Here is a 115343-nt window from a genome sequence, read left to right on the forward strand (position 1 = left end):
CACTGTCAGTAAACTTTTCCCAACCCTTTTCTCGATGAGAAAAAGCAGTGTGCGCGCGAACTGTTAAAACAGTATTTAACAACAAGACACCTTGCTTTGCCCAGTTTTCTAAAGTGGTGTTGGTGGGTCTTCCCTTACCAATATCCTTTTCAATTTCTTTAAAAATATTTTGCAGAGAGGGGGGAGCAGGAATGCCTTGTTCAACCGCAAAAGCAAGGCCATTGGCTTGGCCCATACCATGATACGGATCCTGTCCAATAATGACGACTCTTACATCGGCAAAGTCGACAAGCTTAAGGGCTCTGAATACTTTTTCTTTTGCAGGGAAAAAAGTGTGACCTTGTTTGAGCTCTTTTTTCAAAAAAGCACGGATGTCTTCAAAGTAAGGTTTTTCAAACTCAGCCCCTAAAAGTGCTCTCCAATTCTCTGATAAAAAACTAAGATCTCTCGCCTTTATTTCTGATTCCACGTGATTTTCCCCAAAGTCTCATATAAATTTCTTTCGCAAAATTTGTAATTATTGAGAAAGAGTAAAATATCTATAATATGAAAAATTCTCATTCTCAAACAAACTCAAGCGGAACATATAGGAGTTCTGCATAAGTATCTCGTTTTTATCGCGTTGATTTTGACCTGTCTAGCTAGTTGCTGGGGAGATGGATTTGAGTAAGCGAAATTTATTTGATTCTTTATAATTATTTTAGTATTTTACTGAATTAATTATAGCGGGATGATTGTATTTATAATTTTTGGGGCGTTCTTATGAAAAAAATAATTATTGTTATTATAAGTTGTCCAATCTTTTTTTCACTGGTTTGTGCTATAACTATTTATACATCTGTAAGAAATTTGGGTGCAATAAAAATAGAAAACTCGACACAGACAAGTTTGAAAATTGTTGGAAAAGTGGAAATGAAAAAAAGTGAAATTACTGAGAATGCCAATGTCATCGGGGACTTTAAAGTTTTTAATTCAACTCTGAATGATGTTAAAACAGTGGGTTTTCTAGAATTGGATGAGAATAGTAAAATAAATGGCGATGTAAAAGTAACAGGGAAAGTTAAAGTATTTAATTCAACTCTGAATAATATAAAAACTGTTGGTTTTCTAGATCTATATGAGAATAGTAAAATAAATGGCGATATAAAAGTAGATGGAAATTTATTTATGTCGCAAAGTCGTATAGAAAAGCAATTGAATATCACTTCAGAAAATATTGAGATCAAAGATAATTCTTATGTAAAAAATATATATGTGATAAAAGATAAAGATAATAGCGATGAAGTTATTACGCTCGATAATTCCACTGTCGATGGAAATATAGAATTTGAAAGTAAACTTGGAAAAGTGAAATTAAAAAATGGAGCTAAAGTTACTGGCACTGTAATTGGTGGAACAGTTGATACAATCTAAAAAAAATCGCTCAATAGATTCTATTGAGCGATTTTATCACGCAAAGGCTTGCTTTAAGCGATTGGGAAGTTTCTTTTGCCACTGCTGTCAGTTGGCTTTTTAGAAGCTCCGCCTCTTCCGCCGAAACCGCCACGTTCAGAGCGATTGCTGGAAGTTGAGTAGCCGCCTCTTTTTTCGCCACGGTCTCCACCGCGATCACCGCCACGTCCGCCGCCGAATCCACCGCGATCACCGCCGCGTCCGCCGCCGAATCCACCACGGTCACCACCGCGTCCGCCGCCAAAGCCGCCACGTCCGCCGCCGAATCCACCACGGGAGGAACGACCACCACGGTCTGAGCCAAATTTGGAGGAATCAACGTTTGTGCCGAACTCTGTTTTGAAGGCAGGTGAAATGTCTTCTACGTGTAAGCTCTTGCCAAGTTGGCGAGAAGCTTCAGATTTGAGAACATTTGCGAGAACTTCTTTGAGCTTATCGCTTTCAAGATTAGCCACAAGGTTTTCAACGGAGTGATCAATATATTCTTGAGATTCAATGCTATTTGCATTGATACGGAATAACATATTGTTTAAAAATTGCGATGCAATTTTCTTCGCATTTGGCAACTCAATACGAGTTGGATTGATTTTTACTTTGCTACAAACAAATTGGAATTCACGACGTTCAATATGGGTGATGATTGTCCATGCTTTACCTGTTGCGCCCGCGCGTCCTGTACGGCCTGCACGGTGTGTGTAAGTTTCAACATTTGTTGGCACAGTAAAGTTAATAACGTGGGAAAGACCGCTGATATCGATCCCGCGCGCAGCAACGTCTGTTGCAACGAGGATACGAAGTTGACGATTCTTAAAGCGTTCCATTGTTTGGCTACGATCATTTTGCGTCATTTCGCCATTCAATACGCCTGCAGCAAATCCTCTTTCAAGCAGAGCATTGTGAATATTGCGTGTTTCATCGCGAGTTTTACAGAAAATAATGGCATGCTCTGGATCATGATAAAGTAACAATCCTAAGAGAGCATCGAGGTTACGTCCCATTTTGACTTCAACGAAGCCATGCTCAATCAAGCCTGTGCTTGTATCTGTACTTGCAACTTTAACTTCAAAAGGATTTGCAACCATTTGGCGTGCAATATTTGTCACTTTTGGTGGGAATGTTGCAGAAAATAGTAAGGTTTGTGCTTTTTTACCAATAGCTTCTTTGATTTTAATAATGTCTTCAGCAAAGCCAAAATCGAGCATTTCGTCCATTTCGTCGAGGACGAGGATTTCAACGTTGCTCAGGCTAATAGCCCCTTGCTGCAAGAGGTCATTTAAACGACCTGGAGTTGCAACAACTGCATCCACACCGCGTTGAAGGGATGAAGTTTGAAAACGGTAGCTTTTTCCGCCAGTTATCGCTAAGATACGAAAACCTTGTGGTTTAAAATTTGCTTCAAAAACGTCGGAAACTTGTTGTGCAAGTTCACGAGTCGGAGTTAAGACAAGAAGTCTTGGTTTAGATGCCTGTGGTTTCCCAAGGCGTGCAAAAGCAGGCAAACCAAAAGCAAGAGTTTTGCCTGAGCCTGTACGGCTTTGTGCAATCACGTCTCTTCCATCTAATACAGGTTTATAAGCTGCTTGTTGGATAGGGGTCGGTTTAGTAATACCTTGCGAAATAAGGCCTTCGCGAAGTGCTTCTGGCAATAAGTTAAAAATAGAAGACTCTTCTGTTGCAACAATACTGTTATTTGTCATTTGCATCCCAAAAAATAAAGAAATAGAAGGGGTTAGCTACTAATAGCTAAATACACTCAGGCGAGAATTGAGAAAGAATTATAAGAGCTTATTTAAAAGCTAGTCAAATTAATAGGTTGCGACATGCGCAATCCTAAAGTGTGCGCCCGTGCAACAAAAAGAGTTAGGTCTTTCTGAACCCCTGCCAGCTCATCGTTAAACTGTATAATAGGTGGGGTGTCAAGAGGGTTTTTTTTATAATTTAAAAATGCTATGGTAAGTTGGTTTTACAGGATTTGTTTTTGAAAGGAATATAACTATGCAAAATCAAGAAGATATCAGGGCAGAATTGGAAAGATTGCGCGCAGAAAATGCTATCTTAAAAAGTGAGAAAAAATCGAGTCATAATAAAGAAATTTCATTTAAAATAGGTGAAAAAGGGGGATTGTCTGTTTATGGTCTTGGACGCTTTCCTGTTACCTTATATAAGGAACAATGGATCCGCTTATTAGATAAAGAAAAAGATATTAGAGAATACCTTAACAACAATGCGGACAAACTAAAATCAAAAGAATAAAAAGATCGGCAATTTTTTAATGAAATTTTTCAAAGAAATAAAAGAAATTTTAATAATTCTTGCCTTAATTGTTTTTTTTCGCTCAAGTATTTTAAATTGGTATCTTATCCCATCGAGTTCTATGCTTCCTACTTTAAAAATAGGTGATCACGTCGTTGTGAATAAACTTTCCTATGGTTTAATGTTTCCATTTATGGAAAAAAGATTAATCAATTGGAGCTCACCCAAGCGTGGAGATTTAGTGGTTTTTCAAGGTCCACTGCGCGAAGGGGGGCAAACTATTCTGAAAAGAGTTGTCGGTATTGCAGGTGATACTATCTCATTTACCGATGGAATATTGACAGTGAATAATAAACCAGCCCAAAATATTCAAGATATGGATAGAAGTATTCTGAAAGATATTGGAGGAATCGAAAAATCTGAGGATTATAATATTTTTATTGAATCTGGCTTTAGCCAATATCCTCATAAAATATTAAGAAAAAAAATGGGTGGTCTTTCTCTGGAGGAAAGCAAGTCATGGGTTGTGCCTGAGGGAAAAATCTTTTGTATAGGTGACAATCGTGATAATTCATATGACAGTCGTTTTTGGGGACCTGTAGATGAAAAAAGTGTTTATGGTAGAGCATTATTTATAACTTATTCTACAGGTGATCAAGGAACTTGGCCGAATTTAAGAAACGATCGTTGGTTTTTGAAATTAACGAATTAGTGATTTTAAAAGTTAATGACCTTTGCTGCTTTTTTTACTTATTCTTTCTGCAAGATCTTGCCCAATATTAAAAAGTTTTATTTTTGAATTGCGCATTATCTCGTTTGTTGTTTGTCCACTTTGATGCTCTTCTAAAAGAGTTATTATATCTGACAGTCCAAGTTTATTTTTAAATTCAGAACGATTTCCTGTAACTTTACCAAACACGCCGATTAATTTTTGTTCACTTTTCATTGCAAGTTGTGAAACTGTACTCACAGCTTTGCCGTATAAAGTTAAATCATCTAAACTTCCTTCTCCACAAACAATAAGATCAGATCCTGAAAAACTTGGAGCGAGTGCAATAACTTTAGCGATTTTTTTTGAACCCATTTCTATTTTTAAATTAGGAAAAACTGCAGATAATCCAATGCAAATACCTCCTCCTGCTCCCATAAAAGCTTCATCGAGACGAGGGATATATGGAAATGCTTGTTTTAATTTATTCCAAAAAATTTGAATTCTTTTTTCTATAATTGGAATGGAAGAGTCCTTGGCCCCTTTTTGTTTTAAAAAAGAAAGGAGTGAGACACCTGGGCCAGCTGCTGGTGCATTTACATCACATAAAACAATTATTTTACATTTTTTGACATATTCTGGCAGTTCCTCTTTTGCAAAAGAATCAATTTTCTCCATATTATCTAAACAAGGTTTTAAGCGATTGCCATGCACATCATAGGCAGACAAGCCAAACGCACTCGCAATTCCCCAGCCAGCATCAACAGTTAAAGTTCCACCAATGCACAACCATATTTCTTGCGGGCGCAATGGAAAAGCTTTTTGCAAAAGCTTACCAAAGCCCCAAGTATTGGCTTGGAAAAGGCCTTCTTCAGTGGCTAAAGCTCTCGAATTTCCTAATACTTCTGCTGATTCTAGAACTGCAAGTCTTCTTGCATTTTGCCAAAATACGTTTGCTTCAGCGGGTTTGCCGAGTAAATCACAAACTTCCACTCTGAGCGACTCCATTCCTAAACTTGCAGCAAGAAGAACCGCACTTCCTTCCCCTCCATCTGCCATGGGGCGGTGAATAATTTCAATTTTTGGATTGCGATTACGTATCCCATCTGCGACGAGCTCACAGACTTGTCGTGCGGTAAATGTTCCTTTGAATTTGTCAAACGCAAGTACGACACGCATGTGTGAATCTCCTACTGACCATTGGAGCTAAAATATGGTATACCAGTGACACAATGCAGTATATGATGAAAATGCCACTTGTTCAAAAGTTACTCTAAATTGTGCATTGCTTTTATCATTCCTCTTTGTTAAAGAAGCCTAAGCAGAGGTATTTGTTAGTAACACTACAAACTGCTTAGTATTTTTAAAGCGATTAATTATTCTTTTGGGGTATCTAAAATGGACAATCAACACGATGCAAAACAACTTGAATCTAAACTTATAAAAATTGTTGCTGAGAAGTTGAGCATAGAGGAAAAAAACGTAACTGCAGCTTCCCGATTTCAAGAAGACCTTGGCGCAGATTCACTTGACATCGTTGAACTCCTCATGGAAATTGAAGAAGAGTTTGGTGTAAATATTTCTGACGACGAGTCAGAGCGTCTTAAAACAGTTGGTGATGCAGTTAAATTCATCACTGCAAAGCTCTAAAAGCTAAGCTTCAAATTAGGCACCTTTTCTGGTGCCTTTTTTTTTGATTTTTTTAAGCTTATTTTCCTTAATAAACCTTTGTTTCAATCGAGGACTTTTTATGAAAATCGCTATTGCTGCGGATCATGCAGGTAAAGAACTTAAAAGCTATGTAATCGACTTTTTAACACTTACAAATCACCAAGTGCTAGATTACGGGGTGGCATCAGATTCCTCAGCATCAGTTGACTATCCTGATTATGCTGACATAGTTGCTTCCGAGGTTTCCGCAAGTCGCTGTGACAGAGGAATACTTATCTGTGGCACTGGAATCGGTATGTGTATTACTGCCAATAAATTTCCTTTGGTCAGAGCTGCGGTTGTCAATGATGAATTTACTGCAAGAATGAGTCGAGCGCACAATGATGCAAATATCATGTGCTTAGGCTCAAGAATAGTGAACTATCAAAGAGCAATCGACTTTGTAAAAATTTGGCTTGCTACTGAATGTGAAGAAGGTCGCCACAGAAGTAGAATTAATAAAGTTACAGCCATTGAAAAGAGGTTAGCACAATGAATAAATTTCTTTCTTTTGAGAGAGCAAATATCTTAAATTCAGATCCTGAAATCGCTGATTTATTTTCTAAAGAAAGTGCTCGATTGAATGAAGGTTTAGAATTAATAGCTTCTGAAAACGTGGCAAGTCCAGCTGTTTTATCTGCATTAAGCAGTGTTTTATCTAATAAATATGCAGAAGGATATCCGGGAAGACGTTATTACGGCGGATGCGAATTCAATGATAAAGTTGAACAAATAGCTATTGATCGGGTAAAAAAAATATACGGAGCAGAACACGCAAATGTTCAGCCTCACAGTGGAGCACAGGCGAATCAAGCTGTGTTTCTTGCATTTTTAAAGCCAGGTGAAACATTTTTAGGTATGAATTTATCACATGGTGGGCACTTAACTCATGGTTCTCCGGTAAATATATCTGGAATGTATTACAAAGCTGAATCTTATGGAGTGAATGCTCAAGGTTTTATTGACTACGAAGAAGTTGCGCAAAAAGCCAGAGAATGCAAACCCAAAATAATAATTGCTGGAGCAAGTGCTTATTCACGTGCGCTCGATTTTGCAAAATTCAGAGAAATTGCCGATGAAGTGGGAGCCTATCTTATGGTAGATATGGCCCATATTGCAGGATTGGTTGCCGGTGGCCAGCATTTAAGTCCAGTTCCATTTGCCGATTTTGTCACAACTACAACTCATAAAACATTACGTGGACCTCGCGGTGGTGTGATTTTGTGTAAAGAAAAATACGCCAAAGCTATCGATAAAGCAGTGTTTCCTGGTTTACAGGGTGGGCCTCTTATGCATGTTATCGGTGCAAAAGCAGTTGCATTTGGTGAGGCGTTGCAACCTTCTTTTAGGAATTATGCTGAGCAAGTAGTAATTAATGCACGTGTATTAGCTGAAACTCTTATTGCAAATTCTGTTTCTTTAGTGTCTGGAGGAACAGATAACCATCTTATTTTAATTGATTTAAAAGATTCTCCATTAAGTGGTAAAGATGCTGAAGAGAGACTTGCAAAAATAGAATTAACAGTAAATAAAAATAGTGTTCCTAATGATCCACGTAAACCTATGGTTACAAGTGGAGTGCGGATAGGAACACCTGCAGTTACAACCCGTGGACTTGTTGCTGCCGATATGAAAGTGCTTGGAGAAGCAATTGCAATGGCGCTTAAAAATGATGATTCTTTATTGCAAAAAGCAAAAGATAAAGTCGTTTCATTGTGTAAAAAATATCCTTTATACGATGGTGCTCTCCACAATTCAGGATACGTAGCTCCTAATTGAGGATTTTTAATAAAGTATGAAGTGTCGCCAATGTCAAAATCCGGAAAGTAAGGTCCTTGAAAGCAGAGAAAGTCGTGATGGACGTACTGTGAGGCGAAGAAGGGAATGTATTAAGTGTGGCTATCGTTTTACTACATTTGAACGTTCAGAAGAGCAGCCTTTATACATAATTAAGCGAGATGGTACGCGGGAACTTTTCAATCGAGAAAAACTATTAAAAAGTATGAGTATCGCTTGCCAAAAGCGTTCCGTAAGTTCTAAGAGCTTAGATGCGATTTCGGATTGGGTCGAATGCGCTTGTCACTCATCGGATGACGAAGTGACATCGCAGAAAATAGGAGAGCTCGTCCTAGAAGCTCTCTTAAAACTTGATCCTGTTGCCTATGTTCGTTTTGCTTCTGTGTATAGAGCATTTTCAAGTCCTGAAGACTTTGTTTTGGAGCTGAAACAGTTAACTGAAAAGGCACAAAATAAAACCGATTTTTCATTGGATCTTCATAAGGATAGTGAGTCAATACATTCATAGGAGCTCTTTTTAGCATGCAGCTTGAGGTTCTCTTATGTCAATTGGTAAGCTCCAAGATATTGGATTAGTTTTATCAAACAATAGTTATGAAAATTTATTAAAAGTACAAAGTAGTTTTTCTGACTCTATTCTGGAAATAGGTTCAATTGCGCTTGCAAAAATTCGCTTTACTATTACGCATTTTCCTAAAAATAATCCAAATAAAACATTAGCTGAAATAATGAATATACCGCATACTTATAATCATGTGATCCTGAAGTATTATAGTGCAGGAATATGGATTGAAGTAGAGTTCGATCAATCGATCAAGGCTATTGCTTCTTTGCTTAAATCTATGTTACCTAATTATATTCAGGCTCGTAAATAAACGGCTTTATCAATTCAGGAATAAAATACAAACTATGTCATTTGATCTGCAAAAACAAAATGTTGCGGTTCATGCCTCTCGCCTCAATCCAGAATTCAGAAAAGCAATTCAATCAGAGTCGGGTGTCGCGCAATTGAAACGAACGAAATCTCCCCAAAGTATACGAACGTCTCAATTTGCAGATGAGCAAAATTTGTGTCTAAAAGAAGAAACGAGTCTTATCTCTGACTCTCGCATTTATGCACTTAAGAAGCGCTTACTTGCCCCTATGTGGTGGGTTGAAGGTATATTGTTAAGCTTAGGCTCAAAAGAAGCTTGGTTTGACTCTATGGTTTCAAAAAGAGCTGGTAAAATAATTGCTGCTCCAGCAAATGTGAATGCTAAAAATATTATCCATATGTTTGCTATATGGCATGAAGCTTTATCTCGTATATTTACGATGCATAATGAAGAGAGTAATTTACGTTTCCAGATCAATAAATATCTTGTTGGCACACAAAAAGATGTTTTTGAAACTTGTAAACAATTGGAAACAATTTGGTCGACACCTTTAAAATTATTTGAAGTTAAAACTTCAAAAAAATCTAAATCATTGGCTCTCTCCAAAGCAGGAAGTCTTGGTTTTATTCGGCATGCGCAGATTGAAAATGATGTCGATGGTATTTGGCTGACTTTGACTTTATCGCAAAGTTTTCGTGATTTTTATGCTCCACAAGAAATTTCTTTAGATAACTCCTACTCTCGACCTGCATTTGTCAGTATAAATCCAGTCGTTATTCAATCTATGGGCCGTAAAGCCAGTGTTAAAAAAATATTAAATTATTTATTTCTTGAATATTCAAAACAAAATCAAATCGATAGTCAATTAAATTGGAATTCTATTCATATTGAAAGCAAAAATATTTCTTCCTTTCATAAAGAAATTCTTTTAAGTGTTCCCGCCCTCTATGATCACGGCGTTTTAGGTTGGAGTATTGCTGCCCCCAATATAAAACTTTCTGAATTGAAACAAAAAATGTCTGAAAATGCTGAGCAGTCAAATGGTAATTTAGGCGCTATTGTTTATTGCTGGCAACTTTCCGATCAAGCAAAAGAGGCTCAGGATTTAGAGTATGCGTTGGGTGAAAAGTTAATGGCGCTAGCACCTCAGACAATTGCCATAAAATCCAATCATATGATCCCTAAAAAAAGAGTTATTCTTGGGAAAATAAGTGAAAATTCTACTTTATTTCCTGAACCCCCTGCGGATCAATTGAAAAAAGCACGCATAGAAAAGGCGCTTAAAACAGCTAAGGTGACAAAAGTTTTAAAAAATGCTAGAATCGAAAAAGTAACACTTGAAAAAGAATTATCTGAAAAAGAAGAAATTTTAGTTAAATCACCCGTTAAGAAATTAGCTCCGCAGACTTTATTTGATAATAATTCGGTTAATGTAATTGAAAAAAAAGAGCCAAAAATTCTTATTAAAAAGAAAGTCACCTTACCTAAAGTCACTCTTTCAGACAATGATTTTATAATATTGGTTTCGGAATTTTATGAATCATTAAAACCATTGCAGAAAAAAGCATTTGAACGCGAAAGAGCAGGAATGACACCCGATCAATTTAGAGCGTATATGACGCCTATTTTGCAAAGAAAAAAGCCAGCGAAGCTGAAAAAGTAGTTTAGTTTTATACCTGTGATTTTTTGCTTTAAACGAAACAAGTTCGCAATCTTTCTCTTAAACGAGAGACATTGCGAACTTGTTTCGTTTAAGAATAATCAACATCCAGTCTGCGAATTTGAAGCCCAAATCGGATTCCATGAGTTTGCTTTATAAATCACAAGATTTCCATCATTTTGAAGTATGAGCCATGCCCCATGATGGCCATATGTACCACTTGCCCATGTGGCTTTTGAACTATTATAAATAACGAAATTGCCATCTCCTTGCATAGCTGCTCTATAACTGCCAGTATTATTTGTACCACTTGCCCATGTAGGATGATTATTACTATTTCTATAAATCACTAGGTTGTCATCAGCCTGCATTACAAGACGAAAACAACGATTTGCAGAATCGAGTCGATTTCCAACGTACAAAGTTTGACCAGAGACTAGAGTGTCAACTGCGGACGCAGTACTGGCAAAGAGAGCTGAGAATGATAATACTAAAGCAAATATCGATTTATAAAACATTAATCCTTCTTTAATAAAAAATTAATGCTAAAGATAGATTAATTTTTAGAAAAAAAAAACATTTAATTAAATCAATATTTTGACGTATTTTTTTAAATAATTTATTTAATTTATTAAAATTTAATACAAATAATTTTTATTTGTATTAAATTCAACTATAGTTTTAATTTTACTTTTTTTCTTGAAAAATCTAGCATAAATTCAACTTGTATTTACATATTTTTTATAATTTCATTTGTCATCTTTTTTTCATGCGCCTCAAATACAATATGAGTCATCAATTTATGGCTTATTTGACTCATATTTTGCAAAGGAAAAAACAGTTTAAGCTTAAAAAGTAAGAGTTTCTATTGCGTTTTTCGACATTTAAGCAGATCTTTCATAAATAGGTTCAGAACGATTTGGCATATTTTTTAATTTAATAATTTTTGTTTCTTTTTTTTTTAATCTTTTTCCATTTAAAATAATACATTCAATGTTTTTAGGGAGAACTTTTCTTTCTTTTGCTCTCATGCTATGGTTCTTAAGGAGAAGGTATTAATTTGACATTTAATTTATTTTTCAATTTTTTAAAGTCTATATGTGAATTTAAAATTTAAAGTGATTCTTCATAAAATCATGGATTATTTTATTTAATTTTTACTTTTTTTTCGTAAGCTGGCGAAGTATATCGACAATTCGGCTTTTTGCCAGAGGAAAGCTTTCTTGTTCTAAGAAAGTGATTTCTTGTTGTGTGAACTTACCTAAGACCCAATTTGCGGTGGCACTTTTGTGCTCTGGTTTGCCTATCCCTATTTTAACACGATAGAATTTATCTTCACCTGTTTTGGCAAGAATATCGCGAATGCCATTGTGTCCACCGTGTCCACCGCCCAAACGGGTTTTGACTGCGCCGTGTGCTTGGTCAAGGTCGTCAAAAATAACAATCATGTCTTGTTCGGATAGCTTAAAAAAACTGAGAACTTGTTGAACACTGTCGCCGGACAAATTCATATAACTTTGGGGTTTGACTAGAAAAACATCATAACCTTCCCATCTCGCTCGTGCTGTTTGTGCGCCAAAACGATTTTGGGATAAAAAAACACCGGCTTCAGAAGCTATCTTATCGATGAGCATGAAGCCGATGTTATGGCGTGTGTTTTCATATTGATTGCCAGGATTACCTAGGCCGACAATAACAAACACAGGCTATTAAATCTTAACAAGAGATGCAAGGGCAACATTTTTGCCTTTACCTGTGCGCACAACAACACCTTCAGCAAGCTTAAGGTCATGAAGTTGGACAGATTGATCTGCTCTTAAACCGCTGACATCTACGTCGATTGAGCGAGGAAGAAGGGCAAGTTTAGTTTTGATTTCGAGATAGCGCGTGCGGATGTTAAATGCGCCTTCTTTTTCTTGCTCGCGAGTCAAGCCAACAAAATTAAGGGGAACATGTGTGCGAACCACATCATTTTCTTGAACTTCTTGGAAGTCAAAATGAAGAGGTTTGTCAGTGAGGGGGTGTACTTGAACTTCGCGCATAAGAACAGATTTTTCTTCGCCGTTAAGGACAAGTTTCACAACGCTAGAGTGCGTGTGTGCTTTTGGAAGGTTAGAAGAAGAAATAGCAATTTGCACTGCCGTTCCTTTTCTGTAAAGAACACCAGGTACAAGCCCACTTTGGCGGTGCTTGCGAACGGCGCTTTTGCTAGCAGATTCACGTACTTGTGCGTGAATTACAATGTTTTCTAAAGTCATAAGGAAAACTCCAATAAATTTCATCACCATAGAGGTATGGTGATGGGTTTGCATATATCAAAAAAGACATTCAAGCAAGAGAAGCTTTTCAAAAGTGCAAAAAAAGTAGAAATATAGCTCTAACAGTCTTTTATTGGGAAAACAAGCTTTGATTAAGCTGGTGTTGCTTTAATTTTCTGTATAAAGTGATACCAAACAACAAGTCCTTTTTGCACTAGGAAAATGGTAATTATTGTTTTGAAAATTTGATTTTTGTGTGGTTATGCGTTTATAACTTCACATCAACCTGTTTTAGGTTAGTAACGTTCACTGTAGGGGTCTTTTATGAAATTCTCTAAGGTAGTTTTAGTTTCTTCTGTCCTCGTAGCTGCGTTTTCTCTTGCAAGTTGCTCAAGTACCAAGAAGTCTGAGAGCCCAAGCAAGCCTTCAGAATCTAACTCACAAGCAGCAACGCCTGTTGAGACTCGCAATCCAGATTCTGCAAGTTTAAAAACAATTTATTTTGATTTTAATAAATACGATATTCGTGCAGATCAAAAAGAAACAGCTAATAAAATGGCTGAAACTTTAAAAGCGAATTCAAGTATGAGAATTCGTATTGAAGGCCACGCAGATGAGCGTGGTTCAACTGAGTACAATATGGCATTAGGGCAAAAACGTGCAAAATCATTAGAAAATTACTTAAAAGCGAACGGTGTTACAAATTCTATTGAAACAATTAGCTATGGCAAAGAGCGTCCTGCAGCGCAAGGCGAGAATGAATCTGCTTGGGCTAAAAATCGTCGTGACGAAGTTGTCAATGTGAAGTGATTGTTAAAAGCACAATTCAATAAAAAAGCCTTTATTCATAAAGGCTTTTTTATTTTTTTTTTTTAGGTTCTAAAAGCGTGGATTATTTTTTACGTTTTCTTCGAGAGATTCAACTATATCCTTTAGATTAAGCTTATTGCCAACGAGTAGTGTTTGGATACCAAGGGTGTGGGCTGGGAGATCATAATAAGGATCATTCCCAATCATCACCGTATTATCTGGTGAGGCACCAATTTTTTTTAATGTTTCATCAAAAAAGTTGGCATTGGGTTTTGTTGTTTTCATAACATCCCATGAAGTGACAAGATCAAAATCATGTAAAAATAAATCGCTTGCTTTTAAGCGCAATTCTATTTCTTTTCGACCAAAAACAGCATTGGTCGCTAAGGTAATGTGTCTATTACTTGCATGGAGTAAGTCAACCAGTCTTCGCGCATAGGGATCGGAATGGAGAAAAAGACAAATAAAAGGATAGTCGGAGTCAAAGAATTTTGACATAAATCTTTCTATTTTTTTTCTATTTGTATTTAACTCTGAAGCTAAAGTTTCAAAAAATGCATCTTCATTTGTAGAAAAAGAATGAGGTGAGAGGAGGATTTTTTTTGTTTTTTGAGCAGCTTTTATTAATTGAGTAAGAGAACCAAAGCTTCTCATTCTAAATAAAACTCCCATTGCAAATAAATTATGAAATAGAGCGCCGGGTTGGTCAATTAAAGTTCCATCCATATCAAGAAGAACATGTGTTTTTCCTATCCACCAATCACCAGATATGGTTATTTTACTGCGTATTCTTTTTATTTCTGAACTTTTTATTGGTGATTTTGAGTTTCCTTGTTTATTTTTCATTCCTATGGGGTTCCTGCAAATAATTACATTCGAGAAAAAAAACTTAATTGAAGCATCAACAAATAAAATATATTCATTTTAAAATGAATTTGTCAATTTTTTAGCAAGCTAAACCGACAGGACTTGTAGGGTTTTTAGAACCAACGGTGTAAAATATTTCTTCAATCATTTTTTGTTCAAAAGTATTTGTTGGATAAATTTGAAAGAGATGTGAAATTGTTTCTTTTGTCGTGTTATCGAGTTGACCTGCTCGCTCAAGGCCTTTCACTAAAAAGTATAAGCTTTGAATCGAAGCATTTGAGCTGATATTATTTTGCATTTTTTCAATTCCAGCATTGAATTGTCCTTGTGCAACAAGTATATAACCATGCAAGACTTTTGTATCCATAGGGACTTTATGAATATTATCATATGAATCAATCGCTGCTTCTAAAAGACTTTGTGCTCTTTTTAAATCAGAGCCTTTCATTGTAATACTTAAAGCTTCAAGTTCGAATAATTTTGGTTTAGTCACTTTATTAAAGAGAGCGCGATTATTTTTTGATATATTTAACCACTCGTCAACGAGAGGCCAATCACCTGAAAAGCTATATATTTGCGCAATACAAGTTGAAAGTGTGCCAAAATGGAATTCTTTCGGTCCATTTTTTTGGCGTAATAGAAGTAAAATTTGTTGAACAGCAGTTCTTGCATTGTAACCTGCGCCTGCTTTAGCTAGGAAATATAATAGTTGTTCATTTATATTTTCACTCATAAGCATTGCACATTTCGCTAGAACCCAAGCATATTCAGAAAATCCACTGCGCAAGCAATCATTTCCATGAGAAATTAACTTTTCAATAATTTCGTTTTTATGTAACGAAGTTGTTTCTAGATTTAAAAGCGCTTCTTCAAATTCTTTAATTATATTTTCTTTTTCTTTGAGAAATTCATTACCATCAATGTTTAAGTTTGCTCTTAAATATAGAACTAAATAGGAATGATTCCAGGGATCGTTTTCGAGAGATTTAAGAATCTCATGGTGTGTTTTTTCAAAACCACCCTCAGAATAAAAAGCAGCAGCTATACTCCAGTGCATTTCATTTGCTTGTTGTTCCGTTATTGTAGCTAAAGTCAAAGCTTCTTGAGCCACTTCGCGAGCTGTATTATAATCATGAGATTTTAATAGGAAGAATATATATCTTAATGTTCCATCTGTGTTGAAATAATCTAAAGAAAACATATTTTGAAAATGTTTTTTAGCTTTATTATAATTGCCATTCTTTGAATTTATTTCCCCTAAATAATAATTGACTTCAGGGTCAAAATTGTAAAGCGAGTAGAGTTCATCTAGGGTTGGAAATATGACTGGGCTATTTGAGTCAATAGTAATCAGCTCTCTTATTTTATTTTTCTTCTGCATATATTCTGAAATATCAACTTTTTCAATTTTTAATCCACACAAAAGCATACAAAATCTGACTTCAGCACACCCATGAGTATTTTTGTAAGCAACCTTGAGACACTCAAGTAAACCATCGGAAGGATTGGTGCTGACACAATGAGAAGCTGTTTGGATAATCAGATCTTGAGGAGTATCGAGTGAAATTAAAATTGCAAAGTAACAAATGCGAGCAACAGATTTTAAACCATACTCTTCACAAAGTTGTGCGATAAAGGAGATTTGGTTCATATCTCTGGGAGATTTCTTGCATGCAATAACTAAATTTTCAACTTCACTACGACATGCTTCTGCTGCAGCTTGATTTTTTGCTAATTTATATGCTTGCATAGCTCCAAGTAAACAAAGAATTTCAACTTCTATAGGAACTTCACCGTATTGTTTTTGCAACCAATCCGCGAGGGTTTTTAAGGCTCCAATTGCATTTTTATGATCACCAGAATTAATAAATTCATTGTATAAAGAAGTGTGAGTTTCGAAATGTCCGTGTACTAAATATTTATCTAGTGATTCAAATATTTCAGAATAATCAGGTGAATTTTCTGGGATAACACCAAGCTGCTGAAGCTCAGTTAACGTTGCCAAAATTGAAGTGGATTTTGAGTTGAGTTTGAAGGCATGATCCCATTTTTCAATTGCCTCGCTCAATTTTCCGTTGCATTCAAGTGCACAACCAGCAAGGTACCATGCGGCATAATTCTCTGGGTATTTTGATTGCAAATTAAGTGTTTTCTCTAGCAAATATTCTTTACTTTCAGGATTGGTTGCTGCTGACTTTTCTTTTTTTATGTCAGCGTCAAAATGAATAGAGTCAAATTTTGGACTTTCTTCTGCAATGTAGTCATCTGGAATATCGAGTGTTCGATTTATCCTCAGTTTTTTATTTGACAACATGTTTACTAAGGGCATTCTTTGCGGAGAAATATGTTCGATATTTCTCGTCGCTTCAAATGCGTGTTTAATAGGTGTATGCATTTTGTCTTTTTTACTATCAATTTGATTTAAGAGTCGGATCTTAGCTAAAATATGTGCAAACTCAATTGCTTTAGACAAAGGGAAATCTTTACAGAGTTTTTTAAACTCATGTATAAGTTCTGGCAGAGTGTCTCTCTTAGAAGAAACCTCAACGCGCCTGAAAAGAATTTCATAGTCCTCGGGGTGTTTGCGAGTCAGTTGTTTTAATATGGCTTCGGCTCTTTCAAAATCTTGGACAAAAATATACTTATTAGCGTCGTTCAAAAAGTTTTCAGAGGTTTTTTTGAGTTTATAAGAGCGCGGTTTTAAAGAGAAATTAATACCTAAGACAATGTTTTGTCTCTGTTTTAAACCTTTGATATTTATACTCTTGGTTCTTAAAGGCATAATTTCTCCAGCAAGAGTTTGACTCTTTCAGGACAAATCGGAGTTTCTGGGGGCAAGCTGTAGCTTATTTTAATTGTTTGCTGTTTGGCGCAAGAGTCGCTGATCTAATGTTATAAGGCGCTCATAACGCAGCCTTTCTTGGAGTGATCAAAAATGCAGAAGATTCTCGGGCTTGATATTGGATCCTATTCAATTAAGGCAGTTATTATATGGAATGATTATAAAAACTATATAGTTCACCAGTTTTTTGAGCAACTGGTTGAAATAAAAGAAGGTTTGGATGAAAGAACAGCTCAGTCGCAGGCACTTGCTGAACTTTTAGCAAAAAATAAACCAGAATACGATGTCATGTATGCGTCATTAGATTCTCGTTTTGCTTCTATCCGTCGAGTTGATTTTGACAATATCAAAAAAAGAGACATTCCTAGTTTTTTAGAAAATGAATTGGAGAGCTCGAGTCCATTTGCGATAGAAGATTCTATATTAGATTATCAACTGATTGATTATACAAAATCTCATTCATCTTTATTAGCTGTTTTGTGTAAGAAAGAAAGTATTAGAGATCTGATTGAGAATTTTGAAAGAGAACATTTACGGATAAAAGTTGTAGACGTTGATAATTTAACCTATCTAAATATGATTTCATTTTTGCAAGTGAATTATGAACAAAATAATCAAGAAAAAAATCAATCTGAAACATATAAAGAGGAAGAGTTTTTAAATTCAAAAAATTCATGCAGTTTAATCATTAATATTGGTCATAGTAAAACAACTTTGACATATTTGAACAATAAAAAAATTCTATTTACACGCATAATAAATATGGCTGGTTTATATTTTACCGAAGTTATTAAGAAAGAATTTGGCTTAAAATATGAGGAAGCTGAAGCTTTGAAATGTTATGTCAGCAGCATAGACAGTTCTTCTTTAGAAGAGAATAGCAAAGCTAAGATTGTTTCGTTAATATTGGCAAAAGCTGTGAGCGAACTTGCAGGTGAAATTTCTCGTACAATACAAACATTTCAAGAAAAGAATAAAGAAAAAATTCGATGTATATATTTAACAGGCGGTTCAAGCGTGATCAAAGGGATCTCGCATCAATATGAAGAATATCTTAAAATACCTGTAAAAGAGATTATACTAAAGAAAGAGAATTTTAGCTATAATACAAATAGTGCGACTTTAGGAACTTTTGTATCTGCAGAGCCAAATCTTAATAAAATTTCTCAATCATTAGCGATAGCTATGCGTGGCTTACCAATCAATGGAGCAATATCTAAAATAAATTTGCGCAAAGGTGAGTTTGCTCAAATCAGTAATTATGATAAATTAATAAAACAAATAGTTCTGTATTCTTCTGCTGCATTTGTGGTCGTATTTTGCTTATTTTTGAGTTATTTTATAAGATCTATTACTTATGGAAATCAAATAAGCAATTTAAAAACTCAGTTTAGAAAAGATGTCATCTCAATGTTTTCAGGCGAGCCATACCCACTCCGCCTCATTTCAAGTAGGAAAGATTGGAATTTTGATAAATATGGATCTGAGGCTCTTATACTATTAAATCAAAGTTTAAAAAATAAAAAGCGTCTTGTTGACACATTAGCAGAAACAGAGCCGCCATTTGTTTTAAAAGTTCTGAATCAAATATCAGAAGCTGTACCGAAACCGCTTTATTTTGAAGTCACTCAATTTAAAATAAATGACTCTGCTGTTTATATTGAAGCAGAAACGACAAGCTCAGCGAATGTAAAGAAAATAATTGAATTGATTTCTGCAGTTAAAATTTTTGAACAAGTAACAAAAAATAAAGAAGAAAATAAAATTGGCAGTGCAAATAAATTAATTCATTTTTCTTTCACCGCAACAATTAAAAATGATGAGGCGTAAAAATGTCCCAATATTCAGAAGAAATTTCAAGAATTTTATCGAATGCAAAAGTATTTGTTTTTGGGGAAAATAATTCTCGCCTAGAGTATGCAATTGAGTATTTTTATAAACTTAATCATGAACGTAGAATAATAATAATTATATCAGCAATAGTATCTGCTGTATTGTTTCTTTTATTTATGCTAATTTTCTATTTTTTAGGAATGTATTTTTTGCAAAGTAATTTAAATAAAGCTTATTCTAATACAATAGCTTTAAATAATTTAAAACCATCCTATATGGCTGTCCAAGAAAAGTTTTTAGTATTGGTCAATAATTTAAAAAATGATAATGCAAATATTTCATTAGCAAATATCTTAGAGACGACAGCTAAGGAAAAAGGATTACAAGCAACAGGATTTCCAGATAAACCAATTTCTTCTCAGTTACCAAGTCAAAGTCCTTTTGCGGATCAATTTAAAAAAGTATCTATCGATTTTAAAATAACAAATGTGAGCTTAAAAAAATTGATGGAATATATAAATGCAATAGAGGATCTACCAAATAAATTTGTGGTCTCAAAATTAGATGTGCAATCTTTGACAGATGCAAAATTATATTTTGATGTATCAATTACTGTAGATGGAGTAATTCCATCTCTAAAGCAAGAGTTATAAATGAAAAAGAAGAATTTAATTAAAATTATTGCTTTAGGTGTTCTATTTTTTTTAGTTTTGATATATAAAAATTTTCCTTATGATTTAATAAAAGATAATATTAATAAAGAAATAAATAAAGCAATTCAAAAAGAGCGTATTCCATTAATTGTTAATATTGGCAGTTTGAAACCATATTGGATAACTGGTGTTGAACTGAATAATATAGAAATTAGAAATGCATTAGACAGTGCATCACCGCTACTTTTAGATGAAGTGATAGTTAAATTTTCGCTTTTGCCTCTTCTAATAGGGAATATTTCTACTGATATTATAGTTCATCAAGTGGGTGGGACTGTTTATTCAAGTGCGAGTGTCTCACTGATTGATGCTTTTTCAGGTATTTTGACCTTAAAAAGTGTAGATATTTTTTTAACTCGTTTTCCTCTTGGGGGCATTTTTTCTCAGTTTTTAGGGGTTATTCGATCAAGTAATAAAACTGAATATGCTGTACTCACTCCAGTTATTTCTAAAACAACGTTAGGTGGTAGTGCAAATGGAAAAATAAAATATCGTGAGAATTATGGGAAAATAAATATTACTTTGGAAAAAGCTTTTTTAAATATAAGCAACGAGACGTTAAATATTCCTAAACAGGATTTTAGTAAAGCTGAATTTGGTTTAAAATGGGATGGAAAACGTTATGTTATAGATAATAGTTCAGAATTAAATGCACAAAACTTTTCTGTAAAAGCAGGAGGTTTTTGGGAAGCATCGAAAAATCCAGCAGATCCTGCTCACATTAATTTAGAGTTCAAAATCAATATGTCTGGAGTGATTGAAAAAGATTTTGGATTTTTAATTCCTCAATTCTTAAATTGTTCACCCACTTCACTTATCAATGGCAAGATGAATATTTCACTTGTAGGAGATGCGAACAATTTTGCTTGTCATTAATTAAATTATTAAGATTATAAGACTTTAAAATCAGTGTTATTTGTAATAATTTCTCTTGATAGTGAACAGTTTTTATTTTTTTCTTCAATAGTTTTTTTGAATAATTTCAGAATTGAAATATCTTGATTATTTGAAAGCGAAGCATTGAGAAGACCTATTTTAGAGTCAGAAACTATGACAGAGTTGGTGATTCTATTTTTTGGAAAGATAAATATATTTTGAAAAGTTAATGCTATATTTTTTGAGAAACCAATAGTATTTCCTGTCTCACAATTTCTAATTTTAAAAGGTAATAATCCTGTTATTCTTATAGCATTTTCTTGTATATAATCAAAATGAATTGATAAACAACCGCTATCATTATTGGAGAATGAGTGCATATAGTTTTCTTCGGAAACAGCTTTTATAAAAATAAAAGCCCACCCTGCTACAAGTGCTCCTTGGTGAGCATAAGATTCAATAAAGTTTAAAGCATTTTGATTCGTAATTTTTTCATTCTTAAGATCAATTAAGAATTTTTTATAAATCAAATCGGAGTTTTGACTATAACTTTCATAGTTAAATTGCTTTTTGTTTATAAAAATCGACATTCTTGTTAAATCTTTAGTTACTTGCTCTTTATCAGCTTTCGATAGAGTTTTTAATAAATAACGAATAGAATGAGGAGATAATATAAACATATCATTTTTATGGTTAAAAATATAGCCTGGATGTATTTCTAATGGGTTTCTTTTGTATTGCAATAAGAATTTATCAAGGTTATCAAAGTATTGTTTACTAATTGATTTATAGTTTGTTGAAGAACCAAAAATACCAAAATTTTTAGAAGATATAAATTCTTTTAACTTCAAAGATTTTTTAAAGTCATTGATATAGTTTGTGATTGTGGTTTTATTGTTTTGGAAATGAATTTCTTCTTTAATTGTTTCAAAATATTTTTTATACTTCATAAATAAGAAAATACTTTCAAAATTAATTTTATCTAAAGTATTCATAGACTCTAGGTAATAGACAGTTGAAATAGCATATATAGCGCTGCGTGAAATACACGTTTTAAAAATAGAACTTTGCTTATCTAATTGCTGATAAACTTTTTTATTAAAAATCGTTTCTTTAACAATGGGGCCTTTTTTATCGAAAGTATAACTCGATGGCAATGAAAGACTAGATAAAAATTCTACTTTAATATTAGATTCTTCTGTTTTACTATGCATAATATTTCTCATTTAATATAAATGAAAGGAAAAAAAATAACTTTACGATCTGGAGATTAATTCGGATTCTAGAAATAATCAAGTAATAATTTAATTATGTATTTCTGGGTTTTAAAGTATGATTTTAATAGATTTTTTATATAATTTGACTTAATTTTTCAGAAAATCCAAATAAACTCAGGCTTCCGCCTGAGTGAATTAATAATATATTTCCTGATATATTTTTGTTTTTTATTATATTATCAGCGGTAATAAATAGTTTTGCGCTATAAATAGGATCGGTTAAGATTCCATCCATTTGCGCAGTTATTTTAATATGATTAAAAATGCTGTTATTCACAGAACCAAAAGATTTGGCTGTACTTGGAAAATAAAACACAAAAGGTATTAAAAATTCGATCTTGCAATTTATTTCCTTTTCAAATTTATTCTTAAAGGAATTTAGAGATAACTTAAATTCTTCTTCATTTCCAGCGACAAGAATTATGTGAATATTTTTTTTAATTTTTAAAAATGATAAACATAAAATCAATGCAATTGAGCTCAATCCTGTGCCTGCATCGATAACGATATCATTAAAATCTATCTGATTCTCTTTCTCATTGCGTAAGATATCGAGAGCGAGCGAGCAAGCGCCGGGAAAAGCTTCATACATATTTGCTCCTTCTTCGATATATCCAACCTGAATTCCTTTTTTTAAACGCGATTCTTTATAAGTGTTAATCAAATTCTCTTTATAGTTAAGTTCTTCCTTATTGTGCCAATGAATCGAGTTTTTTTCTAGAAATAAAGAGCTTAGAAGATAGTTTCCTATCAATTGATGCTTATTTTTTGTATCAAAAAAGACAATTGGTTTTATCCCACTTTCAATAAGCAATTGCACAGCTGATAAAACATTATTGGAGAACGCTCCTCCCCAAACTATAACTTCTTGGAAATTTTTATTCATTAAGTTAGGTATCAAGCTCAAGTATTTTCGGATTTTTGTCCCACTTACCCCAAATCCAAGTTCGTCCTCTCGCTTTACAAAAATACCATTTTCTTTATTTTGGATTGATCTGAGTTTGTGAATTCGCGAGGTTTTAGGATAATCCATCATAGGAAATGAATTTAAATAATTTACTAATATTTCATAATTTTTCATGATATTTTCTATTAAAAAATGCCTGTTACAAGAAGAGCAAAGCCGGGTCGACTGACATTGCTTGGTCCAGGAAAAACAATATCATATTCGTAGGAGAGATTTAAAGTTCCGATCAGCCAATCAAGGAAAAAATAATTTACAGATGCCGTGGGTATAAATTTATAATAACTTTCCAATGGATTGAGAAAGACATATAGAAAATCAAAAGTATTACTCAATTTAAAGCTTGTTTTTGAATCATAAGCATATGTAGCACTTGGAGTTGCTATTGCTTCTATTGTATGTCCAACTGATGATGTAGTATTAAACATAACTTGTTCTTGCCCTTGTAAGGCTAGATCCCATTTAAATACACCATAATTGCCAAAGCTCATATTGTAGTACTGATTGTATATAAGTCCACTTTTTTGATACAATGTACTTCGAGTTGATATATCTATTTGTATACCCATATTAAGTTCAAGATCCTTGTAATTTATACCAAAGAGAAAGTATTGTGTATCAAAGCTATTATCTACAAAAATTGTTCCAGCTGTTTGGTAAAGACGATATCCTTCTTTTTCTTTTTTACCATCTATTTCTAAATAGTTTCGATTTGTTTCATAAACACTTCCTTCTATAATAAGTGTATCTAAGTTAGAAAATGTCGAAGTTAAATTTTTTACGTAGAATGCTTTACCTCCACCGCCGAGAAACCAACCGGCTTCTTCACTGGTTTTACTTGTGTCATAGCTATAAATCCCACCGGCTACTGTTCTCCAACTGGATTGAGAAGAGTATTGAGATGGGAGAGATTGATTCTGTGCAACTGAAAGTACATTTCCATCATATTGAATGCCAATAGGAACAATAAGATTCCAAGGTTTATCTACATTGATTTTTTTTAAGAATTCAGCTGCAGACTGTCTGAGTGCTGGATCTAAATCATTATCCCAAACAGCGCTTTTAAAAGCCAGTTTCGCATCTTGTAACATATTCTTAAAGTAATATGCGACACCAACATAATATTCATATTCATGGTTCAATTTTTCATCGTAAGTAAAGTTTTTCTTAGCTATTAGCAATTCATTGAGTGCTTCCGTATATTTTTTTTCATCTAAATAAATTAATCCCATTTGCCAGTGTGCATAGGGTAATTTAGGGTCCAATTTTAGCGCCATTAAAAAATATTTTTTTGCTTCAAAAGTTTGAAATAATCCTTTTTTAGCAAAGCCAAAATAATATGGTAACAGAGCATTTTGAGAAAAGTCTCCTTGGTATGGAGCTAGTAAATTTAAAAGCTCAAAATACTCTTCGTTTTGTGCTAAGATGGCTGCTTTTTCTAAAACTTCATTTAAGTTTGAATCATTAACTGCGAGCTTTCTTGCCTCGAGTTCATCGGGTGTAGTGGTAAATGCGAGAAAATTATCGATGACAGCTGTTTTGGGGGAACTCACTGGTAAGAGTTTTCCATTACCATAAATAATTAATTCCATCCCAGAGCCTAAATAAATATTTTTATATTTTTCTTTTGCTTGTTCTGGTAAATTTGATACATTAGGAATTATTTTTATGACCCCTCCAATACTTATTACCCGTGTGTAGTAATCACCTTTTTTATCGCTCTCTCGCGTAATGAGTGCATCAGCGCCGCGTGGAATATTAAGTTGCGCTTCATTTGTCAAAATAATCATTTTTGTACTGAAATCTTTTGTTTTATCGTCAGTGTCGTATAAGTTACCTGAGGCTTTTGTTCTAATACTTCCAAAATTTAATTCTGCAACTCGAGAATTTTCATCTTCATTTTCTTCATGGAGAGATAAACGTGTTGATGGGAGTAAAAACCATGCTCCAGATTCAGAATCTGTTATGCGAAGAGCATCAACATTGTCTGTTTCAAAATAACCAAGATTCCATGAAAATTTCCTAGGTACTTTACCAATGTAAAGCATGTAATCATTTTGAATAAGTGTGCCTTTGCCAAATAACGAAACAACACTTTGACTTGAAAAATTAGGAGGATTTTGTGTGTCTTTGGGAATTGAGTTTTGTTTTAAATAAGCGACTTCTTTATTCCACTTTTCAGAGTCAAACCCTTGTTTAGTATGCATTTTAAATTCATAGGAGTAAGTGGTTCCTCCATAATTATTTGCAGTAATAATAAAAAGGACTGGAGTTAATTCTTTAAATTCTTTTTCTTTTAAAAGAATTTCGCAAGTTATACCTGAGCATATTTTTTTGTTATTCAATATCCAACTAATTGATGAATTTTTTGAGGATGCATCTTCAGCTAACGTTACTTTCAATGGTATTGGTGAATCATAAGCAGCATAAATCTTAATAGGTGGCCCCGATTGAAGGCGGGGCAAAAAATTTTCAGTGAGAGAAGATGGAAGTTGAGCGTTCGATTTTAAAGTAAAACAAATAAATAGAAAATATATAAATAGAATATAGTTACGCTTTGAAAAACTAAACCTATGATGACAATCCTTCATATGCTTCTCCAGCAAGGAGACTCAAAATTCTTTTAAGCTCAGATATTGAACCTTGTTTGTCCTGAATAAAGTTTTTCTTGCGAATAGCAAAAATTAGTTTTCCATCTGGTGTGATCCGCATGCCTTTTGTTTTTCGATTGCACACGTCTAAAATACGTTTCACAAGTTCTTCGCTTGCTTCATCCGAAGAGTCAGGTTGCAATACACCTTTATCAAGGCGCATTTCTGTGAAATCTTCTCCTACTGTGAGAGAAAGACATCCAATTAAAAGCAACCATCTCCGAATACGAGCAAGTTCAGCCAGATTTTTTACTTCTTCAGGCAGAGGTCCAAATCGATCTTCGCATTCTGTGATTAGGTTTTGCAATGCGTTTTCCAAGCGAGCACCAAAAAAACGACGGTATGTTCTCAAGCGTTCTTTAGAATTAACTATATAATTTTCAGGAATTTGGGCTGTAAGAGGAATCGATATTTCTACATCCGTTACTTTTGTTACTTTAATTCCGCCTAAAGTTTTTATTGCGTCATCTAGCATTTGAAGATATGTTTCAAGGCCGATATCACTAACTTTGCCGCTTTGTTCATCACCTAATATATTACCAGAGCCGCGCATTTCCATATCATGACTTGCAATGACAAAACCACTGCCCAGTTCTTGGTGTTCTTTTAATATATTGAGTCTTTTTACCCCTTCATCATCATCGTGCGCATTTTGAGAAGTTAATAAATAAGCATATCCCCGAGTGGAACGTCTTCCTACGCGTCCCCGCAATTGATAAAGTTGGGCAAGGCCAAAGTGATCTGCATTTTGCACAATGATTGTATTTACATTGGGCATATCAATACCTGATTCTATTATCGTGGTGCATAGTAATATATTAAATTTTCCATCTAAAAAGTTGATTATTGTCTCTTCCAACTCTTTTTGGCTCATTTTTCCATGACCAATACAAATCTTTGCTTGAGGTAATAATTTCTGTAAATATTTCTGCACAGTCTCTAATTCTTCAACTCGATTGTGTACATAGAATATTTGTCCACCGCGATTTAATTCAAATAAAATACTGTCAACAATAGTAGACTCTTCAAAAGGACAAACAAATGTTTTTGTTGCGAGTCGTGATTTTGGTGGTGTTGTTAATAAACTTAAGTCACGCAAACCTACCATAGACATCTGCAGAGTTCTCGGAATAGGTGTAGCTGTCATAGTGAGGACATCGATTCCATAAGACATACTTTTAATTTTTTCTTTTTGCAGAACACCAAAACGTTGTTCTTCATCCACAATGAGTAAACCAAGATCGCGAAAATCGATATCTTTTGATAATATTCTATGTGTCCCAATTAAAATATCGATCTCACCTTTTTTTATTTTTGTGAGTACTTTTTGAGTCGAAGTTATAGATCGATCGAGGACTTCTATATTTACGCCAAAATCATGAAAACGTTCTTTTAGAGAGCGAAAGTGTTGATGAGCAAGAACAGTGGTTGGTACAAGCCATGCAACTTGTTTGCCATCGAGTATGCAGCGATATGCTGCACGCATAGCCACTTCTGTCTTCCCAAAACCCACATCTCCACACAAAAGACGATCCATTGCTTTTGCTTTGCCCATGTCGAACATAATTTCTTTTATTGCACGGATTTGATCGATGGTTTCGTCATATGGAAATGCATCTTCAAACGCAATATAATCCTCATCTATTGCAGCAAATGCATGGCCTGGAGTCATACTTCTTCGCGCTTGATGCTCCATGAGTTCTTTAGCAAGTTTCTCAACATCGACTTTGGCTTTTTGCTTTCTTTTCTCCCAAGAAGTTCCTTTGAGAGTATCGAGCGAAGTGCTGTCAGACGAACCAATATATTTTTGAATTAAATTTAATTTATGGACAGGTACATATATTTTATCATTTCCGGCATATTCTAGTGCTAAAAAATCACCCGTAATATCTAATATTTTAATCGTCATTAAACCGCGAAAGCGAGCAATACCATGTTGGACATGCACAATTAAATCGCCTTCAATAAAATCTGAAAATTGAGCTGACAAAAATGCTTCAGAATTTGATTTTTGTGTAGATTCAGTGTCTTCTTCATGAAAATTTTCAAATTTTTCTGCACTTGCAATTCCACGCAACCAAGTTTCTGAGAGAGCAAGTGTTTCACTCTTTGGTAAATAAAATCCTCCTGACGTATTGAGAATACAACAGTGAATATTTTTTGTGATCTCTTGTGCGATTAATTTCTGCGCATTTATCTCTTTAGTAGTGAAAGGCTGAATAGAATTATTAATTGAAATTGCAGAAAAATCAGGAATATATTTCGCAGCAATTCCTGCAAATTCAATAAATGTTTCATTTGAGTTTGCTAGTAACAATATATTTTTTATTTTATTATTTTCATTTAAAATAATATCTTTTATTTTTTCGATTCGAGCTGAAAATTTTTGTTTTTCCAAAGGTTTTAAATCTTTTACGATTTCCTCGGGTAATCTATATGAACTTTGTCTTTGTTTTTCATCATGAATCATTTTTTTTGCATGATCGATATTCGGAAAAATAGCATCAATTTTTCCGACGGGATAGTTTTTTCCAACCGCGGAATTGAACGAATTTTCGTATAGTTTTTCGATTTCCAAAATAGCTTTGTTTAAATTTTCATTTGTGTCCATCAACTCAAGCGAAATTTCTCTGTTTCTTTCTTTTGCATATGAAAATATGGAGTTATGAAACGAAAATAATGTATTGTTTGGAGTGAACATGTAAAAAACATCATCGATCCCAGGAAACTGAATATTAGCACGTAAATCTTCGAGTAAATTGGCTCTACCAACTCCCATGACTTTTTGAGCTAAAATGGCATGGTTGAATTTTTCAATGGCATTTTCGAGTTGACTTGGAAAAGGCCATACAAATTCTCTTGATGGGAGTAATACAAGTTTTTCTAAAGTTTGGAAAGAACGTTGATCCGATGCTCTAAAGGATCGAATTTTATCGACAGAGTCTCCAAATATTTCTATGCGAGAAGGGGTTTTTTCCCCAGGTGTCCAGAAATCGACAATGGATCCCCTGACACAAAATTCACCTACTTCTTCAACCCTTTGCACTTCTAAATAAGCCAATCGAGAAAGCTGTTCAATCAATAAATCAGGGTCGAGATCATCTCCGATTTTAATTTCAAATTTATTTTCTTGTATCCATTTAAAATTTGGAAAATTTCTAAGGTAACCAGCTAAGCTACAAATGAGAATTCTTGGAAAATGCTTGCCTATTGAATATGATGCAGCAATTCTTTTGGCAATGATTTTACGTGATGATTCAAAACGGAAAACTCCCGCTTGAAAATATCCAGGTATATGTAATATGTCTTTATCTGAAAAAATATCTGCAGTGAATTGGCGAAGTGTTTCTTCAATTTTTTGCGCTTCAGATTCAGTATTTACTATAATAATTTTTGATGAATTGGGAGAAATCATAAGTTGAGCTATGATTTCTACTAAAACAGGCTCGAGGGAAAAAAGATTCATAAATTAGGATGTCCTCGTTTTCCAAATTTCTGATTAATAATTATTTCCATTTAAATTCGCTTCCCTGTTCTCTTTCAATAAGTAAGTTAACAGCTTTTTTAATAGGCATGTCTTCATAAATTACTTTATATACAGTGTTTAATATTGAAGCTTCAATTCCAAGCTTTTGGCAAAGTTCATGCGCACTTTGGGCTGTTGTAATTCCTTCAATAACTTGCCCCATGGAATTGAAAATACTTTCTTTTGTTTCACCACGTGCCATCCGAAAACCAAATTGACGATTGCGCGAAAGATCGCCTGTGCAGGTTAAAATAAGATCGCCAACACCACTTAAACCTAAAAATGTCATGGGGTCTGCACCCATTTTCACACCCACTTTGGCAATTTCTGAAAGTCCCCGTGTGATGACTGCCGCCCTTGCATTGTAGCCAAGTTCTAGGCCATCAACTGCTCCTGCAACCATTGCGATCACATTTTTTAAAGCCCCAGCAATTTCAACGCCAATAATGTCTTCGGAATCATAAATTCTAAAATAGGAACTGTGTAAAATCTGTGCGGCAACATTGAGTAGTGCTTTATTTTTTGAAGATACTACAACACAAGTTGGTAAACCTAAAAGCATTTCTTTGGCAAAACTTGGGCCACTTAAGCTACCTACATTCGCTTTGTCTTTCCAAAAATTTTCTAATATTTGATAAGGAAGGTGCAGTGTTTTTTGTTCAATCCCTTTTGCTGCAGATATAAGATTGAGTTTTGGAAAGTTTTTAATATTTTTTTTATTACGAATTTTTAGCCATTTCTTCATCATCCATTCGGAAACGTTCGTTAAACTTTGGCATGGTATTGCTAAAATAATGAGATTAAATTCGCTAAAATCTGTTGCAAAATCTTCAAATGATATAAGCTCACAAAATTTTAACGTTTCATGCTTTTTTAAATTTTCAAAATTTTTGTCATAGCGAGCGATTACAGTCACCGCATTATTTTCGTTTTGCACACACGCTGCAATTGCAGTGCCGAAAGCTCCTGCCCCAACGACGAGTGTTTTTGTTTTAATCTCTGCGCTCATTGAAGGTTGTCTCCTCTATAAGATCCTCGTGTATGAACTACCTTTATTTTTTAAAGATGTGAAGGACAAAAATATCTCTCATATATCTATAAAATTTTAATATTATGGGTGACACAAGCTTTTATTAAAAGTGGTGCTTTATTTGTATAAATTATATGAGCTCTTTCCCTTTTCATTGCAAAGAGATAAGCTTTTATAATGTAATTCCCTCATATGAAAGGGGCGGAAGATATGTCAAATTTTCAAGATATTGCTCAAGCTTCAACAAAATTATGTGATTTGCTCAACAGCAAAATTTTTGGTCAAAAAGAAATTGTTGAGCAAATCGTATTAACGATTCTTTGCAATGGTCATGCACTTTTAACAGGGGCTCCAGGTGTGGCGAAAACCACATTAGTGCGGAACTTGGCTAAAGCATTGGGCTCTGGCTATAAAAGAATTCAATTTACCCCCGATCTGACTCCGTTCGATATCTTAGGCGGTTATACAATACAATTTGATGAAAAAGATCCTAATCTTAAGAAAATAGGTTTTTCACCCGGACCCATTTTTGCTCCGTTTATCCTTGCCGATGAAATCAATCGTGCTTCGCCAAGGACTCAATCTGCATTATTAGAGGCAATGCAAGAACGTCAGGTCAGTATAGAAGGTGTTTCGAGACCATTGCCGAAACCATTTTTTGTTTTTGCTACGCAAAATCCAATTGAAAATGAAGGAACTTTTCCTCTTCCTGAGGCACAATTGGATAGATTTTTATTAAACTTGGAAATTCCTTACCCAGATCTAGAAGCTGAAGTAAAAATCGCCACCCTTTCACAGATGGAAAGTGACCTTGAACCTATCCCTTTTGCTGCAATTTTGTTAGAGGCAAGACGTGTTATTGAAAGTGTTCCAATCAAAGAGGATCTTTTACAGGGTATTGTCCGCATTGTCAGAAACACACGGCCGCATGAATCAAAACTGTCAGTGGCTCGAGATTATCTTGAATTTGGTGCGAGTCCGCGAGCCACTCAAGCTTTGTTGATTGCTAGCAAAGCTCTTGCAGTTATCCGTGGACAATCTGAAGTTCAATTTGACAATGTCAATGAAATAGCTCCGGCTGTTTTACGGCATCGATGCATAGTGAATTTTAGATCTCTGGCGGAAAAAAGAAGTGTTTCTAATATCGTTAATCAAATAGTTCAGGAAACGGTCTTGTAATGAATCTAACAGAAAATAAAAATAATACTGAGTATGCAGTTTTTGTCGATGCGTCTGGGACTATATTAGGAGGATCCCAGACAGGTGCTTTGGGTGTAGAACTTTATCCAGACTCTATTAAGCTTTTAAATGCTATGCGTGCAAGGAATATTAACGGAATTAATATAAAAACAGGACTTATTACCAATTGGGGTAAAAAAATAAATGCAATGCTAAAAGCATTGAATGTTATGGATTGTTTTGATGTTGTCATCAGTTCTGATTCCGTAGCAAAAGGTAAGCCAGACTCTGAAACATTTCACTATGCTTGCTCACTCGTTGAAGTTGAACCAAAGAACGCTATTCATATTGGCGACTCTTTGTTTGACGATGCGCTGGGTGCGCAGAACGCAGGGTTGCACGGTATTTGGCTGCGACGCACGCCATATTCAAATAAAGATTCCAAAACATTAAAACATCCCATTTTTAGTAATCTAAATGAGGTTTTATTGTATTTAGAGACTATTATTAGAAAGTAATTTGTTATTTTCAATTATTATATTACGTTTTGAAGAAACTGTATTATCTATATTTGGGATAATCTCATTGCCCCAATAAATTTTTATTTTCCCACTCAATGCATCTTTTGGCACTGTTACGTTAACTAAGTCGAGTGGATAGCCATTTGGACTTTGCAGTGTTTTTAATGCATACGATGTTTTGACTGGATTCAATGCGCCATTAAAATAAATATATCTTCGTGAAATATTATGACCAATAAGAGTTATGACTTCTTTATTTTTAGCTTTTTTAGGAATTTTTTCTATCCAAGTGTTTAAAGCTTTATGCCTCCATCCTGCTGTAAATTTATTTTTATTGGAATCTAATTTATTCCAAAAGCCATTTGCACAATCATTTTTATTCATTAATTTATAAACAACGACGCCAGCATTCTTACCTTCAGTTCCTTTATGGCATTGACCGTGAGGAGTCATTTTTTCACAAGCCCAAGCAGTGGATTGAATAGCAATGCATTGCTTCGGATCGAGAACTGCAAGAGCATGACCTGGGAATGCAAGAATATCGCCCGTCCTTGGGGCAAAGCCGTTTTTATAGCGCTTTAGTGGTACAAAATTTTTGAGTTCCGCATTTGTCCTTCTTTTAGCAAAGGTTTCACTCAGAATTGCTGAATTTTTGTATTTTGAATTATAAGGTAAATTCATTTCGCCTGCAAAGAGATGCCAAAGAAATCGTGTGCAATCAACTCCATTTTTTCGCATATAATTATATTTATTATCTGCTCTTAAATAATTTCGATCCCAATTCGCATTGAGCTTTTGCGAGGGATATGGAATTCCTTTTGTGAATATGTTTTTTTTAATATCTTGCGAATAACTCAGAAATTTTCTAACTTCAGGTGAAGGGTTTTCTGTATAAAGGGAATACCATGCTACAGAAACATTTTTTGGATCGGCATAATCACCAAAATATGTTCTTCGCAGAGAAGAAGATTTCTGTGACATGCATCCTGAAAGTGTAAAACTGATTAATCCTAAAGTTATATAGGTGATTTTTGTTTTCATGGCCGCATTCCTTGTTGTCATCTTCAACATAATCAATATATATCTTTCACGGGCAGTTTTAATTTTGCGTGCTGCAAAATCTGCCTGTTAAATTAGAAACACAAACCCTAAAGCTGTGGTTTTTGGAGTGTCTAGCTTATGTCGAAAAACATAGATTCAGATAAATCTGAGAGTTTTGGTCAATATATTGCAATTCATATGAAATCATATCGTCGTGAGTATGGCCTGAGCCAAGAACAACTCTCAGAAAGATCAGGAGTTCCTCGTAGCACAATTGCCAGTTTAGAGCGAGGAGAGGGAAATCCAACTTTACAGGTACTCATTGGTATTGCACAAGGACTGGGCGTTGAGATGGCATCTCTCCTGCAAAAACCGGTTCCAACTGCTGTATTGCGCAAGAAAAAAGACTTTACAAAAGTAACAAAAAAATTAATTGAGTCCAATGAGTCAGCAGCTAAAACAGTTGATATAATGTTATTAACTCCAGAAAATTCTCGTTACCTTATATTGCAAGAATATATTTTAAACGAGGGTGAGCGATTTCCGGGTTCACCACACACACCTGGCACGGAAGAGTATTTTTATTGTCAGGAGGGTTCTTTTGAAATCATGGTTGAAAGCGAATACTTTATAGTTGAAGAAGGCGATCTTCTTTGCTTTGATGGTCATCAAAAGCATGCCTATGCTTGTTGTCTTGGCTTTAAAAGATCGAAGGGCTTGAGTATCGTTGTGCAGGTTCCTAAGTTTTGATTTTCCAGATTTTATAATCTTATAATATTATCAAAATGACTTTGAATGGCTGGATTGTGTGAGATAGCAATAATTGTTGTATATTTAAAATTCTCAATTATATTTTTAATAAGCTTATTTTCATAGTCTTCTTCTAAATCAGCAGTTGCTTCATCTAAAATTAATACATCGGGTTTTGCAATCAAGGCACGCGCTATGGATATTTTTTGCGCTGTTTCACGGTTGTAGGAATGCGTTTGAGAATTGGATTGCAAATCGATAGATAATTTTTTGGATATCATTTCTAAATCTTCATTTTTATAAATATTTAAAAAATCAATATTTTCTTTGCAGTTTCCTAAAAGAAGGGGAGGCTGTTGCTGGACATAGGAGATTTTAAGATCAGGTTTTAGAAAGCGGATATGACCTTTTGTGGGATATATTTCTTGAATAAGGAGTTTGATAAGAGTTGATTTCCCTGCTCCAGACTTACCAAAAATAAGGGTTTTAGAGTTTTTTAAAATTGAAAAATTAAAATCGTTGAGGATGGATTTTTTGCTGTTCATATAAGCGAAATAGATCCTCTCAAACTCAATAATGGCTTTCGGATCGTTCACGGTATAAACAATATTATTATCATTGCGTGCAATTTCGGTTTCTGTCACTTTATTCATATTATCAAAAGAAACAGCTTGTGCTTCAAAGGTATTGAGCATGCGAATGATTTCGGAAAGGTATTGTGATATTTGTGCAAGTAAAGTAAAAATAAGACAGAATATCGTCTCACTTATGTAATTCATTTTTATAGAAACTAAAAGAGCAGTGCTTATTATAAATTGTAAAAAATTGCTATAAATAAAAATATGAGTTGAAAACCATCTGTTGAGATTAATTCTTAGATAGAATGAACTTTGTACTTTTTTGAAATATTCGTTGAATTTATCTTCAAACTGCAAAAAATATTTTTTGTGCAAAATAAGTTCTGACAAGTGGTTTATTTGATGTGTATATGCGGAAAATTCCGTTTTATATTCTAGATTAAACTTCTTTGAATAGTACGCTGGCGAACGATAGGAAGCTTGTAATTTATTATAGATAAACAAAACCAATACGAAAAAAAGTATCATAATAGGTATGCTATATGAGACAAAAATGAAAATAATTGCTGTTTCTACAAAAAGAAAGAAAAATCTTTGGTAGGATTCTGAAATTTCAAGATCAATGATTTTTTGATCTTTTAAAAAGATTGTTTTTATATAAGAGATATCAAAATTATTTATCTTGAATAAAAGCGACTCTAAGTTCATATTATGAATGGTGTTAGCTGCTTCAATACTTATTTTTTTCCAGCTAATTTCTAGAAATAAATTGAACAGGATTGTGCCGAGCATAAGACTGAGTGTGACAATAGGAATTAAAATGGTTGCACTTTTGCTGTCTGAAAAATCTAAGAGCAGAGAGGTTTGAATATAGGGAAAAATAAAAGTTATGAACGTCATTAAAAATATAGAAATTGTAAATATTTTATGCCATATACCTTTCCCCAATAAGAAACATGTCCAAAGTTTGAGTTGCTGGAATGTTTGAGAGAAATCATTCGTAGCCAATAATTTTTCCTGCGTTTTTTGTTTTTTATTTTTTTGATGATTTATTATTAATTTTTCTGAGTTTTTCTGAGTTTTTCTCTGAAATATTCGATAAAATTTTGTTTGCGTTTTTCTGATTTAAAATATTTAAGATGTGGGTGCTTTCTTTATAATCCGAATTTTTTATAGTTTTTATTTTTTCTAAATTCCCGTTCTCAGAAAAACTATATAAACTATTGCAGATATCTTCACTCAACATTTTAGAGACAATAAAGATAGAGACGTTTTTTGGGAAATAAGAGGGAATATTTTCAAATATTTCAAGGGCAAAAGTATCTGGAATCGCATTGAGAGGTTCATAGAGAACAAATATTTCTGCCTCAGACAACAGAGCTCTGATAAAAAGCAACCTCTGCCTCTGTCCCCCAGAAAGGTTGGTCCCATTGTCAGTGAGTTCAAGCGCCAAAAACTGGGGGCATTCATTGATGGATTCCACAAGCTTAAATTCCATTAAGTAATAGTTGATTCTATCGAGATCATTTTTTTCACCTATAAATAAGTTATCCAATACTGAGCCAGCAACAAAGGGATTGGCTGTCGTATTCACATAAATATTTTCGTTTTTTAGAGACAATTGAGTAGAAAATAATCTAAGAATTTCATTTATTTTATCTTCATTATGCAAAATAATTTTATGCAGTCCTGGTTCTAGCGTGTGAAGAAAGTTTTTATCACTCTCTTTTTTTTCTAAAAAAAAGGAATCAATCCTTTTACAAGAAATCCATGCGGTCATAAGTAAATTCACCTGATTCGAAAACTTTGCACAGGTTTCTTTTAGCAGTTGACAGATTAAGATTGTGCCCACTATAATTTCTGGCGATAATTCTTTATAAATAAAATAATAAATTAAAACCCCAGCGGTGACTGAGATTAAAATAGATGAATTGACAATCACTTTTGTGATCGCTACTAAAGAAAATTGTTTATACAAGAACTTCGCTTCTGTAGCTCTTAAAGCTAATATATTTTCTAAGCTTTTTTTAGCCAATTGTATATAAACAGTGTCGATTTATTTTCATAATAATTGGCAATTAATTTTACTCTTTCTTTACGGGTCAACTCGACTTTTTCTATATGCTCTTTGTTTTTAATCGAAAAATTTCCAGCATATATTGCAATGGCAAAAATAAGAATAATAGGGATAAAGCCAAGATGGCCTAAATAATAAAAAAGCAAAAGGGTACAGAGCAAAAATTGTGTACATGTTTTGATAAATTCTGGGATACTTTGACCCAAGTTTGCAATGTTTTCACTGTCAATCGTCACTGCATAAGGAAACGAGTCAATATTGTGATAAAAATTATTTTTATTTTTAAAAAAGTTAAAACTCAGCCTGTTCAGCCATATTTGATAGAGTTTTAAGTTTTCTTTCATGTAAATTTGAAAAAGAAAGCTGAATGATATATTTGCAACCATATAAAATAATAATATATAAAATATCTGGTTAAAATTTTCATTTATTTTGTTCAATGATGCAATAAATTGAGTTGAAATAAATGGAATTGCTGCCGCTAAAAGAGCAATAAAAATAGCCATTGCGCAAACTGTCATAAAAAGTTTAAAGTCACTTGCGATAAGATTTTTCAGCACTTTTGTCTTTGCTGTAAATTCCTTTTTATGTCCATCATTCCAATAGGTCTTTGGCAGTTCGTGGAAATCTTCCTCTGTCAGTGTACCCTTTTTTGCTTTTTTAATAATTTTTGCGCCATCGCGAAAGAGTAAGTGAATCATGTTATAGTGCACTTAGATTTTTATCGTTCATCGTGACAGTGTGACATATGTATGCAGGCGCGTTCTCTTTCTGTGCTTTAAAATATTCGTGATCAAAAACCAATTTCGTCAAAGGCAATTGCGCAATGTCAGAAAATGCACGGTAGCGTTCAACACGGCTGAGCTTGAATTCGACTTCAGGTCCATTTATTGGTTTCATTCTGCCAGTCGTGCCAACAGAAAAGTCTCCAAAGAGTTTGACCCATTTGAGTTCAGTGTCCCAACTGGGCCATGCTGAAGTGTCCTGCCACAGAGCCCAAATTTGTTCGGGTGTGGCTTCTGTTGAAACATTTTCGCTGTAAGTCCATTTAAACATTTTAGCACTCCTGTATAGAAATTTATTTCGCTAAAATAATAAAAACAAAAATATTTGTCAAATTAAGTTTTTATTTTATTTAATATGATAAATTTAATTTTACGATTTAAATTTTTAAAATAAATACTGTATTTTATATAATAAATAATATTATTATATGGTATTCAATTTATAATCTTGTACTTGGGGGTTTTATTATAGCCAATTAATGGATTGTTTGCTTTATTTCAAACTCACTCTCTTCAAAGTCAACCCTCTTCGCTCAATAACTAAAACATTACTCGACTCCACAGTTTCACATATATTTGGACGACCTGTTCCCCAGAAAATTTTTAATTTACCCGATTGAGCATCTTTTGGGACAGTCACGTGTACAGTTTGCATTCCTGTTTTTTTATTGTTGCTTTTTAAAGTTGTACGAACTGGATAAGAACTTCCATTAAAATAAATATATTTACCAACTAAGTTTTTACCGGTTAAATTGATTCTTTTTTGTCTGTATGCGCTTTGTGGCATTTTTTCTATCCAAGTGTTGAAAGCACGGTGGCGCCAAGCAACTGTAAACTTATTGCGCTCAGCATCCATCCCTTTCCAAAGTCCATTTGAACAAAATCTTTTCGATGCCAATTTATAAATTGCAACGCCTGCGTAAAGCCCTTTTTCCGATTCCACGCAGTGGCCATTTTCAATATTTTTACAGACCCAATTGCTTGATTGAATAGAAATGCAATTTTCAGGATCTAAGACAGCAATGGCATGGCCTGGGAATGCAAGAATATCTCCGGTTTGAGGGCGAAAGCCATGTTGTGAACTTGGAATCCGCACAAAGTTTTTAAGTTGTTTTGCATTGATAGGATTTATATCTGCAAAAGTGTGGCTGATGATAGGCGCTTCGGGATACAAAGAATTATAAGGTAAATTCAGCATATTTATAAATATATAGCGGAGCAAACGCGTACAATCGACTCCATTTTTGCGCATAAATTTAAATTTATCAATTGAAGCTAAATAATTCCGTTCCCATTTTTGCGAGATATTTTCATAGGGAATGCCTTTATAAAGGAGGCGATCATGAATTATTTTCGCAGACTCAACAAATTCTTTGCGGACCGTAGAGTTATTTTTCTCTTTTAATTTTTCCCACTCGACTTCGGTGCCTAAGGGGAAGGGAGCTTTGGCTGGGGCGGAAACTGCAAAATAAAAAGCTGAAAAACCAATAGCACATACTAAAAATCGCACACAATTCATTTAATTTACTTGAAAGAGCAAGACTCCTGTTTCATGCTTTTCGTACCTTTCAATATAATGGGATTTTATCGCTTCAAAAACTCTTTCCCCCATGGCGCGCCTCGTTTCAACCGTAGCGCTACCCAAGTGAGGAAGAACAAAAAGATTTTTTGCTTTTTGAAGTTCTAATGACATATTAGGTTCGTTACAAAAGACATCGAGTCCTGCCCCAGCTAGGTGATCCGAGTTGAGGGCGTCCGCAAGGGCTTGCTCATCAATAAGCTCACCACGGGCGGTATTTATAACGAATGACCCAGGTTTTATCATTGAAATGCGCTGAGAATTCAACCAATATTTTGAACTGTCCGTGAGTGGACAGTTTAAGGACAGCACGTCGACGGTGGCAAGAAAGTCTTTTTCATTTAATCTTTTAATATCATTTGGATTATTTTTGTTTTCAGACCAGCTGTCGCTTTTTAAAGCCACACATTTCATACCAAGGGCTTGCGCCCGTTTAGCAAAAGCTTGGCCAATTTTGCCATTACCCACTATCCCAAGGGTCTTGTTTTGTATGCTGTGACCGAGCATAAAAGAGGGGCTCCAGCCAGGATATTTGCCCTTTTCATTCATCATAGTATATCCTTCCGCAATTCTGCGCGTGATACAAAGAAGTAAAGTGAGGGCAATATCTGCGGTGGCTTCGGTTAATATTCCAGGTGTGTTTGTAACCCGTATACCTATTTCTTTTGCAAAATTGATATCGATATTATTAAAACCAACTCCGAAGTTTGCGATGTGATTTAATTCTGGCAGGCATTTTTTTAAATTTAAAATTTCTTTTTTATCGATATGATCAACTATACATGTGACAAGAGTTGATATTTCTAAGTTGTGTTCATTTTGCTTTTGCAGGAATATATTCAATCGCTCGGAAATGCTTTTATTTTCGGGCTCCGGTAATATTTTACCGATTATCTGGTCATTGTAATTTAAAGGAAGTCCAGGAAATTCCTGGGTTGCTATATATTGAAAAATCTTGTTTTTGAGTGAATTCATTTTTACTATCTCTGAAAATGAGCTCTTCGAGCTGTGCATAACGAATATCTTCTTCTGTCACAGGAGGATTCAATTCAATCTCAAGAAAGTCAATATCTGAATTTTTAAAATCTGTGTCGCAAATTTGCAAATCAAGTTCTTCAATCATGATCGATTCTCCTATGCGTAATTGCCCTCTTTGAAGTATCGATAGATTTGGCTATGGGTAGATAGGCAAGAATGTCTTAATAGTAATTTTTGCCTATATGATAGGCAAAAAAGTTCTATGAAACTATTTTGAGATTTTTATTTGGATTGGGATAAATCAATTTGTCTTTTTCAAAATACTTCAACATCTCATGGGTATAAGTCGTGTCTTTATCGGCACACATTTTACAACAAACAAAAGTAACATCATCATCGAATTCTTCGTTTTCTGCAAAAGAATTTAAATCATTTACTATTGTATCTATCATTTCTGATGTATTTTTAAATTCTTTGCTGACGAGTGCTTTTCTCAATCTTCTATCTGAATAAAGTTGTTTATTTTTGTTTTTAGCATCAACAATTCCATCAGAATAAATAAATAATATATCACCTGCACTGAATTTATGACTGCTAATTTCAAAAATATTATCTTTTTCAAAATCATTAATATATCCTAAACGTTTGCCATTGATAACCAAAGAACTCGCCTTTATATTATTTTTCTCCTTATCTTTATTGATGAGAAAGGGAAAGTTATGCGCAGCATTGGCAAAAATGATAATTTCAGCATGAGGATCAATAATAGCTGCAAACATTGTCATGAAATGATCTTTATCTCCGCTGTGTCGCACAACAATATCAAGTTCTTCTAGAATTTTTGCAGGATTTATTTCATTTTTTGAGTAGATAGAGTCACAATATCCCTTTACAGCTGCTGTCAGCATTCCACTTGGGGTGCCATGACCTGTTACGTCTCCAAGCATAATTAAAATCTTATTATGAGCTAAAGGATAAAAGTGCCACCAGTCCCCTCCACACTCCGATGCTGCTTGAAAAAAACTTGAAATTTCAAAATATCCAACTCGTAGATTCTTTGCATTTGGAATAAGAGATTCTTGCACTATCCGAGCCATTTCAAGTTCATTGGTCATTCTCTGTTGTTCTTTTTGTTCATCGATAAATTTAATAATTTGTACGACCATGTGATTAAAGTTATTTATAAGGCTATCGATTTCGTCTTCTCCAAAAACACTCATTCTTTTTTTAGTTTGAATAAACTCATTTTGGGCAATTTTTAAACTGGATTTTTCGAGATCAGTTAATGGAAGAATTATAAGTTGACGAATATAAAGAAAACTTGTTATAAGAATAACTGCACCAAGTATAAAAGATAGAAAAATCGATTTATTTATTGTTTTATTTATTGCTTCTGAAATATTTTTTGTAGAGTAAGTCATAATAAAATAACCTATTTTGAATGCAGATACTTTCCTAATATGGTTTTCCTTTGAATATAGGACTGTAGTGATAATTACTTTCTCTTCATTTATGAGTCTTTTTTCATATATTCTGTTATTACTTTTGTTATTTAATTCAATTATTTCGTTTTCGTTAAAAAAATTGTTTAAGGTATAGTTTTTTACATCAGTTTCTCTATCAAGAAATGAAAAAATATTTTCATTTTCATCTAAGACAATGACTGAATCAACAATTGGGTTTTTAAGTATTTGTTTCAAAGCAGTTTCAACCAAAGTCTTATCAAGGCCCCAAATTCCATTTTCTATGATTGGAACTGCAGAAGTAAAAGCAGATTGAGTGTTCGTTTTGGCTTCTAATTCCATGGCGTGTCGAATGGATTTAATATCAAAAAAAGTATAAATTCCTATAACAAAATAAATAATGAAAATAAGACTTGTTGCTATTTTTACAGTCAATGGAATTTTTATTGTTCTGAATTTAGAAACCAAAAATTCTACCCCATGGCTTTATAATTTTAGAAATAAATTTCTGCCATGAAGTTTTCGGTTTTTAGATATTATTTCTTTAGGTTTTGAGCGAGATGAAGTATTGTTTCTAGGCGTATTTCCGCTTGAGAAATTGAATTGCCAAAACAATAAATCCCATGCTTCTCCAAGACAAAAGCTGTGAAAGTTGAGGGCGTTTTAGTTTTAATAAAATTTTCTTCAATTACATTTGAAAGCAATGACATATCCTGATGATTTTCAATTATGGGAAGAAAAAAATCTTCCGTATGAGATTTAAAGCCAAGGGCTTTTAGCAGTTCATGTCCTTTGATTCTAAGAAAACCATATTTTAAATCATCTTGCTTTTGCTTTATAATTTGTGAAAACTCGTTGCATTCTAAATTAAAAATATCAAGTTCGGGCGCATGACAGTGCAGCACTGCATTGGCAGAGTCAAAATTCTTATAAATCAAAGCATGTAAAAGTGTTTCATCGCTCGGTTTAGGAGAAAGAGGGTGCAAAGGATTGCCACCCAGATCTGTACGGATGAAATGGCTTGGGTTTAGGTTCCTTTTGTGCAGACCAGATTTAGTAATGAGAAATTCATTGGGCTTCGATCTTAAACTAAAATTGCTACTCGTAGCAGGGATTGCCTTGCGTTCATCTAAACGAGTTACAACTTTGCATAAAGAATTTAATTCATAATTTTCTTTTAATGACAAAGGAAAAAAAGAAGCATCCTTAATATATTTTTGCAATGTTTTCATAATAATTCCTAGGAAAATGCGTGATAGAATATAAAATTTCTATAATTCTTTTAGAAATTCTTCTATACTTTTTCTTATTCCTTTTGGATGTGAAAAAATACCAGTGCCTGCATTTAATATAAAATTATTGCCAAAATCTTTTTTAGCCATAGGTGCATGTTCTGGTTTTATTCCAGCACTTGGTACAGGAATCGATTCATTGATGGACCAATTGGTATTTTTTAAGAGACAATGGTTTGCGATGTCTAATGCTAATTCCTTATCGAGACCAAGTTTTCCATAAGGACTTGGAAATAAACTCAGATCTGCTCCTGCAGCACGAATAAATTGCGCTAAAGTGACACGTGGATGAATTGTAGCTTTCGCTTCTTGAATTCCAAATGCTCCAACCAGAGCTGGGTGTGAGACGATTGGTAAATTTGTTACTTTTCTTATTTCTTGCAACACATCAATTCCGGTTATCCATGTGTTGAGGAGAAATGCATTTGCCCCTGCATTTTCTAATGCTTTTGCATGCTCAAGAAAGTGTGGTCCATCAATTTGCAGATGCACGGCATACAAAGTTTTTAAATTTCTTTTTGCAGACTCTTCAGCAATTCGATTGACTCTTTTTAAACTTTCTAAAGGTGTCAAGTCATGACGAATTTCGTCATCTTTTAATAAATGCACTCCTGCTTCTGCAGCTTCCACATAAAGTTCAGAGATTTTTTCTGTACTCATACCTACATTTGGTTTTAAAATACCCATGAGGAGTGGTTTATTCTCTTCGGCGCCAACACTCATTCTAATATTATTAATATTATTTTTAGGTCCTATAAGTGTTTTCTCATGGAAACAATCTTGAGAAAACCAAACGGAATTCAGTTGAACTCCTTCATAAAAACTCATTTTTCCAAAGAGAATAGACAAGAGCCAAGAGAGTTTACCATGCCAAATTTCGATAGGAAAAGCGACTGTCGCTTCATGAAAGCATGAGTCAGATTCAATACTAACTATTTTTGCAATTTTTTTTCTTAAAGTTTCGATAGCGACATGCTGAGTATCCCACGCTCCTAAAGACTGTCCTAAAGCTATTTCTTCGATTAAATGCACAGGGTGTTTCTGTGCATCAATGCGAAATCTTGCAAATGCATGGGGCACGTTATTGAGTGGAGCAAGGAGTTCACTGTTTTTAATGTATTTATACATTGAATATTTCCTGTCGAAAGAGGAATTAAAATAAAGATGTTGTTTTCTTTTTTTTATTTAAAAAATCAGCAATGTCATATTCACCAATCTCATTTTTAACTATAATACCGAGCTCTGTTACAATTCCTGAAATAAGAAACGCAGGAGTAACATCGAAGGAAGGATTCCAGACATCAATACCATCTGCTGCAATTTGCATATTGTTTATATGAGTTAATTCATTTTTAGGTCGTTCTTCGATCATGATTTCTTTGCCAGATTTTTTCTTACAATCGATGGAAGTTGTTGGGGCTGCAACATAAAAAGGAATATTATGATAATGAGCTGCTATAGCAAGTTGATAGGTGCCGATTTTATTAGCAGTGTCTCCATTTGCAACAACTCTATCTGCACCAACAATAACTCCATCAATTCCTTTTTCTTTCATAAGGAAAGAAGCCATGGAATCTGAAATAAGTGTTGCAGGAATTTTTTCATAGACAAGTTCAAATGCAGTTAAACGAGCGCCTTGATTGTATGGTCTCGTTTCGCAAGCAAAAGCTCGTTCCAGTTTTTTTTGTGCATGTAAAGTTCTTATAATTCCAAGAGCTGTTCCATAACCAGCAGTTGCTAAGCTACCCGTATTACAGTGAGTTAATATCTTTACTTTTTCTTTATTAGAAAAGCACTCGGCGCCAAAATGCCCAATAGCCATATTGTCAGAGATATCATTTTGTAGAAGTTTTTCTGCTTTCTTAATAAATAAATTTTTGAGTGTTTCGCCACCAGATATATTATTTTCTAAATGGATTAATTCATTTTGTAATGCACTTTTCATTTCATCTGCCATTTTAAATAAATTAACAGCTGTGGGGCGGCTTTCACATAAAAAATCGAGTTTAGAAAAAATATAATTTTTAGTTTCAACTAAATTTAATTTTTTATTTAAATTTTTAAGTTCACTTGCAAGAGAGAGAGCTGCCGCGATTGCAATTGCGGGAGCACCCCGCACTTTCATACTTTTTATTGCAGCAAAACCAAGATCGCTCGTTGAGCAATCTTCATAGACAAAGGATTGTGGTAATAAAAGTTGGTTAAGTATTTCAAATTTATTATCAAAATATCGAATAGCTTCTAGTGAGTGAGACATTATTTTGGCCTATGCTTTGGTTTGTAAAAAAAATTATTTCCAATATTTACCATATAAAATATCAAGTTTTCTTTTTGTTTCAATGGGAATTAAACTCTTATCGGTCATGATTGCAAATTCCGCTGCATTAAAAATATGATTTTTGCTTTCTAGAGGTAAATATTTATGTATAGCAAGAGCAATTCTCTTAGATGCTTCTACATTTTTCTTTAAGACGGCAAGGACTGCTTCAACTGTGACAGGCTCTGTTTCTTCTTTCCAGCAATCATAGTCAGTAACAAATGCTAACGTTGCATAGGCAATCTCAGCCTCACGTGCGAGTATTGCTTCTGGCATCGCAGTCATACCAATAATGACAGCTCCTTCTTTTCTAAAACTATGACTTTCTGCACGGCTGCTAAAGCGAGGGCCTTCAATACAAACCAAAGCTCCACCCATATGCGTTGTTACATTTTCTTGTTCACACGCTTTTGAAATATATTTTTGCAGCTCTGCGCAATATGGATCTGCAAAACTAACATGGCCAACAACTCCATTGCCAAAAAAACTTCTTTCACGAATAGATGTTGTTTTATCAATTATTTGTGTAGGAATGACCGCAGTTCCTGGAGCTGTATTTTCTTGCAGTCCTCCCACAGCGCTCACACTGACGATATGAGTAACGCCAAGTTTTTTAAGTGCAAAAATATTTGCTTTATAGTTTACTTCTGAAGGAGTAAATCTATGACCTTTGCCATGACGTGGAATAAAAGCAATCGGTTTTCCTTCTATTTCTCCTGTGATAATTTTATCGGATGGTGAGCCAAATGGAGTTGATATTTCTTCTTCTTTTAAATTTTGAATTCCAGGAAGATCATATAATCCACTGCCACCAATAAATGCAAGATATGTTTTTTTAAATTGACTCATTTGAGGATCCTTTAATTGTAAATGCGTGTGGTAAGAACTTCAGCAAAAGCAAAATCCATGGAGGTAACACCCCACTTGGGTTCATGCGTACAAAGTTCTACTTTAAGTTGGTTAAAGTTTTCAAGTATGAAGTTTGAGTGATGATCTGCACTTTCTTGTAAATCACAAATAATTTGGATAGCATTGAAAGCTTCTTCATAATTCTTAAATTGAAAAACTGTTTCAATATATGGACCAGATTTATTGGAATTATTATGCCATATTTGAGTTATTTTATTTTTTAATGCTGTAGATATTTTATCGTTTAAATTAATGATTTCAGCGGAAATATCATCGACTAGAGTTCGTGAAGAATTTTTAATTTTATGAATATCAGCAGAAGGTGAAAAAAGCGGCGTTACAAATTTTGTAAACTCTTCTATACTTGGTACGGATTTTCTTACTAATGAATGATGAATAATATCATTTAAATATTTTGCAACTCGAGAATTAGGTTCTGGCAAAGTCCATTTTTTTCGAATATTTTCTACTGAGAAATAATAAAGAAAAAAGGGGATTAAATTTATATCTGCTGCATTAATTTCCTGTCCACCTAAAAATCTAGAGTTATTTAAATCTAATAATTTCTCCAGCTCATAAAATGCTAAAGGAATTTGACTCAAAGCTCTACGCTCTTTTAAGACGCTGCCATTGCAAAAGAGTGTTTGCATGATTGGCTTTGTTACCTTTTCAGACACCTGCTCAACAGAGTATTTTGCATGCATATTTTCTACAAGATTATTGCCAAAAAGCTTATCACCTTTGCCAGGAATGGAATCTAGATACTCGATAATGAGCATACTTTCTGCAAAACCTATTCCTTTTGAGAGCTCTAAGGCAGGAACGGTTTTGTTAGGGCTGATAGCAAGGAAATTTTCGGGTGGATTTTTTAAATCAATTTCTATTATTTCTATCTGTGGATCGACAATTTTCCTCATTTTGAGGGCTATTTTTACTCTAAAACAAAACGGGCAATCAGGAATAGTATATAGTTTCATTTTTTCCTCCATTTCAATGTCGAATTAAAAACGCGGAATTAACTTCCCTCCTATTTACTGTGAGCACAGGTCGATAACGGAAAGCTCATCTATATAACAGGGGCGGGTCATATGCTAATTCAATTTTTAAATTTTATCTTTTCCTATATGGCTATTTTTATTGGAATAATAATTCAATCCGTTTTCCTCATGTTGCCCATCGATTTTAAAAATTGGGATGATGATTCATTAAACGTCATGACATATGTCGCTTTACAAGTGTTCGTGGGAGGGTTGCTTTTTGTCATTTCTCCTTGGTTTTTTGAATCTTCACGATTGAGTGGATTTACCTTGGTAGGCTTTTTTGGGACGATAGGCATTTTGGCCGTTGCAAAAGCCTTAAAAATCATCCCCCTCGAATTTACCCATGCGGTTAAAGAACAAATACATATTCCCAAGAAAATTAATTTCTTTGAGTTTTTTTATACGAAAAGAATGCTTGAATTGGGGGAAATTCCCTTTGACCAGGCCGATGCTGAAATCCGATATAATGCTTTCCGTGAAAGATTGGTACGTACGCGCGCTGATGAGAACGAGACAATCATGGAAGAATTGATAAACATGGAAAATGAATCTGATTAAAATGTCTTAACAATTTTAAAAAAAGCCAATCTTTTCCTTTGTGGCTGTATGGGATAAAACAAAGCAACTCTTGAGCTAAAAATTTATAAAGAGCACCTAAAAGATCATTGCATTTTCTATGGAATGTTTGTATCTATGCCCTTCACAGGTGCAGGAAGAGCTTTACAATCGCTCCTGACTGTGCTTATTCTAAGCATGATTTTTTTTCGTGTTGTTTTTATTTTGTGTTGCCTATACTGGAGGATTACACCGTGGCAAAGGAAAAATTTGAGCGTTCCAAGCCTCATATGAATATCGGTACCATTGGTCACGTTGACCACGGTAAGACCACTCTTACAGCTGCTATCTCTGCTGTTCTCGCTACACGTCAAGGTAAAGTTGCTACTAAATTCGACGAAATCGACAAAGCGCCAGAAGAAAAAGCTCGTGGTATTACCATTAACGCGTCCCACATTGAGTACGAAACCCCTAACCGTCACTACGCGCACGTTGACTGCCCTGGTCACGCTGACTACGTAAAGAACATGATCACTGGTGCCGCTCAGATGGACGGAGCAATCCTCGTTTGTGCAGCAACTGACGGTCCAATGCCTCAAACTCGCGAGCACATCTTGCTTGCGCGTCAGGTAAACGTTCCATACATCGTTGTCTTCTTGAATAAGTGCGACATTGCTGACCCTGAATTAACAGATCTCGTTGAGATGGAAATCCGCGAACTTCTTAGCAAGTATGGTTTCCCAGGTGACGACACCCCTGTTATTCGTGGATCCGCTCTTGCAGCTCTTCAAGCTCCTGGCGACGAAAAAGCTGGTAAAGCAATTGTTGAACTTATGGACGCTGTTGACTCTTTCATTAAAGAGCCACCACGCCCAATCGACAAACCTTTCCTTATGCCAATTGAAGATGTCTTCTCAATTTCTGGCCGTGGTACTGTTTGTACTGGTCGTATTGAACAAGGTATGTGTAAAGTTGGTGAAGAACTTGAAATCGTTGGTATTAAGCCAACTTCCAAGACTATCTGTACTGGTGTTGAAATGTTCCGTAAGGTTCTTGACCAAGGTCAAGCAGGCGACAACGTTGGTGTTCTTCTTCGTGGTACAAAACGTGAAGACGTTGAACGCGGTCAAGTTCTTGCTAAACCAGGATCTATCAAGCCATTCAAGAAGTTTACAGCGCAAATCTACGTTCTTAATAAGGACGAAGGTGGACGCCATAAACCTTTCTTCAAAGGTTACCGCCCACAATTTTATTTCCGTACAACTGACGTAACTGGTGTTGTTGATCTTCCAGCAAGCGTTGAAATGGTTGTTCCTGGAGATAACGTTGAAATCACAGTTGAACTTATTACTCCAGTTGCTATGGAACCAGGTCTACGTTTTGCGATTCGCGAAGGTGGCCGTACAGTTGGTTCAGGCGCTGTTGGTAAGTGCATCGAGTAATCATTTACTGCAGCTCTATGAGCAAAGTTTATGAAAAAGCCTTCAAGAGTTTTTACTTTTGAGGGCTTTTTGTATTTTAATCATTTTTGTATTCGCAGTGTATTGTTCTAATTCTATTTCGTTTTTTTCTCCAATATTCCCTATTTTTTTTACAATATCTGCTATTCTCCATAGGGCAGTATTTAGTTTTTTTCCGAGTTCTGTTTTATTAATTTCAGAATTTTCTAAACAGTTTATAGCTATTGTCAAAGGATTATTTATTTCGTGATTATATGTTGTGATCATAGCATTTAACGCTTCAATTTTTTTTAATTTTGTCATTTCTCTTGAAAGTTCTGCGAGTCTTAAATGGGTTGAAATGCGAGTCACAGCAATTTCAAAATGCACAGGTTTTTTAATATAATCATTGGCTCCTTTTTGCAGACATTCAATTACGTCTGAAGCATCTCCTTTAGAAGTGACCATAATAATTGGAAGTTCGAGTGAGTTATGAGTCTCTCTAATTTTTTCTAGAATTTCTGAACCCAATTTCCCTGGCATCATGATATCCATTAATATTAAATTTATATTATTTTTATTTAATATTTTAAAACATTGTTTATCATTTTCTGCGTAAAAGGTTTTAAAGCCTCCTTTTTGTCTTAATCCTTCCACCAAAACGTTTCTGTCAAATTCACTATCATCGACGATTAAAATATTATTGTTTGTCATTTAAAAAGTTCCTTTTTAAGGATTTTTAATTCACTTTTTAATTTAATGAGCTCAGTGTTTAAATTTTTATATATAGCCAATGCATCTGTAATCTTTTTTTTTCGTCCCATATCTTCTAGTTTTTTGCAATAATCTATAGATTTATCAGCATAAAAATATGACAGAGCTCCTCTTAAAGTATGCGCAGATTTTTCTAAGTTCTCATTATTTTTTTTGTCTATTGCTTTTTTAATCTTTATTAAATATTTTGGAAGCATAGAGAGAAAACTCTCAATAGTTTTTTGCGCTAAATTTTCCATGGCATTAAAATTCATTAAGAAACAATTTTTATTGAATGATAATGAATTATTTTTAATTTTTTTCTTATTAATTTTTTTTCATTTTTATATATCTGGGATTCATTTATATTTAAATTTTTTCTAAGAATCTCAAAATTTATTGGTTTGCTTATATATCCATCCATTCCGCTGGAAAAACATCTATCAATATCTGCCTGCATCGTGCTTGCAGTCAAAGCCAGAATACGAGGGCGCTGTTTATTTTTAAATTTTTTTGCTATAATTTTCGTGGTTTCAAAACCATCAAGTTCAGGCATATGACAATCCATAAGAATAAGATCATAAGTTTTGGATTCAAGAAAATCTAAAACTCTATGACCATTTAATGCCAAGTCAGCTTGATATCCTAATTTATCAAGGTAACCAAGAATAACTTGTTGATTAATTACATTATCTTCTGCGACTAAAATTTTGAGAGGATTATTTAGACTGAATTTGTCATCGACATCTTTTATAATATTGTTAATTAAATGCTCTTCATGATTTAAAGATACCTCTGCTATAAAATTAAAAATAAAACTTGATCCTTCACCAATTTTACTTTCGGCTTGAATTGATCCTCCCATATTTTCACATAAGCCTTTGCAAATTGCTAAGCCTAATCCGGATCCTCCAAATTTTCGAGTTGTCGAAGAGTCAGCTTGAGAAAACTCTTTGAAAAGTTTGTCAAATGAGTCTTTAGGAATACCTATTCCAGAGTCTTTTACAACAACTTCAATTTGTATATTATTATTTTCAATAAGTTTCCCATTAGAAAATATTTTAATATAACCTTTTTCAGTAAATTTGAGAGCATTAGAAACAAGATTCATAAGAATTTGTCTAAAACGAGTGGGATCGCCTTTTACCCATTTTGGAGTTGATTTGTCATGGGTGTATGTTAAATGAATATTTTTACTTTTGGCTTGAACTTGAAATAATTCTAAAACCTCAAAAATAGTATTGTCCAAATGAAAAGATATTTTTTCAATCTCAATCTTTTTAGCCTCAATTTTTGACAAATCGAGGATATTATTTATTATTTCTAAGAGTAAATATCCACAATTCTGAATTATTTTGAGTTTCTCTCTCTGTTTAGTGCTTATCGCTTCTTCTAAAAGTAAGTTGCACATACCAATTATTCCATTCATTGGCGTGCGTATTTCATGACTCATATTAGCTAAAAACTCAGCTTTAGTTTTTGCTGCTGCCAGAGCAGCTTCTTTTGCTTTATAAAGTTCAGTGACATCATCAATAATCGTCAGCATATAACGAGGTGTTTCATTTGGATTTGTCATTAATGCTATTTTTCTTGTATGAAGCAGCAATAACCCTTTTATCGGAACGATAGTTTCAGCTGCTTCAATCTCAATAAGTTTTCCTGATTGAAAAGCATTGAGATCCCATTCAATGATTTTTTTTGCTTGCTCCTCGGGATAAAGTTCAAAAACTGTTTTTCCAACAGTTTCCTCCGACGAGCGCATTAAAATATTTTCCGCACCTTTATTCCAGACATTTATACGTAAATCATTTTTCATGTCCTTGACTATGATTCCCGAAGGAATATTTTGTAAAATAATATCAAGGAAAATTCTCTGTTCAAGAATTTCTTTTTGTACTAATTTAATTTCATCAGACATTTCTTTCATTTCTGTAATTTCTGTGAATTCATATATTGTATAAATTGGAGAATTTTCTGTTGGTGAATGGATTAGTGAAGTATTCATTCTAATCCAGCGGGTTTTTTCAGTTTCTTTTTTCAGTCCGACTATTATATTTTTTTGATTTTCTTTATAGTTAAATGAAAAAGAAATTGGATTTTTACTTGCAAAAAATGGATTCTCAAATTCATCAATCAAATTATAGCGAGAAAAAATATCGTTGATATTTTGAAGTTCATCTATTGTTAATGAAAAAAAATCGAGACTTGCTTTATTATATTCATGAATTTTACCGCTTATATCTGCAATAATCATGGCATTTATAATATTTTGAAAAATATCATTGAAGTGGTTATTTATTTCATAAAAATTTGTATTTGCAATACGTAGATCTAAAATATGGATAAGATGTTTAGCGAGTTTCTCTAAGGATTTTTTTTGCTCATCGTTCAATGTCTTTGGCTTATTATCTATAACACATAATGTTCCAATTGCATGACCATTGGCTGCAGTTAGCGGCGCGCCAGCATAAAATCGAATGAAAGGCTCACCTGTCACAAGAGGATTATCACCAAAACGGGGGTCGAGTTGAGCATCAGGGATTTCAAAGATTTTCGCTTCATGAATTGCATGACCGCAAAATGAAATATCTCGGTGTGTTTCTTTGGCGTTGAGTCCGATACTTGATTTAAACCACTGTCTATCATTATCAATGAGACTGACCAGCGCTATGGGGGTTTGGCATATACTTGAGGCAAGCTGTGTAATATCGTCAAACACATCTTCGGTTTCAGTATTTAAAATAAAATAATTGTTAAGAGTTTTTTGCCGTTCGTTTTCAGCTGGACCTTTTACCGCTTTTTTCATTTTTTTCCCTTAAAAGACTTATTTTAAATAAATATAGCATTTTTTAAAAATTATTTAGGTCTTTTTAAAAGGGCATTGTCATTTTAATGAAATAGAAAAAATAAATATTTATTCCATTTAAGCAATTTTTGCTTTCTTGCATAAATAAAATCATAATGTTAGCTTAAATGCGAATTGAGTAAGCTGCTCAACATGCAGACTATATGTTTTCTAAAGAAAAAAGTGTGTTTTAATGAATTTCAAAAGCGAACTATCGAAAAATCCTGTAAACCTAATCACCCCCGAGGGTTATAAAAAACTGATAGATGAATTTACTGTACTTTCTAAAATTGAACGCCCTGCTGTTGTGCAAGAGGTCTCTGCTGCAGCCAAACAGGGTGATCGTTCTGAAAATGCAGAATATCAATATGGGAAAAAACGATTGAGAGAAATTGATAGAAGACTTCGTTTTTTAGATAAAAGAATATCTTTGGCTAGAATTGTCAATCCGCAAGAACAAGTTGGTGATAAAATTCTATTTGGTGCAACCGTTACTTTAAAAAATATAGATGGAAAAAAAGTAATTTATCAAATTGTTGGGGAAGATGAAGCAAATTTGAGTATGAAAAAGGTAAGCTGGATATCTCCATTAGGAAAAGAATTATTAAACAAAAAGGTTGGGGAAATTGCAGTTGTGGAAGCTCCGGCAGGTCTGCGTGAATACGAAATTGTTGATTTTATTTTTAAATAAAACAGGAGAAAATTCTTATGAAGACGTATGATATAGATTACCGAGTAGAAGATACTATTTGTCGTGGTTATTGTATTGAACCACAAGCGGAAGGAAGAAAACTTCCCGGTATATTAATGTTTACCGATTTTTGGGGGCTCAACAGTCGACAAAAAAAAGTTGCAGAAAAATGGGCAAATCTTGGAGCTTTAGTGTTAGTTGCTGATCTTTATGGGGAACAAAAAACAGGATCTTCATTTGAAGAATCTGGTAAACTTATGCATGCTGCAATTGAAAATGAAGAAGTATTTAATAAAAGAGTTTTTGCAGCTTACGAATTGCTTAAGAAAAGTTCTATGGTAAATAATGATCAATTGTTTTCAATAGGATATTGTTTCGGTGGTGCTGTATCTTTAAAACTTGCTCGCATGAGTGAAGGTTTAAAAGGTGTTATCAGCGTACATGGTTTATTATCAAGTCAAATAAGAGTTCCTGCAAATAAAAAAATGCCTAAAATACTTATTTTGAATGGAGCGCGTGATGGGATGGTGCCTGATTCAGATATAAAAAGTTTTCATGAAGAAATGATTGCTTGTAATGCCGATTTTACTTTTATTTCTTTTGGACAAAGCACGCATGCTTTTACCAATCAGGATGCTGCAGGTAATTCAGTAACTGCATACAACTATTCTGCAGATAAAAGGACAGATATTTATGTTAGAGAATTTTTAAAGGAAAACTTCTAATAGGAGTCAATAATTTCTTTATATTCTTTTGTTTGTATAAATTTTTTTGCTTCTTCATCGAATTGATTTATAAACTTATTATCCATTTCCTTTTTAAAAATAACATATAATTTTAACTCGTTTATTCTTTCTCCAATAGGTATGACTTTATTCATATAATTTAATTTTTTTACCGTAGATGAGTTCATATAAGCATCATTTGAAGTCATAAAATCGGCTTCATTTTTGATAATCGCTAAGAGGCATGATTTGGCATCGAATTTTGAAATTTCCTTTATTTCTTTTTTTTCAATTAATTTTATCAAAGCATCTTCTTTATAATAGCCAAGTGGATTGCATAGAATCGTATTTTTGAAATTTGCAAAATTCTTTTTGCTTTGATGTTTGACATTTGCATATATAAAAATATTGCCATTTACTAAGCTGACGCTTGAATATTTAACTTCTTTTTTTCGCTCTTCTGTTACAGCGTATGGGAATGTTACATCGGCTTTATTTCTTTTTACCATTTCATAACCACGGGCCCAAGGGAGAAATTCTATCCCATAATTTACTTTAAGGCGCTTAAAAATTTCCTTGACAATAGTCGTATACATACCACCATTTTTAAGTTTTTCATCTGTGTACGGCGCGAAATCGTTACCTGTAATTAAAGTTAGTTTTTCAGAACTATATGAAAAGCAGTTTAAACTTATCAAAAATAAAACTAATAAAAATTGTAGAAATATTTTTTTCATAGTTCTCTCGAGTAAGTATTTTCTTAAATTAATACATTTAAGAGAAAGTTTGAAGAACTCAAGTGTCAAGGATATTGTCAAATGTTTTAATTTAGAAATTTGGATTGACTTGGAATCTCGAGGAAAAATTTGGAGGTGCCGATCGGATTTGAACCGATGTGAAAACGATTTGCAATCGTTTGCGTAGCCGCTCCGCCACAGCACCATCTAAAGAGTGGATGAAGCTATAACGTCTTTATTTGAACTTTGCAAGCCCTTCTCTTAAAAATTACAGTTATTTGGGTATATTGCTGTAATTAAAGCCTTTTGTGTACTCAAGATAACGGAATGTGGTGTCGAGTACACGCTTGATTTCATCATCTTTGACCTGGCGAACGACTTTTGCAGGTGAGCCAATGACGAGACTCCTCGGGGGGATAATTGTCCCCTGAGTAATAAGACTGCCAGCCCCAACTATACTCTCTCTGCCAACGACAACTCCATCCATAATAGTTGCTCCCATACCGATAAGACAACCTTCTTCAATCGTACAACCATGGACAATTGCGAGATGGCCGATACTGACATTTTTAGCGATATGGGTCGGATTTTTCTGGAATGTACAATGAATGACGGCTCCGTCTTGAATATTTGTATTTTCACCAACTTTTATATAATGGACGTCACCGCGAACAACGGCATTAAACCAAATGCTGCAGTTTTCCCCAAGTTCAACATCACCAATTATGCGTGCTCCATCTGCCAAAAAAACGGAATTCGGGATTTTAGGCATGATTTCTTTATAAGCTGTTATTGTTGCAAAAGGACTTTTATTTTTTAAATTCGTTGATTCATGTTCCATAAATGACTCTTCTCCATCTCAGTTCATTTCGAAAATATCCGATGAGTGCAAAGGTTACAATAAGTAAAATTTATATTAGGAAAATAATTTTTTGAAAATGAATATCATAAAAATTTTTTTTAATTTATCTTGCAAATTTTTATTTTTACTCATTTGTAACCAAAGTGTGATTGCTCAAGATATATCAAGTCTTAAAAAATCAGCGCCCATTTATCAAAATTCATTTGACCTTGCGAGCGGTGGTGCAAGCATGACTCGAGCAACACAGGAAGGTGTTTTATTTGCAAATCCAAGCTTACCCGCATTTGGCGAAGGAATCATCCGATCGATTTTCTTAAAAAATACAGCTAGTATTGGGGCACAAAGCATAGGTTTTTTAAATGATGTAGTAACAGCTGCTGGAAATTTAAATACTGCCCAATTGCAAAATTTATTAGGAGATATAGTAAAAAAACCAGTTTATTTTGGCTTAGATTCCGCGGCTGGTCTTATTACTTCAAATTTTAGTATTGCAGGTTTTAGTTCCGCTAAAATAGATCTCAATGGGCGCCAGTTTGGTATTTTAGGTCTGCCAGATATTCAAATTAAAAGCAATGGTTTTGTTGGGGTTGCTTCTGCTATTAGCACACAATTTGCTGATACTTTAGCAATTGGTATAGGACCAAAATATATTTACAATGCAGAAATAAACGCAGACTTAGGAGTAAATGATATTTTAAATGCAAGTCAAGCACAAAGTATAATAACAAACTCATTGAAAAATGGCACAGCTATTTCGACTGATATTGGTGTCACTTTCCAAAAGAGAACAAAACACTTTGATGTGCGTATTGCAGGAGTTGTAGAAGATGTAGGTAATACACAATTTACAGGTGGGGTGCCTCCTTGGTTACAGACCTACAATGCCGGTATTGGATTTTCTATTCACGATGAGACAAATGCTTTGCATTGTGCTTTGGATTACCGTGATATTTCCGATGTGTATAAAGAAGATTTGCCAAAAAAAGTGTATATGGGATGCAAGCTTTTAATTACGCGCATTTTTGGATTAGGCTTTGGTTATTTACAAGGTTGGCCTTCATATGGTTTTGTTTTGAATTTATTTTTAATGCGAATTGAAGCTGGTGCATATACAAAAGATGCAGGTAATTATCAGGCAGGACTCGTAGGGCGACAAGTTTATTTTGCTTCTTTAGGATTTGAATTATGAGAAAATTAATAATTGGTATCACATTTTTGTCAATTTTAATTAATATAAGTTCATGTAGAGGTAATATATTATCTTCTTTTGCAGATCAAGATTATCAAGAACAAGCAGAAATCGATATGCAAAATGGTGATTATACATCAGCTCAAACTAAATTATTAAATATTTTAACGACAGAACCAAATAATTATACTGTTAGATCTCTGCTTGCAGCCTGTTACGCAGCACAGGGTGGAATTATTATTTATCAAGTGTTATCAAATGCTCTCACAAGCTCAAGTTCTTATAACATTAATACCAATCCATTTGGCTTTACTTCATCAATTTTACCAAATCCCACAGCATATATTTTAGGACAAATGCAACTGGCAATCGATTCAATGTCACTTATCCCAGCTGCTAGTATGACGAGTGATATGCAATTTGTTCAATCCATGTTTATCAATCTCTATTTATTACTTCAATTAGAAGATTTATTAACTTTACTACGAGCAGGGACTCCATGGACAGCTGCGCAAACAACATTAGTCGTAAATACTTATAATTCTGCTCTTTCTTCAAATGTATCAAGTACAAATCCCATCACACAGCTTTTTTCAGTAATTACGACTGGAATTTCACTCACACCGGGAGCGACTCAAGCACAACAAATTCAAAACTTTTTAACTGTATTTGAGTAAAACATAAAATAATTTCACATTAATTGATATTTAAATCAATTCTAAAAATTATTAATTTAATTTTTTTAAAAATAGCAAATGAGTGTGTCAAAAATCTAACTGGCCATTCTTTTGAATGTATTGGTATATTGATGTTCCATTACACTTTCTTAAAAACATTTTCCTTAGGGAGATTTAAATGAATAAAATGTCTTTGGCATTGATAAGTTCTTCTATCTTTACTTTGGTATCTTTATCTGCAGAAGCTGGAAGCTCTGTAAAAACAAATGACTTGATTAACTCTCTTACTGTTGGCGTGAGTCCCTTACCTGAACTTATTGAAAGTGGAAATGGCTTGTATCGAGCGGATGGTGTTGCTGAAATAATTTCTGAAGACAATTATAGAACTGCTGATTCAAATTTAGCAAAAAATCTTAAAAATTCTGAAAATAAAAAAGATACTTCAATCGCAATCGCACGTGATTATCTAAAATTAAATGCGAGCAAATATGGTTTAAATACATTTGATATTGACGATCTCAAAGTAACAGATACACGGCTGAATGAAACATTTTCAGTTGTGAGATTTGAACAACGGATTAATGATGTTCCTGTATATGGCAGTGAAATTGCTGTAACTGTAACTTACGATGGAAAAGTCACTTTTGTGGCAAGCAATACTGTAACTGGGCTTGTAAAAATGAAATTTTCAGCAGTTAAAGTTATTGAGAAAGAAAAAGCGATTGAGATTGCTAAAAAACATCTTGGTGTTGTTCGTCTAAATTCTAAAAAAGCAGAGCCAGTGATCTTTAAGGGAGACGATTCCCTTCAATATGACGCTTGGCAAGTTAAATTAACACCAAAAGATGGTCCAAAAGGCGATTGGGAAATAATTATTGATGCAGCTACAGGAAAAATACTTCGCTCTGAAAATAAAGAATTGCATGCTAAGGGTTCAGCAAAAGTTTATAAAACTGATCCATTAGCATTTGCTGGTAAAAAATATGGTGATGCAGGATTTGTTGATAATACAACAAATCCCTCTTCAGCAAATACTTCGCAAAGTCCCTCTGATTCTCCAGAACTTACGGCCGCACGTGTTGCTGTTACCTTAGAAGATATCACTCTGAAAGATGGAAATTATTCGCTTGCAGGATCATATGCTGTATGCTCTGATTTTGAACCACCAACAGATAGCGCTTGTCCTGTGCAAAATAAAAATGAGTTTGATTTCACTCGGACACAAGTCGGTTTTGATGGGGTTAATGCGTATTATGCAATTGACTCATATATGCGTTATGTCAATGAAGCTTTAAATGTAAAAGTCATGCCCTATCAATACAAAGGTGGTGTTCAATTCGATCCGCATGGATTAAATGGAGATGACAATTCACATTTTATCCCAAGCACAGGTAAAGTTGCTTTTGGCCAAGGCGGTGTTGATGATGCAGAAGATGTCGCTGTTGTAATTCATGAATTGGGGCATGGAATTCACGATTGGTTAACACGTGGCAATGCAGGCAATGATGGACAAAATGGAATTGGTGAAGGTACGGGAGATTATTTAGCTGCAGGTTATTTACGGGATAAGCAAGAAAGCAAATGGAAGCCAACGGATACAGAGTATCAATGGGTCATGCGTTGGGATGGGCACAATCCTTTTTGGGGTGGGCGTGTAACAAATTGGAATGTTGGCCGCACTTATCCTAAAGATGTTGTTAACACTGGATCTCCGCACACTGCAGGTCAATATTGGTCTTCTTGCAATATGGCAGCGCGGGATAGAATTGGGGCAAAAGAAATGGATAAAGTTTTCTTAAACGGCCTTTCAAAAACAGTGCGCTCAACCAATCAAAAAGGCGCAGCACAAGCAATTATAGATGCAGCTAGAGATATGAAATATACTCAAGTTCAAATAAATAAAATTGCTGAAGCATATAATACCGCTTGTACCTATGGCGTCACTGTGCCAAAAGCGCTTGATCCAATAGAAGGTGAATAATAAGTATTTTATTCTCAGTCTTATTTAATCTTAAGATCTGCAACGGAATTCATTCTTTATAAGTTTGAATTCCGTTGCAAAATATTTATTTAAAAATTTTAATCTTGGTTCAATGATTTAATATCAATCACAAATCGATAACGAACATCGCCTTTAATTATCCTTTCATATGCATCATTAATTTTATTCATCTCTATGATTTCTATTTCAGGTGTTACATTATGTTTCGAACAGAAATCGAGCATTTCTTGAGTTTCTGCAATTCCGCCGATCAATGAACCCGCTAGCTGGCGGCGACGGAATATGAGCGGGAAAACATTAATTGAATTTGGCTTTTCTGGAGCTCCTACTTGCACCATCGTTGAGTCTAATTTTAACAGGGCAACATATTGTCCTAAATCTGTATTCATTGAAACAGTATTTAAAATAAAATCAAATTTATTTAAATGCTCATTCAATGCGTTTTGCTCTGAGGAATTGATATATTCTTTTGCTCCAAATTTAAAGGCATCTTCTTTCTTTTTATTCGAGCTGCTCACCACAGAAACTTCTGCTCCCATTGCGACAGCTATTTTCACTGCCATATGCCCTAAACCACCTAAACCGATTACTGCAACTTTTGAACCTTTTGTTACTTTCCAGTGATTTAAAGGTGAGAAAGTTGTTATTCCAGCGCATAAAAGTGGTGCTGCTTTGTCGAGGGGTATATTATCTGGAATTTTTAAAACAAACTTTTCGTCGACAACTATTTTGGAAGAATACCCTCCATAGGTGTAACCTTGTCTGCCTTTTTCAACTCCATTGTATGTCCCGACAAAACCTACATCACAATACTGCTCAAGACCATCACGACACGATGGACAGTTTTGGCAAGAGCCAACCATACAGCCAACTCCGACACTGTCACCCACTTTAAATTTTGTTACTTTATTTCCGACTTGCGCTATTTTACCTGCGATTTCATGTCCAGGAACGACGGGATATTGGGTCTGACCCCATTCATTTCGAGCAGTGTGAATATCGCTATGGCAGACACCACAGTATTCAATGTCAATAAGAATATCGTTTGCGCCCACTTCCCGACGCTCAATGTGGAATTGTTTTAGTTTTGCTTTTGCATCGAGTGCAGCATAGGCATTTATGAGACTCATATTTGGCTCCTTCAGTTTAAAGAATGCAGTGAGCTTAAGTTAAATTAAAAATAAAAGCCATAATTAAATATTGTAAAAAATGGCAATAGATTTGTAATATATTGCTCACTTTATATATTGAAACTTTTTACAAAAGACAAAAATCAGATTAAAAAAGACAAATGTAATTCTTACGTTAATAGAGAAATATGGAAAGGACTTTTAGATGAATTTAAATTTTAGAAAATTATTGATTTGTTTTTCAATTATGCCAAGTTTTATTTATGCCAACGAATGGAGCGATAAAGCAAAACAAGATATCGATGAAGTTTATACGATCCTTAAAGAAAACCATCCTGGGTATGTGGATTCTCTCAATCCTGATTTTAAAAAAGATTTTGAAAAAAATTATATAACTGCCTTGAAAAATTCTGAAAAAATTGATTCCTATAATGGCTATTATTTTACACCGAAAGAATATATTACCACTTTTCGCGATGGGCACACTCAATTGAGTTTTAGCAATGACTTGCTCAGGCCAGATGATGACAAAGAAATAGAAAATGCTGGAGTTATTATAAAGTACAGAAATAATAAGTTCCTTGTATCATCATTACTAAAAAATAAGGAGAAAAATGCTAAATATCCAGAAATAAATAGTGAATTTATAGCATGTGATAGTATAAGTGCTGAGGAATTATTTAATGAAAATATTTATAAATATTTAGGGAACAGAAATATTGAACTTGTAAAGATTGCTTATTCACGGAATTTATTTCTGAACTATAATAGTCCTGAGCAGAAAAAAAATAAAAACTGCGTGTTTAAAAATAGCAAAGGGAAAATTGAGAAATTCAATCTGGTTTGGCAAAAAACAAAATATTCTGATCTCAAGAATCATTTTTTAAATGCAAGTGTTGGTGCAGAAACGCAATTTAAATTTGAAGAATTTGCCAAAGGAAAATATTGGATATCTATGCCTTCATATAGTGAGGAAGAAAAGTTTGAGAAATTGTATGCAGAAATAGAACAAAATACGAATGAACTGCGCAATGCAGCGCTCATTGTTTTCGATGTGCGTGGAAATACGGGTGGAGATTCGTCTTTCGGCAGCAGTGTTATAAAACAAATATGGGGAAAAGAATACTACAATAATTTACCGAAACAACAAAATGAATATGTTGAATGGCGTGCCTCTTGGGGCAATTATAATTTTGTTAATAATCAATATTTTAAAAAATTTTCAGGGGCAGAAGAAAAGAAGAATATAAATAGATATCGATATTATGAAAGCCTATTAAAAAATATCAAAGCTGCAATCGCAAATAAACAGGATTATTATCTTGAAAAATATTATGAAGAAGATAAAGAAAAACCAAAAAAAGTAAAAGTTTCCAATAAAGTTAAGGCAAATATTGTACTTTTAACCGATGCTCGTTGCGCCAGTGCTTGCTTAGATTTTGCCGATGAAATTTATTCACTACCGAATGTTAAGCATGTTGGCCAGATAACAGGATCAGACACTCAATATATGGATATAAGCATAACTAATTTAAAAAGTGGGTTAGCTGAATTGATATACCCTATGAAAGTTTATCGCAATAGAAAGCGTAAGGCAGATGAAAGTTATCTGCCCCAATATGTTTATGATGGTGATATTTGGGAAACGGAAAAGTTGAAATCATGGATTTTGAGTCTGCAAGAAGAGAACAGATCATAAGAAATATTATTGAAATTTAATGATAATAATGTTTTTAATTTCTTCTTTTAAAACCATCAATATAAGCTGGAGATCTTACTGATAATATTGGGTCATCAGAAGGCTCTATTCCAGGTAGCAAAGAAATAGGATTGAACATAGTATTGCACTCATTAACATTTTTTGATATTTTTGTTAATTTAATTGTTCCAACTTGTACTTCTTTTCTTGTGCTTGGCCATTCAATTGTAGGATTCAAAATATTATCGCTTTTTTCAGCAATTTGAACTCTTAATTCGAATTCTACCGTTTGCTTTTTAAGTCTCTCTGACAACTCTGCTTCTAAAAAATCGTCTGGCATAAATTTCAATTGTTCATCGGATAGACCTAAAACACCTTGCACTGGAACAGCTTTCCATCGTCCAAAAACTACATCGTTTTTTTTATTGATAAACTTAAAAGCATTGACACCAAAATAATTTGAAGATGCATAACTTGCTGGAACAGGCGTTTTACTTAAAAAATCTAATTGAGGTTTAGTATCAGGATGTGTCTCATTAAATGCTTTTATTTTTTCTAAATCAGGTTTTCCTGTTTTAGGATCAGGTTTGCGTGCTTCTAAAAATTTCACAAAATTTTCCGCATTCTCCACGAAAAAAACGGGTGCGGATAGCAAAGACAAATCTGTAGTTTTTCCATTATTTAATGTAAATCTCATCGCAAAACCTCTGACAGTTTTTCCTTTATCTGAGGCTCTTGGATTACCTCCACCAATGGAAAAGCGTGCAAAAACTTTAGCAGATTCTCCACTAAATAATTGTGACTTTGTTATTCTTGAAGCTTCTTTTGGATTTCCTATAAATTCTCCTTCTACGCAAAATCCTTTGGCGTGAGATCTTCTCATTCCTTTGTGCTCTCCAAAAGTATTTTCTAATGCACTAACCAATTCAGATGGAGTTTGAGCATGAGAATTAGAAGTTTGCGAGAGAAAAATTGCTACAGGAAAAATTAATTTTAAATTCTTCATCACTAATCCTTAAATTTTGGTAACAATTTTTTTTCTCTTTTTGATTGTAAAGTATTTCATAGACCATACAAGTAGTAAAATACCAATAAAAAACAATGAGTCCCCAAATACACGAAGCCATTTAAAAAAGTTTACTAAATCTGTTTGCATAACTTCAACAGAACGCGCATACCAAAAACCAGTATTTATACTATGAAATAATTGAATAAGTCCGACAGGCAATAAGCTGATTAATACCATTGCTGCTAGTCCAATATTTAAACTCCAAAAAATATAACTCATTAGTTTTTCGCTGATGATTTTATTTGGGAATAATATTTTCAAGCAAAAGAACATCAAACCTAATCCTAAGAAACCATAAACTCCGAAAAGAGCTGAATGGCCATGAACTGGTGTCGTGTTTAATCCTTGCATGTAATAAAGAGCAATTGGTGGATTGATAAAGAATCCAAAAACACCTGCACCAACTAAATTCCAAAATGCAACGGCAATAAAAAAGTATATTGGCCATTTAAAGGGTTTAATCCAATCTTTATCTTTAACACTTTTATAATTTGAATAAGCTTCAAAGCCAACAACTGATAAGGGAACAACTTCAAGTGCAGAAAAGCTTGAACCTAAAGCCAAGATAACTGTGGGCGTTCCAGTAAAGTACAAATGGTGAAATGTTCCTAAAATTCCCCCAATTAGAAATATAAAAGTGGAAAACAAAATAGATTTTGTTGCGAATTTTGGAGTTATTAAATTTAATTTTACACTTAAAAAAGATATTACTGTTGTGGCAAAAATTTCAAAGAAACCCTCAACCCAAAGATGAACAACCCACCAGCGCCAATATTCAACTCGAGCATAATGCGTTGTTTGTCCCCACATAAATCCTGCACCATAAAATAGTGCAATGGCAACACATGAAATTAAAAATAAAAAGATAATACTTTTTGTTTCTTCCACTTTTTTAAATATAGGTATAATTGCACGTATCATAAGTATTAGCCAAAGTATGAGACCAATAAATAAAAATATTTGCCAAAAACGTCCTAAATCAACATATTGATAGCCTTGATGGCCAAACCAAAAATTTGCTGAAAATCCTAATTTTTGTTGAATGGTAAACCATTGACCTATGAACGAACCCAAAACAATTACAATTAAACAATAAAATAAAAAATCAACCCCCAATTTTTGGTATTTGGGTTCAAATCCGGATATGAGTGGAGCAATAAATAAACCAGTTGCGAGCCATGCTGTTGCGATCCAAAATATTCCTAATTGATTATGCCAAGTTCTCGTTAAAGAGTAAGGTAAGTAGTCTGCTAATGGGAATCCATAAAATGCTTGGCCTTCAACACCATAGTGAGCTGTAATAATACCAAAAACAGCTTGCAATAAAAATAGGAGCACTACTATATAAAAGTACTTTAATGTTGATTTCATTGAAGGAGTAATAGTTATGCTTTTTAAAAAATTAATTTTTGGTGGTTCTATGTTTTCTTGTTGCTCATGCGACGCATAGTACCAAACAAGTGCTCCAATACCACCTATTAAAAATAAAATACTCACAAACGACCATATAAAAGCGCTTGTTGTTGGGGTATTTCCAACTAAAGGATCGTGTGGCCAATTGTTAGTATAAGATATTTTTTCTCCAGGTCTCTCTGTTACGCAAGACCATGCGCTCCAAAAAAAGAATGATAATAACTGCTCTCTTCTTAAATCACTTGGAAGAATATTTTCCTGAATCGCATATTTTTCTCGCAAATTTTGATAAGATTTATCAGAAGAGAATAGTTTATAATAGTCATTGTAAACAATTTTTATTGCATCTGATCGTTCTTTTGAGAGAGTAAACAAACCTGTTTCTTTATCATAAGTATTTCTTCTAAGCTCTAACTTTACCTTTGTATTAATTATCTCTTTTTTTTCATCATCAAGTTGATTAAAGCTTTTTTTAAAATTTTTCTGTGAATAAATTTCTTGCAATGCAACAGCTTCTTTATGTAGCCAATCTGCTGACCAGTCTGGAGCAACATATGAACCATGTCCCCATACAGATCCAAGTTCTTGTCCACCAATAGACTGCCAAGCTTTTTGCCCATTTTTAATTTGATCTTCTGTAAATAAAATATGATTATCTTTTGTAATATAGGCCTTAGGAATTGGGGGCTCTTTTAAATATATTTCCCTCCCACCATACAAAAGAGTTATAAATGATGCGCTTACCATTATGATTAATGATATAATCAGTCGTTTGTGAGACATAAAAATTCCTTTTTTAATATTCTTTAATTCTTTGTCATTCCACAAATGTGTTCTGCTTCATTAGTAACTTTGTGATTAATATTTATATGGTGAACTATAATTTCTAATGATTCGACAGCTTTAATAGAGTGTTTTTCGTCTGGTTTCAAATAAATAAAGCTACCATTGCATATTTTATTTTCTATACCACCAACATTAAATATTCCTAGTCCAGATGTGACCGTAGCGGTTACAATTGCTGAAGAACTATGTTCTGGTATAAAATCATTCGCATCTAAATTTAACTTAACTATGAAAATTGACTTATCATTTTTTAATATTGATCTTTTGATTGCCATAAATTTCTCCAAATATTTCTATTAAAATTTTGTTCTCAATTAAAAGGATATTTCTAAGCAGAGGGATACCCTTTCAAAAGAAGTATTTTAAATACATCTTTTAAGAAATGAGATCAATAAGAAAAAGAAATTGATATTTATGTATCTGTATATTGAATAATTAAATCTTAATATTAATTAAATTTATACTTTATATATATAAATTTTATATAAAGTATATTTATACTATTAAAGTTAGTTAGATATGTTGTTTTGGAATATATTTGAAAGAAATGAAGAGTGAGATTTGCTATATATCGCAAGAGATAAGTATTTTAATAAGTTTCTTGATAAAATAGAATAATTATATTATAAAAATCCAAATATTTAAGTTGATTTAGAATTTATTTCAGGAGACAATATGAAATTTTCAATATTCGCATTCAGTCTTTATTTTTCAACATGTGCATTTGCCTGTCTAAGTGGAACAGGACCTATCAAAATGCAGGATGAAAAAATAGATTGTGTCATGCATATAGGATCAATTGCTTTTAAAAATGTCACAGTCAGTAAAAATTTTGAGAATACAGGTTCTGTAGAATTAATTGGCAGTCAAATCCAAGGGGCATTTTCAAACACTGGCCATGTGAGTTTAGACAAGGTCACTATAAGCGGAATTTTTGAAAACACAGGTTCTGTAGAACTGATTGATAGTAAAATACAAGCTGATTTTGACAATACGGGCAATGTTTATGTTGAAAATGGGTTTGTTGCAGGGGACTTTAAAAATACAGGCAAAGTGAAACTTCAGAACGTTGAAAGTTTAGGTGATATGGATATCACTGGCAAATTTAATGCTAGGAAAATAAAATCAAAAAATATCAGTATTACAGGTCAAACTGAATTTTCAGGGCAAAGTATAATCAGTGGAAAGACTTATGTCTTAGGCGATTTAACAGCTAAAGAAACTATCTTTAAAGACAAAATAGAAGTTACTGCAGAAATTGTTAAATTATATGATAGTGTTTTAGCAAAAAATATTTATTTTAGAAAAAATAAAAATGATAAATATGAACAAGAGTATTTATATATAAATAATTCAACAGTGGAAGGAAATATAGAATTTGAAAGTGGCAGAGGAAATGTCATTATTTCCAATAGCGGCAAAGTGAAAGGGAAAATAATTGGTGCTTCGGTAAAAAATAATTCTTAATTTTCATTCTCTAAAGTGAGATAATGATTTATTAGCTGAATTCAGTCTTTGACTTTAAAATAATTCTTGTTGGAAAACATCCATTCGACACAGAATTTAAAAAATGGATATATTTCATAATATCGGAGTGGAGTACGAGATCCTGCCCAAGTGAACCTAGCACAATATGACAAAATTTTATCCCTAAAGTGAAGAATCTTTCTTGGAAAATATCGGAGCTTTGCATAAGTGAATTTTTTGCTAGAACATAGGCTGGATTAAAATAGTCCACTTGTTTTAAAGCCGCTGTCGAGCCCACACTGATTACGATACTATTCTCAATTAACATTTTATTTTCTATGAAATGTGTAACTAATTGCCAAAAAGAGAAAACATTTACCCTATAAAAATCATGCATTTCTTTTGCATTTGGCACTTTATCTTCGCCATAGGGGCTTGCACAATGAATTATGAGATCGAAGTGACTTATGTTTATATAATTTTTTTTAACCTTATCCATAAAATCTTCAGTGGAAATATCAATGGATAAAAAATTTTCTTTACTCAAATTGTTTCTATTACTTTTTCCAATAATAAACACATCGTTCTTATTTTCTGTACTTAAATCACGATAGATCGAATATCCTAAACCACTTGTGCCGCCAATTATAAGAACATTTTTCTTTAAAGAAGTCATGTTTTTCTCCATAAAAAAAACTATTAGCATTATTTTGATTGTTTAACAAATAGAATACTGAGGCGGCTTCAGAAAATATTTTTTTGTAAAAGATTCCCAAAAAGTGAAGGTGATTTCATAGAGATAACCAATAAAATCTAAAGAATTTAATTGAGAGAAATTTTTTATTGTGTTATTAGTAATTTTTCCAAGATAGATTCTCTGTATCTTTTAATTATAAATATATGAATAGAAGAATATAATGAATGATATCGGTAAATGGCTTTTAGGTTTTTCAGCATATGAAAAGATTTATAAATTAAAATCTAAACTTGATAACAAACAAGTTGAAATTGTCAACCAATTTTCTCCTATTATGCATTCTGAATATCAGCCATGGATGTGCATGCAGGAGTGTTATCCATATTTTATAAATGAAAATGATCGATTCAATGAAACTCTGGTCGTTAATGACCTAGTTCTATTGAATAAAATTCAGGATAAATTTATCAATACTATTAATTGTTCAGATAGGGTTCTGAAATCGAATACATATTTTTATTGGCAAATTGAAACAATTGATAAAGATTATATTGATAAATTTTTCTGCGAAACTCAACAAGTTTTGGAAATAATATACAAAACACATTTTCTATTTGAAAAGTATATATTACTTATTATAAATCTAATCTACCCATTAAAAAGAACTATTGCTGCCAAGATGACTGGAGCAGGATTAAGTACACATTTTTTTCGGGGTGGTGTTTTTTTAATTCCTCCAGAGAAAAGTGAATTTTTTGAAGAAGAGTATGCAATAAATATTGTCCATGAATTGGCGCATCAGGTTTATTTTCTATATCAAAATGCAGATCCGATATTTAAAACGGAATCTAATTTATTGGTCTATTCTGTAATTAAGAAAGTTGAACGACCTATAGCGTTGAGTTTTCATGCGCTTGTTGCCACATATTTTATGTATATATATTCTTATTATTTTTTTAAAAATAAGAATTTTAAAAGCAATAATAAAAAGATATTTATAATAAATAAAAATAATGATTTAAAGAGGAATTTGGAAATTGGTTTGAATGTTTTTAAAAATATTGAATTCACAGAATTAGGTGAGCTCATATTACAAGAAATGAATTCAGCATTATCACTTACTATGAACAAGGAGGTATCTCGTGAAAATTTTTAGTCTATATAAATCTGTCACTTTCATAAGTATTCTTTATAGCGTTTTTATTTTTGAAGTATATTTGCGTTCTAATACAGTTAATTTATATAAAGATGAAATAGATTTAGAAGATAAAGTGATGAGTCAGCTGTTAGAAAATATAAGACCGAATTATCTTATAAATAATATTAAATTGTCGCATGCGCCACACCATGACCCAACCTGATCTGAATAGAGAAATATGATTTATAAAATATTAATTTTGACTTTTTTAAGCTTTAATTCAAACTTATATGCGAGTGAAAAAATGCGGATCTTACTCCATGAAACACACGACAATCCATATGCAGAAAACTCTCCTGGCTCCACCTTAGCAACTCTCAATGTAGCTATTTTAGGGCAACTAATGGATATAGATAAATATTATAATATTTATCCTAGAATATTAGAAAGAGCATACTACGATTTTAAAGAAAAAAAATATATTCTTAAGCTCAGAGATAAGACTTATTTTCACAATGGCAGACTGGCTGACTCGAAAGATCTAGAGTTCTCTTTATTAAGAGGATTTTTTACAAAAAGAATAAATTATTTTAAAATGTATTTTGGTAACATAGAAGGACTCGAAGAGATAGAAAAGCAGAATATTACAAAATTCAAGAGCGGTTTTGTTTCTGGAGTAAAGATCATAGATAACTTAACTCTTTCCGTAAAACTAAAAGAACCAAACCCCGATTTTTTATATTCGCTGATAGAACCTTATTTTTCTTTGGTTGCTATGGAAGCTTTAGAAGAAAATTATATGACTTGGAAAAAATATCCAGTAGGTGCTGGACCATATAAAATAGTGGAACCAGGTTATCATGATGGAGAAACCAAGCTTATTAAAGTTCAGAAAGATTTAAAGACAGGTCCGGACGAAGTTTTTTTCTATACAAAATATGATACTAGCAAAGAATGTGATATATTGGCCTTCAATTCGAAGCGCGAAAATATTGAAAAATATAAATTATTTGAGTCAAAAAATTCAATTAGTATGAATGTTATTAATTTCAACTTTAATATAGAATTAAGGAATAATGAAAATTTTAGAAAATTTATTAATGCTGCAATTGATAGGACAGAGTTGATTAAAAGTATCGTTGGTGCTACTGAAGCTTATGAAACCTTGCCGAAGCACTATTGGGGACGCATTGAGGCCCTCGACCCTTATAATCCCAAATTGGCAAGTCAATATTATCAACTTATACCAAAAAATTTGCGAGAAAAGGAGTGGAATTTATCAGTTTATAGTGGGAAAAAGATAACTCCGCAAAAAAAGAATGTAGCAGAAAATATCAAATTGCAATTAAGTAGATATGGGTTTAAAATCAATTTTTATCCAAGCAATGATAAATTTTTTTCTGAGATCACAGGGCAGCAAACTGCACTCCGATTAGCAGGCACATTAACGACAATGAATGATCCTCTTATTGCGTTTAGCGCTTATACACTTGATTCTCCCTATAAGAATGAAAGACCATTACAGGATGAAAAGCTTAATTCATTATATTTACGAGCAAAAGAAGCAGCCTCAAAAGAGGAGCGGGTGGCGAGTGTAAAGATTTTATCAAAATATTTTATTGAAAAGACTTATGCAGTTCCTCTATTTGAAATAAAAAATGCGATATTTTATAATAATAATAAAATAAAAAGTTTAGGCGCACAAAATCAAGCGCATATTCTAGATGTGGCAAAAATAGAAATGAAGTAGTTTAATAATTTTTCAATTAAACTTATGCGGAAATTTATCTTTTATCTCAGCATAAGAGATAGGGATTTTTTCTAAAACCCCATCAAATAATGCAACTTCATTTTGCATAAATACATTGAGACTGCTGCTAAGTAATATGGATTTATGATAACCAATATCTCTACAGGCTGCAACGAACTTGTGCTCAATAATATTTTTTTTATCGCCACAAAAAAAGTAGTCTGCAATGATAAGTTTAACTTTATCTAGATTGTTTATTAAAAATTCAAAAGCTTCTCCAGGGTCAGAAAATGTATAGCACTCAGAATCATGCAATGCGTATTTCCAACAATCTAAATAAAATTCGTCGTCATCTATCACAATAACGACTGGTTTAGCACTATTCTTAATAGTCAATTGTTCATTTTTTTCCAAGTGATTCAAAACAATCTTTAAAATATGAATGGATTCCATTGGCTTTGCTAAATATGAATCGGCTCCGCTTTCAAACGTCTGTTTAAGAATATCGTCCCCTATCCGATTGGAATGCAAATATATTTTTACCTCAGAATTTGAATTTCTTATTTTTTTAGCGATATCGTATCCGTTTATTTTTGAATGGTTGAGATCAATATCGCAGAGAACAAAATGAACAGTGTGTATATAAAAATATTTTAATCCCTCAAATGGATCTTTTTTACTTATTACTGTGATTTTAATATTATGAAGAAGTTCTTGACAGAGAATTTCAATATAGTTTAAATAAGAAATATCATCATCAATATGCAGAATTATAAATTCTTTCGCGCTCTCTTTATTATTTGCTAGAATGTGATTTATCTTTTGGTATATGCAAATTTCTTCCGAATGAAAAAGTTCTTCATGGGACTGTATTTTTTTATACAAAGAAGAGTGATCGAATAATTCGATATTAGGTATCTCACTGTCATCTTGCTGGCAACTAGGAATTGTAAAGGTGAGTTCGACTTCATTTTGTTGAGGAGTTGAACTAAAATTCACAGTGCCTTTGTGGCTTTCAACTATTTGTTTCACTATTGCCAAACCTAAGCCAGTGCCAGAGTTTTTTCCTTTCGTATAGAATTTATCAAAAACTCTATTTGGATCTTCATGGAGAGTCGATGAGGTGCAATTTATGATACTAAACTCTATAAATCTATTATTATCGATTATGATCTCTTGAGTTGATATCTTTAAAGAACCAATTTTATTCATAGCTTTGATGGCATTGTCAAATATATTATTCAGCACACGAAGAATTTTGTATTCGTCAGCCTTTATAGAATATTTGTGTTTTAAATCCCAGCTAATAGAAATAGATGTGTTATTTATCCGTGAGAAAATCTGTACAAGAGATTTGTCAAGAAGATGTGTGGGAGAAATAGATTGGATTTCACAGTTTACTTCTTCACCAAAATATATAATATCTTTAAATATATTTTGAATGTATTCCAGCGAAGCGTGTATTTCTTGTTTCCCAATTTTAATTAATTTATTTTGCTCATCTTTATTTTTTATTTTATCTATGGAAGTTAAAAGTGACAAGATGAGTGTATAAGGTTTATTCACATCATGGATAATCATTTTGATGGTATCGACCATGGATTTAAAATGGGACATTTTTTCAATTTCTTTTTCCCGCTCTTTTATTGTATTTAAAGCGGTTAAGATATTTTCATTATATTTGCATAGACAGCTATATAAATTATTAATCTCTATAAATTCAGAGATTTTATTATAAAATAAATCCCCTTTTTTAATATTCTCCTCTATATTGAAAATGGGATCTGTGATTTTTTTATAGGTCTGGATAGTTCTTTTTTTCTTATAAAAATAAATAATAAATGATAGAATAGTGCATAAAAAATAAGATGTAAAAATGAGAAATATATCAAGCTTTTTTCCTAAGATTAACTCGCCAATTTCTCTTTCATTTGATTGAAGTGGAAAATGATATAAAAAAACAAAATTGCTGTTTATACTATACTCGTCCGTTATTTTGACTAAAGTATTGTCGATAGAGTGATTGGGTTCAAGCGAAAAAACTTCATGTTTTTCTTTGCTCAGGTCATTTTGTGATATTATTTTAATATAATCAAAATTATTCCCCATTTTAAGTGAGTTGAGTGTATTATCTATATAAAAAGTATTGCCTATGACAAGCGAGTTTGTCAGTCCAAAGGAAAGAGAATTGGCAATATCTTGTGATTTTACAATATATGCACTCCAAAAAAACACTGCCCATAATGACGTAATGAAAAGTAATATTGCAAAAAAGGCACGCTTGGCCTCTGTTTTATTTTTTTTAAGAATATAATTTTTAAGCTTTTTTTCTTGCATAAAAAATCTAAGTCTTCATCACAATATTTGAAAAATGAAGAATATTTTGTTCCATTTGCTCCGGAGATATTTCTTGAATTTTTTGCGAGTTATAAGAGATTTTCTCTTTAAAGCAGAAAAGTGGAATAGCAACAGTACTGTCTGAAATATTTTCAGACAATTCCTTCAGTCTTTGAATTAACTCTTCAGTGCTTTTTGAGCGTTGGGTTTTACAGTATAATTTGTCATAGGAAATATCGTTGGGATGTTGATAAAATTGTGCACTAGCAGAGCGAAAATAGGAAAAGTTGAGAATAGGATTATCATTGTCTGCAATCTGAGAACACAAACGAAACGGAGAATCTGTAAATTCATCATAGAAAACATGCCAAAGTTTATCCGACTCAACAAACTCTACTTTTAGTCCAATATCTTGCAATTGTTTTTCAATAGTCAGCTTATAATTGTTACCTAAATACGAATCTGCTGAAATAGGAATTTTATAAGTTTTATTTCTCTCATCTGCATCCAAGCACATTTCTAAGAGCATTTTCCCTTTTTCAATATTCTGGCTCACTGTGTTTTCGCTTCTACCAATGCTTTTTGGGAGAAGAATCTCATGTAATTCTTCACTTTTTCTTTTAGTTTCTTTAGCAATATCTTCTTTATTCAATGCCAATTCAATTGCTCTTCTAAAGTTATACTGCTTAGAAAATTTATGATTGAAATTAAATAAAATAAGCCTTTTTCCTGTATAGCAATTTAACTCTGCAATTTTATAATAAGGGTCATTGGCAAAATTTAAATTTGCATTGCTGAGGTCGGGATTTTGGGTTAATTTTGTAGAAAAATAGACAATTTTTGGTTGATTATTTAAATTTTCATTTACAAGTTCAAGAGTAAATATTTTATTTTCATAATCACTTTCTATTACTTTATAATCTCCCACTCCAATAGGCCATTTATTCCATTCAATTAGGTCTTCACACAATTCTTCTTGTGGAACTAAAGAATAACTGGTTTGACAAAGTGAGTTTAAAAAGAGAATATTTTTTTCATTTAACTGAACAGATAGGCTTAATTCATCGAGTATTTTAATACCTCTAACTATTGCAGATGCATAGGGGGTTCCATGGTTTATTTTATCAAGTCCTAAAATATCAAAATTTTCCATCGATCCTTCATTGGGTTTAGAGGCAAAAAAGCAACGGACTAAGCTGAATTCGAGATCTTTTGCATGAACTGAGCGCCCATTGTGAAAATAAAGATTGGGTTTTAGTGTAAATATATAAGTATTACTTTCTTCATTGTGTTCAAATCTTTCTAAGAAATCCGAGTGTAGCTTTCCATTTTTAAATCTTAACAATTGGCCAAGGACATTGACTTCGAAATGGTGTCGCGCTTTTGCACTTGCGGCTTGTTCCCAAGGGACATTCGAGAGATTTTCTATATAAAAAGTGATACTCCTATTATTCATAGCAAAAAAACTCCTTAAAATTATATTATTAATTTATATAGTTTTCTTTAAGTTTTATATTTGAAAGTCTTAATATACTTCCTCCTGCTTGTGAACCTACTGATTGTATTTTATTTTTATTATAAAAAACTTTTGCTGGTAAAGCAAAAAGAGTAATTTGAAGTTTTTCAGAATCAACATAACTTGAAAGTTCTTTCAATTTAATATTTAGAATATCTATGCTGGGTGACAGTTGTGCATCAGTAAAAAGATCATCAAATTTTTTATCTATGGGTCTTTCTTGTATAAGACGACTTGTGCTCTTAAAGAATGTAAAGAATAAAATAGGTTCGTAGAAATCAGTTATTTGGGATTTAAGTCGGAATGGTGCGTGAGAAAATTCATTTTCAAAGACATTAAAGGTTTTTGAGTAGGTTTTGAATTCAACTTTTAAACCTGCATCAGCAAGTTGTTTTTTAACTTCATTTTTATACTCAATACCAATTATTTCATCGATAGTATTGGGGATTAAAAAAACTTTTTTATTATAATCATCACCGAGAGATTGTTTGAAAAGTAACTTTGCTTTTTCAAGATTTTTTTCAGATTTTATATTTATTCTTCCAATATTATTTGGAGGTATGACTTCATAAAGTGCTTCGCTATCTAAAGTTGTTTTTCTCGCAATTACTTCTCTATCTAGCGCAAGCTCTACTGCTTTACGAAAGTTTAAGTCAGAACCAAGCTTTGAATTGAAATTAAATGAAATAACTCTTTTGCTTGAATAGCCAGAAATTTTTTCTTCAATATAATTTTCTTTTTTAAATGAAGGAAATCCCTCAAAAAAAATGTCAGGATTATTTTTATTCTTTGTTTCAAAATAAACAATTTTAGGTGCATTCTTTAATTCATTATTAACTAATTCTAAAGTAAATATACCATTTTCAATATCTGCATCTTTGATTTTATAATTGCCAACTCCTACGGGCCATTTTTTCCATGTTAATAGGTCAGGTAAGAATTCTTCAAAAGGAACCAATGAGTAATTTGGTCTCGATATTGTATATAAAAAGGTTGGATTTGGAGCTTTTGGTTTTACAGTTATTGTTGTATTATTTATTATTTTAATCCCTTCAACCATACCACTTTTATAGGTATCGCCGCGTTTAATTTTATCAAGCCCAAAAATGTTCATAAAAAGTGTTGAGCTTTCATTAGCATTCTTGGCTAAATATGGGCGAAGTAGGCAAAACTCTAAGTCTTGCGAGTTGACAACTCTCCCGTTATGAAATTTTAAATTTGGCTTTAATTTAAGAATATATTGCTGATTCTTAAAGTCCCAATTAAACATATCTAAATATTTTGAGATAAACCCTTGATTTTCATCTATTTCAATTAGTTGCCCCAGAACATTTGCTGTAATGCTTGCGCGTGCATCTGCTCCTGCTTGCTCTTCCCAAGGGGTTTTTGCTAAAGAAGAAATGCTCAATATAATATCGCTATTTTTCATCGTTTTTGCTTCAGAATTGGTGCTTAATATTACCATAAAAATAGTGAGTAAAATATTTTTTTTATGGATCATACTTCTTTGTCTCCGATGCTGATTAATATTTTTAATTATAAATAATTATTATTTAAAATTTGTTTATGTCTTTCATGAATATTTTCTTTCGCTATTATTTGTTTAAATTATTTTTATTGTATAAAGCAAAATAAATCCCTTGAAATAATATAGAAAAAAATTAATAACATAGGAATTTTTAAATAACAAGAAAATATTTAATTTTAAATTTTTTCAGATTATATTTTATTTTCGAAATTGAAATGGGAATCAAGTTGAAAAAAATTCTTTCAACTTAACTCACCATCCGTTATACAGCCAAGGCTTGCCGACGAAACATTTTTTATATATTTAAACAATGTTCCTTTTGTTACTTTATAGGGTGGCATGATCCATTTTTCTTTTCTATTATTTAATTCTTTGTCAGATATTTCTAAATGGATAGAATTGGTTTCAATATTTATTGAAATCATATCATCATTTTCGACTAGTGCAATGGGACCACCGACTTGGGCTTCGGGGGAGATATGGCCTATGATAAATCCATGGGAACCTCCAGAAAAACGTCCATCGGTGATAAGAGCAACGTCATTGCCGAGACCAGCTCCCATTATTGCAGAGGTGGGGCTGAGCATTTCAGGCATACCGGGTCCACCTTTTGGCCCTTCATAGCGAATGACAACAACATCGCCTTTTTTTATTTTCTTATCTTCAAGTGCTGCAAGCATTTCTTCTTCGGAATTAAATACTCTTGCCTTTCCTCGGAAAAATAAACCTTCTTTCCCTGTTACTTTAGCAACTGAGCCTTCGGGTGCTAAATTTCCTTTTAAAATTTGTAAATGCCCTGTTTTTTTTATCGGGTCACTGAGGGAATGAATGATTTTTTGCTCAGGATGTAGGCCTGGAACTTGTGCTAAATTTTCAGCAAGAGTTAGTCCTGTTGCTGTAAGACAATCTCCATGTAATAAATTATTTTCAAGCAACATTTTCATAACAGCTGGTGTGCCACCCTGTTTTTGCAGGTCGGCCATGGTGTATTTGCCACTGGGTTTGAAATCAGCAAGAAGAGGCACTCTGTTACTTACATTTTGGAAGTCATCCAGAGTTAACTGAATACCTACGGAATCGGCGACAGCAATTAAATGCAAAACAGCATTGGTTGAGCCTCCTAAGACTGTGATGAGCACCATGGCATTTTCAAAAGCTTTGCGCGTCATAATATCGGACGGTTTAATATCTTTCTCTAAAAGTTTGCGCATGGCAGTGCCGCTTTGAAAACATTCTTGTACTTTTAGGTTATCGATTGCAGGAGTTGAAGAACTGTAAGGTAAACTCATTCCTAACGCTTCAATAGCACTTGCCATTGTATTTGCAGTGTACATTCCTCCACATGCGCCAGCTCCAGGACATGCTTTTTTCAAAACTTTTTTTCGTTCTTCATCATTTATTTTTCCAGCTAAAAATTCGCCGTAGCATTGGAATGCAGACACGATATCGATATCTTTTCCATTCAGCTTACCTGGTTGAATTGTTCCACCATAGACAATAAAACCAGGGCGGTTTAGACGACCCAATGCCATGAGACAACCGGGCATGTTTTTATCACAACCAGGAATGGCAATGCAGCCATCATACCACTGAGCAGAGACGATTGTTTCTATGGAATCGGCGATGAGATCTCGGGATTGGAGAGAAAAGCTCATCCCATCTGTGCCCATAGAAATACCATCACTCACACCGATTGTATTGAAACGCATACCAACAAGCCCAGCATCCTCAACACCTTTTTTTACGTGTTCCGATAAATCGAGCAGGTGCATGTTGCATGTGTTTCCTTCGTACCACATGCTAGCTATTCCCACTTGCGCTTTTTTAAAATCGTCATCGTTTAAGCCTGTTCCATAAAGCATTGCTTGTGCTGCACCATGCGCAGCGGGTTCGGTAATGCGTGCACTGAATTTATTTAATTTCATAGTTACATTTCTGCTCGTTAAATAAGAAGTCATATTTAAATATTAAACTCGTTAAATAAAAAGTCATTGATAGATTAAAAGTGGAAATATCACGACTTCTTATTAAAAATTAAGTTAATATTATCGAAAATATTTTATGCTATTCTGGTAGAATCTTTCTTAAAATCTTACCCGTGTTTTGTTACTTTGGACGAAGCTTTCTCACTGTTTGTCCTACTTGCCAGATTTCTTCATTGTGAAGTTTTTCAAGTTCTTTATCTAAAGACTCCTTGTAGTCAGTTTTGCTATTTGCCGAGATTACAATTCGTGCTTCTTCACCTGTAGCAACACTTTTATAGAGTGAATTGAATACGGGAAGTGTGGCTTTTTTAAAGCGAGGCATCCAATCAAGCGCTCCTCTTTGTGCAGTGGTGGAACAATTTTTAAACATCCAATCCATTCCATTTTCAGAAATCAATGGAACAAGACTTTGGGTTAATTCCTCAACTGTTTCGTTAAAAGCTTCGCTCGGTGAATGTCCATTTTCGCGCAGAACTTCGTATTGTGCTGCAATGATTCCAGCTAGAGCGCCCATAAGTACGCCGCGTTCTCCGCAAAGGTCGCTGTAAACTTCATGTTTAAAATTCGTTTGAAATAAATATCCTGAACCTACGCCTATACCATAAGCCAATGCTTTTTCTTCGGCTCTTTTTGAAGCATCTTGGTGCACAGCATAGCTGGAATTAATGCCTTTTCCTTCTTTAAAAAGGGTTCTGACGCTGCGGCCTGATCCTTTTGGTGCAACAAGAATAACATCTATTCCAGCAGGTGGAACAACACCTGTTTTGTCAGAATATGTCACAGAGAAACCGTGGGAAAAACAGAGGGTTTTTCCAGGTGAAAGATATTCGCGCACGGTGCTCCACAATTGCATTTGTGCCGCATCGGATAAGAGGTAACTGATAAAAGATGCTTTCTGGCACGCTTCTTCTATAGAAAATAGATCTTTTTTTGGTACCCATCCATCCGCAACTGCCTTGTCCCAAGAGGCAGAATTTTCTCTTTGCCCAATGATCACATTAAATCCATTGTCTTTTAAATTGAGTGCTTGCGCAGGTCCTTGCACACCGTAGCCAATAACAGCGATGACTTCATTTTTTAATGCATTTTTTGCTTTTTCAAGAGAAAACTCTTCGCGTGTAACAACTGTTTCTTCGGTAAATGCAAATTTTAATTTTGACATACGTAAACTTCCTTATTAAGGGTTTTAACATGATTTTTAAGTTTAGCTTTAACTGTGGAGAGCTCAATGATTTTATTGAGTTGTTTTACTATTTTTTCAACTTTAAATTCATCAATTTCTACTTCAATATAAAAATTTGAACTTAAATTTTGTTTTGAGCTTTCAAATTTAAATTGATCAATAAGTAAACGATTTCTTAAAAAAACATTGGACAATCTTTGAAAGACATCGAGAGAATTTTCTGCAATGATCGAAATAACATATGTTGATTTCATAAATCCTCCTTAAGAAAAACGAACCTCGCCGACACCAGCACCCGATGGAATCATTGGAAAAACATTTTCACTTTTTAAAACTTTCACCTCTAAAAAATAAGATTCTTCTGCAGAAACAAGCTCATCTAAATAATCATTTAATTCAGTTTGATTTTCAGCTTTATTTGCACGAATGCCATATCCTTCCATGATTTTAATAAAATTTGGGTTGTGCATTTCAGTGCTTGAGATCCGATTTTCAAAAAAAAGTTCTTGCCATTGCCTTACCATTCCTAAAAAACTATTATTTAATACAATTATTTTTAGTGGGATTTTTTCCTGCATAATTACACCCAATTCTTGAATGTTCATTTGAAAACCCCCATCACCAATAATTGCAATGACCTCCCTATCTCCTGCTCCAAGTTTTGCACCAATTGCTGCAGGCAAAGCAAAACCCATCGTTCCCAGACCACCCGAAGAAATATGTGAATTTTTGCATTTAAAATTATAATAACGTGCAGCTATCATCTGATGTTGTCCAACATCTGTAACAATAACTGCTTTGCCATTTGTTTTTTGTGATAGAAGCTGGATAACTTCTGCCATCTTGATCTCTTTTTCATTTTTAAAATTCAATTCTTTGTGAACAACTTCATTATATTCTCTTTCATAATATTTATTAAATTTATCGATCCAATTATCATGATTATTTTCATGAACGCCTTCTTGGAGTATTTCAACAATTTCTTTCGCATCACCTACAAGAGCAACTGTGCATTTTACATTTTTATTTATTTCAGAGGGATCAATATCTATATGAATTATTTTTGCCTGTTTTGCATAGCTATTCAAATTTCCCGTGACGCGATCATCAAATCGCATTCCAATAGCAATGATTACATCTGCATCATTTGTTAAAACATTTGCAGCATAATTCCCATGCATACCAAGCATACCTACATATAGAGGATGGTCACAAGGAAATGCAGATAAACCTAAAAGTGTACAGGCAACAGGAATTTTTGCTTTATTTGCAAATGCTAAAAGTTCTTTTTCCGCTTTAGCTAAAGTAACGCCATGCCCAGCTAATATATATGGCTTTTTAGCATTATTAATCAATGTTATAGCGAGTGAAATATTATCTATATAATGGCGATCAAATTTTTTATTTAATGGAGTAAAGTCGAATATTTCATCATTGTATTCACACAATTCTATTTGGGCGTCTTTTGTAATGTCTATTAATACTGGACCTGGTCTACCCAATTGAGCGATATAAAATGCTTTTGCAATTATATAAGGAATTTCTTTTGCACTTGTGATTTGATAATTCCACTTAGTGATTGAAGTCGTCATTGATATAATATTTGCTTCTTGAAAAGCATCTGTCCCTAATAAAAAACTTGGGACTTGTCCTGTGATGCAAACAATTGGAGTGGAATCGAGCATGGCATCACAAATTCCAGTTATTAAATTTGTTGCGCCTGGTCCCGATGTTGCAAAACAGACTCCTGTTTTACCTGAAATTCTTGAATATCCTTGAGCGGCATGGATTGCTCCTTGTTCATGTCTTGTTAAAACATGTCGAAGTTTTTTATCGAAATCATATAGAGCATCGTAAATTGGCATGATTGCTCCACCAGGATAACCAAAAATCAATTCCGTTTTTTGACAAAGTAACGACTTGAGCAGCATGGCTGCACCAGTGATTTTTTCCATTTTATTTTCTCTTTTATTTGGAACTGAAAAACCCCCGGGCTCTGAGAGCAGCGGGGGTTTATAGTTTGTTATTTTGTCGTAATAACTCTATACAAAGCCCTCGCGTAGGGGATTTAGGATGAGCACAATAATGACGACTAGCACGACTATAGAAATATTTATTTTATTTTTATTATTGAGTCTATTAATTGTAGTGTTAGTCATAAATCCCTCTTCGGCTTCATATTCATAACGAACACTAAAGATTTATTATAATACTGTCAAGTAAGCTGTTCTTAAAAATCCCAATATGCTGCAGGCTCAAAACGCTTACCATGTTTTTGCGCTAATTCTTTTAATTTTTCTTTTACATTTTTCTTACCAAGAACTTTTGCATAGTGAAAAGGACCTCCTAAAAATGGAGGGAAACCAAGGCCAAATATTGCGCCTAAATCGCCTTCATCTTCAGATTTAATTATTTTTTCATCTAAGCATCGAGCAGCTTCATTTAAAAATACGTACACACACCTGTCAGCAATTTCTTTGTGATCGAAATTAATTCTGTCCATACTAAAATGTTTATAGATAGAAGAATCGGGTTTGTCTTTTTTATTGTCTATGTAACAATAAAATCCTTTATTGTTTTTTCGTCCCTTTCTATCTTCCTTGGCAATATTTTCAATTTCATTTGGTACTTTAAGTCTATCGGAGAACGCATCGAATAAAACTTGAATAATATGTTCACCCACATCGATTCCCACTTCGTCTAGTAAAGTAATTGGACCGACAGGCATCCCAAATTTTTCCATGGCATTGTCTATATCTTCGATTTTTCCACCTTCAGCTAAAATATTAAGAGCCTCTGCAATTTGGAAAGCTAAAATACGTGTGGTGTAAAATCCGGGACCATCATTGACTACAATTATTTGTTTTCCCATTTTTGATGCGAGATCAAATACAGCTGAAGCAGCTTCTTGAGATGTTTTATCTGTCGTAATTATTTCGACCAAAGGCATTTTTGGGACAGGAGAAAAGAAATGCATACCAACAACATTTTGTGGTTTTTTTGCGGCTGCTGCAATTTGGTGAATGGGGAGACTACTTGTATTGGTTGCGAAAATAAAATTATCATTTTGGATTGCATTTTCACATTTTTTTAAAACATCGTGCTTAATTTTTACATCTTCAAAGACCGCTTCAATCACGATTGGTGACGTTTTTAAGGTTGAGAAATTCATGGAGGGGCTCACACGATAAATTTGCGAATCTCTTTCAAACCATTTTATTCTTCTGCGTTTAAAACGTTCTTCAAAATAATTACTGACAGATTTTAAGCCCCTCTGCAGTCCATTGGCGTCTTTGTCGATCATTGCTGTACGGATATTTTTTTCAGCTAAGACCGTTGATATGCCACTTCCCATTAGGCCCGCTCCCAAAACTCCAACAGATGCATCACCTTGATTGAGCGGATCCATATAAAGGCTTTTTGCTTTTTCTTGGACTGATTTTGGGTATGGGTTTTTCTTTGCGGCTGTCATGATATTAAAAATATGCACGAGGGAACGACTTTCTTCACTGATCACGAGTTCACTAAAAAGTTTTGCTTCTACATCAAGACCTCTTTCAAGTGGTATTTCAACCCCCCGCATAACGGCTTCAAGCGCTTTTAACGGAGCTGGGTAACGGCCTTTTGTACTTTTCATGACCATTGAGCGGCTTTGTTTTGAAATAACTGCTCTGCCAAAGGGATTTCCTTCAAGGGCAATTTTTTGCATATCAAAATTGCCCTGCATAGATGAAACGATACCTAAAGAAGAGGGAAGTCTTCTAATAGAACCTTTTTTCTTTTTACAAAGTGCAAGTGCTTTTTCGTACAATTGATTTTCAGGCACGAGTTCATCGATAAGGCCCATTTTTAGTGCTTTTTTCCCATCTACTTTTTTCCCTGTTAGAATGAGGTCAAGGGCTTGGGCAATACCGACAAGGCGCGGTAGTCTTTGTGTTCCACCACCCCCCGGCAAAATACCGAGTTGGACTTCAGGTAAGCCCAATTGAGTGGATGCATGTGTTGTGCAAATGCGATAATGACAAGCAAGAGCAAGCTCCAGTCCACCGCCAAGACAAGTGCCATGAATTGCAGCGACAGTTGGTACTTTAGCGTTGGCAAAGTAATTTGTAATGCGATGAAGCTCTTTGCTCCCTCTTTCACCTGCCGCTTTATCTGTAAATGTTTTAAAAATTGAGATATCAGCGCCCGCTGCAAAGCAATTGTGTTTAGAAGATTTTATTATAATACCTTCAAGTTTATCATTCGCGAGTATTTTTGGCATGTTTTCATCAATATCAGCAAGCATTTCGATAGTGAAGCTATTCACACCTTTGCTTTCATCATTCATATCAATTATACAAATATTATTTTCATATTTAAATTGAAATACCTTAGATTTGGAAACAAGATTAGCAGACATATATTAATAACTCCTATATTGTTACTTTGTTTCAAGTAACACAGACATTCCTATTCCACCTGCAGCGCAAACTGAGACCAAAGCATATTTTCCATTTTTTCTTTTAGCTATTCTTAGAGCATTGCCAATCAAGCGTGCACCCGTGGCACCAAATGGGTGACCAATAGCAATAGCGCCACCTTGAATATTTAATTTGTCTGCGGGAATATCTCCAAATACGGGCATATTTAATTTTTCTCTGCAGAATTTTTCATTTTTCATGGCATCGAGGCAGCTCAGAACTTGTCCCGCAAATGCTTCATGAATCTCGTAGACGTCAATATCTTCTTTGCGCAGGTTATTATTTTTAAGAATTTTAGGAATGGTATAGGCAGGCCCAATCAATAGTTGATCATTGGGATCAACCCCTACAGTGATAAAATCAACAATATAACCAAGCACTGGTAGGTTTTTTTCTTTTACGTAATTCTCACTGGCGAGAAGAAGTCCAGCTGCTCCATCCGTCAGAGGACTTGCATTTCCTGCTGTTATTGTCCCTGTTTTACGATCAAAAACAGGTTTGAGTTTACTCATGGCCTCAATTGTGGTTTCAGGGCGGATCATATTGTCTTTATCGACAAAAATAGTTTTATCTTTTCCGCACCAGATCGGAATGATTTCGTCTTTAAGATAACCTGCTTCAGTTGCTTTTGCGGCATTTATGTGACTTTTATAAGCAAGTTCATCTTGACGTTCACGGGAAACGTTATTTTTAACACACATTATTTCTGCATGTTCGCCCATAGTGAGTCCTGTAAACGGTTCAGCTAGGGCTGGTGGTTTAGGCAAAAACCATTTTGGATTTACGCTACCAATCAAGGAAAGTCGCTCTTTAAATGATCTCGCTCTCGACATTTTGGTTAAAAAGCGACGAGCTTCATCGGAAAATGGGATGGGTACGTCAGAAAGAACTTCAACTCCACCTGCAAGAACCAGTTGATTTTTGCCAAGGCGAATTCTATCAGCAGCGATTTCTGCAGTTTGCAAAGAGGAATCGCAGGCTTTGTTTAAAGTAAATCCAGCAATTGTCGTTGGTAAACCTGAAAATAAAACAATTTCACGCGCAAGGTTGGCATTTTTTGTCTGCGGAATAACCACTCCCCAAATACATTCATCTATATCTGAGGCCTGTACTCCAGTCCTTGCTATCAGTTCTGTTGCAACCCTTAAGCTGAGTGATAAAGCTGTTTCGTTTTCAAAAACACCGAAGGATTTCACAAAAGGAGAGCGGACGGCGCCAACGACTGCTACTCGCTCACTTTTAGCATTGGAATTTTTTTTACTATCACCATATCTATCTTGGCTTTCATTGTTATCCATTTTTTCCTCACTGAGTTGTTAAAAGTATAAATCCACTCTTTTTATGGGTGTACAGTATCAGAAAACTTTCAGAGCCCCAAATTTTTAAGAAATTGCTTAGGAAAGTTTTAATTTTACTTACTCAATAGGAAACTTAAGTTTATATATTAAAATTATTGAAATAAATAAAATTTATACATTCCAGAGGGTGTCTACTTAATATTATTTTTAATTTTTTGTAAATAGTAAAAAAATTAAAATATAAAAAGTAACGTTTTTATTAAAATTTTTTTCTAAATATAAATATCGGTTATCAATTGAATTTTTTATTTTTTTCAAAAGTCAATGTCATTTTTTGACGATATCGTAACCTCTATTTCAAGTTGACGTTTTTTCAATAAGAAAAGTGGACCCATGCTATAAGTTAATAGACCCACGTAATCGTTTCAGATACTATGAAATACGTGCAATATTAAAGAATAAGGATTATGGCATTTGAGATTGATTAATAAATTTAATCAATAAATATATTTGGAAAAAGATTTATTATTTCTTCAAATGAACATGGTTTTTTAAAAATAAAACCATCAAAATTTAAAAGATCTTTTTCTTGAGGATTAAAAGCTGATGCAAGTAAAAATGGATTATTATAACCATAATTCCTTAATTCATCTAAAGCATTAGTTTCTATAATGTTTTTATTTATATTGTCGTAGAAATAGTCAAATATAATACACTTTACATCTCGTAACAGTTCATTATTTATTAAATACTCATCAATTAATTCTTCTGGGTTACTAAATACTAAGACTTCTCTGACTCGTAATGAGTTTTGCCACATTTCTCTAAAAAAAATGCAATCATCTACAACTATAATTTTATGATCATATATTTTATATAGATTATTTGATTGAAGATTAACTTTAATAATATCAATATAAATTTTTAGAAGTTCATGAGTATTTACTTTTTTTGCTGATAATAATGAATTGCGAAAATTATTGGTAATTAATTTTTCATCCATTAATTCATAGTTTATCATACATGTTATTTGATACTTGCTTTTGCTAAAATATTTAATGAAATTATTAAAAATTTTATTGTTATTAAATGATATAAAGTCATAAAAAATTAGACATAATTTTTCACCAGATATAATTTTTTCAGTTTCTTCTAACTTATTTATATTAATATAAGATATTCGTGATTGTTTATCAATAAAAAAATCATAAACTAATTTGTCAATTGCCTCTGCCCTAATTGGATTAGTGCAATATTTTACTAAAAATATATCTATTTTATAATTTAAGCAAACATTAGTTAATCTATTTAATTCATTCTTTAATGAGTCAAGTTTTATGTTTTTATTTTGATTTTCTTTTAAGATGAATATATTTTTTAAATCTGATTCTTGATTAATTTTTTTTAAGCATTCTAAATGAATTTCATTATTCGCAAAATTATTATTTTTATTTTCTTCTATTATTTTTATTGGGACATAATATGCAAGATTTTTTGGTAAAATCTTTAATTGTAAAGATGTACATTTTTCTTGAATCAGATTATCATCATAATAGCTAGTAACTAAAGTTGAAATATCATATAATTTATGTTTGCAGATGATATCAATTCCATTTAAATTTGATCCAATAAATTCAAAATCTATAAGTAACGTTATTTTTGCAAAATTTTTATATTTTGAAATTATTGATATAATTTGATCTGGATTATTAATGTTAATAATTTTTATTTGATCTGAATTACTTATAGCTTCTTTCAGTCTATACAAGAATATATCATGTATTGAGGGATCGTCATCTAATATTATTAAAATGCTATTTTTGCATACATTTATAGAATTAGCAAGCCAAATTGGAGGGTGGGTAAGTGGCAATTTTATAATAACATTCGTCCCATGATTTAATTTGGAAGAAATATCCAATATTCCATTCCATGATTTTATAAATGCTATCGAACTCGATAAACCAATTCCACAACCTGATTTTTTTGTAGTATTTCCTTTAATTGCCATTAATAATTGTTCTTTGCTCATTCCACAACCATTATCTGCTAATGTTATTTTTATTGCGTCATTAGTACTTTTTATATCAATTTTTATGATTCCCTCTTTTTCAAAAGACTCTACTGAATTGTCAATAAGATTAGATATAACATTTAAAAATTGAAACCTATTTATAATCGAAGTCTTAAAATAAGAGTTTTTTTCGCAGTTTATTTCAAAAATAATTTCATTCTTTTTATATTGTACCTTTTTTTCAGATACGATTTTATCAATTAATATTGAAATTATTTCGTTAGACATTTTATCATTGGATTCGCACTTTCGAAATTTATTAATTAGCTTACCAGTTATATCCTCAATCCTATCTGTTGCGCTTCTTATAAGATGTCTTTCATTTTCAGGTAGTAAATTTAGACTTTTCAATGATATTTTTAAAACTGCTAGTGGAGATTGAATATCGTGCACCACTTGTGAAGCAATTTTTAAGATTGTTTCAGTCTCAGTTTTTTGAATTAATTGATTTCTGGTATTAACTACATTTTTAGCCATTTGTACTAATCTTTTTTTTAAATATTCTAGCTCATAAAAATTTGTTTTTATAAATATATAATTATTCGCTATCTCATCTATTGATGAATTTTTTAATAATGATGATATTTGATATATTGGTTGTCCAAAATATTTGCTAATAAAATTCAATAAAAATATAATTATTACTGTAGTTAATAAAGCACAAATTAATATGGCATAGATAGATTTGATTAATAATGTTTTGACGGAAAAATAAGAATAATTAGATATAGTTGTTGATGCAATATGCTTGTGATTTTCATCAAAATATCCATGTGTTTTAACGAAACCAATTTCGTGTTTCAGTGAATCTTTAGAAGAAAACTCACAAATTACATTGTCTGATGAATCGATTACTTTTATAGAAACAAGTTTTCCAGTATCATAAAATATTTTACATTTTCTATAAACTTCAGCATAGAATCCTGTAAGTATATCTTTCTGAATCGAATCTGAAAAAAGTTCTTGTAAAACAACAATAGTATTTTTAAATGAATAATCTAATGATTTTTTAACAATATAAAAAGAGAGAATTGAGTAGATGAACAAAATTGAAAAGAATGAGACAAATGTAAATATTAAAATTTTACTTCTGAAACTTAATTTCATATTCAATTCCTGTTGATTTTCCACAATTCACTTTCGTATCTATACTTTGCAATAGGTAAAATTATATTCTTTTTTCTCACGATTGGAAAACTGGCTTGGAATAATGGAATTAAATAATATTCATCTTCAAAAATTTTAAATGCATTTGAATAATTTTGCAGTCGAAAAGCAGGATCCTGAATAAATCGGAAATCTTTAAGAGATTTTAATAGTTTAGAGGATGGAGTATTTCCAAAATTTAATATTCCATTTTTTCTTAATGGATCTAAGTATCCATCTGGATCAGGAAAGTTTCCCATATAACTCACGATAAGTAAATCATAATCATATTTGTTTATCACGGTAAGTAGTTCAGATCCTACAAAAATCCAATCAAGTTTAATTCCATAACTTAAAAAATCTTTATTAATAATGTCTATCATGTCATCGTTAAAATAATGTTTTTGACAAATTATTTTTAAAGTTTTATTAAAATTAAGCAATCTATCGTTTTCGTAATTTATTTTTTTTATGTCATAATATTCAAGTGGCATTAATCCTTTTGGAAAAAAATGTGGATTATATTGATAAAATTTAGAAATCCTATGAATATTTTTAAAGGATTTTTGCAAAGTTAAGGCAATTGTTTTTCTTTTTAGTTTATCTCTAAAGTGTCTTTTTTTCATATTAAAAAATATATGAGTGAATGTCAAGCTGTTAATTTTATTCAATTCGAATTCATTTGAAATATTTACTTTATCTGCAAGAGCTCTAGGAATTCCCAATAGTAAGTCAAAGCTTTTATATAAATCAAAATTTTGTCTTATAAGTAATGGGTCAATTTTATGAATAGACATTTTATTTATAAATGGCTTTTGATTTATGTATTCTTCGTTTTTTTGGATGCGTAGAAAATCAGAATTATTAGTCTCTAAAATTTTAAAAGGTCCAGAGCCAATGAGAGTATTTTTATCTTTTTTTATGATTGAAAACGAGGGAATACTTAATATATAATTAAATGGAGGATATGGTTTTTTCAAATGAAATTTTAATGTGTATTTGTCAATGACTTCTATACTTGGATGAATAATATTTTTTTTAACTTTTTCAGAGTTAGCCAATATCTCTAAAAGATAGCTAGCAGTGACAGATTTTGATTCGCTCCAAAAATGTTTTGATAAACTCCACGCAGCATCATAAGCCGTTAGAGGTTCGCCATTATGAAATTTTATGTTTTTATTTAAATAAAAAGTATAAGTTTTTTTATCACTTGAAATTAGCCACCTTTCTGCAATATCTCCAACTAATGTGCCATTTTCGTTAACCCTAATAAGTGTTTGATAAAGACATTGTATAATATGGAAGTGTTGAAAATTCCATGCTTTTATTGGGTCAAAATTTTCAGGAAATGCAGTAACACCAATTTTTATTTCAGTGCTATTTATAAATTTAAAATCTGAGCAATATGAATAACTATCAGTTAAGATGAAAAAAAAAAAATATATTTAGCTACCATGATGAAAACCAATTTATGTAATTATTATTAATTTTAATCAAATTTGAATTTGTATAAAATTTAAGGTTTTTATAAGAATATTCTCCATTAATTTCTCTATTCATAAAAAATTTAACTAATTGCAATGCACCAATTTTAGATAAATTTACATTTCTTTCCTTTATCGAATTATAACTTTCGATACTTGGAATTAGATATTTATTAACATCTTCCATTCTGCCAGTTAATTTAATGTCAGTGACTATAGGATGCATATTATTTATATCATAATAATATATATCAATTGAATTTAAAAATCTGAAGAAATACGGAATGTCATTTCGTAACAATTGTTCCAATTCATATTTATTAAATTTTTTATCTAAAAATTTGTTATTTAATAATGTTGTTTTATAATTTTTTGTTGATTGTAATATGACTCTAATTGGATAATTTAATATATATTTATCATGAAAGAAAAAATTGCAAAACTTTTTTTCAAATTTTTCAAAGAAAGATATATAACCAAAAATTAAAGCAGCAATATTTTTACCTATTGGGTTTAAATCAAAAACTCTTTTTAAGTCTATTAATCCACATTCTTTAGCATCATTAATTTTAGATGGAAGCAAATGTGTTTGACTAAGCAATATAATTTTGTTGAATATACATTCAATATCAATAGCACCAAATATAATTTTATTTTCTGAGTCTTTACCAAATAATATATTTTCAAAATGGAGATCTGTTACTCCAAACATAGCTAACATTCCAATAACAGCTCCAAAAGATTCCCAATAATATTCATTGTCTAAAGGATGTTCAATTTTTCTCAAAGATTGATATTTGATATAGCCAGAGTTATAATTAATATCAGATGGTTTAAATTGAAGGCTTGGCATTACTTTATACCAACTTGGATAAAGATTATTTTCTATCAAAAGATGATCTTTGTGTAAAAAATCGCCTAAAACTGAATTATTTTTTGATAAAAATAAACATTCCCAATAAATACATCTTGGCTTAAAAATGTAGTTATTCTTGCAAATAAATACATTTTTTTGGCCATTATGCTTATCACCCAATTCAATCACAATTAGACACCAATTTTTTAAGATAGATACTACCCAACAGTTTTCTCATAATAAACTGAATTATTTTCAATTTCTATTAAATCAAAGTATTCATAATCAATCTTTTCTTCATTGCTATTTATTAAAGATAAGTCTATATTCATATAATCTCCTTACTTAAATTTGGGAATAAAATTTCCTCATATAAATTAAATATGAGTTATTCATTCGAATGATATCAAGTTCACTTTCAGAAAGAAACTATAACATTCAATAATGTATTTTAATATTATTAGATTTGCAAGTCGAAAATTATTTTTTTGCATTTAAAAAATTTGCAATGATAAGTCCTGTGCCATATCAAAATTCAAATTAATCATGTGTCTATTGAATTGGGCCCTTTGCATTTAATATCTTAAGAGCAAATATTTTACTAATTATTTATAAAATTTATTTTGTTGAGATAATAATTTCCTTTTCATCTGTTTTTCTCGAAATTGAATAGAAAGCAATTAAGAATAAAGCGGTCGTTAAAAATACAGCTCGATAAATATTTTCATATCTTAAAATGCTATAAATAATTTCAAAAGCAGCAGAAATAACTTGCGAATAAATCATTTCAGCAGAAGAAATTCCTGCGGCTTCATTTTTATGACATATTTTAAACCATTCACTTTGTACTTGTAAATTTATTAATGGAAAGCTGAAGAAAATCAGTGAGAATAAAGTTATCTTTAGCGCTGTAGATGATGAATTTGGTAAGAATATTAACGATAATATTATGACTAATAATGCCATTGAAATAACATGAGTATTTAGAGAAATAGGTTTGCCTTTGCTCTTTAGTTCAACAATTTTTCCTCCTAGAAAATAGAATAATCCATATATAATAAGTGCTATAGCATAACCTGCTTCCTTTCCGAAGAGTTTTTCGCCATAGCTAAAAATCATTATATTTGTTCCACCTAGTCCTGCACAGATTAAAATATCAATAGAAAGTAATAATTTTCTCGATTGCGTATGGACAAGAGACTTAATAATTTTAAAATAATTTTTGCCATCAGAGTTAATTTTTTTATGATAGTATTTTTTCATTTTCCAGAAAATAAATGCCCCAAAAATTGACCCTAACCCATCAAGCAGAAGTACACAAATAGCCATTTGCAAAGTATTGCTGATTAATAAAAATAAACCTACAAGGCAATATGACCCTTGAATTAATACATTTGCTAGCAAATTTATTCGACTTGATTTTTGGAAGTCAGGGAATTGCTTTAACCAGGAAAACCTTAAGATGGAAAGCACACCCCCAATGATTCCTTTAAAAAGCGAGCAGAAAATAAATATTTCAACACTTTTAAATATAACAGCATATAGAATTAAAAATGTTGTTATAGCAAATAATACTTCTGAAACTGTGCCGATCTTGTGAGGTTCATATTTATTTGCAATTTTTGGAGAGATTAAACTTCCTATAACATTGCCTATACGTAAAAGGAAAAAAAACAAGCCAATATTTACTATTGCGGCCCCAAAAGAACTTCCTAGTATAGGGAAAAATCCGCTTGTTAAGACCGATGGGACATTTGAAATTATGACTTGTAAGATAAATGGATTTATTTCATTCATTCAGATTCCTAAAGAGAAAAAATTTTATGATTATTTTTTTATTTAATTATGGCTTAAAAGTCAATCTTTATTTTAAATATTTAAAATTATAACATAATATTAAAATGGATAGCTAAAGTGTCGGAGGTTTTAAAAATATTTACTGATGATGATATATAGATATATATTCAATTTTTATTAATTAAAATTAATTATTCATTTATAAGGTAGAATTAAATATTTACATATTTAATCTATTTATGCATAGCAAATAAATTTTACTCAAAAAAACATATAGATAAGCAAATATGCTCAATAGGAAATAATAATAGATTGTGAATTTTATATCTTATAGGAAAACAAATGCAAAATATTATTAAGGAATTTGAGAAAATAATTTATAGTACTTTGGCCTATTATTCCCAAGGATGATGGAAAATTTCTTTAAGTTTATCTTCTTTAAATTACATGACCAAGTAGCTGTTTAAGTCTATTCGACCCAGATAAAATAGTTTTATGCGAATGCTGTTATAGTGGCAAAGGTTCTGACACATGTCTGAGAATATACATTTAACTACTTCTTGCATTAGGATCCTGCTTGATACATTATTTAGTCGAAGTTTGAAGGTGTTTGTCTATTAAAGGAGACTTTCCATGTCAGTTATTAAATACCCAGTTTTTCTTGTATCCCTAGTCGTTTCATTAGGAGCTCACTCTGAGTTTGTTAGTTCAAAAAAACCTGATAATGTAATGACAATTAAAGCAGCACTTGAATTAAAAGATAAAGATCATGTTGTGATTGTTGGCAGGATTATTAAAGAATTTAGCAGAGAAAAATTTTTAGTCGCCGATTCAACTGGTGAAGTATGTGTTGAAATCAATAAAGAAATAATGCCAACTGAAAAATTTGATGAAACAAACGATTTAAAAATTTCAGGAGAAATTGATAAAGATTTTAAACTAAATGGGGATAAGTGTGAAAAATTTAAAATCGATGCAAAATCGGTGGAAATTCTTAAAAGTAAATAATTAATTTTTATGTAAAGCATATTTTTGTAACTTATCTTTGCATTCCGTTAGTAAAATGATAGTCCGATGAAAGGTGCATTTTCTTACGGAATTTTGCATTTAAACTTAAATGATTCATCTAACTTATTTAAAGGAATTTTTATGGGTCGTCATAACACAATTGCAGGTCGAATGGCATCGAGTGCTGCTGCGAAAGGGCGTCTTTTTACGAAGCTGGCGCGTGAAATAATGGTCAGTGCACGTGGAGGGAGTGATATTAATAGTAACTCAGCATTGAGAGCTGCGGTTAATAAGGCCCGTGATAACAGTATGCCAAAAGAAAATATTGAGAGAGCCATAAAAAAAGGCGCTGGTGAAATGAAAGGAATGTCTTTCGAAGAAATCACTTATGAAGGATATGGTCCAAATGGTTCAGCTATTATGGTTGAAGTATTAACTGACAATCGCAATCGGACACATCCTGAATTGCGTCGTATTTTTCAAAAAAATGCCGGAAACATGGGCGAAATGGGTGTTGTTGCTTGGATGTTTAAAAAACGCGGAGTTTTCGTAATTGATTTGGAAAAAGTGAATGAAGAAAAAATAATGGAAATAGCGCTTGATGCGGGCGCTGATGATATTATAACAGAAGATAACTATACAACTGTTTATACAGAGGTAGCAGATTTTGCTGCTGTACGTGAAGCTTTGATTGCCGCGGAAATTCCATTCGAAAAAGCTGGATTAGAATTAATTCCTGAAAATCATGTTACTTTATCTGGTGATAACGCAAAAGCAGCACTTGAGCTCGTTGAAAAATTAGAAGAACACGATGATGTTCAAAATGTTTACCATAACTTTGCGATTGAGGATTAACAAATATAAAAGGAGTTTATTATGTCACAGTATCTTTTTCCTGATAAATATTTAAACTATAAGGATATGATGAGTGACATAAATCTCCTCTGCAATCACTTCCCCAAAAAATGTGAAGTCGAGAAAATAGAAATTGCAAAAACAATTGAAGGTCGAGCAATAATTGCTATTCGTGTATTTCCAAAAGGTAAGCAGGTTGAGCAACCGACATTGTGGATGGATGCCAATATGCATTCCATAGAATTAATTGGAACCAATACTGTTCTAGCGCATATTGAACATTTAAAAACAAAATTAATTGAAAATGAAAAAAAATATTTTGATGTAAATTATGTTTTTGTTCCTCGCATATGTCCAGATGGAGCGGAACTTTATTTTATAAATAGTAAAGTTAATCGAAGCAATGCACGCGATTCTCGTTCGCAAAAAGAATTGGGCTCTGTGTGGCAAAGAGAATGCTTGTTAGAAAAAGATGAAAGAAAGATTGAGATAGATTTATTTAAAAATAAAAAGCGCCTAGGTTTTATGCGGAAAAAAAGTGAAGCTGGTATATGGACTTGCGATGAAATGTATCCGGAATTAATGCGGCGAAGAGAATTGGGAGATGATGGTCCTTTCTTTGATATATATCCAGAAGGCAATATTTTAAATTTCGATGGAATAAATATTCCCTCGAGTTTTTCTGTTTCTGAGAATGAAATAGATCTCAATCGTAATTTTCCTACAGATTGGGCAGCTAATATCATAGAAAATAAAAGCGGTAAAATGCCTCTGTCTGAAATAGAAAGTCGCGCAATTGCTGACTTTGCAATGAAAATTCCTAATATATATTTTTGGTTGAATTATCATACATTCGGAGGGGTCTTTATCAGACCGCCCGGACATTTTTCTGACGGAGAAATGAATATTTTTGATCGCAGTGTTTACCACTCTATCGATGCAAAACTCGAAGAACTCACAAAATATCCTGCTGTATCTGGGTTTCAAGAATTCACTTATATTCCAGGCAAACCTTTACGCGGAGCATTGTCGGAATACGCCTATCATGCTTTAGGTGCTTTCAGTTATGTCTGTGAGCTTTGGGATCTTCCTGCTCGTTTAGGGCGACAGGAAAGACCTTTTATTAAACGTTATGAAAACTGGTCAAAAAAAGAATGGCGTCAGTTTTATGAATTTGATCGCAGCGAAAACAATTCTTTGATATTTGGTCATCCTTGGAAAGCCTATCAACATGCTCAATTAGGTGAGATCGAAATCTCAGAATTTCCTGTGCAGTTTGGAATTAATAATCCTCCGCAAAAATTAATTTCAGAAGTGATACAAAATCAGGTGAAATTGTTACCTTTGCTTGTTGATTTAGCACCCAAACCAAAAATAGAAGTTAAAATAGAAAATACCGAAGATAAAAATTTAAAATATGCTTTATTATCTATTCAAAACAATGGTTTTTTACCGACTTTTATATCTGAAGAAAGAAACAAAGCTCAAGGTAGTAAAAAAATATTGGTAGAAGTTATCGAAGTAAAAAATGGAAAACTTATAGGTGAAAATATCTATCACTTAAATGAATTGTATGGTTATGCTCGAATTAATAATGGCTGGCTTGACAGTGCTAATTCTGGAACAAGCAAACAAACTTTGCAAATATTAAGAATTCCATTCATCGTTGACAAACAAAATTTGGGAGCTGTGTTTAAAGTGAGTTTTGCTTGCATTGGGGAGTATTTTATCACTTTAGGGGAAGTTTAGAATCTTGGATTTTGTCTTCATCTTCAAGCCATTCATGTAAACCATGTTTGCGTAAGGCATCGATAATTGCGGATCGTTCGGTTACTATCATCTCTCTTTCACAGAACTTATTGTCTAAATATCCTCTGTGATCATCGTATGGATTACAAATTGCCAAGCGGTATTCTGATAAAGGTGCCGCACCGACGCTCATTAAATCATCAAAATTTTCTAAGCTCACTTCAGAAAAATCATATTTGAGTTGATGGCTTGGAATATAAGGGAGATTGTGTGAGCGAGCTAAGCAGCGTGCAAGAGATGATTCGTCAACATAATTCAAATCCAAAAGGGCATCCGCAACTGAAAGTTTCCAAGATTCAGCATACTTTGTTACGATTATCCAATCAACGCGATCAATTCTAATTTCATTGGAAAGAGCTTCGAATAAATGCGGTAAAATAAAAGATGTCGTTGTCATGAAAATTCCGTTCAATCATTTTCTGGGTCAATATCAATGGCTTTTTTAGCTTCCAGTATCTTGCTACCGATACTTTGCTGAATACGGGAAAGCTCAGGATCGGACTCAAGTTGATAAGGAAGCATATCTTCTAAAATTTTGCTAGTACTTTCGAAGGTTCTGAGTGAGTCTTCATAAAATTTTAATTTTAATTGTGCTGAAGCTAAATGATATAAAATTACGGGTTCATCTGGCTCAATTTTAATTGCTTCTGTAATATATTTAAAGGCATTCTTATAATCATTCTTTTGGTAATAGAGCCATCCAAGTGAATCTAAATAAAAACCATTTTTTGGATTTAATGCCACGGCTTTCAATAAAACTTTTTTAGCAAGCTCAAGTCTTTTATTGTTTTCTACCAAAGAGTAACCGAGAAAATTCAAACCATCAGCATATTTGGGCCAACGAGAAACTATTTGCTCAGCAAATTTAATTGAAGACTCATCGGATTTTAAATATTTTAGATACTCTGCTTTTTTCAAATATAGCTCCTTTGCATCTGAATGAGTTGCAATGGATTTGTTAAGTATATCAACAGCATCACTATATTTGTTAAAATAGGCGAGAATTGAAGATTTAAAAAGAGTGTCTTCAACAATATTCTTTTCTGATAATGAGAATTTATAAATTTGTTTTTCAGCAAATTCTTTTTGATTTGTATTTATATAAATAATAATTTTTTCTTTTTGTGCTTCGGTATAATATTCATTATCTTCTTTAATTTCGTTTAAATACATGAGTGCAACATCAAATTTACGAACTTTTTCGTTACAAATTGCGAGATAATATTTTATTGACGAATTTTCAAAATTAATTTTAAGAAGTTCGTATAATCTTCTCTCAGCCTCCTCGTAATCTCTATTAATAAGCATAATTTTTGCAATTTGAAATGTGAACTCAGGCGGAAAAGGAATTTGTTCGTCAGAGCTTGATTCAAGTTTAAGCAGAATAGAAAGAGCTTCTTGAGTTTTATTTTGAAAAAGTAAAATATTAATATAGTTCTGTGCATTTAAATTATTATCAATTTCTTTATCAAAAGCGAGTTTAAAATATTTTTCTGCTTCACTATAATTTTTAATACTTTGATTGATTTTTCCTAGAAATATAAGTGTTTCAATAATGTCTTGATCTACAGAATACGCTTTCTTTGCATAATAGAGTGCTTTATGGTAATTTTTTTCTTGATAATAGTACTTAGCTAAAGTTAATAACACATTACTTGATCTTGGGTTTTTTGATAAAAATGTTTCCAAAACTTTTTTTGCATTTGTTTTAGAGTATGAAGAATAAAAAATAACGATAGCTTCGTCTTTAGGAAATTTTTTAAATGCTTTTTCTAAAGTTTTAATAAGAGCTACATTGTTATTTTGCATTTGATAAACGCTGGCAAGAGCTAACATTGGTTCAGAATATTGAGGATATAGAATTGTCAAACGGTTTGCTATTTCTTGGGCATCGTTGAGTTTTTTGAGTTGAGATTTAACATTTATTAAGTTTAGCCCAGCAGGTAAGCTTTGTGAATATTGAAAGCATACTTGAAAAAGTTTTTCTGAACTTTCAAATTGACCTTTTTCTTCTAAATTTTTTGCGAGAAGAAATGCCTCGTTTGCCTGAGATTCAGATAAATGTCCCGTTTCAGCATCATGTAGGATTTTATTTAAACGAATTTGTGCATATTGTGATAGATTAGCATGATGAGGCAAAACATTTGTGTCATCATTATTTGATTTGGTTTCACTAGCATTTTTTAATGATTGACATGCAGAAATAAAAAATAATATTGTAACTGCGGAAACATATTTAAACTTCAAACTTGAATTCCTTATCAAGCAATACATTTTGTTCCCATTGGTTAAAACTCTTTTGCAAAGCGATATGGTATCCCATCAAAGGATCCGCTCGACATGAATACTATGGTATCACCTGGTTTCACTTCTTGTTTTAGAGTGGCGAGCAATTTTTCATTGTCGTCAAAATACCGAGCTTTTTCTCCGCATGCTTTAGCAACAGAATTTCCATCTAAAACTTCTTCCTTTAACATTCTCATATCCTGAGGTACTTTACCAAGAAAGACTTCGTCAGCATGAAAAAAACTTTGACTCAATTGATCTTGTAAAACTCTTCGACGCATTGTTGCGTTGCGTGGATCGAAACAGGCAATAAGTTTCCCTTTTTTACCAACACTTTTCATATAGCTGCGAAAAGCTTCGAGGGTTGTAACTATAGCTGTAGGATGATGGGCAAAGTCGTCAAAGACAGAAATATTATTACGTTCTTTTAGGAGTTCAAATCTTCTTTTCACCCCTTTAAATTTATTCATAGCAATACGAACTTTAGTCAAAAATTTTAAATTTGTTTTATAATTCTTTAAATTATCAAAGGATTTTTCTTCATTTAGTATATTATTTGCGTGCAAAACCGCCAAAGAACCTATAGCGTTTAACGCATTGTGTAGACCAAAAATCCCCGATTTAAATTTAAATTCTTTTCCATTTGGCTGAATGCAGGTTATTTCTATACCACTCGAAAAAGTTTTGTATTCCTTTAAAATCCAAACCGGGAATCGAGTCTTGATTTTTTTATTTCTACTGAATCCTATGACAAAGGCTTTAGATTCTTTAGCGCAACGCAATGATCTTGGATCGTCCAAATTTGCTATGACTATTCCATTTCTTTCTTTAGTAAGTTTTGCGAGGCGGAGAAACTCCATTTCAATGGCATCGACATTTGCATAAATATCTGCGTGATCGAATTCAATATTATTTATTAAGGTAATTTTGGGTTCGTAATGTAAAAACTTAGGTCCTTTATCAAAAAAGGCTGAGTCGTACTCATCTCCTTCTAATACAAATAATTTTTTTGATCTTAAGGCAAACCCTGCATCAAAATTTGCTGGCCGACCACCTATTAAAAAAGAAGGATTTTCATTTAATTCAGTTAATAGATGTGTAATTAAACTGCTTGTTGTTGTTTTTCCATGAGTTCCACTGACAATGATGTTGCGACTGTCAGATAAAAAATATTTGCGCAGAGCAGAGGGAAAGCTCAAAACAGGAATATTTTTTGTTAGGATGTCTTCGAGTTCATCGTTTTTCTTAAGGCTTGCGCTGAGGCGACTGACGACGTTTGCAAGTATAATGGCATCAGGGTGGTGTTTATCAATCGTACCTTGCAAAAAACCAACTTCTGGTTTAATTCCAAGGTCGGAAATAATTTTATCCATCGGTGGATAAATAGGATTATCACTGCCTGAGATTGAATATCCAGCAGATTTAAAAAGACCGGCAACCTGTGCCATCCCAGTCCCACCCACTCCTGTCATATGAATTTTTATGGATTTATGCGAATGATCTAATTTGGTGCAATACAAATCAGGTGAAAATGTTGTGGCAATATGCTCATTTTTTTCAATTCTATGAGTAAAAGTAACAGATGAGGAATTCTCATTTAAATTTAAAATCACCTTTGAATTGGCAACCAAAGGAAAACGGGATTCTGCATGGCCAAAGATAGGCAAATCGAAAATAGGTAAAATTGTTTTGCTGCTGAATACTTTAATCAATAAATTGCGATCAATTTCTTTTTCAAAAGCATCTAAGCATCCAGAAAAATCTCCAAGGACAATAGCTTTTGTGTTTTTTAAAAAATTTGAGTTAATTAGTGAATCAATCTTTCTAATTATTCTGTAAAGATATTCATTGCAATCTTCTAAAAATAATATGTTATTTCTTGGAAGCTCTATGTGGCGAATACTCGCTAGACTTTCTGCGAGGCTTAAATTAAGAGGTATACACACGCCATCAATATTCGGTGAGATATTTTTTTTCTCATAAAAAACTGCTGAGTTGAATGTATTTTCACTTTCTTCATCTTTGAGCAATGAAAATAAGACATTTTGATCTAGAATTGGTCCTGTAAATAAGTTTTGCGCAAAAACGTTTTGTCCATGGATATAACGGAAATTTGGATATTTTAATGATAAATAGTTGCCTAGAAATGAAACATCAGAGAACCCAACTAAAGTTTTAGGTGGCAGAACAGGTGGGAGTATATTTTCTAAATAAGGAATAAGTTCTGTACATCCAACTCCCCCGCGCGCTGCAAATATAATATCGTATTTACGCATTGTAAGTGCATGGCTAAGTTGTGTGACTCTTTCTAATATAGGAGAACTTGTACAATTGTGGAAGGAATCGAGTTGGGGCTTAATTTCTGAGACTATATATCCCATTTCTTCTAGTTTCTGAATATTTTTTAATTTATCATTTTCACTAATTTTTAATTTACCTGCGGGATGAACAATAGCAATCTGTTTTTTTACAGTCATATAATAATCCTTTTCAATCCCTATGAGTGATATCAAAAGAAAAACTGAACTTATTCTTTTGAGATTCACTCCATATTACCATATGGAATAAAGAAATAAAATCTGTGTTTTGAAAATGTTGACTCATAGCTTTAAATGCAGCGACTTTAAAATTATTTAATGCTGAGAATGGTGAAGTAATCGTTGGACATTGAAATAAGACAATTGAATTATTTTTATCTAGAGCATAGCATAATGATAATATTTTTGTCTTATCACTTTTATTCAATGAGGAAGTTGCTATTTTATTATTTACTTGTATGAGGCATGAGATTGTGTCTGTATCCTTGTAGTTGCTTATTTCAAAATCAAAATAAGGCAGTGTTGATTTTTTTTGTAAGTAAATATTCCCATTTAAAAAAACAGAATATTTGTAGATAATTTGATTATCGTATAAATTATGCAAATCGGTTTTGCAAGAGAAATTATGCTCATGAATAGTGCTCTCATCAATATGTGCAGACATAAAAAAGCCAGGAATAAAGTAATCATTGTCTTTATTCTGTGGAATTTCTGTATTTATTTTAATATTATTTGAGATATTATTCTGATATTCATTTGCAAGATTTTCATTTATTTTTTCTATATTATAACTTATTGTTAGTTCTCTTCTTTTTGTGTCATTAGAAAAAGATAAGCTTAATGGATTTTTTTGTTGGTCAATATTTTTTTGAACAAACTTTAATTCCAAATTTTTTGCAGATAAATCAGATTTTTTTAAATACTTGAATTGAGAAAAAATTTGCTCAGCTTTTCTATTTTCAATTTTCTTTATCTGCTGAATAAGAGTCTTCTTAAGTTCATTAGAGCTCAGATTTTTTACCGCTTTTGTTTTTGAAACCGTTGTCCCATTGCTTACAGTAATAACGCATGAATCTTCTAGTTTTTTCTCTTTAAAGTTGTAAAGATATAATAAAATATTACTCTTTTCAAGAGAGTTAATTAAACTTTGATTTAACATATCAAAATCAGACATATTATAGTTATTTAAAGAACTAAGATTTATATTTTTTTTATTATTTTCTAAATAGAATTCTGTTGAAAGATATAAACTTTGCGGATCTTGAACGAATATATAGCATTCTTGTGTTCCATTTTTTAAAGTTTTTAACCCACTTGCTAATATTACTGGTTTTAAATTTTCATTAATGATTTTAACTTTAGAGAAATACTTTCTAAAAATATTGTTTTCTATAAAAGATACATTAAATTTTAAAATAGGTAAATTAAAAATATCTATCGGAGGATTGGTGTGAAAATAGTTTTTTAAATCATCCAAGATATTTTGTGTAATATTCAGGTAATATATGCTTTTATTTTCCTTCTTACATAAATTATTAAATATTGTATTATTATTTTGATCTTGAATTTCGCAATTCATATTGCTAATATTTGAGTCTGAATTTTCAGTGAATAGTAAAAATTTATTAGGCTTATTTAAATTTATAAGATAATTTTCTTTTAACCATGATGGATTTTCTTTACTAGGGTTTTCGACGAAAAGAGTTTTGGCACCAATTATACTTCGGTTAAGAATTTTTCCGGCAACGATACAGGTTAAATTATTTTCACTTAAAAAAATATTAACAGAGTCTATATTTCTAAATTCTAATAGCTCTTGATTGTCTTTAAACCAATAAATTTCAAATAAAGCAGATTTGTCAAAGGAGTCTTGAATATTGCAATGGTATTGATTTTCTTTATTTGTTTTACTTAAATCTAAATTTTCAGATATATCTAAAGTTTTTTCATTATCTTTTGTTGAATTGAAAATTATAATTTCTTTTTCAATTTTATCGTTATCGATACTTAATATCAGCTTAATTTTTTCGGGAAATACAGATCTTTTGAATTGTAGTGTAGGAGAGATTTTTAATTCAATTGTTTGGTCGATTTTATTTGTTATTATCTCACACTTTACATTTAGGCTATTAATGCAACTCCATTCATAGTCATTTTGTGGTAAATTGAGATTAGCGCTGTATTTGACAGATTTGATATTGTCATTATTACGAATTTCTATTTGTTTAAGACCATTGATTTTTAAATATTTTTTAGATATTTCAAGTCTTTGGGATTCTCCATTATTATTTAAACATTTATATTCATCGTTGTAACGTATATATTGCTCAGGTAAAATGCTATTATTGAAATTCGAGATTTCTTTATTATTTTTGGTCCATATAATTTTATTATCATTTGGTTTGTATAGAAACTTTAGTGAATTACAATATAAATTTTTTATATTATTTGTATCGATAAATTGAATTGTAGGTGGAAGATTTATACTATTTCCATCTTCTTTTTGAATAATAAACTGGACACCTGTTGCTTGAATAATTTTATTTTTTTGTTTAATTCCAATGTTTAGATCTAGTATCTTATAATTTTCGTTGCCAATTATATTTAGAAATTTGTTAGTGTCATTATTTTTTCTTTCTATACTACCAGTGTCTTTGTCAAGTAGAGAACAAAAGAATTTTTCAGATATTTGATTCGCTCCACTTTCGCAAAAGTAATATTGGGAATCTTCCTTTGTTTTTACATAATTCGCGATTGAAAAATTAGAAAGGTTTGATAATGAATACTTAAATACACCAGGAGATAAATTTGGCCAATTTTGAAAATTTGAAAATGCTGCCGACACATGCACTTTTTTAAAAAGAAGGCCGTCAAATAAAATTGTTTCACAATTAATGTTAGGAAATTTTTGAGCAACTGAAAAATCAATTAAAGGAGAATCTGATTCAATCGTTCTTCCTGAATCATAATTATGTAAATACCATTTATTTTGAAAAATTCTGAGGTTAGAATTTGGATCAAGTAATTCACAAGCAATTTTTTGCTTAGAATAATCAACTGTTACTTTGGTATACGAAGTTTTTTGTATAATTTGATTGTCAAAGTGATAAACGGTTGGAAATATAATTGGCATTCTTAAGTTCTTCCAAGAAAAAAAACTGTTAAGTTTTAGCCTATCTTATTTTTTAATATCTTGGAATAGTAGAGTCCATTTTTGAACTGTAGAGATCGATTCCGCCTTGCAAACTTCTTGCATTTGTGACCCCATTTTCACGCAAATACAATGTTGCATTCATCGAGCGCATTCCATGATGGCAGACAACAATAACGCATTCAACTTTTTTAGCTGTCTCAACAGTTTCTTCAAAATTCGCTTCTGTCAATAAATAGGAATTTGGAATATTTGCGAGCTCAAATTCCCAGTCTTCTCTTACGTCGATGATAAGCAGTTTTGCTTTACGCGATTTCATTTCTGCAAATTCTTCTACTGTGATTTCAGCTTTTTGCATGTCGAGCCAGCCTTGATTTAAAGCATCAAGCATAGCAGCACCATCTTTTTTATGTTTTTGTGAAACCTGTTCAATGGTTTCATTTGCTTCATAACCACAGCTAGCACAGCCGCCAACATGAAATTTGCTGTGCAGAAGTGAGCGGGCGAAAGGGTAATATGTCTCAACTTCCTGCATTGTTGTTTGTTGAGTGAATTGATTTTCCATAAAAAAATTTCCTTCTTCTGCTTAAAAGTTAAGAAACATGGCGCTGGGCTTTGTTTCATATTATCTCAAGGCTATAATCTAAATCATGTTAAGTGAACACTGTTTTTTGAGGTTAAAAAACATGTATCCAATAGAAGCTTGGGTTTCTGAACGTCTTAATAAGATTAACTATAGTCGATTTTGTGGCAGTGAACGTAGGCATTTTTCTTTGAACAAACTTCATGAGGTTTCTGTAACATATTATGAAGTTCCTCTCTCCACAGGGGGAGGAAATGCTTTTTTATCAGTGCCAAAATATTTCGAAAGTGCTCAGAAATCACTTATCATTCTTATGCATGGTTTAGGAGATGATTGTTCTTATCCGCTTTTGCATTGGATCCGGTTATTAAATGCGAGCGGAATGTCTGTTTTATCTTTTGATTGGGATGGGCATGGAGTGGGTGGGGCATCTATTCTTGATTTTCAGCAGGCAACTCGCAGCCTTCCATTATTGCTCTTTCGCTTATTCGGCGAAGAGTCTCGCGGAGGGTTAAGTGCGAAGCGTGAAGGCCCATCCTGTTATCTTATGGGGCATTCTATGGGTGCATCCTTAGCTCTTATTGCAGCTACACGGCAAGATGTTGCACGCAATATCAGTGGAGTGATCGCTGTTTCGCCAGCATTAAGCATAAATTCATACTCAAAAGCGGCTGGTGAGGTTTGGAATTATTTATACCCAAGCGCTTGGCTAAAAGACTTTTTAAATAAATTTTCCTACTATGGATTGGATGGATTATTTCCAGCGACTGGATCTTTTAAAAGAAAATCGTTTCCGCTGCGCATGCGAACATCCATTGGCTATGTTGATCAAGCTAAAAACTTTGTAAATGAGACATTTGAAAAAAGAAGAATTTTGCGAGAAGTAAGAGTACCTGTTTTATGGATGCATGGTATGAAAGATCGTATCGCTCCCTATTCGCAAGTGGCAGCTTTAATGATGGAAATTCCATCCGCTTTCTTTGCCCATAACGATGAAAAAAGAGGCCATCTGCGCATGGCTTTTTCGGATCAGATCCCGAAGTATTGTTCAACGTTTATTAAACAATGCTACGATTTAAAAACAATAAATGATTAAGGTGGATAATTTGTGAGTACACAAAGAAAATGGTTAATTGGTTTTGCAAGTTTCTTTTTATTGATTTTTTTAATTCTGATTGCACTTCCTTTTATGATTGATTTTAATAAATTTAAACCCCAAATTCAAAATGCTGTCGAACAAAAACTAAATGCAAAAATTAATTTTTCTTCTGCGCGGCTAACTATTTTTTCTGGATTAGGTGTAAATTTACAAAATGTTACATTAGATAATACAGACGAATTATTTTTCAATACACAACTACTTAAAGTCAAAGATGTTAAAGTTAAATTAGATTTTTTCCCTTTATTGCAAGGGAAAGTCATTGGTCAAATCATTGTAAAAAATCCTGATATTAATATTATTAAAAATGGAAATAAAACAAATCTTTCTAATCTAATTAAGAGAACTTCCAATTCAAGTGCGGACATGGCAGCATATGCTCTTGAAAATGATTCTGCAAAATCGAATTCGAATTTGGGATCACTCTCGAAACGTCTCGTGATAAATTCGCTCTCAATTTATGATGCTTCATTTAATTTACAAAGTTCTTCAGGTGCATATGATAGAGATATTGCAAAAGTAAAGAATATAAATGCAATAATTTCGAATATTGGCTTAGATAAAGATACAAAAATTGAAGTATATTCTGATATCGATATCAATGATCAAGGATTAAGAGTAAAGGGTCCAGTCAAACTTCAAGTTATAGCCAATACTGAAATGAGTTCCAATGAGTGGAAGAATACAATGTTTAAAGGGCTTTTAAGCCTAGATAAGTTAGATATCAACTTTAGAGATGCCTTTGTTAAAGGAACTCAGATTCCGATGAATCTAAGTTTTTCAGGTATGGCCAAGCCTCAAAATCTTATGATAGATGATTTTAAGTTTGTCATCCATACATTAAATGGACGAGCGACAGTTGCACTCGATAATTTTCAGAAAATGAATTCTGATTTAAAAATATTTTTAAATTCGTCTGATCTTTCTGAAATGGCCACAGTTTTTCCCCAGCATAAAAAAATCTTATTAAATGCATCAGTAGATATGATTACAAAAGTTTTTGGTTCTCTTTCTCAACCGAATCTTTTAAACGTGAATGTAGATCTATCTGCAAAATTAGCTGAATCCGATCTCACTTTAGCTTTAGCAACTGAGTCAATCAAACCTTTGAACGGTCTCCTACGTGTGCAAAGTAAAACTCTAAAATTGGACGATATAATAAACCCTTTTTTAGAAAAATCAGCATCTACTTTGCCGAAAAAGGTTGTAAATGAAAAAGAAAATTTACCCCAAGCACAGAATGCTGCTAATCCTGATAGTAAAGAGTTTACATTATCAGAAAATATGAAACGTCTTCTATCTGATTCTGATTTCAGTACTGAAATTAATATCGGTAATTTAACTTATAATAATATTTTATTTAATAATTTTTCTTTTATGGCCAGAACCAAAAATTATTTACTTTCTATAAGTAAGTTAAATATGAGTGCATTTTCTGGCAACCTGTCATCAATATTAAAGACTGATTTAGGTTCCACTCCTGTAAATTTCTCTGGCAATATTGCTTTTAATAAAGTAAGAATCGAAGAATTAGCTCAATTTATAAAATCCGATTTAGTAAAAAGTCCACTGGATGGAATTACTGATATTAATATGGTATTTAATGGAGCAGGAACAACAAAAGAAAATCTTTCAAAATCATTGAATGCAGATGGTTCATTCTTTTTTTACAATGGCTATTTAAATACTAAAAGTCTTGTTGCGTTAGCAGGAGAGCAATTTAATAATTTTATATCGAATTCGACTTTCGGTACATTAAAAATTGATGCCTCAACATTAAAGAAATTGAGTTTGAGTGACAGTGATAAAACAAAAAAGAATTTGAATAATGTTAAAGGTGATTTTGAAGTAAGAAATGGAAAACTTTTGATACGTAACAATATCGATGGTGATGATGGTCTATTAAGGCTCGAAGCAGATGTTGGAATTGATGAATCTTTAAAAGGAATGGCAGTTTTTACCGCAAGTAAAAAAACGAAAGAGAAATTGCTTGAACAAAGTAAATATGCTAAATATTTTTTAGATGAAAGAGGTAATTTTGTATTAAATTTAACTTTAGGTGGTACAGTTCTGAGTCCAGATGTTTTCTTAGATACTGCTGTTCTTCAAGCACGTTTTACAAAAAATGCTGCAAAGGAACTTTCAGTAAAAGTTAAAGATGAATTAAAAAATAATCCTCATATTCAAAAAATTCAAGAAGATGCAAAAAAGTTTCTTGAAATGAATGGTATTAATTTAAATAAATTAGGATTATAAAATGTTTGAGCAATTTGAAAATTGTATATTAAAGGGACATCTTGTCACGTTACGCCCGCTTGTATTAAATGATGAGAAGGCTTTGAATGAATGCTTTTGTGTAGATTATTTTAAGTATTTTCCAAAGCATTATGCTTCAAGTAAAGAACTCGTCTCTCATGCGATTGAACGCAAACTAAATAATATTTCAATGCCATTTTTAATCTTAGAAAATAAGAGTTCTAAACCAATTGGTATGACTTCTTTAGCAAATGTTCGTTTGCAAGATAAAAGCCTAGAGATTGGCTCAACCTTTATTGAGAATCATTATCAAAAAATGGGTTATAATGTTGAATGCAAACTGCTTTTACTTCAATATCTTTTTGAAATCCTTTCTTTGAATAGAGTTGAGTTTAAAACAGACAAATTAAATCTTACTTCAAACTTAGCAATGGAAAAACTTGGATTCGTTAAAGAAGGAGTATTTAGAAATCACATAATTATGCCAGACGGGCGCTTAAGAGATTCTGTCTATTATAGTGTTATTAAGGAAGAATGGGCACAAACTAAAAAAATAATTATCGATAGATTTAATAAAAAATTATCTCAATATCATAATTAAATAAAAAAATAAAAATAAAAATTTCTAAACTGACAAGATTTGTTACCTTGACAGAGATTTTTTTTTCGTGTATTTTTAAAGACCAAATTGTTAATTAACATGAAAATATAGGAGGCTCTTATGTCATCAAACAATGATGAGTATCAATGTGGGATCGTAAGATGGTTTTTAGAATCAAAAGGCATAGGCTTTATTCAAAAAAGTAATGTAGGAAGTGATATTTTTATTGATCATACTACGCTAGAAAAGTCAGGTTATAAAGTTTTAGTTGAAGGTCAGAAAGTAGAATTTATAGAAAAAAACGGGTCGCGTGGACCCGAAGCTGAAAGCATACGAATTGTATCATAACATTTAAGTTAATGCCTATCAAGTATATTATCTTTTGTTTCTTTAAGAAAGAGTGTGCCAACGACAAAGCTCATAAGAGCAACTGCAATTGGATAATAAAGTCCTGCGTAGATATTTCCCGTTTGGACAACGACACTCGCAGCAATTAAAGGAAGAAATCCACCAAACCATCCATTGCCTATATGGTAGGGCAAAGACATGGATGTGTAGCGAATTTGGGTTGGAAATAATTCCACCAAGAAAGCTGCTATTGGGCCATAAATCATAGTTACGAATAAAACTAATATCGTAAGCAATAAAATTATCATTGGATAATTTATTTCTGCTGGATTTGCTTTCTCTGGATAACCGGCTTGCTTCAGTGCGTTGTCAAAACTTAGGGGTTCAAAATTTCTGATTTCTGTCATACCTATTTTTGTATTTAACACATCATCACTGATTGTTTGCGTTTCGTAATTATATCCTTTTTTAGCAAGATACTCTTTCAGATCTTTGCATTCTTTTTGGCAATTTTTTGTTTGTATAATAATAGGAGAATTTTGAATTGCTAAATCTAATGCAGGATTGCCGAACTTAGTAATTCCTTTGAAAATGGGAATATAAGTAAGTGAGGCTATTATGCATGCGCTCATCATGACTTTTTTTCTTCCAATTCGATCGGATAATCTTCCGAAGAAAATAAAAAAGGGAGTTGCAATGATGAGTGAAATTCCAATTATGATATATGAATATTGAAATTCAATTTTTAAAGTATTTTGTAAAAAGAAAAGTGCATAAAATTGTCCAGTATACCAAATGACTCCTTGACCTGCTGTCGCTCCAAATAATGCCAATAAAACTAATTTTAAATTTGGAATTTTAGTAAAACTGTCTCTTAGGGGAGATTTTGAAAGTTTACCAATACTTTTCATTTTTAAAAACAATGGCGACTCATTTAATTTTAATCTTATATATACAGAAATAATAAGAAGAATTACAGATATTAAAAATGGAATTCTCCAGCCCCAGCTTTTAAACTCCGTTTCTCCTAAGGTCAGGCGGCAGGTGAGTATGACACTTAATGATAACAAAAATCCTAAAGTTGCAGTCGTTTGAATCCAGCTGGTATTATATCCTCTGTTGCTCAGTTCTGAATGTTCAGCAACATATGTAGCAGCTCCTCCGTATTCACCCCCAAGCGCAAGACCTTGTGCTAGGCGTAAAGTTGTTAATAAAATCGGAGCCAAAATGCCAATATCATCATATGTAGGTAGCAAACCGACAAATGCAGTTGAAAGACCCATAACTACAATAGTTATTAAAAATGTATACTTACGACCTACAAGATCCCCTATTCGGCCAAAGATGACTGCCCCAAAGGGTCTCACGGCAAAGCCCGCTCCAAAAGTCGCTAAGCTCGCAAGAAATGCTGCTGTATCATTTCCTTTAGGAAAGAATAATCCACCAAAAAAAACAGCAAGACTTCCATATAAATAGAAATCATACCATTCAAAGACTGTTCCGAGTGAAGATGCTGTAATAACCGCTCGATCCGATTTATTCATTTTTTTTCCCCCAAAGAAAGTACTTTAATTATGTTACTTTGATGGGGATTGATTTAAAATGAAAGTGTCATTTTTGTGTACAATTGTTAAGTAAGTTATTTAGAAATGCTCTGCATATGCTTTATCGTACTCTCCATCTTTTTTCCATTGTTCTAAAAATTTATTAAATTTTTCAATAAGAGTTGTTGATTCTTTACGGGCTGCAACACCAAAATATTCGTCTTGCACATCGGTTTTTTTCGACTCCATTATTGTCGGAAACTTTTTAACAAGGATATTTGAGTGATTAGAGTCTGTGACAATGATATCAATTTTTTTACTTCTAAGTGCATTAATTATATCTGATGTTTCGTTGTATTTTAAAATGGTTGCATTTTTTAGATTTTTGCCAACATAGAAATCACTGGTATAACCGACTTTAACCCCAATTTTATATTTCTTTTTGTTGAAATCTTGAATATTATTAATATTTTTTATAGAAGAGTTATCTTTTAAATACATATAACTTAATCCATCTTTAAAGTAAGGATCACTAAATAAAACAGATTTTTTTCTTTCTTCTGTGATAGTCATACCAGAAACAATAAGATCACATTTTTTTGTAATTAAAGCTGGAATAATTCCGTCGAAACTATAATTAATAACTTCTAGTTTTGAATTCATAAACTTTGCGAAATTTTTTGCTAAATCTATATCGAATCCTACCCATCCATTTTTTGTATATACAGAGAAAGGAATAAAACCTCCTGAGGTGCATACCTTTAGAATGTTACCATCAGCATTGTCTAGAGCATTAGCTCTGTAGGAATATGAAAATAATATGCTCATGAGAGAAATTAAAGAAGCTATTTTTGCAAATTTAAAATATGACATTTTTTATCCTTTTTTGTTAATGTTCTGTATTGAAGAGTAAATAAGAGGAGAAATTTTTTCACATTCTTCTTTAGTCAAATGATGTAAATACTTATTATTTTCATAGCTATAAATAACAAGTCTTCCAATTATCTCATGAGCTTGTCTAAATGCAATGCCTTTGTCGACGAGTTGTTCTAAAAGGTGGGTTGACCAAACATAACTGTTTACAGTAGATTTAAGCATAGCATCTTTTTGAAAATGCACAGTATTTAAAAATTCATTGAAAATATCTAAACAATTTTTAATTGTATCGACGGTGTCGAATAATCCTTCTTTGTCTTCTTGGAGATCTTTATTGTAACCAAGAGGAAGTGCTTTCATAACAGTCAATATACCTATGAGATTTCCAAAAATTCTTCCTGTTTTACCCCTAATAAGTTCAGGTATATCAGGATTTTTTTTGTTTGGCATGAGTGATGAACCTGTTGCATATGCATCATCCAATTTTATGAAATTAAATTCTTCTGTTGCCCAAATAATCATATCTTCAGAAAATCTTGATAAATGAGTGATGATTATGCTTGCACAACTCATAAATTCGATAATAAAATCTCTATCGCTTACAGCGTCTATTGTATTTTCAATAACACCTTTAAACCCAAGTTTTTTAGCAGTGTACTCTCTATCAATTGGTAGGGTAGTGCCCGCAAGAGCTCCAGCACCTAATGGTGAATAATTCATTCTTTCATAGCAATCCGTAAGGCGAGATGCATCTCTTAGGAACATATTTTGATATGCTGAAAAATAACAATTTAATGTGATTGGTTGGGCTTTTTGCAGATGTGTATAGCCAGGAAGGATTGTATCTTTATAAATGATTGAAAGTTTTTCCAGCGAGCATATTAAAGAATTTAAAATGACTTTTATTTTTTCAATTTCGTGTTTTAAATAGAGTCTTAGATCTAAGGCAACCTGATCATTTCTGCTTCTTCCTGTATGTAATTTCTTTGCATTGTCACCAATATCTTTAAGTAAACAAAGTTCAATATTCATGTGAATATCTTCTGCATCTTTACTAAATTCAATTTCATTTTTAAGAATTTTTGTACTTATTTTTTTTAATCCATTGATTATAGAATGAGATTCAAACTCAGATATAATTCCTTGTTTTGCCAGCATTTCTGCGTGTACTTGGCTACCTAAGATATCGTATTGTGCTAGTTTTTTATCAAATGAAATGGACTCATTAAAGTCGACTGCTTTTTGTGCAAGAGGTTTTTTAAATCTTCCTCCCCAAACAGGGGATGCATTTGTATTCATAGTTCAATCCTTTTTTTTTTTGAGGAGATTGAGTCAATTTTAAAAACAAAACAGATTCTCAGAAACGCTGGCGGTAAAAATGGATAAAAATCCATTTTTATGGATTTTTATGTAGTAACGAAAATTTTAGATAAGTGCAAGTTTTTATGTAAAAAATAATAATTTCAATTTTTTTGCTGTTATGAATTCAAAAAGTTCATAGATTATAATGATTTATAAAGATGGGTAAAAAGCTCTATGAACTGACAGCGGCAGTCATGCTTCTTTTCTTTTAAATAGAGAAATGTTTTACTATGTGAGAATAGTTTAAACTGATGGGTTAGAAAGACTAAGTTATGAAAAATACAGAAAAAAAAGATGATGAAGTGATTTTGGATTTAATCCGCACGGAAAAAATTGCCCATCAACAAGAACTCGTAGCAAAACTCAAAAAATTGGGTTTATCCATTCCACAATCCACTCTTTCTCGAAAACTTAAAAAGTTAGGTGTTGTAAAGGTTCAAAACTGTTATAAAATATTAAATTCTAGTACAAAGACACTTGTTCCTATTTTTGAGATTAAAGTGTCTCCACCAAATATTTTGATCCTCCACACTCTGCCAGGACATGCAAACTCTTTGGCTTTTCAATTGGACCAAAAAATTATGCATGGAACCAATAACGCTGTTAAAAGCCGATATGATTCACTCATGGGAACAATTGCAGGTGATGACACTGTCTTGGTTATTTCAGACGGGACAAAAAAAGGACTTGAAAAACTTCTTGAGGAAATTGAAATGGATTTTGAAGTTGAGCGTTTTCATGGAGAGACAAATTAACTTGTCATCGTTTTTTTCGCTTCATAAGATACTCAGGTGGCTCGGCTGTTTTTGGATTGTCTGGCCAAGCATGTCTAGGATATCTCCGTGATAATTCTTTTTTAACTTCAAGGTATCCTCGCTCCCAAAATCCAACTAAATCGGTTGTAACTTGGACTGCCTGCATATTGGGAGCGAGTAAATGAACAACAAGTGGTATCGTTCCATTACAGATTTTTGGTGATTGTAAAGTACCAAAAAAATCTTGTAAGCGAGAAGCAACCCATGGTGGTTTGTCTTCTTCGTAATTAATTTTTACTTTCCGGCCTTTGCCTATAATTATATAATTAGGAAATAAATCATTGAGCAAGCTTATTGTTTCATAAGGTAATAGTTCATCTAAATAATCATCCAAATCTTTTTCAAGAATTTCATTAAAGCTTTTTTTATTTTCACAAATATGACATAAAAGCAACTCAAAATCTTCATCTAAAAAGTGAGCTGCATCGAGAGTGTATCCAGCTGTTTTTGCAAGTTCTATTCGTTTTGCTAAGTAACGTAAATCTTTATCGTCTTCAAAAGGCTTAGGCCAACTCGAAGTTAATTCTTTTAAAAGTATTTCCTCATGTTTAGCAGTGTGATGTCGTATAGGGCGTTCTTCTAAAATGAGTTTGCCATAAAATGTTTTTTTAGCAGCACGCACTCGCTGTGCATTTTCATCCCAAGAATATTCCTCATTCTCTTTGAGAAAATATTCAGGCGCAGCAATAAGTAAATCAGGGTCTATTCCATGGCAAATTCTGACTTGGGTCGATTGTGCTTGTGACAATGCTTGAGCAGATTCTTCAGCTTCAATTGCTATTACAAATTCTGAATCTTGCACGATGCTTGAAGGTGATAAAATAGCTCCACCACCTAAACATAAATTTAATTCTTTTTTTCCAGAATAATTTAATTTATTCCTAATTTGGCAGACTCTATCTGGATAACCTGCTAATAAAATAAAGCTTAAATCATTGTGGTTTAGTTCTGTAAAACAATCTGTGAATTTTACTTTTGTAATTTGACAAAGATGTCTGATAGACACTTCAATTTTTTTAATCGCAGGAATATCAATATAACTGTGTGGAAATGAATTTTTTACTTTTTTTGAAAAATAATTTACTAATATATTAAATTGAAATTCAAGGTCTGATACTCCAATATCAGGCGCTGAAATGCCTTTTTTTAAGATAGAACCTTCATTGATAAGAGAAACTATTACAATTGCTTGAGGTAAAATATTTTTAATTTTAGCTTCATATAAAATTCTTCCCAACCTTGGGTGTAATGGATATTTAGCAATTTCAGTTCCAATTTCTGTTAAGTTATTTGAAGTATCAAATGCAGAAAGAAAATTTAATAGCTGATTACAAGACTGAATAATATTTTGTGGCGGAGGGTCGAACCACGGAAAAGAAATTGCTTCATTTAACTTATCTAAATTGAGTTTTTTTTCTAATATTTTAATTTCAAGGAGCGTCTGGGTCAGATCCACTCTTTGTATTTCAGCTTTATCAAAAGTAGAACGCATTTGGAAATCAAGCAAAGTAAATAATCTTTTTACGCAACCACTTTGGGTACGGCCAGCGCGGCCAGCCCGCTGGATACAAGAGGATTGACTAATAGGGAGAGTGTCTAAAGTAGGTAGGCCACTCCAACTGGCATGACCAGCTATTTTAGCCAAGCCACAATCAACAACTCCAGTGACTCCATCGAGAGTAATTGAAGTTTCAGCAACGTTCGTTGATAAAATTATTTTTCTTCTATCTGTGTGTTTAAATACTTTTTGCTGATCATGCGGAGAGAGATCTGCTTTAAGTTGCAAAATAATTGCGTTATATTTATGAGCAAGTTCTTCAATACTTTCTTGAGTTTTTTGTATCTCATAAGATCCAGTTAAAAAGACCAAGATGTCGTCCGGACACTTTGGATCATTTAGTAAACTCTCCACAGCATTAAATATTAAAATAGGCATTTTTTTGTGTACTGAATTTGGATCTAAATATTGAATTTCCAGTGGATGGGTTCTACCAATTGAAGTGTGTGTTTTTGCTTTCGGTAAATAATTTTGTAGACCATATGTATCGAGTGTAGCGGACATTACAATGAGCTTGAGATCAGGGCGTAGACTTTGCTGCAATAATTTTATGAGCATAAGTGCTAGGTCAGTGTGGGTATGTCTTTCATGAAATTCATCGATTATCACGCAAGAGATATCTTTCAATTCAGGATCTTCTAATATAAGGCGAGAAAAAATACCACCTGTTATATACTTAACTTTCGTTGAAATTGATTCTCGCTTGTCATAACGCACTTGGTAGCCGATCGTCTCGCCACATTCATCCCCCAGTTCTTGCGCCACTCTTTCAGCGGAAAGTCGTGCTGCAAGTCTGCGTGGCTCAAGCACTAAAATAGTTTTGCTTGTATAATTTAACAGGGCCGCAGGAA

The 115343-nt window shown here is 32.7% G+C and carries 96 protein-coding genes and 1 tRNA gene (2 of these 97 cut by a window edge); 36 read left to right on the forward strand and 61 right to left on the reverse strand.

Annotation, left to right across the window (positions count from 1 at the left end; translation table 11 throughout):
- Positions 1 to 469, reverse strand: partial view of a uracil-DNA glycosylase gene (gene ung, locus H7355_RS04840; RefSeq protein ID WP_315861824.1) — the 5' portion only. The gene continues 227 nt to the left of window position 1, outside the view; 469 of the gene's 696 nt are visible here — the first part of the coding sequence; the start codon lies at positions 467 to 469; its stop codon lies off the left edge, out of view.
- A 293-nt stretch (positions 470 to 762) separates the two neighbouring features.
- Here ung and H7355_RS04845 point away from each other — a divergent pair, with 293 nt between their 5' ends.
- Positions 763 to 1413 carry a hypothetical protein gene (locus tag H7355_RS04845; protein ID WP_186645591.1) on the forward strand — a complete coding sequence of 217 codons (651 nt, stop codon included), beginning with the start codon at positions 763 to 765 and terminating at the stop codon, positions 1411 to 1413.
- 53 nt (positions 1414 to 1466) lie between these two features.
- On the opposite strand, the gene H7355_RS04850 is transcribed toward H7355_RS04845, so the two are convergent.
- Positions 1467 to 3149, reverse strand: coding sequence for a DEAD/DEAH box helicase (locus H7355_RS04850; RefSeq protein WP_186645592.1), 1683 nt, complete (start codon positions 3147 to 3149; stop codon positions 1467 to 1469).
- Between the two features lie 298 nt (positions 3150 to 3447).
- On the opposite strand from H7355_RS04850, the gene H7355_RS04855 reads away from it, so the two are divergent.
- Both H7355_RS04855 and lepB read left to right on the forward strand, forming a co-directional pair.
- On the forward strand, positions 3448 to 3705 hold the full coding sequence (locus H7355_RS04855; RefSeq protein ID WP_186645593.1) for a hypothetical protein: 258 nt from the start codon (positions 3448 to 3450) through the stop codon (positions 3703 to 3705).
- 19 nt (positions 3706 to 3724) lie between these two features.
- Positions 3725 to 4417: a signal peptidase I gene (lepB, locus tag H7355_RS04860; protein WP_186645594.1), complete on the forward strand. Its 693-nt coding sequence runs from the start codon at positions 3725 to 3727 to the stop codon at positions 4415 to 4417.
- Between the two features lie 12 nt (positions 4418 to 4429).
- Here lepB and H7355_RS04865 read toward each other — a convergent pair whose 3' ends face one another.
- Positions 4430 to 5593: a glycerate kinase gene (locus H7355_RS04865; RefSeq protein WP_186645595.1), complete on the reverse strand. Its 1164-nt coding sequence runs from the start codon at positions 5591 to 5593 to the stop codon at positions 4430 to 4432.
- Positions 5594 to 5812: 219 nt separating this feature from the next.
- Between H7355_RS04865 and acpP the strand changes: the two genes are divergently transcribed.
- The 6 genes from acpP to H7355_RS04895 all read left to right on the forward strand — a co-directional run bounded on the left by acpP (position 5813) and on the right by H7355_RS04895 (position 10459).
- Entirely contained in the window at positions 5813 to 6064 is a 252-nt protein-coding gene (gene acpP, locus H7355_RS04870) for an acyl carrier protein (protein WP_130606453.1), read from the forward strand.
- Between the two features lie 100 nt (positions 6065 to 6164).
- Complete coding sequence (rpiB, locus tag H7355_RS04875; RefSeq protein ID WP_186645596.1) at positions 6165 to 6620, forward strand: ribose 5-phosphate isomerase B; 456 nt, start codon at positions 6165 to 6167, stop codon at positions 6618 to 6620.
- Positions 6617 to 7903: a serine hydroxymethyltransferase gene (locus H7355_RS04880; RefSeq protein ID WP_186645597.1), complete on the forward strand. Its 1287-nt coding sequence runs from the start codon at positions 6617 to 6619 to the stop codon at positions 7901 to 7903. The genes rpiB and H7355_RS04880 overlap by 4 nt, the downstream gene beginning before the upstream one ends.
- Positions 7904 to 7919: 16 nt before the next feature.
- Complete coding sequence (gene nrdR, locus H7355_RS04885) at positions 7920 to 8429, forward strand: transcriptional regulator NrdR (protein WP_130606459.1); 510 nt, start codon at positions 7920 to 7922, stop codon at positions 8427 to 8429.
- Between the two features lie 34 nt (positions 8430 to 8463).
- A complete protein-coding gene (locus H7355_RS04890) occupies positions 8464 to 8796 on the forward strand; it encodes a hypothetical protein (RefSeq protein ID WP_186645598.1) in 333 nt (110 codons plus the stop codon).
- A gap of 34 nt (positions 8797 to 8830) precedes the next feature.
- Positions 8831 to 10459: a hypothetical protein gene (locus tag H7355_RS04895; protein ID WP_186645599.1), complete on the forward strand. Its 1629-nt coding sequence runs from the start codon at positions 8831 to 8833 to the stop codon at positions 10457 to 10459.
- Positions 10460 to 10557: 98 nt separating this feature from the next.
- On the opposite strand, the gene H7355_RS04900 is transcribed toward H7355_RS04895, so the two are convergent.
- The 4 genes from H7355_RS04900 to H7355_RS04915 all read right to left on the reverse strand — a co-directional run bounded on the left by H7355_RS04900 (position 10558) and on the right by H7355_RS04915 (position 12714).
- A complete protein-coding gene (locus H7355_RS04900; RefSeq protein WP_186645600.1) occupies positions 10558 to 10974 on the reverse strand; it encodes a lectin in 417 nt (138 codons plus the stop codon).
- Positions 10975 to 11340: 366 nt separating this feature from the next.
- Complete coding sequence (locus H7355_RS04905; protein ID WP_186645601.1) at positions 11341 to 11487, reverse strand: hypothetical protein; 147 nt, start codon at positions 11485 to 11487, stop codon at positions 11341 to 11343.
- A gap of 126 nt (positions 11488 to 11613) precedes the next feature.
- Positions 11614 to 12159, reverse strand: a complete 546-nt coding sequence (gene pth / locus H7355_RS04910) for an aminoacyl-tRNA hydrolase (protein WP_186645602.1) — start codon at positions 12157 to 12159, stop codon at positions 11614 to 11616.
- A gap of 6 nt (positions 12160 to 12165) precedes the next feature.
- Complete coding sequence (locus tag H7355_RS04915) at positions 12166 to 12714, reverse strand: 50S ribosomal protein L25 (protein WP_186645603.1); 549 nt, start codon at positions 12712 to 12714, stop codon at positions 12166 to 12168.
- 324 nt (positions 12715 to 13038) lie between these two features.
- On the opposite strand from H7355_RS04915, the gene pal reads away from it, so the two are divergent.
- The gene (gene pal / locus H7355_RS04920; protein WP_186645604.1) at positions 13039 to 13524 is read left to right on the forward strand and encodes a peptidoglycan-associated lipoprotein Pal; all 486 of its coding nucleotides are present in this window, start codon (positions 13039 to 13041) and stop codon (positions 13522 to 13524) included.
- Positions 13525 to 13593: 69 nt separating this feature from the next.
- Here the strand turns inward: pal and H7355_RS04925 are convergent, their stop codons facing one another.
- Together H7355_RS04925 and H7355_RS04930 are read right to left on the reverse strand one after the other, a co-directional pair.
- A complete protein-coding gene (locus H7355_RS04925) occupies positions 13594 to 14370 on the reverse strand; it encodes an HAD family hydrolase (protein ID WP_186645605.1) in 777 nt (258 codons plus the stop codon).
- A gap of 100 nt (positions 14371 to 14470) precedes the next feature.
- On the reverse strand, positions 14471 to 17173 hold the full coding sequence (locus tag H7355_RS04930; protein WP_186645606.1) for a tetratricopeptide repeat protein: 2703 nt from the start codon (positions 17171 to 17173) through the stop codon (positions 14471 to 14473).
- 153 nt (positions 17174 to 17326) lie between these two features.
- On the opposite strand from H7355_RS04930, the gene pilM reads away from it, so the two are divergent.
- Genes pilM through H7355_RS04945 form a run of 3 tightly spaced genes read left to right on the forward strand, consistent with a single transcriptional unit; the run spans position 17327 to position 20655 of the window.
- Positions 17327 to 19063: a pilus assembly protein PilM gene (gene pilM / locus H7355_RS04935; protein ID WP_186645607.1), complete on the forward strand. Its 1737-nt coding sequence runs from the start codon at positions 17327 to 17329 to the stop codon at positions 19061 to 19063.
- 2 nt (positions 19064 to 19065) lie between these two features.
- Positions 19066 to 19719: a hypothetical protein gene (locus H7355_RS04940; RefSeq protein WP_186645608.1), complete on the forward strand. Its 654-nt coding sequence runs from the start codon at positions 19066 to 19068 to the stop codon at positions 19717 to 19719.
- Positions 19720 to 20655, forward strand: a complete 936-nt coding sequence (locus H7355_RS04945; protein ID WP_186645609.1) for a hypothetical protein — start codon at positions 19720 to 19722, stop codon at positions 20653 to 20655.
- Between the two features lie 14 nt (positions 20656 to 20669).
- Here H7355_RS04945 and H7355_RS04950 read toward each other — a convergent pair whose 3' ends face one another.
- The 5 genes from H7355_RS04950 to H7355_RS04970 form a co-directional block, all read right to left on the reverse strand.
- Complete coding sequence (locus tag H7355_RS04950) at positions 20670 to 21869, reverse strand: hypothetical protein (RefSeq protein ID WP_186645610.1); 1200 nt, start codon at positions 21867 to 21869, stop codon at positions 20670 to 20672.
- A 136-nt stretch (positions 21870 to 22005) separates the two neighbouring features.
- Positions 22006 to 23013: a 1-aminocyclopropane-1-carboxylate deaminase gene (locus H7355_RS04955; RefSeq protein ID WP_186645611.1), complete on the reverse strand. Its 1008-nt coding sequence runs from the start codon at positions 23011 to 23013 to the stop codon at positions 22006 to 22008.
- An 11-nt stretch (positions 23014 to 23024) separates the two neighbouring features.
- Positions 23025 to 25487, reverse strand: a complete 2463-nt coding sequence (locus H7355_RS04960) for a hypothetical protein (protein ID WP_186645612.1) — start codon at positions 25485 to 25487, stop codon at positions 23025 to 23027.
- Positions 25468 to 29013: a transcription-repair coupling factor gene (mfd, locus tag H7355_RS04965; protein ID WP_186645613.1), complete on the reverse strand. Its 3546-nt coding sequence runs from the start codon at positions 29011 to 29013 to the stop codon at positions 25468 to 25470. Before mfd ends, H7355_RS04960 begins: the two co-directional genes overlap by 20 nt.
- A gap of 40 nt (positions 29014 to 29053) precedes the next feature.
- Entirely contained in the window at positions 29054 to 30082 is a 1029-nt protein-coding gene (locus H7355_RS04970) for an NAD(P)H-dependent glycerol-3-phosphate dehydrogenase (RefSeq protein ID WP_186645614.1), read from the reverse strand.
- A gap of 231 nt (positions 30083 to 30313) precedes the next feature.
- Between H7355_RS04970 and H7355_RS04975 the strand changes: the two genes are divergently transcribed.
- Both H7355_RS04975 and H7355_RS04980 read left to right on the forward strand, forming a co-directional pair.
- On the forward strand, positions 30314 to 31282 hold the full coding sequence (locus H7355_RS04975) for an AAA family ATPase (RefSeq protein ID WP_186645615.1): 969 nt from the start codon (positions 30314 to 30316) through the stop codon (positions 31280 to 31282).
- The gene (locus H7355_RS04980; protein ID WP_186645616.1) at positions 31282 to 31800 is read left to right on the forward strand and encodes an HAD family hydrolase; all 519 of its coding nucleotides are present in this window, start codon (positions 31282 to 31284) and stop codon (positions 31798 to 31800) included. Before H7355_RS04975 ends, H7355_RS04980 begins: the two co-directional genes overlap by 1 nt.
- On the opposite strand, the gene H7355_RS04985 is transcribed toward H7355_RS04980, so the two are convergent.
- A complete protein-coding gene (locus H7355_RS04985; protein WP_186645617.1) occupies positions 31777 to 32844 on the reverse strand; it encodes a hypothetical protein in 1068 nt (355 codons plus the stop codon). The genes H7355_RS04980 and H7355_RS04985 overlap by 24 nt on opposite strands.
- Positions 32845 to 32982: 138 nt before the next feature.
- Between H7355_RS04985 and H7355_RS04990 the strand changes: the two genes are divergently transcribed.
- Positions 32983 to 33594: a helix-turn-helix domain-containing protein gene (locus H7355_RS04990; RefSeq protein ID WP_186645618.1), complete on the forward strand. Its 612-nt coding sequence runs from the start codon at positions 32983 to 32985 to the stop codon at positions 33592 to 33594.
- Between the two features lie 11 nt (positions 33595 to 33605).
- Here H7355_RS04990 and H7355_RS04995 read toward each other — a convergent pair whose 3' ends face one another.
- The 13 genes from H7355_RS04995 to H7355_RS05055 all read right to left on the reverse strand — a co-directional run bounded on the left by H7355_RS04995 (position 33606) and on the right by H7355_RS05055 (position 46549).
- Positions 33606 to 35180, reverse strand: coding sequence for an ATP-binding cassette domain-containing protein (locus H7355_RS04995; RefSeq protein WP_186645619.1), 1575 nt, complete (start codon positions 35178 to 35180; stop codon positions 33606 to 33608).
- A 25-nt stretch (positions 35181 to 35205) separates the two neighbouring features.
- A complete protein-coding gene (locus H7355_RS05000) occupies positions 35206 to 36150 on the reverse strand; it encodes an ATP-binding cassette domain-containing protein (RefSeq protein WP_186645620.1) in 945 nt (314 codons plus the stop codon).
- Between the two features lie 38 nt (positions 36151 to 36188).
- Entirely contained in the window at positions 36189 to 36950 is a 762-nt protein-coding gene (locus H7355_RS05005) for a hypothetical protein (protein ID WP_186645621.1), read from the reverse strand.
- A 1-nt stretch (position 36951) separates the two neighbouring features.
- Complete coding sequence (locus tag H7355_RS05010; RefSeq protein WP_186645622.1) at positions 36952 to 37305, reverse strand: hypothetical protein; 354 nt, start codon at positions 37303 to 37305, stop codon at positions 36952 to 36954.
- Positions 37306 to 37527: 222 nt separating this feature from the next.
- On the reverse strand, positions 37528 to 38553 hold the full coding sequence (locus H7355_RS05015) for a hypothetical protein (protein WP_186645623.1): 1026 nt from the start codon (positions 38551 to 38553) through the stop codon (positions 37528 to 37530).
- The gene (locus H7355_RS05020; RefSeq protein ID WP_186645624.1) at positions 38554 to 39588 is read right to left on the reverse strand and encodes an NAD(P)-dependent oxidoreductase; all 1035 of its coding nucleotides are present in this window, start codon (positions 39586 to 39588) and stop codon (positions 38554 to 38556) included.
- Positions 39512 to 39736, reverse strand: a complete 225-nt coding sequence (locus tag H7355_RS05025) for a hypothetical protein (protein WP_186645625.1) — start codon at positions 39734 to 39736, stop codon at positions 39512 to 39514. Before H7355_RS05025 ends, H7355_RS05020 begins: the two co-directional genes overlap by 77 nt.
- A gap of 115 nt (positions 39737 to 39851) precedes the next feature.
- Positions 39852 to 41522 carry a SpoIIE family protein phosphatase gene (locus H7355_RS05030; protein WP_186645626.1) on the reverse strand — a complete coding sequence of 557 codons (1671 nt, stop codon included), beginning with the start codon at positions 41520 to 41522 and terminating at the stop codon, positions 39852 to 39854.
- A 68-nt stretch (positions 41523 to 41590) separates the two neighbouring features.
- Positions 41591 to 42286, reverse strand: a complete 696-nt coding sequence (locus H7355_RS05035) for a class II aldolase/adducin family protein (protein WP_186645627.1) — start codon at positions 42284 to 42286, stop codon at positions 41591 to 41593.
- Between the two features lie 39 nt (positions 42287 to 42325).
- Positions 42326 to 43474: a RuBisCO large subunit C-terminal-like domain-containing protein gene (locus H7355_RS05040; protein WP_186645628.1), complete on the reverse strand. Its 1149-nt coding sequence runs from the start codon at positions 43472 to 43474 to the stop codon at positions 42326 to 42328.
- Between the two features lie 25 nt (positions 43475 to 43499).
- A complete protein-coding gene (mtnA, locus tag H7355_RS05045; RefSeq protein ID WP_186645629.1) occupies positions 43500 to 44603 on the reverse strand; it encodes an S-methyl-5-thioribose-1-phosphate isomerase in 1104 nt (367 codons plus the stop codon).
- A 33-nt stretch (positions 44604 to 44636) separates the two neighbouring features.
- Positions 44637 to 45512, reverse strand: coding sequence for an S-methyl-5'-thioadenosine phosphorylase (gene mtnP, locus H7355_RS05050; RefSeq protein WP_186645630.1), 876 nt, complete (start codon positions 45510 to 45512; stop codon positions 44637 to 44639).
- 11 nt (positions 45513 to 45523) lie between these two features.
- Positions 45524 to 46549 carry a glutathione S-transferase N-terminal domain-containing protein gene (locus H7355_RS05055; RefSeq protein ID WP_186645631.1) on the reverse strand — a complete coding sequence of 342 codons (1026 nt, stop codon included), beginning with the start codon at positions 46547 to 46549 and terminating at the stop codon, positions 45524 to 45526.
- 111 nt (positions 46550 to 46660) lie between these two features.
- Between H7355_RS05055 and H7355_RS05060 the strand changes: the two genes are divergently transcribed.
- Both H7355_RS05060 and tuf read left to right on the forward strand, forming a co-directional pair.
- A complete protein-coding gene (locus H7355_RS05060) occupies positions 46661 to 47170 on the forward strand; it encodes a hypothetical protein (RefSeq protein WP_186645632.1) in 510 nt (169 codons plus the stop codon).
- A gap of 251 nt (positions 47171 to 47421) precedes the next feature.
- Positions 47422 to 48609: an elongation factor Tu gene (tuf, locus tag H7355_RS05065; protein WP_186645633.1), complete on the forward strand. Its 1188-nt coding sequence runs from the start codon at positions 47422 to 47424 to the stop codon at positions 48607 to 48609.
- A 42-nt stretch (positions 48610 to 48651) separates the two neighbouring features.
- Here tuf and H7355_RS05070 read toward each other — a convergent pair whose 3' ends face one another.
- The 3 genes from H7355_RS05070 to H7355_RS05080 are packed head-to-tail and all read right to left on the reverse strand — an operon-like array spanning position 48652 to position 52165.
- Entirely contained in the window at positions 48652 to 49320 is a 669-nt protein-coding gene (locus tag H7355_RS05070; protein WP_186645634.1) for a hybrid sensor histidine kinase/response regulator, read from the reverse strand.
- Positions 49317 to 49634, reverse strand: a complete 318-nt coding sequence (locus H7355_RS05075) for an Hpt domain-containing protein (RefSeq protein ID WP_315861825.1) — start codon at positions 49632 to 49634, stop codon at positions 49317 to 49319. Before H7355_RS05075 ends, H7355_RS05070 begins: the two co-directional genes overlap by 4 nt.
- Entirely contained in the window at positions 49634 to 52165 is a 2532-nt protein-coding gene (locus H7355_RS05080; RefSeq protein WP_186645636.1) for an ATP-binding protein, read from the reverse strand. Before H7355_RS05080 ends, H7355_RS05075 begins: the two co-directional genes overlap by 1 nt.
- A 232-nt stretch (positions 52166 to 52397) precedes the next feature.
- Here H7355_RS05080 and greB point away from each other — a divergent pair, with 232 nt between their 5' ends.
- Both greB and H7355_RS05090 read left to right on the forward strand, forming a co-directional pair.
- Positions 52398 to 52895: a transcription elongation factor GreB gene (gene greB, locus H7355_RS05085; RefSeq protein WP_186645637.1), complete on the forward strand. Its 498-nt coding sequence runs from the start codon at positions 52398 to 52400 to the stop codon at positions 52893 to 52895.
- A gap of 17 nt (positions 52896 to 52912) precedes the next feature.
- Entirely contained in the window at positions 52913 to 53620 is a 708-nt protein-coding gene (locus H7355_RS05090) for a dienelactone hydrolase family protein (protein WP_186645638.1), read from the forward strand.
- Here H7355_RS05090 and H7355_RS05095 read toward each other — a convergent pair.
- The 3 genes from H7355_RS05095 to H7355_RS05105 all read right to left on the reverse strand — a co-directional run bounded on the left by H7355_RS05095 (position 53617) and on the right by H7355_RS05105 (position 55198).
- A complete protein-coding gene (locus tag H7355_RS05095; protein ID WP_186645639.1) occupies positions 53617 to 54357 on the reverse strand; it encodes a substrate-binding periplasmic protein in 741 nt (246 codons plus the stop codon). The genes H7355_RS05090 and H7355_RS05095 overlap by 4 nt on opposite strands.
- A 130-nt stretch (positions 54358 to 54487) precedes the next feature.
- A tRNA-Cys gene (locus H7355_RS05100) sits at positions 54488 to 54562 on the reverse strand.
- 69 nt (positions 54563 to 54631) lie between these two features.
- On the reverse strand, positions 54632 to 55198 hold the full coding sequence (locus tag H7355_RS05105; RefSeq protein WP_222435665.1) for a gamma carbonic anhydrase family protein: 567 nt from the start codon (positions 55196 to 55198) through the stop codon (positions 54632 to 54634).
- Between the two features lie 97 nt (positions 55199 to 55295).
- On the opposite strand from H7355_RS05105, the gene H7355_RS05110 reads away from it, so the two are divergent.
- From H7355_RS05110 to H7355_RS05120, 3 genes are all read left to right on the forward strand, one after another.
- Entirely contained in the window at positions 55296 to 56408 is a 1113-nt protein-coding gene (locus H7355_RS05110) for a hypothetical protein (RefSeq protein ID WP_186645640.1), read from the forward strand.
- On the forward strand, positions 56405 to 57085 hold the full coding sequence (locus H7355_RS05115; RefSeq protein WP_186645641.1) for a tetratricopeptide repeat protein: 681 nt from the start codon (positions 56405 to 56407) through the stop codon (positions 57083 to 57085). Before H7355_RS05110 ends, H7355_RS05115 begins: the two co-directional genes overlap by 4 nt.
- Positions 57086 to 57263: 178 nt before the next feature.
- A complete protein-coding gene (locus H7355_RS05120) occupies positions 57264 to 59066 on the forward strand; it encodes a PepSY domain-containing protein (RefSeq protein ID WP_186645642.1) in 1803 nt (600 codons plus the stop codon).
- Positions 59067 to 59164: 98 nt separating this feature from the next.
- Here the strand turns inward: H7355_RS05120 and H7355_RS05125 are convergent, their stop codons facing one another.
- On the reverse strand, positions 59165 to 60217 hold the full coding sequence (locus H7355_RS05125) for an NAD(P)-dependent alcohol dehydrogenase (protein ID WP_186645643.1): 1053 nt from the start codon (positions 60215 to 60217) through the stop codon (positions 59165 to 59167).
- 205 nt (positions 60218 to 60422) lie between these two features.
- Between H7355_RS05125 and H7355_RS05130 the strand changes: the two genes are divergently transcribed.
- Positions 60423 to 61916, forward strand: coding sequence for a S41 family peptidase (locus tag H7355_RS05130; RefSeq protein WP_186645644.1), 1494 nt, complete (start codon positions 60423 to 60425; stop codon positions 61914 to 61916).
- A gap of 34 nt (positions 61917 to 61950) precedes the next feature.
- On the opposite strand, the gene H7355_RS05135 is transcribed toward H7355_RS05130, so the two are convergent.
- The 3 genes from H7355_RS05135 to H7355_RS05145 are packed head-to-tail and all read right to left on the reverse strand — an operon-like array spanning position 61951 to position 65519.
- Positions 61951 to 62922, reverse strand: a complete 972-nt coding sequence (locus H7355_RS05135) for a catalase family peroxidase (protein ID WP_186645645.1) — start codon at positions 62920 to 62922, stop codon at positions 61951 to 61953.
- A 9-nt stretch (positions 62923 to 62931) separates the two neighbouring features.
- Positions 62932 to 65181, reverse strand: a complete 2250-nt coding sequence (locus tag H7355_RS05140) for a nitric-oxide reductase large subunit (RefSeq protein ID WP_186645646.1) — start codon at positions 65179 to 65181, stop codon at positions 62932 to 62934.
- 23 nt (positions 65182 to 65204) lie between these two features.
- Entirely contained in the window at positions 65205 to 65519 is a 315-nt protein-coding gene (locus tag H7355_RS05145; RefSeq protein WP_186645647.1) for a hypothetical protein, read from the reverse strand.
- Positions 65520 to 65919: 400 nt separating this feature from the next.
- Between H7355_RS05145 and H7355_RS05150 the strand changes: the two genes are divergently transcribed.
- Positions 65920 to 66711, forward strand: coding sequence for a hypothetical protein (locus tag H7355_RS05150; protein WP_186645648.1), 792 nt, complete (start codon positions 65920 to 65922; stop codon positions 66709 to 66711).
- Positions 66712 to 66742: 31 nt separating this feature from the next.
- On the opposite strand, the gene H7355_RS05155 is transcribed toward H7355_RS05150, so the two are convergent.
- Entirely contained in the window at positions 66743 to 67387 is a 645-nt protein-coding gene (locus tag H7355_RS05155; protein ID WP_186645649.1) for an SDR family NAD(P)-dependent oxidoreductase, read from the reverse strand.
- 241 nt (positions 67388 to 67628) lie between these two features.
- On the opposite strand from H7355_RS05155, the gene H7355_RS05160 reads away from it, so the two are divergent.
- From H7355_RS05160 to H7355_RS05170, 3 genes are all read left to right on the forward strand, one after another.
- A complete protein-coding gene (locus tag H7355_RS05160; RefSeq protein ID WP_186645650.1) occupies positions 67629 to 68564 on the forward strand; it encodes a hypothetical protein in 936 nt (311 codons plus the stop codon).
- Between the two features lie 61 nt (positions 68565 to 68625).
- On the forward strand, positions 68626 to 68769 hold the full coding sequence (locus tag H7355_RS05165; protein ID WP_186645651.1) for a hypothetical protein: 144 nt from the start codon (positions 68626 to 68628) through the stop codon (positions 68767 to 68769).
- Positions 68770 to 68850: 81 nt separating this feature from the next.
- The gene (locus H7355_RS05170) at positions 68851 to 70296 is read left to right on the forward strand and encodes an ABC transporter substrate-binding protein (RefSeq protein ID WP_186645652.1); all 1446 of its coding nucleotides are present in this window, start codon (positions 68851 to 68853) and stop codon (positions 70294 to 70296) included.
- A 12-nt stretch (positions 70297 to 70308) separates the two neighbouring features.
- On the opposite strand, the gene H7355_RS05175 is transcribed toward H7355_RS05170, so the two are convergent.
- The 13 genes from H7355_RS05175 to H7355_RS05235 form a co-directional block, all read right to left on the reverse strand.
- Entirely contained in the window at positions 70309 to 72633 is a 2325-nt protein-coding gene (locus H7355_RS05175) for a hybrid sensor histidine kinase/response regulator (protein WP_186645653.1), read from the reverse strand.
- Between the two features lie 7 nt (positions 72634 to 72640).
- The gene (locus tag H7355_RS05180) at positions 72641 to 74089 is read right to left on the reverse strand and encodes an ABC transporter substrate-binding protein (RefSeq protein ID WP_186645654.1); all 1449 of its coding nucleotides are present in this window, start codon (positions 74087 to 74089) and stop codon (positions 72641 to 72643) included.
- A 28-nt stretch (positions 74090 to 74117) separates the two neighbouring features.
- On the reverse strand, positions 74118 to 75650 hold the full coding sequence (locus tag H7355_RS05185) for an ABC transporter substrate-binding protein (RefSeq protein WP_186645655.1): 1533 nt from the start codon (positions 75648 to 75650) through the stop codon (positions 74118 to 74120).
- 269 nt (positions 75651 to 75919) lie between these two features.
- Positions 75920 to 77602: a dihydroxy-acid dehydratase gene (gene ilvD, locus H7355_RS05190; protein ID WP_222435666.1), complete on the reverse strand. Its 1683-nt coding sequence runs from the start codon at positions 77600 to 77602 to the stop codon at positions 75920 to 75922.
- 181 nt (positions 77603 to 77783) lie between these two features.
- Entirely contained in the window at positions 77784 to 78824 is a 1041-nt protein-coding gene (gene ilvC / locus H7355_RS05195) for a ketol-acid reductoisomerase (RefSeq protein ID WP_186645657.1), read from the reverse strand.
- Positions 78812 to 79099 carry a hypothetical protein gene (locus H7355_RS05200; RefSeq protein ID WP_186645658.1) on the reverse strand — a complete coding sequence of 96 codons (288 nt, stop codon included), beginning with the start codon at positions 79097 to 79099 and terminating at the stop codon, positions 78812 to 78814. Before H7355_RS05200 ends, ilvC begins: the two co-directional genes overlap by 13 nt.
- Positions 79100 to 79108: 9 nt before the next feature.
- Positions 79109 to 80800, reverse strand: a complete 1692-nt coding sequence (ilvB, locus tag H7355_RS05205; RefSeq protein WP_186645659.1) for a biosynthetic-type acetolactate synthase large subunit — start codon at positions 80798 to 80800, stop codon at positions 79109 to 79111.
- A gap of 275 nt (positions 80801 to 81075) precedes the next feature.
- On the reverse strand, positions 81076 to 83247 hold the full coding sequence (locus H7355_RS05210) for a 3-hydroxyacyl-CoA dehydrogenase NAD-binding domain-containing protein (protein WP_186645660.1): 2172 nt from the start codon (positions 83245 to 83247) through the stop codon (positions 81076 to 81078).
- Between the two features lie 21 nt (positions 83248 to 83268).
- On the reverse strand, positions 83269 to 84606 hold the full coding sequence (locus H7355_RS05215; protein ID WP_186645661.1) for a thiolase family protein: 1338 nt from the start codon (positions 84604 to 84606) through the stop codon (positions 83269 to 83271).
- A 493-nt stretch (positions 84607 to 85099) separates the two neighbouring features.
- Positions 85100 to 87787 (reverse strand): ATP-binding protein, encoded by a 2688-nt coding sequence (locus H7355_RS05220; protein ID WP_186645662.1) that lies wholly within the window; start codon positions 87785 to 87787, stop codon positions 85100 to 85102.
- A 2-nt stretch (positions 87788 to 87789) separates the two neighbouring features.
- Positions 87790 to 89271: an ABC transporter substrate-binding protein gene (locus tag H7355_RS05225; protein WP_186645971.1), complete on the reverse strand. Its 1482-nt coding sequence runs from the start codon at positions 89269 to 89271 to the stop codon at positions 87790 to 87792.
- A gap of 4 nt (positions 89272 to 89275) precedes the next feature.
- Positions 89276 to 90355 (reverse strand): DUF4135 domain-containing protein, encoded by a 1080-nt coding sequence (locus H7355_RS05230; protein ID WP_186645663.1) that lies wholly within the window; start codon positions 90353 to 90355, stop codon positions 89276 to 89278.
- 429 nt (positions 90356 to 90784) lie between these two features.
- Positions 90785 to 91963, reverse strand: coding sequence for an MFS transporter (locus H7355_RS05235; RefSeq protein WP_186645664.1), 1179 nt, complete (start codon positions 91961 to 91963; stop codon positions 90785 to 90787).
- A 633-nt stretch (positions 91964 to 92596) separates the two neighbouring features.
- Between H7355_RS05235 and H7355_RS05240 the strand changes: the two genes are divergently transcribed.
- The 3 genes from H7355_RS05240 (at position 92597) to H7355_RS05250 (ending at position 95575) form a co-directional block, all read left to right on the forward strand.
- Positions 92597 to 92971 (forward strand): YgiW/YdeI family stress tolerance OB fold protein, encoded by a 375-nt coding sequence (locus H7355_RS05240; protein ID WP_186645665.1) that lies wholly within the window; start codon positions 92597 to 92599, stop codon positions 92969 to 92971.
- A 141-nt stretch (positions 92972 to 93112) separates the two neighbouring features.
- Positions 93113 to 93826 carry a YebC/PmpR family DNA-binding transcriptional regulator gene (locus H7355_RS05245; protein ID WP_186645666.1) on the forward strand — a complete coding sequence of 238 codons (714 nt, stop codon included), beginning with the start codon at positions 93113 to 93115 and terminating at the stop codon, positions 93824 to 93826.
- A 21-nt stretch (positions 93827 to 93847) separates the two neighbouring features.
- Positions 93848 to 95575 carry a M14 family metallopeptidase gene (locus H7355_RS05250; RefSeq protein ID WP_186645667.1) on the forward strand — a complete coding sequence of 576 codons (1728 nt, stop codon included), beginning with the start codon at positions 93848 to 93850 and terminating at the stop codon, positions 95573 to 95575.
- Here the strand turns inward: H7355_RS05250 and H7355_RS05255 are convergent.
- From H7355_RS05255 to H7355_RS05275, 5 genes are read right to left on the reverse strand one after another with little or no spacing between them, the layout of a single operon-like run.
- On the reverse strand, positions 95556 to 96032 hold the full coding sequence (locus tag H7355_RS05255; RefSeq protein ID WP_186645668.1) for a hypothetical protein: 477 nt from the start codon (positions 96030 to 96032) through the stop codon (positions 95556 to 95558). The genes H7355_RS05250 and H7355_RS05255 overlap by 20 nt on opposite strands.
- An 11-nt stretch (positions 96033 to 96043) precedes the next feature.
- Complete coding sequence (locus H7355_RS05260) at positions 96044 to 97882, reverse strand: hypothetical protein (protein ID WP_186645669.1); 1839 nt, start codon at positions 97880 to 97882, stop codon at positions 96044 to 96046.
- A gap of 41 nt (positions 97883 to 97923) precedes the next feature.
- On the reverse strand, positions 97924 to 100398 hold the full coding sequence (locus H7355_RS05265; protein ID WP_186645670.1) for a Mur ligase family protein: 2475 nt from the start codon (positions 100396 to 100398) through the stop codon (positions 97924 to 97926).
- Positions 100399 to 100411: 13 nt separating this feature from the next.
- Positions 100412 to 103372: a hypothetical protein gene (locus H7355_RS05270; RefSeq protein ID WP_186645671.1), complete on the reverse strand. Its 2961-nt coding sequence runs from the start codon at positions 103370 to 103372 to the stop codon at positions 100412 to 100414.
- A gap of 52 nt (positions 103373 to 103424) precedes the next feature.
- Positions 103425 to 103955, reverse strand: a complete 531-nt coding sequence (locus tag H7355_RS05275) for a rhodanese-like domain-containing protein (protein WP_186645672.1) — start codon at positions 103953 to 103955, stop codon at positions 103425 to 103427.
- Between the two features lie 121 nt (positions 103956 to 104076).
- Here H7355_RS05275 and H7355_RS05280 point away from each other — a divergent pair, with 121 nt between their 5' ends.
- The 4 genes from H7355_RS05280 (at position 104077) to H7355_RS05295 (ending at position 108337) form a co-directional block, all read left to right on the forward strand.
- On the forward strand, positions 104077 to 105069 hold the full coding sequence (locus tag H7355_RS05280) for an alpha/beta hydrolase (RefSeq protein WP_186645673.1): 993 nt from the start codon (positions 104077 to 104079) through the stop codon (positions 105067 to 105069).
- A gap of 12 nt (positions 105070 to 105081) precedes the next feature.
- The gene (locus H7355_RS05285; RefSeq protein ID WP_186645674.1) at positions 105082 to 107388 is read left to right on the forward strand and encodes an AsmA family protein; all 2307 of its coding nucleotides are present in this window, start codon (positions 105082 to 105084) and stop codon (positions 107386 to 107388) included.
- Between the two features lies 1 nt (position 107389).
- Positions 107390 to 107989 carry a GNAT family N-acetyltransferase gene (locus tag H7355_RS05290; RefSeq protein WP_186645675.1) on the forward strand — a complete coding sequence of 200 codons (600 nt, stop codon included), beginning with the start codon at positions 107390 to 107392 and terminating at the stop codon, positions 107987 to 107989.
- Between the two features lie 120 nt (positions 107990 to 108109).
- Positions 108110 to 108337 carry a cold-shock protein gene (locus H7355_RS05295; protein WP_186645676.1) on the forward strand — a complete coding sequence of 76 codons (228 nt, stop codon included), beginning with the start codon at positions 108110 to 108112 and terminating at the stop codon, positions 108335 to 108337.
- An 8-nt stretch (positions 108338 to 108345) separates the two neighbouring features.
- Here the strand turns inward: H7355_RS05295 and H7355_RS05300 are convergent, their stop codons facing one another.
- From H7355_RS05300 to argH, 3 genes are all read right to left on the reverse strand, one after another.
- Positions 108346 to 109881 (reverse strand): MFS transporter, encoded by a 1536-nt coding sequence (locus H7355_RS05300; protein ID WP_186645677.1) that lies wholly within the window; start codon positions 109879 to 109881, stop codon positions 108346 to 108348.
- A gap of 99 nt (positions 109882 to 109980) precedes the next feature.
- On the reverse strand, positions 109981 to 110754 hold the full coding sequence (locus H7355_RS05305) for a transporter substrate-binding domain-containing protein (protein ID WP_186645678.1): 774 nt from the start codon (positions 110752 to 110754) through the stop codon (positions 109981 to 109983).
- Between the two features lie 3 nt (positions 110755 to 110757).
- Entirely contained in the window at positions 110758 to 112056 is a 1299-nt protein-coding gene (gene argH / locus H7355_RS05310; protein ID WP_186645679.1) for an argininosuccinate lyase, read from the reverse strand.
- Positions 112057 to 112391: 335 nt separating this feature from the next.
- Here argH and H7355_RS05315 point away from each other — a divergent pair, with 335 nt between their 5' ends.
- Positions 112392 to 112874 (forward strand): ArgR family transcriptional regulator, encoded by a 483-nt coding sequence (locus H7355_RS05315; protein ID WP_186645680.1) that lies wholly within the window; start codon positions 112392 to 112394, stop codon positions 112872 to 112874.
- Between the two features lie 4 nt (positions 112875 to 112878).
- On the opposite strand, the gene hrpB is transcribed toward H7355_RS05315, so the two are convergent.
- A protein-coding gene (hrpB, locus tag H7355_RS05320) for an ATP-dependent helicase HrpB (RefSeq protein ID WP_186645681.1) crosses the window boundary here: on the reverse strand, positions 112879 to 115343 show its 3' portion. The gene runs 121 nt beyond the window's last position; only the last 2465 of its 2586 coding nucleotides appear in the window; its start codon lies beyond the right edge, outside the window; the stop codon is at positions 112879 to 112881.

The organism is Fluviispira vulneris (assembly GCF_014281055.1).
Lineage (GTDB): Bacteria > Bdellovibrionota_B > Oligoflexia > Silvanigrellales > Silvanigrellaceae > Silvanigrella > Silvanigrella vulneris.

What these genes read in the sequence shown, in the direction of transcription:
- H7355_RS05235 (WP_186645664.1), bottom strand. Translation starts at nt 91,963, where the DNA reads ATGAATGAAATAAATCCATTTATCTTACAAGTCATAATTTCAAATGTC.
- lepB (WP_186645594.1), top strand. Translation starts at nt 3,725, where the DNA reads ATGAAATTTTTCAAAGAAATAAAAGAAATTTTAATAATTCTTGCCTTA.
- H7355_RS05155 (WP_186645649.1), bottom strand. Translation starts at nt 67,387, where the DNA reads ATGACTTCTTTAAAGAAAAATGTTCTTATAATTGGCGGCACAAGTGGT.
- H7355_RS05070 (WP_186645634.1), bottom strand. Translation starts at nt 49,320, where the DNA reads ATGACAAACAATAATATTTTAATCGTCGATGATAGTGAATTTGACAGA.
- argH (WP_186645679.1), bottom strand. Translation starts at nt 112,056, where the DNA reads ATGAATACAAATGCATCCCCTGTTTGGGGAGGAAGATTTAAAAAACCT.
- H7355_RS05130 (WP_186645644.1), top strand. Translation starts at nt 60,423, where the DNA reads ATGAATTTAAATTTTAGAAAATTATTGATTTGTTTTTCAATTATGCCA.
- H7355_RS04905 (WP_186645601.1), bottom strand. Translation starts at nt 11,487, where the DNA reads ATGAGAGCAAAAGAAAGAAAAGTTCTCCCTAAAAACATTGAATGTATT.
- H7355_RS05095 (WP_186645639.1), bottom strand. Translation starts at nt 54,357, where the DNA reads ATGAAAAAAATATTTCTACAATTTTTATTAGTTTTATTTTTGATAAGT.
- H7355_RS05280 (WP_186645673.1), top strand. Translation starts at nt 104,077, where the DNA reads ATGTATCCAATAGAAGCTTGGGTTTCTGAACGTCTTAATAAGATTAAC.
- H7355_RS04970 (WP_186645614.1), bottom strand. Translation starts at nt 30,082, where the DNA reads ATGAGCGCAGAGATTAAAACAAAAACACTCGTCGTTGGGGCAGGAGCT.
- H7355_RS04915 (WP_186645603.1), bottom strand. Translation starts at nt 12,714, where the DNA reads ATGACTTTAGAAAACATTGTAATTCACGCACAAGTACGTGAATCTGCT.
- H7355_RS04950 (WP_186645610.1), bottom strand. Translation starts at nt 21,869, where the DNA reads ATGCATAGTAAAACAGAAGAATCTAATATTAAAGTAGAATTTTTATCT.
- mtnP (WP_186645630.1), bottom strand. Translation starts at nt 45,512, where the DNA reads ATGAGTCAATTTAAAAAAACATATCTTGCATTTATTGGTGGCAGTGGA.
- H7355_RS05245 (WP_186645666.1), top strand. Translation starts at nt 93,113, where the DNA reads ATGGGTCGTCATAACACAATTGCAGGTCGAATGGCATCGAGTGCTGCT.
- H7355_RS04855 (WP_186645593.1), top strand. Translation starts at nt 3,448, where the DNA reads ATGCAAAATCAAGAAGATATCAGGGCAGAATTGGAAAGATTGCGCGCA.
- H7355_RS04865 (WP_186645595.1), bottom strand. Translation starts at nt 5,593, where the DNA reads ATGCGTGTCGTACTTGCGTTTGACAAATTCAAAGGAACATTTACCGCA.
- ilvB (WP_186645659.1), bottom strand. Translation starts at nt 80,800, where the DNA reads ATGGAAAAAATCACTGGTGCAGCCATGCTGCTCAAGTCGTTACTTTGT.
- acpP (WP_130606453.1), top strand. Translation starts at nt 5,813, where the DNA reads ATGGACAATCAACACGATGCAAAACAACTTGAATCTAAACTTATAAAA.
- H7355_RS04985 (WP_186645617.1), bottom strand. Translation starts at nt 32,844, where the DNA reads ATGAAAACAAAAATCACCTATATAACTTTAGGATTAATCAGTTTTACA.
- H7355_RS05315 (WP_186645680.1), top strand. Translation starts at nt 112,392, where the DNA reads ATGAAAAATACAGAAAAAAAAGATGATGAAGTGATTTTGGATTTAATC.
- rpiB (WP_186645596.1), top strand. Translation starts at nt 6,165, where the DNA reads ATGAAAATCGCTATTGCTGCGGATCATGCAGGTAAAGAACTTAAAAGC.
- mtnA (WP_186645629.1), bottom strand. Translation starts at nt 44,603, where the DNA reads ATGTCTCACTCACTAGAAGCTATTCGATATTTTGATAATAAATTTGAA.
- H7355_RS04940 (WP_186645608.1), top strand. Translation starts at nt 19,066, where the DNA reads ATGTCCCAATATTCAGAAGAAATTTCAAGAATTTTATCGAATGCAAAA.
- H7355_RS04930 (WP_186645606.1), bottom strand. Translation starts at nt 17,173, where the DNA reads ATGCCTTTAAGAACCAAGAGTATAAATATCAAAGGTTTAAAACAGAGA.
- H7355_RS05040 (WP_186645628.1), bottom strand. Translation starts at nt 43,474, where the DNA reads ATGTATAAATACATTAAAAACAGTGAACTCCTTGCTCCACTCAATAAC.
- H7355_RS04960 (WP_186645612.1), bottom strand. Translation starts at nt 25,487, where the DNA reads ATGAAGGATTGTCATCATAGGTTTAGTTTTTCAAAGCGTAACTATATT.
- H7355_RS05060 (WP_186645632.1), top strand. Translation starts at nt 46,661, where the DNA reads ATGCTAATTCAATTTTTAAATTTTATCTTTTCCTATATGGCTATTTTT.
- H7355_RS05305 (WP_186645678.1), bottom strand. Translation starts at nt 110,754, where the DNA reads ATGTCATATTTTAAATTTGCAAAAATAGCTTCTTTAATTTCTCTCATG.
- H7355_RS05150 (WP_186645648.1), top strand. Translation starts at nt 65,920, where the DNA reads ATGAAATTTTCAATATTCGCATTCAGTCTTTATTTTTCAACATGTGCA.
- H7355_RS05265 (WP_186645670.1), bottom strand. Translation starts at nt 100,398, where the DNA reads ATGACTGTAAAAAAACAGATTGCTATTGTTCATCCCGCAGGTAAATTA.
- H7355_RS05220 (WP_186645662.1), bottom strand. Translation starts at nt 87,787, where the DNA reads ATGAAATTAAGTTTCAGAAGTAAAATTTTAATATTTACATTTGTCTCA.
- H7355_RS05015 (WP_186645623.1), bottom strand. Translation starts at nt 38,553, where the DNA reads ATGAATTGTGTGCGATTTTTAGTATGTGCTATTGGTTTTTCAGCTTTT.
- H7355_RS04925 (WP_186645605.1), bottom strand. Translation starts at nt 14,370, where the DNA reads ATGAAAAATAAACAAGGAAACTCAAAATCACCAATAAAAAGTTCAGAA.
- H7355_RS05295 (WP_186645676.1), top strand. Translation starts at nt 108,110, where the DNA reads ATGTCATCAAACAATGATGAGTATCAATGTGGGATCGTAAGATGGTTT.
- H7355_RS04975 (WP_186645615.1), top strand. Translation starts at nt 30,314, where the DNA reads ATGTCAAATTTTCAAGATATTGCTCAAGCTTCAACAAAATTATGTGAT.
- H7355_RS05115 (WP_186645641.1), top strand. Translation starts at nt 56,405, where the DNA reads ATGAGAAAATTAATAATTGGTATCACATTTTTGTCAATTTTAATTAAT.
- H7355_RS05090 (WP_186645638.1), top strand. Translation starts at nt 52,913, where the DNA reads ATGAAGACGTATGATATAGATTACCGAGTAGAAGATACTATTTGTCGT.
- H7355_RS05185 (WP_186645655.1), bottom strand. Translation starts at nt 75,650, where the DNA reads ATGATCCATAAAAAAAATATTTTACTCACTATTTTTATGGTAATATTA.
- greB (WP_186645637.1), top strand. Translation starts at nt 52,398, where the DNA reads ATGAATTTCAAAAGCGAACTATCGAAAAATCCTGTAAACCTAATCACC.
- H7355_RS05140 (WP_186645646.1), bottom strand. Translation starts at nt 65,181, where the DNA reads ATGTCTCACAAACGACTGATTATATCATTAATCATAATGGTAAGCGCA.
- H7355_RS05080 (WP_186645636.1), bottom strand. Translation starts at nt 52,165, where the DNA reads ATGAAAAAAGCGGTAAAAGGTCCAGCTGAAAACGAACGGCAAAAAACT.
- H7355_RS05035 (WP_186645627.1), bottom strand. Translation starts at nt 42,286, where the DNA reads ATGAAAACATTGCAAAAATATATTAAGGATGCTTCTTTTTTTCCTTTG.
- H7355_RS04845 (WP_186645591.1), top strand. Translation starts at nt 763, where the DNA reads ATGAAAAAAATAATTATTGTTATTATAAGTTGTCCAATCTTTTTTTCA.
- H7355_RS05025 (WP_186645625.1), bottom strand. Translation starts at nt 39,736, where the DNA reads ATGATTGAAGAACTTGATTTGCAAATTTGCGACACAGATTTTAAAAAT.
- H7355_RS04895 (WP_186645599.1), top strand. Translation starts at nt 8,831, where the DNA reads ATGTCATTTGATCTGCAAAAACAAAATGTTGCGGTTCATGCCTCTCGC.
- H7355_RS05180 (WP_186645654.1), bottom strand. Translation starts at nt 74,089, where the DNA reads ATGAATAATAGGAGTATCACTTTTTATATAGAAAATCTCTCGAATGTC.
- H7355_RS04880 (WP_186645597.1), top strand. Translation starts at nt 6,617, where the DNA reads ATGAATAAATTTCTTTCTTTTGAGAGAGCAAATATCTTAAATTCAGAT.
- H7355_RS05270 (WP_186645671.1), bottom strand. Translation starts at nt 103,372, where the DNA reads ATGCCAATTATATTTCCAACCGTTTATCACTTTGACAATCAAATTATA.
- mfd (WP_186645613.1), bottom strand. Translation starts at nt 29,013, where the DNA reads ATGAATCTTTTTTCCCTCGAGCCTGTTTTAGTAGAAATCATAGCTCAA.
- H7355_RS05020 (WP_186645624.1), bottom strand. Translation starts at nt 39,588, where the DNA reads ATGAATTCACTCAAAAACAAGATTTTTCAATATATAGCAACCCAGGAA.
- H7355_RS05275 (WP_186645672.1), bottom strand. Translation starts at nt 103,955, where the DNA reads ATGGAAAATCAATTCACTCAACAAACAACAATGCAGGAAGTTGAGACA.
- H7355_RS05175 (WP_186645653.1), bottom strand. Translation starts at nt 72,633, where the DNA reads ATGCAAGAAAAAAAGCTTAAAAATTATATTCTTAAAAAAAATAAAACA.
- H7355_RS05240 (WP_186645665.1), top strand. Translation starts at nt 92,597, where the DNA reads ATGTCAGTTATTAAATACCCAGTTTTTCTTGTATCCCTAGTCGTTTCA.
- H7355_RS05005 (WP_186645621.1), bottom strand. Translation starts at nt 36,950, where the DNA reads ATGATTCACTTACTCTTTCGCGATGGCGCAAAAATTATTAAAAAAGCA.
- H7355_RS05120 (WP_186645642.1), top strand. Translation starts at nt 57,264, where the DNA reads ATGAATAAAATGTCTTTGGCATTGATAAGTTCTTCTATCTTTACTTTG.
- H7355_RS05135 (WP_186645645.1), bottom strand. Translation starts at nt 62,922, where the DNA reads ATGAAGAATTTAAAATTAATTTTTCCTGTAGCAATTTTTCTCTCGCAA.
- H7355_RS04850 (WP_186645592.1), bottom strand. Translation starts at nt 3,149, where the DNA reads ATGACAAATAACAGTATTGTTGCAACAGAAGAGTCTTCTATTTTTAAC.
- H7355_RS05010 (WP_186645622.1), bottom strand. Translation starts at nt 37,305, where the DNA reads ATGTTTAAATGGACTTACAGCGAAAATGTTTCAACAGAAGCCACACCC.
- H7355_RS05170 (WP_186645652.1), top strand. Translation starts at nt 68,851, where the DNA reads ATGCGGATCTTACTCCATGAAACACACGACAATCCATATGCAGAAAAC.
- H7355_RS05125 (WP_186645643.1), bottom strand. Translation starts at nt 60,217, where the DNA reads ATGAGTCTCATAAATGCCTATGCTGCACTCGATGCAAAAGCAAAACTA.
- H7355_RS04990 (WP_186645618.1), top strand. Translation starts at nt 32,983, where the DNA reads ATGTCGAAAAACATAGATTCAGATAAATCTGAGAGTTTTGGTCAATAT.
- H7355_RS05215 (WP_186645661.1), bottom strand. Translation starts at nt 84,606, where the DNA reads ATGGATAACAATGAAAGCCAAGATAGATATGGTGATAGTAAAAAAAAT.
- H7355_RS05300 (WP_186645677.1), bottom strand. Translation starts at nt 109,881, where the DNA reads ATGAATAAATCGGATCGAGCGGTTATTACAGCATCTTCACTCGGAACA.
- H7355_RS05255 (WP_186645668.1), bottom strand. Translation starts at nt 96,032, where the DNA reads ATGACAACGACATCTTTTATTTTACCGCATTTATTCGAAGCTCTTTCC.
- ilvC (WP_186645657.1), bottom strand. Translation starts at nt 78,824, where the DNA reads ATGTCAAAATTAAAATTTGCATTTACCGAAGAAACAGTTGTTACACGC.
- H7355_RS04955 (WP_186645611.1), bottom strand. Translation starts at nt 23,013, where the DNA reads ATGAAAAATTATGAAATATTAGTAAATTATTTAAATTCATTTCCTATG.
- H7355_RS05250 (WP_186645667.1), top strand. Translation starts at nt 93,848, where the DNA reads ATGTCACAGTATCTTTTTCCTGATAAATATTTAAACTATAAGGATATG.
- H7355_RS04890 (WP_186645598.1), top strand. Translation starts at nt 8,464, where the DNA reads ATGTCAATTGGTAAGCTCCAAGATATTGGATTAGTTTTATCAAACAAT.
- H7355_RS04900 (WP_186645600.1), bottom strand. Translation starts at nt 10,974, where the DNA reads ATGTTTTATAAATCGATATTTGCTTTAGTATTATCATTCTCAGCTCTC.
- ilvD (WP_222435666.1), bottom strand. Translation starts at nt 77,602, where the DNA reads ATGAAATTAAATAAATTCAGTGCACGCATTACCGAACCCGCTGCGCAT.
- H7355_RS05160 (WP_186645650.1), top strand. Translation starts at nt 67,629, where the DNA reads ATGAATGATATCGGTAAATGGCTTTTAGGTTTTTCAGCATATGAAAAG.
- H7355_RS04945 (WP_186645609.1), top strand. Translation starts at nt 19,720, where the DNA reads ATGAAAAAGAAGAATTTAATTAAAATTATTGCTTTAGGTGTTCTATTT.
- pilM (WP_186645607.1), top strand. Translation starts at nt 17,327, where the DNA reads ATGCAGAAGATTCTCGGGCTTGATATTGGATCCTATTCAATTAAGGCA.
- pal (WP_186645604.1), top strand. Translation starts at nt 13,039, where the DNA reads ATGAAATTCTCTAAGGTAGTTTTAGTTTCTTCTGTCCTCGTAGCTGCG.
- H7355_RS05105 (WP_222435665.1), bottom strand. Translation starts at nt 55,198, where the DNA reads ATGGAACATGAATCAACGAATTTAAAAAATAAAAGTCCTTTTGCAACA.
- H7355_RS05210 (WP_186645660.1), bottom strand. Translation starts at nt 83,247, where the DNA reads ATGTCTGCTAATCTTGTTTCCAAATCTAAGGTATTTCAATTTAAATAT.
- H7355_RS05145 (WP_186645647.1), bottom strand. Translation starts at nt 65,519, where the DNA reads ATGGCAATCAAAAGATCAATATTAAAAAATGATAAGTCAATTTTCATA.
- nrdR (WP_130606459.1), top strand. Translation starts at nt 7,920, where the DNA reads ATGAAGTGTCGCCAATGTCAAAATCCGGAAAGTAAGGTCCTTGAAAGC.
- H7355_RS05055 (WP_186645631.1), bottom strand. Translation starts at nt 46,549, where the DNA reads ATGAAACTATATACTATTCCTGATTGCCCGTTTTGTTTTAGAGTAAAA.
- H7355_RS05200 (WP_186645658.1), bottom strand. Translation starts at nt 79,099, where the DNA reads ATGAAATCAACATATGTTATTTCGATCATTGCAGAAAATTCTCTCGAT.
- H7355_RS05290 (WP_186645675.1), top strand. Translation starts at nt 107,390, where the DNA reads ATGTTTGAGCAATTTGAAAATTGTATATTAAAGGGACATCTTGTCACG.
- H7355_RS05075 (WP_315861825.1), bottom strand. Translation starts at nt 49,634, where the DNA reads ATGAATTTTAATGCCATGGAAAATTTAGCGCAAAAAACTATTGAGAGT.
- H7355_RS05110 (WP_186645640.1), top strand. Translation starts at nt 55,296, where the DNA reads ATGAATATCATAAAAATTTTTTTTAATTTATCTTGCAAATTTTTATTT.
- H7355_RS04980 (WP_186645616.1), top strand. Translation starts at nt 31,282, where the DNA reads ATGAATCTAACAGAAAATAAAAATAATACTGAGTATGCAGTTTTTGTC.